Source organism: Vibrio sp. J1-1 (assembly GCF_021728395.1).
Taxonomy (GTDB): domain Bacteria; phylum Pseudomonadota; class Gammaproteobacteria; order Enterobacterales; family Vibrionaceae; genus Vibrio.
This window is the reverse complement of sequence record NZ_JAKKCM010000001.1, coordinates 1-115,343: the sequence shown is the minus strand read 5'-3', so window position 1 is coordinate 115,343 and position 115,343 is coordinate 1. Positions and strand designations below refer to the sequence as shown.

Here is a 115,343-nt window from a genome sequence, read left to right as displayed (position 1 = left end):
ACCACCTAGTAAAGTTGCCAAGTTGCTATTGACAATATTTAAATCAGTGATCAAACGCTGTTGCTCGAGCTGCAGAGCAAGTTCATCGGTGCTTGCCAAAATCACATCGTTGAATTGTGCGGTGTTATTTTGGTATCCCCGCTCGACTGCCCGAATTCGAGCTTTGACCTGAGGAAGTAAAGTGGTTTGATAACGCTCTAAGCGTTGACTTAAGTTGCTTTGGTCGACCAAAAGCGTGTTCACTTTGGCGTTCATTTGCGTCAGTAAAGTATCTTTCTGTGAGCGAGCTGCCCCAACTTGATACTGCGCGGCTGCGAGGTTTTTATCCTGTCGATTGCCAGTGAATAGCGGAATATCCATGGTTAAATAGGCGCTCACTAAATCTGAAGCTGGCTCACCTTTCATGTTGTTTGACTGGCGATAGGCATACGCGACTTCTACACCGAACTGCGGACTATAGGCTTGCTCGGCAATCTCAACCTGAGTTTCATTGGTTGAAATGCTGACATCGGCCATTTTCACCATCGGGTGTTGGCTCAACAGTTCATAGTGGTGCGTGGAATCACTCCCTGAGGAGAGGGTCTGATTCAGGTTATTCCAGTTAAGTTGGTTACTGGCTTGTAGTGTTGGAGTGCCTTGTTGAGAATTATTAATCAGCCAGTCAGAGCCTAGCCACTCAGAAAGCTGGGCTATCAAGCGTCGCTGCATTTGAGCATTAGCTTGTAGCTTTTCATCCAGCTTGCTGACTTGCAGTTGCGCGTTTAGAAGGTCCTGAGCTTCGCTTTTGCCAATTGAGTAATTGGTTTGTATGAAGTTTTCCATTTCCTTCATCAAGCTGCGGTTTTCTAACATGATTTGCTCTGCTTGTTGCTGGTAGCCAAGCTCAAGCCAGAGTTGAGTCATGTTGTTCGCTATATCCAGCTCTCTTGCATGTACTTGCAGAGATAATCCATCCGCTTGTTGATTGGCTTTCTTCTGTTGAAGATCGAGGGTGGAACCGCGTTCAAACTGTTGCATTAGACCAACTGAGATATTGGTCATCGGGTCTTCGTCGAACTTAAAACTGTCGACAGGTAGCCCACCAAAGCCCACTTTCAATTTCGGATCCATCAGTGTCGCGCTTGCAATGCCAGTTTCGCGCATGGCTTCCGATTGAGCAAAGAACTGCTTACGATTGCCATCGTTTTCAAGAGCTATATTAATAAGCTTTGCCAGTTCTTGGGTGGATTGTGACTGAGACAGATTGTCTGCTTTTGCGTGTGATGACGTTTGTGCCATGACATTAAATGCAGGAAAAGCGACTAAGGCTAGTGAGCTAATTGATGCCACTAAGTGTTTTGGGGTGAATTCCATCGTTTTCATCCAAATTGATACCAGATACGCTCGTAAACGCACAAATAGTGTGAATCGATGCGAAAGCTGGTGATTGCCGGACGTTTGGAAATTGTGATTACTTCAGCTCTTTCACGATACAGGTAATCTAAGATCGTGAAGCGTCATTTAGGTAAGTACACCAATCGCCGGGCGCAATTAAACAACCTGCTAGGTTAAGCAGGGTCGAATGCTTTTATGAATTAAACGATAGGAGGCCGATAGAGATCGTGACTGACTTTTGCGACAGGGTCATTGCTCTCGATATTGATGGTGGCTCGATGAGCCATCAGGGAAAGTTGGTTTTCTGGAACAGGTAAAGAGACAAAAACAAATGAGCAAGAGGTTGGACAGCAATCGTGAACCATCTCCAAACCGTCGGAGCAGCTCATAGACATATCTGAAGAGGCTGAACGATGAGATATAGCCATATTCATATTCATACTGTGGGAGCCACAGTGCTCGGCTTGTTTAGCTATTGTCTGATCTGACATCATTTTTAGGTTCATAAGTGGCGCACTGTTTACCACGCTCGATACCAAAAGGATCAGCGTTGTCAGCAGGGTGAGCCAAATTGTATGCCAGAGTTTAAGGTGCATACTCGTTCCAGTAAAAATGAATGTATCTCGTTAATAACCCTTGGATAGTAAAGGTTACCCTAGGGGGAAAGTCAATAGTTAATATTTGACAATAAAAATGTAGTTAGTGAGCATTTTGTCACATGAACTTCCCGCAGTAGGATTTATCCTTAGTTTAAGTGAGGGTAAAGTGTCTAGCTCAGGGTAACGTATGATCGAAATAATCATCGACGGGAAGTATCGAATTGTAGAAGAAGGGCTGACTCTTCTTGAAGCGGCAAAAGTATGTGGGGTAGAAATTCCGTCACTTTGCGGAATGAACAAAAGTAACGAGAAAGTGCCATGCGACTTGTGTGTCGTTGAGATAGAAAGTGGGGGGACAAAGCGAGCTTGTGAGCTGGAAGTATATGATGGGCTTAACGCAGTTACACAGTCAGAGCAACTCAGTGAGCACCGAAGAAAAGCCCTTAACCGAATCATGACGGATCATTACGCTGACTGCGAAGCACCTTGTAAAACGGCGTGTCCTGCCGGTGTCGACATTCAATCTTACCTTTACCATATTTCGCAAAACGATCACCAAAAAGCGGTCGAAGTGATCAAAAAAACGCTGCCAATGCCGCTATCTATCGGACGTGTGTGCCCGGCATTTTGTGAAAGCGAATGCCGCCGTTCTTTAGTCGATGAACCTATTGCCATTCGGCAGCTTAAGCGTCACGCAGCCGATACCGATCTGGCTTCTTACGAGGCCTACGTTCCTCACAAAAAGCCAACTAAAAACCGAAGAATAGCGGTGGTGGGAAGTGGCCCGGGTGGTTTAACCACGGGCTATTATCTTTCTAACGAGGGCTATGACGTAACGGTATTTGAGTCGATGCCGAAAGCTGGTGGGTGGCTACGCTATGGCATTCCGGAATATCGCCTGCCAAAAGATATTCTGGATAAAGAAATCGAATTGATGTGTCGCAATGGCATGCAGATCAACACCAATAAAAAGCTTGGCGTTGACTTCACGCTTTCCCAATTAAGTGAAGATTATGACGCAGTTTGTTTGGCTGTAGGCGCATCTCAAGCGGTTGAGATGAAGTACCCAGGGAGTGACCTAGACGGTTGCTACTTGGGGGTAGATTACTTGAAAGACTACGTGACGGAACAACACTATGTTACTGGCAAAAAAGTGGCGGTTATTGGTGGTGGTAACACCGCGATCGATTGTGCCCGAACTGCGCGACGGGCAGGGGCTGATACAACGCTGATTTACCGTCGAACTCGAGACGAAATGCCAGCAGAAGATTACGAAATTGTTGAAGCTGAACACGAAGGTGTTAAGTTCCACTTTTTGACCAATCCCGCGGAAAATTTAGCGGATGAAAACGGGCGCGTTAATGCGGTTCGATTAGAGCGAATGGCTCTGGGACAGCCAGATTCATCAGGACGTCGTAGCCCCAAACCCACAGGGGAATTCTTCACTGAAGCGTTTGATACGGTGATCTCTGCCGTGTCTCAAAAGCCAGATTTAAGTTTTTTAGACAACGATGCTTTATCTATTCCCGTAACGCGTTGGAACACCTCTGAATCTGATGCGCAAACCATGCATACCGGGACGGGGAATATTTTCAGTATTGGCGATTTCCGCCGCGGCCCTGCGACTGCGGTAGAGGCAGTTGGAGATGGGCGAGTTGCCGCGAAAGCCATTGATCTGTTTCTTAACGGTGACATGGCGGATATGCCAACACCTGCTTTTAACTCTCGCAAAGAGCAAAAATTGTCGCAAGTTGATCCGCTTCACTTTGAAAATATTCAAAAAATCGCTCGTACGATCATGCCTGAATTAACCCCAGAACAACGTGAGCAGAGCTTTGCCGAAGTTGAACTCGGATTTGATAATGAAGAAGCAATGAAAGAAGCGGCACGTTGTCTTGAATGTGGCTGTCAGGCGAACACAGACTGTGCTTTACGAGATTACTCAACAGAATATCAAGCTGAACAGAAATTCGAGGATTCGTTACAAGCAAAAGCAACCAATGTCGTCGATCATCAAGGATGGCTTGACCTACGAGCAAAAGATCTTCGTCATAAATACGAAGTCGACCGCAGTTCGGAGTTTATCGAATTCGATGCCAACCGCTGTATCAGCTGTGGTCAGTGTATTCAGGCATGTCGAGAGCAAGCCGTCCATGGAGTGCTCAGTTTTGTGAGTGATGCCCATGGTCGTCCGGCACTGAGACCGGATGACCGACCTCGATTCCGTTCAGACAAGAAAGGAGATAAGTCTAGTGGTGTAACGCTGATGGGGGACTCCAAGTGCGTGCAGTGTGGTGCTTGTGTGCAAGCGTGCCCAACTGGCGCAATGGTAGATAGCCGTGATCGATCGCAAGGTCGAAGCGAGGCTTTGAAAGCCGTTGATACTATTTGTACTTACTGTGGTGTCGGTTGTAAGTTAACCATTTTTGTTGACGAGGCGGAGAATAAAATTCGCTATGTCAAAGGCGCTGACTCTCCGGTGAACCAAGGTATGTTGTGCGTAAAAGGTCGCTTTGGTTTTGATTTCATTGGAAGCGAAGACCGATTAACCACGCCACTTATTCGTAAAGATGGATGGCTGCAACCAGCAAGTTGGGAAGAAGCTATCCAATTAGTCGCGTCTAAGTTTACGTCTATTAAGCAAGACTTTGGCAGCAATGCGCTGGCGGGTTTCTCTTCGGCAAAAACCACCAACGAAGACAACTACGCGTTTCAGAAATTCATTCGCCGAGAACTCGGTACCAATAACGTTGACCATTGCGCGAGACTTTGTCATGCGTCAAGCGTCACCGGGCTGGAAGCCTCATTAGGCAGTGGGGCAATGACGAATGATATTCCGAGTATCAAACACTCGGATGTGATTTTTATTATCGGTTCAGACACCACTTCTGCGCACCCAATCATCGCATCGCATATCAAGCAAGCCATCCGTCATCATGGTGCACGGTTGGTGGTGGCTGATCCAAAACGTGTCGATATCGTTGAGCATGCCGAGCTTTATTTAGCGCATCGTCCGGGTACGGATGTCATGCTACTAAATGGTGTTATGCAGCTGATTATTAAGAATGGCTGGTTTGATCAAGAGTACATCGAAGAGCGCGTTGATGGTTTTGATACCTTGCTTCAAGAAGTGATGTCACCCGCTTATAACTTGGACAAAGTTGAACTGGTCACGGGTGTGAAAGCCGACGATATTTTTGCCATGGCACGTATGATCGGGACTGCCAAGCGTACTGCTGTGTACTATTCGATGGGTATTACGCAGCATACGACCGGGCATGATAACGTTCGATCGATTGCTAACCTGCAACTGTTGTGCGGAAACATTGGTATCGAAGGTGGAGGCATCAATCCATTACGTGGCCAATCAAACGTGCAAGGGGCGTGCGATATGGGGGCATTACCGAATTGCTATCCGGGCTATCAAAAAGTGTATAACCCAATGGTTAGACAGAAGTTCTCCATAGAATGGAATGCTCCAAATTTGTCGGCTGAACAAGGATTAACGCTGACGGAAATCATCGATGCCGCATGTAAACGTGACGTTCGAGGCATGTACATTATGGGAGAAAACCCCGTATTGAGTGATCCTAACCAAGCGCATGTCATAGAAGGCTTGGAAGCTCTGGATTTCTTGGTAGTGCAGGATATCTTCCTTACTGAAACGGCACAGTATGCCGATGTGGTTCTGCCTTCTTGCTCATTTGCTGAAAAATCAGGTCATTTTACTAACACCGAGCGTCGGGTGCAGCGTGTGAATGCCGTTGTTAACGCTCCGGGAGAAGCTAAAGAGGATTGGTGGATCATTCAAGAGCTGGCTAACGCGATGGGCAGTGACTGGAATTATCACGGCGTGTCTGAAATAACCAGCGAGATTGCTCGTGTGACGCCTCAATATGCGGGTTTACGTTGGGACGCTATCACACCAAATGGAGTGCAATGGCCGAGCAGTAAGAACAATCCGAATGGTACGCGAATCATGCACCAAACCCAGTTTACGCGTGGTAAAGGGCAAATGGTGGGGATTCCGTTCCGTTATGCTGCTGAACTTCCAGATGAAGAGTATCCTTTGGTACTGACAACCGGGCGAGTGTTGGAGCAATTCCACACAGGGACCATGACGCGAAAAACGAAAGGGTTGGATAATCTTGCAGGGCCGAGAGCCATGCTCAGCGTCGAAGATGCAGAGGCTTTAGGGATTAGCAATGGTCAACGCCTGAAAGTATCGACGCGTCGTGGTCATATTGAAATCGATGCATTTGTAACGAAAAGAATGCAAAAAGGGGTGGTATTTATTCCTTTCCATTTTGTTGAATCGCCAGTCAACCGATTAACAACAACGGCAACGGATCCGCATGCGAAAATTCCCGAGTTTAAAGTTGCGGCGGTGAAAATTGAAATCGTAGAACCCGTTAAGGCTGAGAGCTTAGCCTCTGAACACAACCATACGGAGTAGACCGACACGATAAAACAGACTCGGCATTGAGCCTAGCGAAGGCAATGGGCAGGAATCATAATCGGATCCCTGCCCTTTTTTATGCTAACTGGACGCGAGATTGTCAGAGAATTGACTGTTTCTGACCGCCCTCTGTTATTCAGGCAAGTTCTATAACCTAAAATTTGCTGAGCTCCTATACTCAGGCTACAACGTTGAGTTTTTATAACAACAAGAGGCACTTGCATGACAAGAACAACCTCATTAGCAGTCGTTTTTTTATTGATGTGCGCATATTTTGGATACAACCATTTTTATGTGTACCCAAAGCAGTTGGAATCTCAAGCTGAATCAATGCTACTCAAAATGGCAAATCGAGAAGAGTGGCTAGATGCGTTCGAGGTGATGAACCGAGTTGATGCACACAAAGGTTACTTAGAGCTTGCTGCTCAGATTAAATCTTCCGATGGGAATCGAGCCTACAGCGAAGGATTTATCACTTATAGTGATCGTCAAGGCATGGTCTGCAAAGAAGTCGTGTTTGATTTTAAGATCGATTCTTTAAATAACTACACGATTTCTAATATACGTGACTGCTCTATGGGAGAGTACTATTAAACGATGCCCAGCGTTTGGTACGCTGTTAATCGAGCGACTTCTTAAACCTCAGAGAAGCGACCAATAGACCAAGGATGGTAAATCCAACTAGCCATAACGTATCTCGCCACAAGTCGGCTAAGTCCGCACCACGTAGCACAATCCCTCTAATCATCCGCATGAAGTGAGTGGCAGGGAGTACTTCAGATATCCATTGCGCCGCCACTGGCATTCCTTCATAGGGAAACATGAAACCAGATAACAGAATGGATGGCAGCAGAATAAACACTGTCATCTGCATGGCTTGAAGCTGTGTTTTTGCGATGGTTGATATCATTAGGCCTAGGGTCAGGCTGGCCGCAATAAAGAGTAATGTCCCAAACAGCATTTGGCTGATGGCGCCGTTAATCGGAACGCCAAAAATCCAGTGGCCGAGACCTAATATGATAAATACTTGAATCAGGCCGACAAAGATATACGGAACGATTTTCGCGATCATCAACTCAATAGAGTGGATTGGTGTGGTGATGAGTAATTCTAAGTTACCGCGTTCGCGCTCCCGAACAATAGCGGCACTGGTAAATAAGATCATCGTCATGGTGAGAATGACGCCGAGCAAACCCGGAACAATGTTTACCGCAGAACGGCGACTTGGGTTGTAGTAGAGCGCGACTTCAAAGGTTTTGGTCGGCCTGGAGCGGATCTCGAAGTCAAAATCAGTCAGAGGCATGGTTTGCAGAGACAATATAGCAGAGCTGATCATGGTGTCTGAACCATCGACAATCCATTGGCCCAGTTCGCGTCCTTGCATCATTCGTTGCGTGAGATCGCTAGGTAAAATCAGTACGGCGCGCACAAGCCCGTCCTGAATCGCTTGCTCTGCTTCTTGGGCGGTCGCATAGGTCTCTTTGATATCGACAACCTGTGTGACTTCGACTGATTGAGCAATGATACGCCCGGCGGTACTGCCACTTTGATCGACGACACCAACTGGAATATTGCGAATATCTGTATTGATTGCGAATCCGAACAACAGTAATTGAATAAGCGGGATCATCACTACCATGCCAAAGGTGATCCGATCGCGGGCAAGTTGACGAATTTCCTTGATCATCACGGCTTTCATTCGGGCAATGGGTTTGATCATTGGCGGCCTTTTCCTGTCACAGTGACGAAAACATCTTCCAGGCTTGGTCGCGCATGATTCATTTCGGCATTTTCTAATTCTGGAAATGTCTGTTTGAGCCAATTTATTGGATGCTCAATATGCTGGTGGATCAGAATGCGTAAACGAATGCCTAGCTGGGCTGCAGAACGAACCTCTTCGCGCTGAAGGAGTTTTTCTTTTAACTCACGTAATTTGTCTGCTTTAACTTCAATAATGTTTACCCCCATATTTTCCATCAACTGTTCAGGCTCGCCATCTGCACAAATTTCACCTGACTCCATAATAGCCAGACGATGACAACGTTCGGCTTCGTCCATGTAATGTGTGGTTACTAAAATGGTTGTACCTTTGTCGCATAAATCAAACAACTGTTCCCAAAACTCACGTCGGTTCTCAGGGTCTACGGCAGAGGTCGGCTCATCAAGAAAAAGAAGCTCGGGGTCATGCATTGTTGCAGCAGCAAGAGAAAGACGTTGTTTTTGGCCGCCACTCATGCCGCTGACTCGTTGCTTTCGTAGCTGATCCAACCCATAGGTTTTCAGTTGTTCTTCTATCCGAACTTTAAGCGCTTTACTACCCAGACCAAAAATTTGGCCAATAAATTCGAGGTTTTCTTGAACCGAGAGATCGTCATAAAGCGAAAACTTCTGTGTCATGTAACCGATCTTGAGCCGCAGCATTTCGGACTGCTTAGGAATTTCCAGCCCCAGAACATCGACGTTGCCTTCAGTAGGACTGAGTAGACCCGTCAGTACGCGAATTGTCGTAGACTTACCGCAGCCATTCGGACCTAAAAAACCATAGATAGAACCTTTGGGAACATTCAATGTGATATGGTTTATTGCTGTAAAATTACCGAATTTTTTGACCACATTCTTAGCTTGAATGGCGTATTCCGTCATGGCATTACTCCACTAGGTCAACTTGGGCTGGAACACCAGAAGGCAGCGACTTTGCCGACTCAGGTAAATCGACTTCAGCCAGATACATCAGACGGGAACGTTCTTCCTCTGTCAGTGCGAAATAAGGCGTAAAAGATGGCTCTGTGGCCACCCAACGCACGGTTCCCTGCAAAGGACTATCTAGCCCGTCGACGTTAACTGTGACGGTTTTTCCCGGGACAAAGTTAAGACGGAATTTGGCGGGAACGTACACTCGGGCGTAGGGGACCCTGTTCGCTTGTATTACGGCAACGATGCCATTCAAAGGGACTCGTTCCCCAAGGTTGTAGGGTAAGTTATCTAGCGTTCCATCACGCGTGGCGGTAATGGTTAGCTCTGCCAGCTTCTGTTCTTGAAGTGCAACATCCGCCTTCGTAGCCATCAATTCCGCTTTAGCCTGATCAATATCTTCAGGTCGAGACCCGGCAGTTAGCTTGCTGAACTCTTCTTTGGCGGAGTTCAGCTCGGCCCGGGCTGAGTCTCTTGCCGCCAGCGCAGAGTCTTTCTCGGATTGGCTAATGAGCTTCTTTCTTACCAGTTCGGCTGTGCGTTGATAGCTTTTCTGCGCTTCTGTGAGCTGTGCTTCTGCTCTTGCGACTTTTGCCGAGGCGGCAGCGATGTCTTCTGGACGCTCTCCGTTAGTGAGCTTCAACAGATAAGCTTCGGCTTTGGCTTGCTCTGCTAGCGTATGGGCGAGTACAGCTTGCTGGTTCTTGGTATCCAACTGTACCAGAACGTCACCTTCACTGACTTGGCTACCTTCTCTAACAGGGAGCGCGCGGATGATCTCATTGGAGGTTGCAGTAAAAGTTACGCGGTCACGCTCAAGTGTTCCGAGTGCTTGATGTGTGTTGTCTTTTGAACATGAGGTCAGTAGAGCAATAATTAAGGTGCCAAAGATAAATCGCTTCATAGTGCGGTGCTTCCCTGAAAGGCGTTTAGACAACTTCTCTTGATCCCCTGAAGTTACTGGATACAGTTCGCCAGCGAACAAGCTTTACTACAGCTTAGCATGTAATGGAGAAACTATTCTTTTTAAATAGAGAGACTTAGGTTCGTGATTGAATTGCGAAGTGGTCAGCGAGCAGAATCGAGAGCGTGATCGAGTTTTGTACTTCATTGTTATGTATATGTAGGTGTTGTGAGTGAGTAAGTCAGAGGTTAATCGACTGTTGAGTTAATGGGGTTAAAGATGAGTTGCGTGGTCACAAAAGTCAATCTCTGTAAGGGGAGGAAACCAACGGGTTTCATATTCACTATACTTAAACGCCTTCCAATAAGGGAAGGCGTTTTAGGTGATATCAGATTAAATTTTGCAATTAGATTGTGTATTTGACTTTCATTCGGAGTGCGACATTAACTAACGCGATTAAAACTGGCACCTCAATCAGGGGACCAATCACACCTGCGAACGCTTGGTCTGAATTTAAACCAAACACCGCGATAGAAACAGCGATAGCGAGTTCGAAGTTATTACCAGTTGCGGTGAAAGCGATAGAAGCATTTTTGTCGTATGGAAGACCGAGTTTTTTACCGATAAAGAAACTAACAAAAAACATCAATACGAAGTAAATCGCCAGTGGAATCGCGACTCGGAATACATCCATAGGAAGCTCCAAAATCATTTCACCTTTTAGACTGAACATCAGCACGATAGTCGCAAGTAGCGCCACTAGGGTGATTGGTGAAATACGTGGGATGAATTCGTCTTTGTACCATTGTTCTCCCTTGGCTGCGACCAGCCACTTGCGGCTAAGAAAACCAGCAAGGAAAGGGATGCCAAGGTAAATCAGTACGCTTTCGGCGATATCTCCCATAGAGATATCAACGACGAAACCTTCATAGCCAAAATAGGGTGGCAGTACCGTAATAAACAGCCATGCCATCACGCTGTAAGTCAGAATTTGAAAAGCACTGTTCAAAGCAACCAACGCTGCCCCATACTCTTTGTTACCGCCACCGATGTCGTTCCACACCAGAACCATAGCGATGCAACGAGCAAGTCCGATGAGGATAATACCAACCATATAGCCTGGGTGATCGCCAAGGAATGTCAGTGCAAGGATGAACATGAGAATTGGACCCACAATCCAATTCATTACCAATGAAAGCGTGATGGCTTTTTTGTCTTTTGTCACGGTGCCTAACAAGCCATAGTCCACTTTCGCCAGTGGTGGATACATCATCAGGATCAAGCCAATCGCCAGTGGTATATTGGTACTGCCGACTGACATAGTTTCATTCCATTGTGCTACTTGTGGGAAAACGGCACCGATACCGACACCAATTGCCATAGCGACAAAGATCCAAACCGTTAGGTATCGATCAAGAAAGCTCATTTTATTACTAGCACTAGTTAAAACTTCGGTTGTCATAGTGTCTCTCGTTTATCGTCGAAATACGATTATTGGATTTACTCTTACTCGTCGTAACGTTTAAGGGAGAACCGATTAGTTGAAAAGGTTAGAAAAATCCGAGTTAAAACTATCCAGCGCCTTGCGCTGAATGCGATAGCAAACTTTTGGTGGATTAGGCTCTGCCGTAATAAAGCCAGCTTGCTTTAGAATTCGCAAGTGCTCAGAAACGGTTGATTGAGCAAGCCCCAGTTCAGAGACCAGATCACTATTCAGGCAGTCGTCCATCGTGTCTAACTTATGAAGAATATGCAGAATGCGTAAACGGGCAGGGTGCGACAAAGCTTTTGCCTGTGCTGCCAACGTTTTTTCTTTGTTCAGTTGTTGCTCAGTCGTTTCAAAAGAAACCTGGCACGCGTTTCCGCATTTGTTACTCATCGGTAGGTCTTTTATAGTTAATCGTCGAATAGCGATTAATTTTACGTGGAACGCGTCGGTTATGCAAGGCTCTACAACGGTGAATCAACGACCACATATTTACGCTCATCCCGTAGAGGGAGGAACCAGGTGTTTTGATACTTAAAGTAAGTTTGTCCATTTACCACGACCGTTTTCTTTGTACTAGGTAGAGAGTCAACAATCTCTCCTTTCTTGAATGGGCTGCTCGAGGACATGTTCGTTGAAATTGAGCTGGAGCTTTGCGTGACGGTTGCACTATTTGAACCGGAATAGCTCACAACATCGCTTCCATCTATTACTGTGTAGTTTCCTGCTGGTGGACTCTCTACGTACACATAGCGATCGCCACTTTTCTTATAATAAGCATCCTGAACAATAGCGTAAGTAATACCAGCGAAAATCGCGAAGGTAGCGATATCAACTAAGTCTCGGTGGTAGTAGTAATAATGGCCGCGGTAAGGGGGATAACGATGTCCGCTTCGCACGTAAATATAAGTCGAGTAATGTGTCGGTGGTCTAATCACCACTGGAGGTCGGTGATAACTCGGCGGGCGATGATAACTAGGTGGTCTGCTAACATTCGGAGGACGATGGTGGCCTGGTGGTCTATGCTGAGAAGGTGGATGAGTTGGCTTTACTACCGGGCGTTGTACAGGCCGGGTCTGATGCTTATTCCCTGGCTGAATAATTGGGCGTACGGAAGGTTCGTTGTGCGGCTTAGCCGACACAGCGGTGCTGCCTATAAGAAAAAACGTCAAGGCTGTAACAACCCATCTGATAATTAAACCGCTTTTCATAAAACGCCTCTGTTACATTTTGGAGAGCAAATATCCTCATACCTAATTATAACAGAGCATCAGGCTTAGGAAGTGTTCTTCCGTTGCTCGAGTATGAGAGACAAAAGACGTACTAATAAGGATTGAGCTTCAGGTGAGAGTAAGCGTGCGATAGAGGCAAGGTCATGTTCTGTCACATGTTCTACGCCCCTGACGTCGAGAGAGATATCAAGATCAGTTAGCTGCATTGACCTCAAGATTGAACGGTATTGTGAAAGCTTGAGATCGGATTCACCTCGCTCAATTCTTTGATAGGTTTTAACGCTCATCCCTGCCATTTTGGCAATTTGTTCGCGGGAAAAGCCAATCTCTTTTCGTCTTTTGATTAGTGCTTCGATAATAGGGTCGATATGCATAGATCCTCCAGCCAGAGTGGACTGTTTTGACCAAAAGTAAGCAAGAAGTGGACCAATTTAACCAGCTGGTCTTTATCTTGCTGATAATTAGGTATATGAATGGCGACCTAAAAAATACATATATTTCAGTTGGCTATAAAAAATGGAAAATCATCAGTCCTATCATTTGACCACGAATGAAACAGATATTCGCAAAATGCAACGCATTTTAGATGCGTTACGTAGTGATATTGCTGACAAACAGCAGACATTCGGAAGAGGTGTTTTGGCGTTGACGCGTGAATCCCAGTTGCGATTAATGAACTACAAGGAACTTTATTTGCATCGTGAGTCGATTGGCGAAGAAGAATTGCAAACGCTTTATAAGAGCATGAGCGAAACCGAAAAAGTGATTGCTGATGAGGGAATTCATGCTTTGACGTATATGATACTGGCCTTAGACGAAAGCTGATGAATAAACTCAAACAGTTATGTGTCGTATAGATTTCGTTTAATACCAAAAGAAATGTAAATGCTGGGGAACCAAACCCAGCATTTCGCCACTCAAGTTACCAAATTTTCGAACCGTAACTCAGTGTTTTAGAGGTATGTGAACCGAATGATGTCGGTACGCAGCGAATAATAGCGATATTGTCTGATCTAGGCTACGGCATTGGAATTTAACGTCTACTCCCAATCTGTAAATAAAAATGTACACTCGATAGCCATGCGTCGGAATACCAGAGATTCATCTCTTTACTGGTTATTTTAACCACATATCTTAGGTGTTTGGATGCTGCGACTAAAATATACGGCTGAAACATTGACCTTTTACTTTTCAATTCTCCTGGTTATGCCGTACAATCTCGCCGAACCAATCTCATTCTATTTCGAATGAGAGATTGATGATTCAGATGACCTATTTTGCTTCGAACCCAAAATGCGGGCGTCCCCATCAATCAAAATATCGCCTAAAAATGATCTCCTAGATGCGCATGAAACTAGAGGAAGTTCTCTTTTTCCAATGCGTGTTATTGCTATTTGGCCGTCGTTATTGCAGCCAAATTTTGGCAAGTAGGGGACGTTTTGTTGTTTGTACTTTGGATTGAGTACTGCAGGCGAAACAAAAACGGATTGAATTTAGAGGTATTAACCGTGAATCTTAAACTTGTCGGCAGCTCCCTGATTGTTGCAGGTACTGCTCTTGGCGCCGGTATGCTTGCTATACCTATGGTGCTCGCTCAATTTGGCCTCCTTTGGGGCACACTTCTTATGCTGTTCATCTGGGCCGGAACCACTTATGCGGCACTGCTTCTTCTTGAAGCGAGCTGTAAAGTCGGTGGTGGCGTTAGCATGAACGCGATTGCACGTGAAACACTTGGTAAAGGTGGCCAATTGGTGACTAACGGCCTGCTTTATGCCCTGCTTGTTTGTCTTCTCATGGCGTACATTATTGGTGCTGGCGATCTGGTACAAAAAGTTACTGCGTCGATGGGGCTCCCGGTCTCGACAATTTCAAGCCAAGTTGGCTTTACTCTTTTGGTTGGCATCATCGTGTCTGCTGGCACTGGTGTTGTTGATAAGCTTAACCGCGCCTTGTTCATTGGTATGATCGTCGCTCTTATCCTCACTCTTTTCGCTCTTATGCCAAGCGTGACGTTTGAAGGGTTGGATGAAGTTGTGAGCGAAGACAAAGTGGCGCTGATTAAAACAAGCTCAGTGCTATTTACCAGCTTTGGCTTTATGGTCGTGATTCCTTCTCTGGTCAGCTACAACAAAGAAGCGAGCAAAACGCAGTTGCGTAACATGATCATTGTTGGCTCAACCATTCCTCTTATTTGTTACCTGCTATGGCTACTTGCTGTTGTGGGCAATCTACCTCCTCATGAGCTTGCTCAATACTCAAATGTGACGGAATTGATTGCGGTGCTTGGTCAGCAGTACTCTGGCCTGGAGTTTATTCTGTCTATGTTTACTGGTCTGGCGCTACTGACCTCGTTCTTAGGGGTGGCAATGGCCCTTTACGATCAAAATGCAGACTTGTTACAAGCGGGTAAGCCAGCGGTATTTGTCACGACGTTTATTTTACCGTTATTGGGAGCAGTGTTTGTACCAGAGCACTTTTTAGCCATCCTTAGCTATGCAGGTATTATTCTGGTATTCCTTGCTGTATTTGTTCCTCTGTCGATGACGATGAAAGTACGTCGTGTACCAGTTGAAGATAACAGTATTTATGAAGCTGGTGGTGGCGCGATGGGAATGAGCATGATGTTCCTGTTTGGCTGCTTCTTGCTGGTTGCTCAAGCTGTGTAAGCTGTTAAAAGGCAATTCTAGTAGAGCCGCGCTGATGAAACAGCGCGGCTTTTTTATTGGTTCTGAAATGATGCTAGCCACAGTGGTAAGGTAAGTAATTGTTCTGACGTAAACCTGATATATGGCGAAAACTCTGACGGTTTGGTGAAAAACCTTAGCGGAGGTCTGACATGGTGTAGAACGCAGTGTCCTAGGATTAAAGTGTTAATTTCGATGAGAGGAACTGTTGTGTCAAAACAATTATCTATTGCCATGGCTGGCGTTATGCTGACTTTAGGCATGTTTAGTACCGACGCGATGGCGGATCCGAAGCATAAGCATCGCTATGAACGAGAGCATCATCACTACCACGATGATTATGACCATGATCGTCACCACCATAAGCGTAAGCATAAACACAAACATAAGCATAAACATCGAGATGTAATTGTGGTTGAGCATAGACCGCCAAGACACCGATACTATTACCGTGATCGCGTTCCAAGTAATAGTGTCTTTATACAAATTGGTAATTTGACCTATTTAAAAGTCGATGATTATTATTATCGTCGTTCGAATGATCGTTATGTTCACGTTGATTTAAGACTGTAGTCAGTACTTATAACGTTGAAGAAAAGAAAAACAGCGAGCTATGCTCGCTGTTTTTGTTCATGAGGATTAATTTATACGGTAAATCGGTTAAGGATTTCGTCTTGCTTACGAACATCCTCCTGCTGAGTTCGCATCGCGTCGTTAGTTCGGTTTGCGGATTCAGCGACCTGTGTCGACAAGTCTTTAATATTTACAGTATTGTTGTTGATCTCCTCAGCAACTAAGCTTTGCTCTTCAGCCGCAGAGGCGATTTGTAAGTTCATATCAGAAATTCTCTGAATCGCATCTCGAATACGTTGCAATGAGTCATTGGCTAACTCGGCTTTTTCCACGGCTTCTACAGCGCTGCCTTTACTTTGGTGCATGGCGCTAGCAACGGATGAAGCACCAGACTGAAGCTGCTCAATCATACTGCGAATCTCGGTTGTAGACTCTTGTGTACGCTGAGCCAACGTACGTACTTCATCTGCTACCACAGCAAAACCTCGACCAGACTCACCAGCTCGAGCGGCTTCAATTGCTGCGTTAAGCGCGAGTAGGTTAGTTTGATCTGCGATATCGTTAATCACTTTAAGGATCGTTTCGATGTTCGCCGTTGCCGATTCAAGAACATGGACTTCCTCGACGGCCAAATCGATACTGTCTGAAAGTAAGTTGATGGTTTGTGTCGACTCGAGTACGACTGATGAACCCTCGACCGTTTCTTGGTCCGCTTCTTTCGCTGCACTTGCGGCGCCTTGAGCATTGTTCGCCACTTCGGTTGCGGTTACAGACATTTCGTGCATGGCCGTTGCTAACTGTTCAAGCTCCTGTAGCTGAGTTTGAATTGCGCTTGCGGAGTCTTCAGCACCTTTGGCAGTAATTTGCGTACCACTTAGGATCTGGTCAGAAATACTCTTTGATTCAATGATTTGATGTTGTAAGTTTTCTATAAAGGTGTTGAAGTTTTTTGCAAGCTCAGAAAACTCAGGATCGGTATTGGTTTCCAGACGTTGAGTGAGATCGCCTTTTCCTGATGCCACATCTTTAATCGCGTTGTTGAGAGTATCAAGCGGGCGCATTAATGTGCGAATCAATAGAGTTAACGCAATAATTGACGCGATAATCGCAATGACTGAATAGATGATTGCACTGTTACGTAACTCGGCCACATCCGCATAGGCGATGGTTTCGTCGATCACCGCACCCAGATACCAGTCTTCACTTGGGATATGTGCCAAGCTGACCATGTATGGGCTGCCATCAATTTCAATCTTTTGAGCTGTGCTATCCAGTTTTACTTGCGGTAAGTAACTGCTGATTTTCTCGCCATGGAGCTTGCTGTCAGGGTGTGCAATGGTGGTGCCGTCTGATGAAACAAGAAACAGATAGCCCGCGTCAAACAAGTTTACTTGGTTGACCAAATCGGAAAGTGTCGTGAGTGCTAAGTCATAAAACATAGCGCCTGTAAACTGGCCATTATTTTTAACTGGCGTCCCGACGGAGATGATCACTTTTTTTGTAGAGACATCAACGTACGGTGCGGTCACTACTAGGTCACCTTTGCTTTTTGCAGCCGTAAACCAAGGACGTTTACGTGGATCGTAAGTCGCATCTGGCTCCCAACCATCGTCGTTTTCGACAACCACTCCGTTATGGTCGTAGCCCAAACCAATTGCGATGAAGCTGGATTTTAGGGTTGGTTTCTCGACAATATTCTTAACATAGTCCTGTGAGTTTGGGTCGAGCTCTATGATCTCGGTTGTGGCGCGAGCAAGATCCTTCTTGGCTGACATCTCTGATTCTACGGTGTTCCCTACGCTAGTTAAGATTTCTTGCACGCTAGAATCGATATGCTCGCTGGTTTGAGCTCTGATCATTATGACTTGCTCTATCGACAGTAGCGACACAGTAATTAGCAGCAAAATTGAAGAGGCGGTGACAACCTTGTGTCTGAATTTCATTAGTTTTCCTCTGAGTATCCCTATGGCTTATCCCTGCTTTCACCTCTTATTACTAGGGTGAATTGACAGCAAAAGACGCCTGTGTGTTTGGTTCTTCATTACTTATCGACAATATTGTGAAAAACTTGAAACCAAACATGCCCTTTTGAAATGAAAAAATGCTCAATTTGGCTCTTGGTTTATGGATGAAAAATGAAGTGGTTATTTATTGCTTGTATATGAATGAGTTAGAAGATAGTGCTCGTTGAGGGGAAGATTTCCAGACTGGTCTGATGAGAAAGTACGCCTCTCGGTAACAAGAGAAACCACCCTTTTCTAAGGTTGATATTGTTGATCAAGATTGGAATTAAGTAGGGTGAGGGGCATTGTGTACAAACAAAAAAGGCCCCACCGAAGCAGAGCCTTTGTAAGAGCAATTGAAGTTAGAATATCAAGTGCGCCATACCAGCAATCACAGGTAGTGTGATTAGGGTACGTAGAATAAAGATAACGAACAACTCTACGATATTGACTGGGATCTTACTGCCCAGTAGCAAAGCGCCCACTTCAGACATGTAGATAAGTTGTGTAACAGACATAGCTGCAATAACAAAGCGCGTCATTTCGTTATCAATTGATGCAGCCAGAATCGCAGGGATAAACATGTCAGCAAAGCCTACGACGATAGTTTTTGATGCAGCAACAGCTTCTGGGATTTGTAGCAATTCAAGGTAAGGGATGAATGGCTGACCCAGAATCTCAAATACTGGCGTGTACTCAGCGATTACTAAAGCAACCGTACCAAGGCCCATCACCACTGGCAGTACACCAAAGACCATGTCTATTGCGTTGTGTACACCTTCTTTAAGGACCGACTGGAACGAGGTCACTTCTGATGCACGTTTCAGAGCTAAATCCATACCCCAAGAGAAGGTTGTATGGCCTTCAGGAACGGCATCCACATCTTGGTCTGGTTTGCTGTCATCAATGTAACGATCTTTCTTTAGGCTTAGTGGTGGTAAGCGAGGAATAATCACAGCAGCGACGATACCCGCAAGACAGATCGTACCGTAGAACGGCAGGAACAGGTGTTCAAGTTGAACCTGAGCGATGACGACCAAGCTGAACGTAATCGAAACCGCTGAGAATGTTGTACCGACTACTGCAGCTTCACGTTGCGTATAAAACTTGTTTTCGTACTGCTTGCTGGTAAGCAGGATACCAACACTGCCATCACCCAACCAAGATGCCATACAATCGATAGCACTACGACCAGGCAAGTTAAACACAGGGCGCATTACTTTACTTAGAAGTGCTCCAAGCAGCTCTAGCAGACCAAAATTAAGTAGCAGAGGTAGTAATAGGCCAGCAAATATGAATACCGCAAACAGTGTCGGTAATAGTCCTGTCAGAACCAATCCACCTGTGTTTTCTTCCCAGACCGCTTTAGGGCCGATTTCAAAGAACGTCATCAACACGGCAGCAGCGCCTATTAAGCGAACAAGCAACCAAAGTGGAGATGGGTTAAACAAGCCGTTGAGGAAACTATTACGTAGGATTGCAGCAGGCTGGAAAATTTTGCAAAGAACAGAAGCGACAGCCATAAAAGAGATGATAACGGTAATAATGGCAATCAACGTGTCGCCGAGTACAGCAGGAATGACTTTAGCCATGACTGCGACTGGGATCGTCAGATCACCGTCGTAAGAGATTGGTGCCATAAAAAGCAGAAGACCGATTAAGGATGGGATCAGGAACATCCAAAAGTTGCTCTTAGGTGCTTCAGTAGCATTAGTATTATTGTGCATAATTGTCTCGTGTTACTACTAGTCAATACTTGCCATAATCCATGACATAAATATTCACTAAACATCCGTATTTAATCGCAGGATGCGGAGGGTACCCGCAAACTACGTCCATTGCAATACTATTCATTAAATACATTTACTTATTCAGTCGATTTGTCGGAAAATTGGTTGAATAATGAATTTCTGTATACGAATATGTTGCTCGTGTTAGAAAATTGTATCATTAATTGGCTTGTGTGAAGGTAATTCTAAGAAGCAGTGTGATTGGAATAGTAAAAACATGGCTAAGTGTGATTTAAATCACGTAACAATTGCGGAGTTTTTAACCATTACACTGTCTTAACATAGGGACATTCTACTTACACTTAGCAAGTTTGAGAGTTGAATAAGGGGAAGGGAAAGTTAGGGATAGCCGTCGGTTTTGAGAATGGAGTTTACTGTCGAGGTTGTGGTCGTATTCAGTTGAGTTCCAGCTAAAGCCTAAGCGTTATGAAGCTACTTGCAGTTAGGCTGCTGTTCTATCGTTACTAGATAATTTTTCTCTACTATCAACATGTTGGTCTGTGATTTAGCCTATACAAATACACCCAATAAATGATGGCTGTACTAAATGCTAATAACGCTGGAAATATCAATGTATGCAGACCATACACACTAAAGAGAGCGGCTCCTGCTACGCCACCGAGTAAAAAGCCGGAAAAGATAAATAAGAACAACAGGGCTTTTCGTCGGTCAAATTGACGTCCGCGCAAACTTTCTCCGATCATAATGCCCAGATCAGTAATGATACCTGTCATGTGAGTGGTTCTGACTACAGCACCGCTAAACGTCGTAATCATCGCGTTTTGCAAGCCACAGGCGGCGGAAGCCAAATACTGGCCATAAACGTTGCCCTGAACCAAGAAGCCTAAACTAAGAAGAAGTAAGCTGCCTTCGATACACAGTGCAACCCCGTATCGGCGTCCAAGTTTTAATGCACTGCTTTCGATGAAAAAGCCACTAAACGCAGCACCAATCAAAAAGCTGAAGACGATAAAGAGCAGGTGAATGGAGCTGTCCACTCCTGTTAATAAGCTGTTCCCTAGCTGAGTGACGGTTCCGGAAATGTGTGTTATCGCTTGATGTTGAAAGCCGAGAAGACCGACGGCATTGACGCAGCCTGCAAGAAGAGCAAGTAGAAACGCACCATATTCCACCCAACGAGGAAGTTTGGAAATCACAATAAAACCCCACTAAATGTTAGGAGCCGATTATAGCGCTCACACTGAGATATGAAACCCTTCACACTACAACTCGGTTGATCATTCTCAAAGAAAACTCAAAAAAGCAGGGATAGACCAATCACAGTAAATTAGTGATTAGGAATCTGTAGGAAAAAAACTTGAGAACAAGCCACTTTTTGGTGAATAGTTATTCTACGCTCATGCGATATGCTCAATAGTGCATTCGAAACTGACCCAGCCGTGTTTTCGTTCCTCATAGATCGAAATGGTCGGCTCTTGGAACTCTTTATCACTAAAGAGTCCTACAGGTACAACAATAATTTCTGGTGCAGCGGAGAGTAATAAGCGCATAGTGGTGCCACAGGCAGGACAAAATTCGTATCGGACTTCACTCCCGTCATCGCTGATTCTGGTATAGCTAATAACGTCACCATCTAAAATGACGTTCGCTTTGGCGAAGCGGGCTTGGACTCCAAATACGCTGCCAGTTCGCTTTTGACACTCAAAGCAGTGGCAAATCGATGTACGTATGGGTTCACCTAAACAGCGAAGCTGAATCAAGCCGCACGCACATTCGCATGAGTGGGTTCTGTTTGGTTTTGGCATCGTGTAAATTAAATAACCTCAAACTGTGCTCATGTCCCTCTGAGCACCTGCATTGGCAAATCGAATGCCCAGTGCCCACTTATTGGGGTTAAATCTTTTCAAGTTCTCAGAGAACAGTTTAGGACATTTATACCCAAATACCTCATGCTAGCGATCACCTTTCAAACTAAAACTCGACGAACTTAGACAGGTGAGGTCATTTTTATTTTGAAACATTTGATGTATTGGTACGAAGGTTGTTTTGCGGTGATGGCTCATTATTTGGTATATACTCCGAGCGCGACTTATAAACAATAAAAACAAGGAAGTCTTCATGGCACGCAATAGAATTCTGCCTATTCCACTTATCCTCCTTATTCCTGTTGTATTATTAATCATCGTGATTGTTGCTGGTGTTTACCGATTCAGCCTCTCTGATGATGAAATATTAGCCAAATTCCCGCAGAGCGAAGTTCAGTCTAATTCGATTATTTCGGACGTGCTTAATATCAAATCTTCAAATCCGTGGACAATTCAGGTTCCCGAACAAAATGCAGTGAGTTTCATTGAAGAGTGGGATAAGGAGGCTGGTTATTTGATCGGTCAATACGATGCTGGGGCTACAAGAGGTAAGGTTTTGTTATCGACTGAATTTATTGTTCAACGCCAGATAGAACAAGTGCCTTGGATTGTTGCACCAATGATTGTCACCACACCGGGAACAGGATCATTTTATTATATTGGTCTGTTCAAATTTGATGCGATACCAAGCCGAGTTATATTGCTTGATAGTGTATTCATTGGCGATCGTATTAAATTTAATCAATTGGAATGGCGAAACGATACCATTATCGATGCCTCATATCTGACGCATGATGTAAATCAAGCGATGTCTGAAGCACCTAAACAATTAAATTCTGTATCCCTGAAGCGCGTAGGCAATTTTCTACATATGCAACAAGGATGAATTTATTTTACTTCTGTAAAAAATAAGTGTTTTCTGAGCTAGATCTCGAAATTTCCTAGTGATTTCTTATGCGGGAATGCATAAGCTATTAGGCCTGTTTATAAGGAGATAGTAATTCCCGTGTCTACAAAAGAAATTACAAGACGGTTGCCGAATCTGACAGGTCGTAGAGCGCTGCTGTTGTACTCCTTACCTGTTTTGGTAGCGATTGGTGTTTCTCACTCTCTCAAAGAGTCACCATTAACTAAAACCATCGCTTTAAACCTGCCGGAATCGCAGGTTGTTGAAAGAATTCTTGATGCGACAACTGCAGAAGTTGTCACCCCACCAAACTTCGAGTATCAAATCCAAGCAGGCGATAATCTTAGTACGATTTTTAGTCAGCTTGGCTTCGGCTATAGCTCATTAATGAAAGTCATGGAAACGGACTTAAACTACCTTGCGCTAGATACGCTAAAACCGGGCAATACATTGCGATTTTGGCGTGATGATATCGAAGGTGAACTGCTTAAGATGGAACTGCAATTTTCTATCGCAGATAAAGTGGTTTATGAGCTGAACCGTGACGGCAATTATGACTTTACCGACATTTCAATTCCTGGTGTATGGCATCAAGAACCACTGGTTGGTGTAATTCAGGGCAGTTTCTCTTCGTCAGCTAGTCGCCTTGGTTTAACGTCGGCTGAAATCAACCAGGTTGTGACCTTGCTGAAAGAGCAATTGAACTTTGGCAAAGATCTTCGTGCTGGCGATCGCTTTGAAGTGGTTCGACGTTCACAAAGCATCAATGGTGTCTCTACTGGTAAGAACGAAATTGAAGCGATAAAGATTTATAATCGCGGTCGTGAAATCACAGCTTATCTGCATACAGATGGCCAATTTTATAACGCGAAAGGTGAGAGCCTACAGCGTGCTTTCCAGCGTTATCCTGTAAGCCGTGGTTGGCGAATCAGTTCTGGATTTAATCCGAATCGTCATCATCCAGTGACTGGTCGTGTCGCGCCACATAATGGTACCGACTTTGCTACACCAATCGGTACTCCTGTGGTTTCAACAGGTGACGGGACGGTGATCATGACACGTAAACACCCATACGCTGGTAATTACGTGGTGGTTGAACACGGTAGCAAGTTCAAAACCCGCTATCTACATCTAAGTAAGATCTTGGTGAAGAAAGGGCAAAAAGTGTCACGTGGTCAACGAATCGGTCTATCTGGTAAAACGGGCCGCGTTACTGGTCCTCACCTTCACTATGAATTGATCCAGTATGGACGACCAGTAAACGCGATGAGAGCAAACATCCCAATGGCGAGTTCGGTGCCTAAGAAGGAGATGGCAACATTTGTTGCTAATCGCGATGAGATGGATAAGCTTCTGAAAAATAAAGAGAAAGCAGTTTTATAACACGTTAGCTTTCCTTTTATCTAAAATGTTACTTTGAAAGGCCAGGCATCGCTTGGCCTTTGTTTATTCACTTTCCCTATGCACTTTTGACTTGTCGCTTATTAATTAGAGCGATCATTTCACTAACACGGTTCGGCTTCGCGTAGAGATAGCCCTGTATGTAGTGGCATCCCATCTCAATAAGCTTTTCCGAGGCACTCTTATCTTCCACACCCTCGGCAATTAATTTCATGTTGAGCAGTTTGGCCAGTTGAACAATCAGCAAGACTACTTGTTCAGAGGTTTTGTTGGAAAGCATGTTTCTCACAAACGTCGCGTCGATCTTTATGCTGTCTATTGGGTAATTGTGAATATAGTTCAGGCTCGAGTAACCAGTACCAAAGTCATCTAGGGCAACTTGAAACCCGAGATAACGCAACGATTTTAATACCATTTGCTCATGGCCGCTCAGGGACAGTAAAACGGTTTCGGTAAGTTCGATAACAAAATCATTGGTCGAGTGATGATACTTCTCTATCATGGACGTTAAATGGTTGATATAGCGTTTAGAATCAACCAGTTCATAGGCTGAACAATTTATCGATAGCTTTACGGTGTATCCAAGCTGAGATTCCAATTCTTGTTTGGCAATGCAAGCAAGCTCAATAATGCGCTCTCCCAGTTCTACGATTAAGCCAGAGTGTTCCGCTGCTTCTATAAACTCAGAAGGGGGGATACTGCCCAATGTTTCACTGTCCCAACGGGTTAGTACTTCAAAGTAGTCCCACCGGTTTGCGTTGATGTCTACTATCGGTTGGACAACGACATACAGTTCATCATTGTCTGTGATACTCGTCTTAAGTTGCTTACGGATGACTTCAATAAGTCGTGTTTGTCGATGATAAAGTGCACTAAGCTGGGTGTCATAGTGTTGTATGCGCGTTTCTCGGTGCCTTTTGCAATCTTTTAGGGCCAGACTGGCGTTCAGGATAAGCTCATCAGATTTTGGAGTATGTATGGTGGCGCGCGCAATACCAATACTCACGGTGAATGAGATGTGGTTCGTTTTGTCACTGTAACCCGCTTCTATGATGTCGAGAATCTGCTGACATACTGCAACTGGGTCTTCGTCGTAGGTGATAAAAGCAAACTCATCACCAGCAACTCGGAAAGCGTTATGAGGAGATGACAGACTTTTTTGAATTGCGTTTGCCGTAAATTTTATGATTTGGTCACCAATGTAGTTTCCATTGATATCGTTAATAGACTTGAAGTTATCGATATCCAGATAAGCAAGGCTAAAAGGACGTGACGACTGTTGTGTTAAGGTTTCCAATGTATCAGCCAGGCAGCTACGGTTGAGAAGTCCTGTAAGATTGTCGTGCGAAACTTCGTAACTCAGCTGGTTTAGAAGCTTATCAGAGCGCTCACTGACCCACTTTTCTCGTAAACTGTGGATAATGACATTGGCGTAGAATCGATGTAGTTCGAGCAACCCTTGCGCTTCTACTGCGGAAAAGGAATGGGTAAAAGTAGATATCAAAATACCGAGTACATCGTCATTTTGTGTTTTAAGCGGCAATCCTAAATACGCTTCTATGCCAATTTCCCGAAACATTTTATCTTCGGACACATCGCGATACACATGATCTTGAAAGAAGATATTCTCACCTATATCTCTAACCACTTCCTTGCATGGTGCTCCAGAAAGTGGGTAATTAAGGTGATCTTCAATTTTATTGCTTCTAGCAACCGATATTGTATGAGCCGAGTGCTGGAGATGAGCCACCTCGACAATACAGGTACATTGCGTTTTCACCTGTTGATGAATATCTAAAATTACCCTGTTGAGGAGAGCACTACCACTCAGCTTCAAGATTTCATCAAGCTTTTGAAAACTGATTTGTACATGATCCATTGTACTCGTCACCTAGCGTTGTTTGTTCTATATCGTGTGGCGTTGATTCTGACTAATTTGATAAATATCAGTCAAACTATCGTTTACTTAGGTGGATTTTTCAAACTTTACTAGTGACTAAGTTACCGTATGGTTTACCTTGAGGTGTAACCAGTGAAACGATTTTTAATTCGTTAGGTCAGTGTTTTTTTACCTTACTTTAGAGGAGATAGTGCGAGAGAAATAACTTTAATTATTTGAAATTATTCTCGTTTTTCTTCTTCTAAACGAGACTTTAAATAATCGAGAAATAATTGAGTTCTCGTGTGTTGGTAGTCTAATTTAGGGTAGTAAGCATAGACGATCGCTTCATCAGCCGTTACGTCCGGTAAAATTGGCACTAATGCTCCGGATTTTAGGTCATCTTTGATCATGACATTGTTGGTCAGGAGTATGCCCATGCCTCGTTTAGCGCCATGAAATAAAGCTTCTGGATTTGTGGTCGCAAAGTTACCGGACAAGCTAATCCGTTGGCGTTTATTGGTCTTGATTTCCCTTATTGGTTGTTCTCCCCAGATGAGCACGTTGTGTTGGCTTAAGTCTTCGACACGTTCTGGTGTGCCGTACTTTTCTAAATAACTCGGGGCCGCATAAAACTGAGCTTTGTGTTTGAAGAGAGGGCTGGCTTTAAAACTGAGCGAGTTGAGTTGATCTAACTCGCGGCTGATAAAGAGATCCAGGCTCAATTCAGGAAGTTGGCCGGGCAATGTGGTCGTCAACTGTAATGTTATGTCTGGGTATTTTTCAAGAAAGTCATCCAGATAATGGACGAGAAACTTCGAACCCACCGCAAGTGTGGCCCCAATTTTTAAAAGCCCTGCCGGAGACTGATTCACAGAGCGAGTTTCGTCTAAAACGGATTGCCAGGAATCGAGCTGATTTTTGGCTCGTTCATAGAAGAGGGCTCCGGCTTCCGTTTGGCTGATTGAGCGAGTGGTGCGTTTGAGTAGTTGAACACCGACTTTGTCTTCAAGCCATTGAATTCGCTTACTGATGGCCGAGCTGGTGGTATTGAGTTGTCGTGCTGCCCCGTTAAAGCTCCCTTCTTCGACGACGCGAATGTAGCTTTGTACACTTTGAATCCAATCCACTGTTTCCTCCTGAGAACTAGTTTCTGTCGATATGAATCAATTATCAACTATGCGTATTGGAATATACACTGCGTGGCACAAGGTTGTCATGTTAGGAGAGCGTGTATAAAACACTATCTTGTGGTGAAAGTTTGTTACCGTTGGCTGGATGAATTATTTGCCCTTCTTTATAGCCTGCTGGCTGTAGCGGTTTGAATCTTCTTGCAAGGGAGGCACCACCTTTCTAAAATGCTCTGCAAACCGTCTTTAATCGTTAGGTGAAAGAATGCAACAAAGCGAATTTGAAACGCTGGTGAAAGAAATTGTCCAGCAAGAAAACATGCCTAAGGCACTTGAGTTATTAAAAGCTTCTGAAGAAGAGGAAGTTGCACAAGCGGCGGAGTCTCTGACTGGTCAGTTCGGTCTTGCGGAAGTCGATGGTGAAAAGCGTATTTACCATATGACAACTCAAGAAGACGAGTCTGGTGAAGAGCAAGAGTATGTTGAACATGTCATGAATGAGGGCGATCATTTAATCAAGTTTGCCGCTTGGTTCTTTGAAACCTTCTTTGAAATCAAACAGAAAGATACTTATGTTGCGGCGGGTAAAACCTACCAACAGCCAAAACGCTAAGTTAAATGTGTGTCCAGGTTAGTTTGGGTTGGAATTTAATTACAAAATAGTGTGATTTAGATCTTGTTTTTGTCTTTATGTGGTGTAATATTACCACATAAACAAGAGTGATAACTTCAGGAGAAGGTCATGACAAACGAACTTGGTGGCGCTTACATTGGTCAAATGATTGCTAAAGATGCAATGCACAAAGCACTTCACGGCAAGACGAAGAAGAAAAAAGCTTCTACTCTTTCTCGTTTAGTGAAAAAGCTAGCGAATTAATACAAAAAGCCCTGATTACTTAATCAGGGCTTTTTGTTTTCATAATTACTTCAGCGCTTTTACAAACAATATCAATCACAGTCAGTGACCGATATAGATAGGCAAAGGTTTCGGACCAACGTAAGACTACGCGGACTGACTCGGTATCTCGACAACATTATTTGGGACTTTATCAAGCCCCTTTGCTACTAAATACTTTTCCAGACTATCAGCACCTCCGATATACTTACTTTCTAGCCAGATCTGAGGCACAGTGACGGGTGTTTTTTCACCTATGATGGCTTTCACTTCCGGGATCATTCTATAAAGCGCGGCACTGTTTTTCACGACATCGTAATATTGGTATGAGATACCTGCATCATCAAGCAGTTGCTTGGCTTTCTTACAATGTGGACACGTAGCCTTCCCGTAAACAATATTTCCTTTAAGACTATCTCGTTTAACCCACTCAGAAATAACCGATTGTATTAATACACCTCGATTTAATGCTTCTCCTTGGCTGATCACTTTACCTTCTACTAAGAGGATAGGAGCGTGCCAGGCACCGGCTTTCAACGGCTCCCACCAGTGGGATAACCAATCTTTTACTTCCAGCTCTACGGGCACATCTAACAGCTCATTTTCAAAAGTATCGGTCAAAATATCGTGGGTTAGCGTACATTCTCCGCAAGGGATGTTCACTTTGAAAGGCCCCCAACTTCCTGCCCAACGATAGAGTGTAATTTTGATTGGTTGTGTCATGCGACGCTCCTCATTTTCTTCTCTGAAAATATAGAACTCAAAAGCGGGATTTTTCTTTCAATTCAATATGTATTTTTTGTTTCTGAATGTATGATCTCGACCAAACATGTGGTGAGTATCCGTGAAGTCACTGGATTATATTGAATATTTTTGGGTGACGGTATTGTGGAGCATACGTGCTATTGGCCTTTACGCCAACAAAAAGCGCCAATAAAAAAATGCCTCCCATAGGGAGGCCACATTACCAATTCAAAGGACGTGCCTGTTAAAACAGGTACAAAGAACGAGAAGCACAAACGCTGCCATGCATTTGCAATATCTATATTGCAGTTCGCGTGCCAACTTTTATCTTGCTGATATATAAGGATATTTATTTTTAGCTCCTGTACCTCTTTGGAGGTGTGCACTAAGTCTGTGAGAAGTTGCATTATAACGGGGCAGGGATAGGAAGAACGTAAGGGAATAAACAGCGTAAGTTAATGAAAGTAGTTAAGGTGGTATTTGGAAAACCACTCTTATGAAACAAAAAATGGCCGACAAAGATGCCGGCCAAAGACTCGCTCTAGGACAAGAGAGAATTAGAAATCGTAACGTACACCTAGACGCAGTGTATCTTCACCTTCTACAACTAGACCTTCTGCATCTTTCACTTCATCAAGCTGGTTGAAGTAGTAAGAAAGGTAAGTACGGAAGTTGCTGTTCAGTTTGTAGTAACCAACTAGCTCGAAACCGTCGACGTCATCGTATTTGCTCGCGCCGTCCGGATCGTTTTCTTGGAATGTGTACATACCAGCAATGGTTACCTTGCTAGCCACTTTGTAGCTCGCGACTAATTCATAAGCAGTGAAGTCTTCAGAATCAGATAGCTGGCCTTGTGAGTAAGTACCTGCAAGGTAAAGGTTATCCATAGAGTAAGCGATACCACCAAGGATTTGGTCTTCAGAGTTGTCTGCGTCAACATCACCGCCCGAGTATGCAAGCCCCAGGTCTAGACCCATTGGCAGAGAGTACATACCAGAGATACCGTATTTGTCTTGGTTATCATCTGAGTTTGCTTGGTAAGTCGCTTGTAGTTGTAGTGCGTCGAACTCACCACGGTAGGCGAATACGCTGTCTTGCTTGTCAGAAGATGAATCGATAACTTGTTGAACACCAGAAAACTCAGTGATATCCGTCATATCAGAGATGATTACAGCAGCCATGTCTTGACGACCTACTGAGAAAGCACCTGCATTTGAATCGACACCAGCGTACATGTAACGGTTTTTGAACTCACTCTTGCCAGTTTTCTGCTCTGCTTCGTAAACACCGAATGCAGAAAGACCGTTACCAATGTCTGCTTTCCCTTTTAGGTTAAGACGAGCGCGGCTTTTATCTTCCATTGAACCATCAACTTCTGCACCGCCTGAACCGATGAAGTCACCGCGAAACTCAACACGACCACCGACTTTTAGCTCAGTGCCGTCGTTTTGGTAAACCGTTGCTGCGAAAGATGGCGCTGTTACCAATGCTGATAGAATTGCAGTAGTGAGTGCTGCTTTTTTCATTATCTTAATACCTTGTTTGTTATAAATGGGCTTTCTTGCCTGATGTGTTGATGACGCTAAGGTAAACGGTGAAAATGAAAGATAGATTTCTGTTCCGTGATGATTCTATTTAAGTTTTGTTGCTAGTAAATTACTGACTTTTCGATGTTTTCATCAATATCAAAACATCGCCTTTCAAATTGAATAACGTGAATCACAAACGGTCTGTTTCAGATTGGTGACACAAAACTCAAAATGAGCTGAAGTGCTTGATTTTAAAAAGCGGGTATGCGATTAAGTGTCGTTAACTCTAAGAATTTATGTATGTTTTGCAGGGACGAGCAATGAGTGAAATTCAGGTCGAAGAAAAGAAAGTTAAGGTCGGTAAAGTGCTTTGCGTAGGTCGCAACTATATCGAGCACATACATGAGCTTGATAATGCGGTACCAGAACAGATGGTGGTATTTAATAAGCCTTCATCGTCCGTTTCTGCAACCTTGCATTCATTTCATCAAGAAACTCTGCATTACGAAGCTGAAATTTGTTTTTTAATTCAAAATGGCCAATATGCAGCGGTCGGTTTAGGGTTGGATCTGACTAAGCGCGGCTTACAATCGACTTTGAAAAAGCAGGGACTACCTTGGGAACGTGCAAAGGCATTTGATGGCTCTGTTGTGTTCAGCCGCTTTGTTTCTCTTGAAGGGATAGATATAAACGATCTGAATCTCGAACTTTTGATCAATTGTGTTCATGTACAAAAAGGGCACGTAAAGCAGATGCTATATCCCCCTTTTACTATTCTGGATGAGCTGAGTAGCTACACCCGTCTGGAAGATGGGGATGTTATCATGACAGGTACACCAAAAGGTGTTGGAGAAGTTCATCAAGGTGACGTTTTTCTCGGTCGCCTAAAATGCGGCGACGTCACCTTGATTGAAACTGAGTGGGTCGCAGATTAAAGCAGTACTCTCAGAAGGAGAAACGCAACCATACTGACAATCGTTGTCATCAACACGTTTTTGGTCAGATAAGCGATTAAAACGGCGATAATGGCGGCGAGCAAAAATGGATTTTGTAAGCTTAGTCCGAGTTCACCTTCCGGAATAAAAACAATAGGAGCCCAAATGGCTGTCAGCACAGCAGGGCTCGCGTAACTCAAAACCTTTTGCGTGCGTACGCCGAGTCGAATTGGCAGTTTAGGCTCAAGAAACAAGTATCGGCTGGTGAATACAAGCGCCGTCATCAGTAAGATCGATAACATAATCATGAGTTTTTCTCCGTAAACTGTTCCACAAAGTATCCGGTTAGCATGGCCAAAATGCTTGAAATCATCAGACTTCCTTCGACTTGGTAATAGGCTAGAGCGACGGAACTTACCAATGCAATGACGACACTGGCCAGTACTGCTGCATTTTTTATGGTTGGTACGACGATCGCAATAAACGTCGCAGCAACGGCAAATTCAAGCCCCATTTCATTCAACTCGGGGATCATGCTTCCCGCCACAATGCCTGTTAGAGTGGCCGCATTCCAAAATAGGTAAAAGCTTAAGCCAGCACCAAGTGCGTACCAGCGGTTAAACTGCTTATCTGAGTGATGACCAACAATGGCAAATAGCTCATCGGTGAGTAGAAAACCGAGAGGAAGACGCCACTTTAAAGGAAGTTGGGAGATCTTACTGCGCATAGAAACGCTATACAGAAAGTGTCTGGAAGTAATAAAAAAAGTCGTTAACAACATGGTTGTTAATCCAGCACCAGCTTTTATCATCCCCATCGCAACCAGTTGCGCGGAGCCTGCAAATAGGATCGCCGACAGCGCTTGTCCTTCAAGTGGAGTGAGGCCTGTATCTATCGCAAATGAGCCAGCGAGCAGCCCCCAAGGAAGTACGGCAATGCTCAGTGGCATCATGGCTATCGTGCCTTGCCAAAACAGTGCGGTTTTTGATTGTGCTTCTAAAGGCGAAGTGTTTTCCATTGTATTTTCTTATTTTTTCAGTGTTCAGGGGTATCCTGAAAGTAGCGTGAATACGATTACGCGCCTTGTACAAATTTGCTGAGATTAACAATAGCGGGTGTATTGACCGGGGGTTACTCCCATTGCTTTTTTAAAGTGGCGATGTAAATGACTCTGGTCATGAAAGCCACACTCTTGAGCGACATCAGAAATTTTCCTTCCTTGTTTCAGTAGTTGCTTTGCCATTCGTAAACGTTGTTGAATCTGAAAAGCATGAGGTGGGAAGCCAAACTGTTTTTGAAACTCTCTGAGTAAATGGAATGGGCTTAGCGCAGCGAGTTTGGCTAATTCCTCCAAAGATACATCAGATTGAGGAAAGTCTTCTAAAAACTCTTTAACTAACGTCACTTGTTTTTGTGCTTTCGTCGATTGTTGCAGTGGAGCCCGGTGGGTACTGTGTTTACTTGCTAGCTTGATGAGGGTGCCATATACCAAAGTCTCTCTCAGCAGTCGATTGTCAGATTTGTCCAATATGTCAAAAACCAGACGTAGCTGATTCGCGAGTACCGGATCGTACACAACGGGCTGAGGAAAGTAGGGCAGTGAGATGTTAGGAGAGGAAAGCTCTTGTCCCAAAGTTTGAAACTGCTCAGGGACAGGGTACATGGCTTTGTATTCCCAGCCTCCTTCTGAAGCTGAGTGGCCACTATGTACTTCATCAGCATTAATCAAGATGATGCTGTCTTGTGGCGCTATGTGGTTCCCGCCAGTACGGAAGAACTTTTGTGCGCCCTTTTCAATCACTCCGATGGTATAGCCTTCGTGACTATGACGAGAAAAATGCTGTTTCTCATACTTTGCATCAAGCAGCTCTAAGCCTCCCAATTCTTGAGCAATCTTGAATGTCGCTATTTCCTTATTCTTCTGTTTCATGATCTCTCATAGTACTCAGGAGTTACAATTGGTGAGTGTACCGGATCTATCGTGCTCATTTTTGTACAAAATTGCTATGTGTTTTAAAAAGTTGTGGATATTGATGGAGAGTTAATGGTTTGCTTTATGTGCTATTGGCGAATTATTGTATTGCTTAAGTAATTCTGGACGGAACATATTTGTTGTTTTTTGTCATTTTAATGATATATGATCCGCCTCCATTTTTATTGTGTTCCTTTTTCCTCAATGATTGATTTAGTTGTACTTCCGGTTTATCTCACCGCGGTTATCGCGCTGTTAATGTTACCAGGCCCTGATATGTTATTGATTGCCAGTTCAAGCATGAGCTATGGCAAAAAAGTTGGACTGTTTGCTAGCCTTGGCAATGCGACCTCAGGTGTCATTTTAACCCTGTTGGCTGCGATGGGAGTCTCTACACTTGTCGCCATGAGTCCGGTTGCGCTGAAGGTGCTGCATTTACTGGGCGGCGCTTACTTGTTAAAAATGGGATGGGACTGTATGAGAGCACAAGCCTCTTCCGCGCCAGAACTTGATCAAATGAGCAAAATGGCGACGACCTATTATCAGCGAGCCTTGATGAGTAATTTACTCAACCCAAAAGCATTAGTGTTTTTTGTTATGTTCTTGCCACAGTTTGTGTCAAACAACATTACGGCGACATCTGGTGAGCAAATGTTAGCGCTTGGCTTGCTACTTAATGTTATGGGTCTATTGTTTAATCTGTTACTTGTAGCTTTGGCTGGCAGTGTAGGTAAGGGGCTGATTGAAAATGATAAATTCCGCATGTACCAACACAAACTAATGGGGTTGGTGTTTGTGATACTGGCGTTGTGGATGTTGAGTAGTTTCGTTCTATAACATTTTCACATACGAAGAAACAGCCAGCAGTGATTGCTGGCTGTTTTTGTTTTAGAGTCTAATGCTCTTTACTTACAAGCTTTTTTGGTGAGCGTCGATAAGCTCGTTCATCTTCGCTTCTGCGACTTGCTGGGCTTGTTCGTAGTTCATGTTATCTGGAAAGTCAGTGATGACTTCGTAGTAACATTTCAATTTAGGCTCAGTTCCGGAAGGACGTACTATCACGCGGGATTGATCGTCGAGATGGTAGATCAGTACATCACTTGAAGGTAAATCGATCGCTTCTTCTGAACCGTCGTCATAGGTCCTCACGGATGTCTTTAAATCTTCGGTTATTGTTATTTTTTTCCCTGCGATATCATTTGGTGGCGTTGCACGTAGTTTGTCACCGATAGGTGGCGACTTTGGATCTAACGCAATACTGCGCTGTGCGTTGAAGTAAAATCCGTGCTGACGGTAAAGCGCTTCCAGTTTGTCCCATAGCGTTTGGCCTTGCGCTTTCAGCTTTCCTGTAAGCTGAGCGAAGGCAACGAGCGCAGACAGGCCATCCTTATCCCAAACTTTATTACCAACGGTGTAACCCAGAGCTTCTTCGTAAGCAAATAGGAATGGGTTTTGCTCCGTTTCTTTAGCCATGGCAACATTGGTCAGCCATTTAAAGCCAGTTAGGGTTTGGTAGTATTCCGCGCCATGAACTTTGGCAATGCTGTTTAACAGGCGGGAAGATACAATGGTATTACCAACCAGTGCGTTTGGTTGTTGCTCTAGCAAGTAATCACCAAATAGCGAGCCGACCTGGTCACCAGTGAGCATTTGATACTCACCATCAGGGCGTTTAACCGCGACTGCAAAACGGTCTGCATCCGGGTCGTTGGCACACGCGATATCGGCATCTACCGATTTACCCAGCGCCATCACCATGTCCATTGCACCAGCTTCTTCAGGATTAGGGAAGTTAACAGTCGGGAAGGTGCCATCGGGTTCACGCTGCTCTGTTACACTCGCCACTTTCTTGAATCCGGCATCAGCCAAAAGCGTCTCCGCCATATCGGCGCCGACCCCATGCATAGCAGTGTAAGCGATAGAAATATCGGTGCTGGAATCTGGTGTTAGCAACGCGTTTTCGTTCATGGTTTGGCGATAGGTTTGGTAGTAGTCATCTTCTAGCCACACCAGCAACCCTTGTTGTTTTGCACTATCTAATGACATCAGCGGTAAAGGCTTGGTCGTTGCTTGGTTTATCTCAGCCGCAATCCCGGAATCTTGTGGTGGGATAATTTGCGCGCCATTCTCCCAGTAGACTTTAAAACCATTGTATTCCGGTGGATTGTGACTAGCTGTTACGACAACGGCAGCGGCAGCGTTCAGTGTACGTACACCAAAAGCAACGATTGGCGTTGCTGCCACTTTATGAGTCAGATAAACCTTAATACCAAGTGCGGTCAGAACAGAGGCAGTATCGTGCGCGAACTGTTTGGAGTCTGGTCGACCATCATATCCAATAACAACGCCACGCGATGTTGCATCTTGTACTTGTTCAATCAAGTAATGGCCAAGCCCGGTTGCGGTTTCTTGGATGACCAGTCGGTTCATACGGTTTGGACCTGCGCCAACTTTTCCTCGCAGTCCTGCAGTACCAAAAGCAAGGCGTGAACCAAATCGGTCGTTGATCTCTTGCTGATCATTTGTATCGACGAGGTGTTGCAGCTCTTCACGAGTCTTAGGATCGGGGTCTCGTGCTAGCCATTGATCAATGATTGCGGTCATGTCTGTCTTTCCTTAGGTGGGGAACCTACCTGTTTCGACTTTACGTCATAGTTTGCAATTAATGTAAATGGTTCTCAATTCCAATTCAAAGAGAGCAATCGATAAACTGAATTTATTTTTTAATTATCGAACAAAATTTATTCGCATTTTATTTCTTGAAGAACTTTAGAACTATAACTAGCCTTTTAACATAAATATAACAAACCGTGTTGAAATCGCAGTTTTTGCGATTTTTCGTAAATTTGTTCGATATTTGCATCGGGACGCAAGGAAGCTCGTGAGAGCGTAGCGGCTGAGCAGAGGAGAGATCTTTTGAAAAGATTAGCGACTACTCTTGCCTTAACACTGAATGTGATTTTAATCACATTCTCCTCCTATGGATGGTCAAAAGACAATGACTACAATATGACCAAAGGGGTCACAGCGATCAGTGAGCAAGTGTATGAATTGCATATGCTGATCTTCTATATTTGCTGTGCGATTGCCCTAGTTGTCTTTGGTGTTATGTTCTATTCCATCATTCGTCATCGCAAGTCAAAAGGAGCAGTTGCTGCGCATTTCCACGAAAGCACCAAAGTGGAAATTATTTGGACGATTATCCCTATCATCATTCTTGTGGCGATGGCAATTCCCGCAACCAAAACCCTAGTTGCAATGGAAGACACCAGCCAATCGGATCTCACCATCAAAATCACTGGCTCCCAGTGGAAGTGGCACTACAACTACTTTGGTCAAGACGTCGAGTTTTTTAGCCTGCTCGCTACCAGCCAGAAGCAGATTGACGGAATCGAAACCAAAGGTGCTCATTACTTGTTGGAAGTGGATCAACCGCTTGTTCTTCCGGTAAATCGTAAAGTACGTTTTCTTCTCACTTCAGACGATGTGATTCACTCGTGGTGGGTACCTGATTTTGCAGTGAAGAAAGACACTGTACCTGGATTTATCAATGAAGCGTGGACACGAATTGATGACCCCGGAGTGTACCGAGGCCAATGTGCTGAGCTTTGTGGTCGCGCACATGGGTTCATGCCAATCGTGGTACACGCGATGGCAGAAGACGAGTTTGATCAATGGTTATCCGGCAAGAAAGAGGAAATCGCGCTTCAGAAAGCCGCTGCTCAAGAGGCATTAACACAAGACTTATCCATGGATGAGCTGATGGCGCAAGGTGAGGGTATATATACCGCTCGATGTGCCGTCTGCCATCAAGCCAGTGGCGAAGGTATTCCTGGCGCATTCCCGGCAATTAAAGGCAGTCCTGTAGCGACCGGAAGTGTGGATGAGCACATTAGTATCGTAGTGAATGGCCGTACCGGAACCGCCATGCAAGCTTTTGCCAACCAACTGAGTGACCAGGAAATCGCTGCCGTTATTACCTACCAACGAAATGCGTGGGGGAATGACACTGGCGACACCGTTCAAGCATCTGACGTCAATGCCTTTAAGGCACAAAAGAGTGCTAAGGAGGAAATATGAGCAAGCCAGCAGAAAAAGCCGTGAAGTCAGCACCAGTTGAAGCGCAAACTTCGGCGAATTCAACCATCGCTCTTGATGATGATCATGATGTTCATCATGCACCCAAAGGTCTTGCTCGTTGGTTGTATTCGACCAATCATAAAGACATCGGTACTTTGTACCTCTGGTTTAGTTTTGCGATGTTTCTCACTGGCGGGGCAATGGCGATGGTCATTCGTGCTGAGCTGTTTCAGCCAGGCTTACAATTGGTGGATCCTGAGTTCTTTAACCAGATGACGACCGTTCATGGTTTGGTGATGGTATTTGGTGCCGTGATGCCAGCATTTACTGGCTTGGCGAACTGGATGATACCGATGATGATTGGTGCGCCAGATATGGCCTTACCGCGCATGAATAACTTGAGCTTTTGGATCTTGCCTTTTGCGTTTCTCATTCTATTGAGCTCACTGTTTTTACCAGGTGGTGGGCCTAACTTTGGCTGGACATTCTACGCGCCGCTTTCTACCACGTATGGCCCGGACAGTACCGCGTTGTTTGTGTTCTCTGTACACATCATGGGTATTAGCTCGATCATGGGGGCAATCAACGTCATCGTGACCATCGTAAATATGCGTGCTCCGGGCATGACTTGGTTCAAAATGCCGATGTTTGTCTGGACGTGGCTGATCACCGCATTTTTGCTTATCGCCGTTATGCCCGTTTTGGCTGGCGCGGTAACCATGGTTCTCACAGATAAGTACTTTGGCACCAGCTTCTTTGATGCCGCTGGTGGGGGTGACCCGGTGATGTTCCAACACATTTTCTGGTTCTTTGGCCACCCTGAAGTGTACATCATGATTCTTCCATCCTTTGGTATTGTCTCTGCGATCATTCCAGCTTTCAGTGGTAAAAAGCTCTTTGGTTATCACTCTATGGTGTATGCAACTTGCAGTATCGCTCTGCTTTCCTTCTTGGTTTGGGCTCACCACATGTTCACTACCGGTATGCCGGTGTTTGCTGAACTGTTCTTTATGTACTGCACCATGCTGATTGCAGTACCAACAGGGGTGAAAGTGTTTAACTGGGTCGCGACCATGTGGCGCGGTGCACTGACGTTTGAAACTCCAATGTTATTTGCCATCGCATTTATCGTGCTGTTTACCATTGGCGGTTTTTCGGGGCTGATGCTGGCTATCGTTCCGGCTGATTTCCAATATCACGATACCTATTTTGTGGTTGCGCACTTTCATTACGTGCTGGTTTCTGGGGCGGTGTTCTCCATTATGGCAGCGGCTTATTACTGGCTTCCAAAATGGACAGGCAATATGTATGACCACAAATTGAGTCTTTGGCACTTCTGGTGTTCGCTGATTTCGGTCAACGTGCTGTTCTTCCCAATGCACTTTTTAGGGCTGGCTGGTATGCCGCGAAGAATTCCGGACTACGCGATCCAGTTTGCAGACGTCAACCAAATTGTATCCATCGGTGGTTTTGCCTTCGGTCTTTCTCAACTGATTTTCTTGTGGGTGGTCATCAAATGCATTCGTGGTGGTGAGAAAGCGACGGCGAAACCTTGGGAGCGAGCGGAAGGCCTGGAATGGACAGTGCCAAGTCCGGCTCCGCATCATACTTTCACTACTCCCCCTAAAGTCGATTAAATGTAGGTGGCGAGCGTGGATAAACCGAACCCATCGAACAGAAAACTGACCATCAAGCTACTGCTTGCTACGGTGCTGATGTTCGGTTTTGGCTTTGCCTTAGTTCCTTTGTATGACGTGATGTGTGATGCGTTAGGAATCAACGGTAAAACCAGTGAAGTGGCAGCGATTCAGCCAGTAGGTATGGAGCCAGACACAAGCCGCACCATTCGAGTGGAGTTTATGGCGCATGTTAATCCGGATATGCCTTGGGAATTTAAACCCAAAGTCATTTCTATGGATGTTCATCCCGGACAGGTTATCCAAACCGAGTACCTTGCGTTTAACGAGAGCGGGCACAAATTGGTTGGACAGGCGGTACCGTCTGTGTCACCGGGTAACGGCGCAGCTTACTTTAATAAGATCGAGTGCTTCTGCTTCAACCAGCAGCCGTTGGAAGGCAATCAACACGCACAAATGCCACTGATTTTTTACATTGAGCCTGATATTCCTGACTCAATCAATACGTTAACGCTGTCTTACACACTCTACAAGCTGCCTCCAGCGGAAGGGAGTTAGCCTCTCATAGAGACACACACAGACCAACTAGTCTGTAAGGAGAGAACTTATGAGTAATAAACCCGGGACTTATTATGTTCCTGCTCAAAGCAGCTGGCCAATTATTGGTGCGTTTGCTCTGTTCTTAGTCGCTGTCGGTGCAGGTATGACCGTGCAGGGAACCCAAAGTGAAGGCCCGGTAGGCTCGATTGGTCGTGTCGTTTTGGCTGTGGGTTTTCTGTTTTTGTTGTACATGTTAGCTGGCTGGTTTAGCAATGTGATTACCGAGTCCCTGACAGGTAAGTACAGCTCCCAAATTACTCGTTCTTTTCGTCAGGGTATGAGCTGGTTTATTTTCTCTGAAGTGATGTTCTTTGGCGCATTCTTTGGCGCGCTGTTCTACGCGAGAATGATTTCGGTGCCTTGGTTGGGCGGGGCGGACAACAACTTTATGACCAACGAGGTTCTCTGGCCCAGTTTTGAAGCGATATGGCCACTGACGACCACGCCTAGTGGCGAAACCACCCAAGCAATGCCGTGGCAAGGAATTCCTCTGACCAACACCATCATTCTTTTGCTCTCTTCCGTTACCTTACATATGGCGCATATCAGCTTGGAGCAAAATAAACGTACAGCGTTGGTGGTTTGGTTGGAAATCACCATTATTCTTGCGGGCTTTTTCCTGTTTTACCAGGCGGAAGAGTACATCCATGCTTATCAGGAAATGGGGCTGACCCTGCAATCTGGGGTTTACGGCAATACCTTCTTTATGCTGACGGGTTTCCACGGCATGCACGTTTGTCTTGGAACTATTTTCTTAATCGTGTTGCTGTTCAGAATTGCGAAGGACCACTTTTCTCCGAACAACCATTTTGCTTTTCAAGCAGGCAGTTGGTACTGGCACTTTGTTGATGTGGTTTGGTTGTGCCTGTTTGTCTTTGTTTATGTGCTCTAGTCCATACTCAGGCATTAGTAAGGACGAGGGTTCGGGTCAATCCATCCAGAAGTGAGGGCGATAAGTAGCAGGATGACGACTAAAGCGGAAAACATGACACGTCGACCTAAATAGTGGCTCATGGGTTTATGGTCACGATCGGCATTGTCTTGGTCTTCACGAACCATTTCGATAAGCGCTTTGGCGAGGTTGAATATAATGAAAAGTAGCAAAAGGATGAGCGTCAATTTGAACAAGAATACGGTGGACATGGAACCTCCGGTTTTAACGCTACTTTTATCGAAGCGGTTTTGGGCTGTAGTTTGTTTAACTGTGGCTGTGTTTTCTCTGTTGGTCAAACTGGGCTTTTGGCAATTAGAGAGAGGTGAGGAGAAACAAGCGCTTGAGCAGACGATCCTCGCGAGAGCTGACTTACCTCATAAGCAAATGCATGTCGTAGTTGATAACAATGACTGGCGTGAAGAAAGCGTCATTGGCGTCAAGGTTGAAGCTCAAGTGACCCCAGAGCCTTTACCTGTAATTTTATTGGACAACCAAACCTACAACGGAAAAGTGGGTTATCTCGCTTATCAGGTCGTATCCGTTAGTCAGCAGCAGAACATATTAGCACTCATGGAACTTGGTTTTGTAGAGGGAGAACGCTCCCGTTCTGAGTTGCCTATTGTCAAAGAGTTAGACGCGCCTGCTGTGGTAACAGGACGTTTATACCGCAAATCAATGAACCCATTGAGTTCCGAATTGATGCCTGAGCTGGGCGAGTCCATTCGAGTACAAAATCTCAATATTTCTCAGCTGAATGAGATGTTAAATATCGAATTAATGCCTGCGGTTTTACAGCCTGACAATCTAGAGAACTGGCCTTACGAATTTCCATGGAACCCATTACCACTGACAAGTGATAAACATTTTGGTTATTCCGTTCAGTGGTTTGCTATGGCTGGCGTGTTTTTCTTGCTAACCGTTGTGGTTTTTATTCGTTGGTTAAGGGGTGTCTCATCACATGGAGGTGAAAAATGACGTCGAAAGTAACAAGAGGGCGTTTTGTCCTGATTGCATTAGTGTGCTTGTTTGCCCTTCCAGCACTTGTCGCCAAGCTAATTTTGATTCAGGGCTGGTATCAGAGTGGTGTGACAAATCGAGGTAAACTGATTGAGCCTTACACCACGTTAGAGCAATTAGGGCAAGTAGCCCCGCAAACGGTAAACGGGTGGCAATTGGCGTATGTGGTTCCCAATCGTTGTGAGCAGCAGTGCCAACAACAGTTGCATCTGCTTAAACAAAGTCACATCGCCTTAGGGAAATACCAAGATCGCGTGGTACCTGTGTTATGGACATCGGAATCTTCAGACTCGGTAGAGGCATCAATGGAGAAGATGGCGATTAACGCGTTAGTAGCGGAAATAGTGGCACAGGGACAAGTGGTCATCGTTGACCCGTTGGGGCAGTTAGTTATGTCTTACACACCAAAGCCAAACGAAGATTTGGTCAAGCTCAGCAAGGATATGCTGGCTGATTTACGCAAACTGCTTAAATTATCCCGAGTGGGATAGGGGGAACCATGACATTAATTCGACTAGTGAGAATAAGCTTATGTCTTACATTGGTAGTGATCATGCTCGGTGCGTATACACGTTTGTCCGATGCTGGTCTAGGTTGCCCTGACTGGCCGGGTTGTTATGGTCATTTGTCCGTTCCCCATCACGAAGACGACGTCGCAAGAGCCAACCTGAACTTTCCTGAGCGTGCGGTTGAACATGGAAAAGCGTGGCTGGAGATGATCCATCGTTATTTCGCCGGGACGCTTGGGATTGTGATTCTTGTTATGGCTGTTATTGCATCACGTTCAGAGCGGGTTAACGCTTCCATACCTTTTATGCTCTGCCTGTTGGTGGTAGGGCAGGCTTTGTTAGGGATGTGGACCGTCACTCTCAAACTGATGCCTGTAGTGGTTATGCTTCATTTGTTGGGTGGTTTCACATTGTTGGCAATGCAAGCGGTATTTTATTGCCAACTCAAAGCGAGAGGGAATCTCTATTTTTCACCGTCTACCAACACAGTACGTATGTTGTCAATGGTCGCCTTTGCGGTGGTGCTCTTACAGGTGCTGCTTGGCGGCTGGACTTCTTCAAACTATGCCGCGTTGATGTGTACGACATTGCCCATTTGTGAAGGCGATTGGATGAGTTATCTATCTTGGAAAGAAGCGTTTTCACTGTGGCAAGCCGGATTCGAAAATTACGAATTTGGTGTTTTAGAATATCCGGCCAGAATGACCATACACGTGAGCCATCGAATTGGAGCCATAATTACTGCGTTGGTGGTCGCTACTTATTGTGTGCTGTTGGTTAAACAAGAGTCTCATCACTCGCGAAACCTTGGAATGTGGATTGGACTTGCGCTCATCTGTCAAATCATGCTCGGAGTGAGTAATGTTGTTTTTCAGTTACCTATCTACGTCGCAGTGGCCCATACACTAGGCGCTGCGATTATGTTGAGCTTGATTTGTGTGAGTCAGTTCTACTTGTGGCAGGGAAAAACTCAGTGGAGTCATCAAGCGAAAGGAGTTCGCTATGAATAAAGAAATTGCGTTGTCTTTAGAGGGACAAAAGCGAATCGGTTCTACTTACCTAAAACTCACCAAGCCGAAAGTGGTGGCACTTATGCTGGTGACTGCCGTCGTTGGTATGAGCCTAGCTCCCGTGGCTGTGTTCCCTTGGCTAAAAGCTGTGATAGGGCTCGCTGGAATAGGTTTGATGGCAGGTTCTGCTGCGGCATTTAATCACCTGATCGACCGTAATATAGACGCTCGAATGGCACGTACGCACAAACGTCCGTTGCCTTCTGGTGACACCAACCCGCTGTCCGTGGTGATATTCGCGGTTGGTTTAGGGGGGGCTGGGTTTGTCATGCTGTACGCTTGGGTAAACCCGCTGACCGCATGGTTGACATTATTGAGTCTGCTTGGGTATGCGGTTGTTTACACCATGTACCTAAAACGGGCTACGCCACAAAATATTGTGATCGCGGGGATAGCTGGTGCGATGCCGCCGCTGTTAGGATGGACAGCGGTAACTGGAGAATTGCACGGCAATGCCTGGCTTTTGGTAATGATCATCTTCATCTGGACGCCACCCCATTTTTGGGCGCTCGCGATTCACAGAGTGGAAGAGTATAGGAAGGTAGATATTCCAATGCTTCCGGTTACACATGGTATCGAATACACCAAAACCTCAATTTTGTTGTATTCCGTACTTCTTACTTTGGTTTGTGTGATGCCAGTTTTGGTCGGTATGGTGGGCTTTATTTATCTTTTTACCTCACTTCTTCTTAACGCTGGCTTTATTTACCACGCTTGGAAACTGAAGTTTGCGCCGGAAGAAAGGAGTGCGATAGAAACCTTTAAGTTTTCCATCTACCACTTGTTGGTGTTGTTTATTGCTTTACTCGCTGATCACAATATCGATTTCTCAATGGTTTGAACCTTTTTGAATAGAAAAACGCCGGATTGTAGTAATCCGGCGTTTGAATGTTTAATTATTGAATTTCTAGCAACTCAATATCAAAAATCAACGTACTTGCTGGTGGAATTGGGCCTGTACCACTTTTACCGTAACCGAGTGTGCTTGGTACGAACAAGCGAATTTTCTCACCTTCTACCATGTACTGAACACCCTCTTGCCAGCCTTTAATCACTTGGTTTAGACCGAATGAGATTGGCTCACCACGATTTACTGAACTGTCGAATACCGTTCCATCGATGAGTGTGCCGTGGTAATGCACTTTTACTTTGCTTGTTGCTGTCGGGTGAACGTCACCCGTGCCTTTCTCTAGCACCATATATTGCAGGCCACTTTCTGTTGTGATGACCCCTTCTTTATTGGCGTTTTCTAGTAAGAATGCTTGTCCCTTGGCAAAGTTTTCATCCGCCACTTTATGGTTTGTCCAGGTGCGGTAAATGAAAAATGCCGCCAGAATAAAAATAATAAGAGGAAACAAAAATTTAGACACGTTGGCTCCTTGTCTATTTAGGTTGTTTTAGTAAGTAGTTAATCGTTTCAGACATGGCTTCAACGCTGTCATGACCGCTGCTAATCACCTGATATTTACCATTGACGATAAAGGTTGGTACTGAGTTGATCTGACCACGCGTTGTGATTTCATCAGCCTTGTTGATGTATTCGAACAGCTGCTTTTGCTGTGCTTCGTCAAGTTGATAAGGACTAATCAGATTACGAGACTCAAACGCCTTTTCTACTGCTGCTTGACGTTCATTCGCGGTTGCTTCAGGCGGCATTTGTACCGCTGCAAAAAGGTCTGCCATAAATGCTTTATCTGGTGTTGTCTCTAACTGCATCACTGCCGTATAGAAAATCATCGCACTGATCTCGGCACTGTCGTTAAACGTAACATGTACCTTCTCAACATCTTGCTCAGTCAGAGACTCTAATTGAGGAATAAACTCTTCCATCGAGCGACAGTGACCGCAGGTTAAGGAGAACGCCTCGGTTAGAGGGGAAAGTTGGTATTCCTGAAGGGAGACTGGCAGCACTTGATATTGTTTGCCTTGTTGCGGCTGTGTATTGCCGTTGTCACATGCTGTGAGAGCCGTCATCGCGGCAACAAAAGCGAAGCCTTTCAAAATGTTTTTGAACATATTAACGCTCGATTGAGAAATTTTCGCTAGTTTATCGGTTAACGATGATGACTAAAACCATTAAAACCGATTGTTACACTAAAGTGAGATGATAATGCCCAAATAGATATCAATACCGCTGTAAAAGCATCATATGGCTGGCACGAACAGTGCATTTAGTTTGATGTTTTAATGTCATTTGGCGTTAAGCTCGATTTTGAACTGACGAAAGCGCTAAAGACAACGCGTATTGAGTCGACACAGTAAGTAACAGTTTTTCTAAGTTGGGAGCGGTATGAAGCAGTGGTTTTTAATTGTTTGTAGCTTTCTTGGAGGGTGCGGCACCATCAGTCAAGACATGCTGCCTGGTGGGAACATGTTAGATACAGCCCCTAAGACGAGCACAGAGCTAAGACACCCAGAATGGGGGTATGGTGATTCATCGAGTGTCATGAACATTCCTGCTCAGCCGACTACGAACGCCGCTGTGGACGAATCATACTCCAAGACCTCACTGGAAATGTTTTTAGATCGGCACAATATTGCCCATGAAACCATCAGTGGAGGACACTTGATGGTACGCTTAAAAGATCAAGTTCACTTTCAGACTGGTTCTGCGCAATTATCCACACAATACCAAGGCTGGTTGAGAAGTCTTGGTCACTATCTGTCGGGGCGCTCGGATGTTGATGTTGTCATCGATGGGCATGCAGACAGCACCGGAGCGGCAAGCTTTAATGACACATTATCTGAACGAAGAGCTCGCGAAGTTGAAAAGCAGTTGTTGGAGACCAGTATTCCTCGCCAGCGCGTTTTCTCACGTGGGTTTGGTGAGCATACTCCCCAGTGCAGTAATGCTACCGACAGTGGTAAAGCATGTAATCGACGTGTGGAACTTATGTTGATCGTCAGCGATTAATACCAATAGTAGCAATTTTCAGGATACATAAGAAAAGAGGCACCAAACAGGTGCCTCTTTACATCCGCCAATGTTCTTAGGGGGAACTAGGCAAATTCTTTTTCAATATGTGCGACGATGTCCGACGACTCGTAGAGCCACTGGGTCTCACCATCTTTTTCGATTCGAAGACAAGGAACCTTAATTCTACCACCACCTTGCTCAAGTTCTTGGCGATGAGCAGGGTCATTCTTCGCATCTCGTAATTCGATGTTTACCGATTGTCGTTTCATTGCACGACGAACTTTTACGCAGAAAGGACAAGCTTCAAACTGATAAAGCGCATATTGCTTCGCTTTGTTGTCAACGCTCATTTGTTCATTAGCATCGCGCTTGATTCCACGAGGTGAAAAAACAGCGTTAAGCAATAATATGATTTTTCCCAAAAACCAACGAATAAACTTCATAATGAGTCCCTGATGTTCAAAGGAGGAGTGTCCTTTACGAATACAATTACGACAAGTGTCGCACCGGAGACGCAGTCTATCAGTTGTTTACTGTAGATAAAACCATGCTTTTTATATGGAAAATAGTCGTTTTAACCAACCTAAAAAGCCGCCGCTTTTGGCTGGATTTGCTTCTCGTCCCAAATAAAAGCTACGCAACAGCTCGGTCCTAAACGCATCTATATCAATACGCTGTATCACCAATTCATGGTGGAGCTTGTTCTGAGTTTGCTCTGCATGATCGTGAGCCAGGCTGAAATCCATATTCAGATACCCTTGCGTATAAAGCCAAAGATGGGTAATGAGAATCAGGTCTTCAACAGATTGATTGGTGAACTTACTGGCGTGTTCATCACCCACTGACTCATTGATCGCTATCTGCATTTGTTGGCTAGCGTGCGCGTTTTGTTCATAGATCGCACTGGCTTCAATGTGAGATTTAGTCAGCAAGCCCAGCAGATGAAGTGCCGGGGCTGTTGATGGCTTATTCTCACACACTCTAGCGAACAGTGCGCTTTGTTCGTCCAGCCAACGTTTCTTTGCCGCCTTATGTTCGGTTACAAAGGGAATCGTTTCGAATCCCATCTCTTGAAACAGTGTATTAAGTGGCGTCATGACTTTGCAGTTCCCTCACCGTTACTTCGATGTGTTGATCGTTAATATCAACAAATATAGACGTACCAGTGATCATAACAGAAAGGTTTGCGCCACGGTCAAGGTGCTGACAAATTGTGTCAATAGAGTCGTAGTCAAAACTTTCTACATTTACCGGAAGCATTGAAAACTTGCCCGATACTTTCTCCCACCATACCGAAGCTTTAGTGTTATAGCTGTAGACTTTTACTTGTTTGGAAAGGCGAGTGGCTTTTTTGATTCGATCTGCGTCGGGCTCACCGATCTCAATCCAGTGAGTGATACTCTGGTCGTCTGCGATGTGCCATAGATCAGGTTCTTCAATGGTTGACAGCCCTTTTGTAAATTCCAGGTCGCTCGTCGCATTGAGACAATATGCTAAGACGCGAGCCAACATACGTTGTGGTTTTTCTGAAGGATGGAGAGCGATGGTGAGTTTCTTGGAATTATAATAATCGTTGTTCATATCGGAAATATCGATACGGAACTTGTAAATGGTTGGTTTTAGCGCCATGTTGTTATCAGTGACCGGAGAGAAAAATTAGTTATAGATAAAAAAATAGCCAGCTTAAAAGCTGGCTACAGTATCAAATTCTTTAAGAATTAAAGTACTTTGATTTGCTCTGCTTGAGGGCCTTTTTGACCTTGAGAGATAACAAATTCTACTTTCTGGCCTTCAACTAGAGTACGGAAGCCGTCACCAGTGATTGCAGAGAAGTGAGCAAAAACGTCAGGACCGTTTTCTTGTTGAATGAAACCAAAGCCTTTAGTTTCGTTGAACCACTTAACTGTGCCAGTAGCTGTGTTAGACATGTCTCTTTTCCTAAATATCTAAATTTGTGTAATCTTTCGCCTCAACGGCGCTTATAGCGTGGAAAAATAAATTGCTATTGCGTACCACAGGACGACGGAGTTACAAGACATCCAACGAAATGTGAAAACAAAGAACTTTCTTTCTAGCCGTGTTTGAGTCTAGGTTAAATACGATAAGAGTCAACAGATATTAGTACTTTAAGGGAAAATATTTGTATGCAGTCACTATTTAATTGTCTAGTTTTAGAGTAATTTTCAATTAAATGACGTCGCTGTGAAATTTTTAAGCATAAATTTTATTTTACTCAATTAAATTGACTTATTTTTCTAATTATTGTCCAATCTGGCCCGACCATTAAGGAGGATTTATGGCAAAGTTAAAAGCTAGTCCTCAGTCGATTGAATTTCAACATGATACTGAATTTGGCAGAGGTAAAATTAAAGATAATGCGCTTAAAGCGGTTGTTACGAGTCAGTTGTTTAAAACGAGAATCGTTAACGCGAAAAAAGGTAAAGGCAGCTTCAGTCGGAAAATGAAGCATAGAGGCAAAGAGCCCTATTCAAAGTTCTCCCTATGTGGATTTTGAATAGGGCTTTTTCTTTAACTAAATAACCCATTCTTAAGGTACAGGCTTCGACTTTCTATGATTGTTGATGCTTGTGGGATCTCATTTTAGTTTTTTAATTTTCCCGCCAGTTTGACTACACATCACACACCTGCTTTTTTCTACCTCACATCACCTAAGCACAATGAGTTCCTTGCTATACTCAATTGAATTTCATGTTTTTATTGTCATTTCTGTTGTCGACGTAAAGCCAGCTTGAGTAAGAGGAGTATTATGTTTAGAGCGTTTGTGATTCTTCTATATGTCATCTCTTCACCACTGGCTTTTGCGGCGACTGCGTTTGAGATCGTCCAGAAGTCGGATCAAACCATGCGAGGTGAATCCAGCTACAGTGAAGCGACGATGGAAATTATCCGGCCAGACTGGCGTCGCTCAATGACGATGAAGAGCTGGACTAAAGGGACCAAACTCTCCTTAGTGTTGGTGACCGCCCCGGCAAAAGATAAAGGCAGTGCGTCACTCAAGCGCTATAGAGAGATGTGGAACTGGGTACCAAGCATTGAACGAATTATAAAGATTGCGCCATCGATGTTGAGCCAGTCATGGATGGGGTCTGATTTCACTAATGACGACCTCATTAACCAGTCCTCTATCGTTGTAGATTACCAACATACTCTACTCGGAGAGGAAACCTTTGACGGAGATAAGGTTTGGCGAATTGATGCCTTAGCTAAGCCTGACGCGCCAGTTGTCTGGAATAAAGTCACACTGTGGATTTCTCAGTCGACTTACTTACAGCGCAAAATCGAGTTTTATGACGAGTTTGATGAGCTGGTCAATGTCATGACGACATTTGACATTAAAACCTTAGGTGGAAGAAAGGTTGCTACCCGGCTGGAAATGCATCCAATAGATAAGCCGGGCAACAAAACAGTGCTTACCACACACCAAGCTCAGTTCGACTTTAAAATTGACGATGACTTTTTCTCTCAACAGCAAATGAAGTTACTGCGGGATTAAGTCGTGTGTCATGACTAGGGAAGGCAATTGCATATGCTGATTAAACTCGCTTGGCGTAATTTATGGCGGCAAAAACGGCGGACGTTACTGACGGCCACAGCATTGGCTTTGGTGCTTTTCCTTTCCCTGATAACCCGTTCTTTTCAAGAGGGGAGTTACACTTCTAATATAAAAAATGCGGCCAAGTTTTATACCGGGCTGATCCAGTTACAAAATCCGGCGTTCAGTGATACTTCGAGTATTGATGATGTTTTGCCACAAACCGAGACCTTTATCTCTTCTGTGAAAGATAACCCAAACATTGATGTTGTTCTGCCAAGAGTTGAGTCGTTTGCTCTTGCCGCTAAAGACGAACATTCAAAAGGTGCTTTGGTGTTGGGTATAGATCCAGAAGCCGAAGACAACTATTCCAGAATCAGTGACAAAATAGTCAAAGGGACTTACATCGCTCCGGGAGAAAGTGCAGTGCTTGTGGGGGGACGGTTGGCCCAGTACCTCCATTTAGACGTTGGCGATGAATTGGTCTTGTATGGTATGGGCTATCACGGACAAACCGCAGCGGGATTGTATCGCGTCGCAGGTATTTTGAATTTCCCGCTACAGCAATTCGATTCTCAATTGGTATACATGCCCCTTGATACAGCTCAGGCGTTGTATTCATTGGATAAACAAGTTACGGCGTGGGTTCTCAATACCGAAAACTTGCGCGGTATATCGAGTGTCGTCGATCAACTGCGCCGAGATTATGGTAGGGACGTCGCGGTGAAAGACTGGCAAGCGCTATCACCTGAGCTTTCGCAACAGATTGCACTCGACAAAGCTGGAGGCATATTTTTAATTTATATCCTATACGGCATTGTTGGCTTTGGTCTGTTTGCCACTATTCTGATGACAACGTTAGAAAGACAGCGTGAGTTTGCAGTTATGCTTGCAACTGGGATGCTGAGAGGCAAACTGATTTCATTGCTGGTGATTGAATCGCTGTTTGTTTCATTCATTGGTGTACTGCTTGGTTTGATGATCAGTGCGCCGGTATTGGTTTACTTTTACTTTAACCCGATTGAAATTACCGGAGAGGCTGCTGAGGTGATGCTAGAAACTGGATTCGAGCCAATTGTACCTGTTTCGCTCGATCCTTATTTAGCATTGACTCAAATCTCGGTGGTGCTCTTTATCCTCTTGTTGTGTCTTCTATATCCTATGGTGCGCCTATTACGCCTCCCTATCGCAAGTGGTCTCAAAGGAGGTTCGCATGTTGATTAAATTAGCGTGGCGCAATCTGTGGAGGAACAAGCTCAGAACGTCAATCATGATAGGCGCCATGGTGTTTGGTCTGATGGGTGTGGTTGCGATGATTGGGTTTATGAACGGCTTGGTTGATAGCATGATAAAAAATGCGATTTCATGGCAAACCAGCCACTTACAGATCCATAAAGACCAGTATCTAGTTAACCCAGAACTGGAACAGACCATTCCAGACGCTCATATCATCGCGACAGCCTTAGCCAATCAGCAACAAGTGAAAGCCGTGTCCGAACGTTTTCTTGTGGATGGAATGATCGCCTCCGCTCGCAGCACACGCGGAATTCGCATCAATGGTATCGACATTATACAAGAGCAGCAGATCACGCCATTGGCTCAGCATATACAGCAGGGGCAATGGCTGGATGAAGAGGGTAGAAATCCTATTTTAGTTTCCCAGAAAACCGCAAAGCGATTAAATCTGCGTGTTGGCTCCAAAGTGATTTTGACGCTTTCGGATATCAATGGTGAAGTCTCTGGTGCGGCTTTTCGGGTAAAGGGTATATTCAAAACACCGTCCACGACCTTTGATGATGGCAACACCTATGTGCGCAAAGCGGATTTGGAAAAAATAGCAGGGTTAAAGGGCGCGCACGAAATTTCCATTCTCCTAAACTCGAATGATGACGACACTTTAGTAAAAACAAAAAGGTTTACTCAGACGCTCCTGACTAATACGACGAAAGATCATTTAGTGGTTAGGAAATGGGAAGAAGTCCAACCCTTACTCGCTACGATGATGAGTTCAATGGATATATCTAATCAGGTCATGCTGGTGGTGTTTGTCTTGGCGATGACGCTGGGCATTATCAATATTATGCTGATGTCGGTATTCGAGCGTACCAGAGAGTTTGGCGTTCTGATGGCTGTCGGTATGCAGCAACACAAAATCCGCGTATTGATAATCTTAGAGACGCTATTTTTGGGGTTGTCAGGTTGTACGTTTGGATTGATTGGCAGTGCGATCATGCTGAAGGTTTTGAGTATTACGGGGTTGTCGCTCAGTGGTCTTGCCGATGGGTTAGGCGCTTACGGTGTAGATACTTTACTGTTCCCAAGAGTGTCTTTTTATGAATACCAGATGATCATTGTGGCGATTTTTGTTGCGAGCCTGCTTGCCGCTTGGTATCCGGCGCGACAAATACTTAAGCAGAGACCTGTGGATGCCATGGCGGAGAAAACTTGATGACGATTAAACTCGAACATTTAACCAAAACCTACAACCCCGACAGTGATTTTCCAGTGCATGCCGTTAAGAGTGTCGATTTGGAAATCAAGCAGGGGGAGTTTGTCGCCATCATGGGGCCCTCAGGTTCGGGGAAAACAACGCTGCTGAATATGCTTGGTGGCATTGACGCACCAACTTCAGGAAGGGTGGAAATTGATGGTTGTCTAATTTCAGGTATGTCGGAGAAAGAACTGATCGCGTATCGAAGAGACAACATCGGTTTTATCTTTCAGGATTACAGTTTGTTGCCCGTGTTAACGGCGCTGGAAAACGTCGAATTTGTTATGCAATTGCAGGGAAAGAGCGAAAGAGAGTGCCGAGAACGTGCTTCCTCGTTACTTGAGCAGGTTGGATTGTCTGAGCAAATGCATAAACGCCCGAGCAAAATGTCGGGTGGGCAACAGCAACGTGTGGCGGTCGCACGTGCACTCGCGCCCAAACCTCGTTTTGTTATGGCGGATGAGCCAACGGCTAATCTAGATGCAAAAAGTACCGCAGAGCTGCTCGATATTATGGAGCAGTTAAGTGAGCAAGAGGGCACGACTTTCATATTCTCCACACATGACCCCAGAGTGATCAAGCGGGCGCATAGAATTATCGTTTTTGAAGATGGACGTTTAGCGAGAGATTTCAGCAATATTGGTAATCATGCGGAGAGAACTCATGCCTAGGCGGAGCTCAAGCCGTTCAAAGCCGAATACGAAAGTTGGTTTCTATTTTTTGTTGGGCTTCCTGTTTCTAACCTCGCAAACTTTCGCCACGATTCCAGGTATCGAGCCTGAAAAAGCATGGGACTTTGATGGTTATATCAAGTACATGGCAACTTATAATATTGCCGATAATCACAGTAATACGCTCGATCACCTGATTCATAATCGCTTCAACCTTGAATATCGATTTTCACCAAGCTGGCGTATTAATGTCGGGATGAGAAACCGTGCTTTGTGGGGCGACTCACTCGATATTGCCCAATATCCTGAGCTGGTTGCATTGGATAACGGATACTTTGACCTGAGCAAAAACTGGCGTGACGAGAGCGTAATCCTCAATACTCAGTTGGATAGGCTCTATATCACTTGGCGTCAGGAAGAATGGAGCGCAATGGCGGGTCGGTTTCGCGTTAATTGGTCGATGAATACGATCTGGAACCCAAACGATATCTATAATGCCTACTCAATTTATGACTTTGACTATGAAGAGAGAGCGGGTACAGATGCGCTGATGGTGAGTAAGAGGCTGGGGTTTGCTGATGGCATCGATTTAATTTTCGCACCAGTTGAGTCGCCAGATAAGAATAGTGTCTCGTTGCGCTATTTTGCGAACAATTCGGGCTGGGACTATCAGGTGATTGCTGGGCGCACAAGCCGGGACTTTGTGCTAGGAGCTGGGTTTGCAACGGACATCTACGAAGCGGGTTTACGTGGGGAGCTCTCATGGTTTGATCCGATAGAACCGGAATACCAAGGCGAGCTGACTCAATCATCTATGGTAGGGAGCCTTGAATCCGACTACAGTTTTGGAGGAAAGCGCAGTTGGCTAGGGCGTGTGGCGTGGTTATTTATTTCGGAGCCTGTTGACGCTTCCAGCGCACTAGCCTATCTAAACTTACCTCTAAACGCGAAAACCCTGAGTTTTACCCGGCACACGCTTTACGCTGATGTGAGCTTTGATCTGACTTCCCTTAATCGCCTGATGGCATCCGTAAGTTACTATGATGACGGTTCCTATTTTGCGGGTCTTTCGAGCAATTACTCTCTTGCTAATGACTGGCAGCTACTCACTGTAGTGCAATGCTTTACCGGTGAAGGTGACAGCTTGTTTGGTGAGACACCCGCTACACTATTGTTTGCGAACATTCGCTACAGCTTTTAATGCGACCATTCATTTATCCAGATGGGGATAACTATAGAATTTACTTATCAAAGCTATAGCCAGAACCGAATTTCGCTTGCCAACGCTTAGATCTAATATAACTCCATCAGCAGAAAGCACTGCTACTTATATGAATTACATCAACAGGAGCAAGATATGAGCACACAAGTAAGCCTAATTGGTCTAGATCGTCAACACTCTGAGCAACTAGCACAACAGCTAAATAAACTACTTGCCCATTACCAAGTGTTGTACATGAATACTCGCGGTTACCACTGGAACATCAAAGGCCATCAGTTCTTTGAGTTACATGTGAAATTTGAAGAAATCTATACCGACCTACAATTAAAAATTGATGAGCTTGCAGAACGTATTTTGACATTAGGTCACACTCCAGCACATGCTTTCAGCCATTATCTGCAATCAAGCGAAATAAAAGAGCACCAAAACGCAACATCGGGTGACGACTGCGTCAAAGGTTTGGTTGATGGCTTCGGTATCCTTCTGCTTAATCAGCGTGAAATTCTATTCAACGCTGGAGAGGCGGGTGATGAAGGTACGGCAGCATTGATGGGCGATTACATTCGCGAGCAAGAAAAACTGATGTGGATGCTTAACGCCTACCTTCAGTAAGGCTTGGCAATGTATCGGGAAATAAGACAAAAGAGCACTGAGGTGCTCTTTTTTACGTTTACAAAGCTGGCTAGCTGTTTTGTCCTAACAAAGACGATTCGAAGTAAATCAACAGATCAGTGAGCTCTTTTACCGCAAGGGAAGCGGAAGAGTGGAACTCAGTTAGATTTCCATGGTGGACAAGGCAAGAGGGCATTTGTGCATTGTAGGCCGCCTGTAGGTCATATAGGTAGTCACCGACGTAAAGCACTTCATTTGGCATCAATCGCCACTCTTTTGCTAGTACTTGCAAAGATAAAGGGTCGGGTTTTGGTGGATAGCATTCGCGCGTGATCACTCGCTCAACTTCTATCTGATTATGCTCAAGCTTACGTTGGGTGGCAATTTGGCAATTACGTGTCACGATGGCGGTTTTCATTGCTTTTTGGTTCAAATACGCCAGAAGTTCATGACAGCCTGTCATTGGTGAAGATTGTTCGGCATCGGAGATTTCGTGATCAAAAATCACATTGTGTGCATGCTCTTTATGATGAGGATGTTCCAGTTTTTCTACAAAGTCTAATAAGTCTTCTGACTTCGGACACCCTAGTTGCTGGCGCAGAGTTTGAAAGTTCATATCGGAGCTCACAAGGGTGTTATCTAAATCAAAAATAACGGCTTTAATTTTATCGACGACCAATGGGAAAGGGACCATTCTGACCTCATGAACATAATATAAAGTATTTTAAAACAGTAGCTTAATTATAGGCTAAATTTGATTCACTTCTGCTCTAGACGAAAAATTTTCCCTGTGTCGGTCGAAAAATAGAGATAATCGTCGGGACTGATCGTGATGTCTCGGATTCGCTCTCCAAGATCGTCCATCAGGCGTTGATATTCAGTCAGTTTTCCATTCTCGATAGAAACCACATTGAGGTGCGTAAGTTTAAGCGCTCCCGCGACAATTTTCCCGTCTAGGTCAGGGTATCTGTTACCTCGATACAACACTAAATTACTTGGTGCGATAGAAGGGATATAGACCAGTTTGGGATCTTCCATACCCTGCAGGGATTTCGCTTCGCCGACATCAAGCGGCCCCCAATATTCTTTTCCTTGAGAGACTCTAGCCCAGCCATAGTTCGTCCCTTTTTTGATCAGGTTAATTTCATCACCACCTCTTGGGCCGTGTTCGATTGACCAAAGCTGATTTGTTGCTTGGTCATAGTACAAGCCCTGAGGGTTGCGATGACCATAACTCCAAATCTCAGGTTTTACGTCAGACTCAGTGAAAGGATTGTCTGTAGGGACGGTACCGTCTAGATTTAAACGCAGAATTGACCCAGCATGAGTTTGTCTATTTTGCCCGTTATCACGATCACCACGATCCCCTATAGAGAAGTAAACTTTGTTTTCGACAAACGCTATGCGGCTCCCAAAGTGTCGTCCGGTATCAGTAATCGCATCAGCAACAAACAGATCTTTCCATGCTGTCAGTTGATTGTTTTGTAACGTCGCAGTTGCGAGAGCAACCGTGTTTCCTTTGCTGGTTCGCTTACTATAAGTAAAGAATAGCTTTGGTCGACTTTTATCTGAATTTGGTGCAAGGGCTACGTCAAGCAAGCCAGCTTGGCCAGTGCTACTGACGCCGGAGACAGAATAGAGCTTTTTCCGCTGACCCGATTCGACATTCAGCAATGAAATGGTACCGTTTTTCTCGTTAACTACGGCCTGTTTCTCATCTATAAATTCTATTCCCCAAGGAACATTGAATCCGTTCGCCACTTCTTTTGCCTCATAATCGGCAGCGTGGCTGGAAAAGGAGAAACAAACGAGCAGGGTGGTGATAACAGTTTTCATAGCTGTGTCCAATTTAGAGCGTGTTTGTTTCTAAAAATTAACACCATAACGACAGTTTTGTCAGAAAATGTTTTGTATAAAGATGTAAAAATCCCCGACATGAGATCGGGGATTGTACGACATTACTTGAGTGAACTCCGATTCGATTTACATCGCGGCTTCGAATATTGCAGAGATCTCATCATGAGTGGCTTGTTTTGGGTTAGTGAAGCCACAAGCGTCTTTTAGTGCGTTATCAGCCAAGGTCGGGATGTCTTCTAACTTCGCACCAAGTTCTTTGATGCCAGCAGGAATACCAACGTCTTTCGCAAGTGTCACTATTGCGTCGATAGCAGCTGCAGCACCTTGCTCTGGTGACATGCCTTCAACGTTGACGCCCATTGCTTTCGCCACATCAGTCAGACGTTCTGGGCAGACTTGTGCATTGTAGCGTTGTACATGAGGGAGCAAGATTGCATTACATACACCGTGTGGCAGGTCGTAGAAACCACCTAGCTGGTGCGCCATCGCGTGAACGTAACCAAGTGATGCGTTGTTAAATGCCATGCCTGCCATGAACTGCGCGTACGCCATTTGTTCACGCGCTTCCAGGTTCTCACCATTTTTCACTGCCGTGCGTAGATGTGCCTGAATCAGTTCAATGGCTTTAATTGCAACCGCGTCAGTAATCGGAGTGGCTGCAATCGATACGTAAGCTTCAATAGCGTGAGTCAGTGCATCCATACCGGTTGCAGCCGTCAGAGAAGCTGGTTTTGCGAGCATCAGTTCAGCGTCGTTTACTGAGATCAGCGGCGTTGTGTGTTTATCTACGATTGCCATCTTAATGTGACGCTCTTCATCGGTAATGATACAGAAGCGTGTCATTTCTGATGCGGTACCAGCAGTCGTGTTGATCGCGATAAGTGGCAGCATTGGTTTTGCAGATTGGTCAACGCCTTCGTAATCTGAAATGTGTCCACCGTTTGCTGCTACGAGTGCGATACCTTTCGCACAGTCGTGTGGTGAGCCACCGCCAAGTGAGATTACAAAGTCACACTGGTTCTCTTTTAAAAGTGCTAAGCCGTCTTGAACGTTGTTAATCGTTGGGTTTGGCTGAGTGCCATCGAACACCACGGTTGCGACACTTCTTTCGTTAAGAAGGCCTTGAACCTGCTCAACCACACCGATTTGATTAAGGATTTTATCGGTAACGATCAACCCTTTTTTAAAGCCTTGTGATTGAATACTGTCCGCTGCGTCTTTAAGACAGCCTGCGCCCATTAGGTTTACCGTAGGGATAAAAAATGCACTAGTCATATTGGATTGCTCCGTCGTTCTTTATAGGTTTTTATTAATTGGAAATTACTGTCGCACACCTTTTTCGGGTCCCAACTTGATACAAAACAATCTAAGCCAGCTGAGACTCGTTTCAATGCAGGAATTGTGACAGCGATCTTGTTGCACAGCATGTGGGTGCAACACAACTATAACGTAGCTTAAATATGAAACTAGTAACGTAAAAAATTGTTAATAATGAAGATCTATTGATGATTTATATCTAAATTAGACTAAAGTATAAGAAACCCTCATTGATATTAGATTTATCAATGAGGATGAGAAGTGAGTTTTTAAGTTATATATCAATAATTATGCGATTTCGATAAGCTTTGATACTAACTTTTCGATGCCAGAGGCGGCTTGAGAGATATTTTCGGCTAACATATAAGCCGGGGTAGAAAGTACCTTGTGTTGTTCGTCAAAAACAAACTCTTCTACGGGGCATTCAATATGTTCACCACCCATTTGGTTGAAGGCAGCAGATGTCGCTTCATCATTACCCACCGTCCCTTTTACGCCCTGCTCATAAATCATTGGGATAATGACAGGGGAGATACACAGGTAAGCGGCAGGTTTGTTGGCATGAGCAAATGCACGGCAGGCTTGTGCAACGTGGGTGTTGATAGAGCACTCAGCCCCAGATACAGCAAAGTCCGTTAAGTTTTTCGCTGCACCAAAGCCACCAGGTAGAAGTAACGCGTCGAAATCTTCAACATGTAATCGTTCCACGTCTTCAATATTTCCTCGCGCGATACGTGCTGACTCCACCAAGACATTTCTGGTTTCATCCATTTCTTCGCCAGTCAGATGATTAATGACATGCAACTGGTCGATATTAGGCGCGAAGCAATGCCAAGTTGCGCCCTCTTTCTCAATGGCGTGGAGTGCTAATACAGCTTCATGCAACTCTGTTCCGTCGTAAACACCAGAGCCGCTGAAGATAACTGCGATTTTTTTCATTTGAGAGTCCCTTTAGTCTGAGTATTCTGTCTGTTGCTCGTTATTTATACAGACTGATTATTTTCCACAATTTTACTTGTGTCTTCTTTTCATCATAGTCGCTGACTAAAGAGGGGTTAAGCAGAATGTGTAAAAAGTATTTTATATTTGTTCCAAACTCGTAACGGAATAATTTCATTACTGATTTTTATAGCATTGTTTGTTGAAGCGGTACCGTTTTGCGTTAAGCTGAAGCCTACTTTGGCGTTTATAAGTAGTAGGTCAAATGAAGTCTGCGCAATTTCAATTCACGCTTTATGGCTGTATTGCCATCCTCTCTTGGAGCTGTTTACTGGGTATTGCCAGATTGGTGACAGAGAGCCTGGGACCCGTCGGTGGTGCGGCCATGTTGTATTCTGTCAGCTCAATTTTTCTGATTGTGGTGGTGGGGCTCCCAAGGCTTTCTCACTTTTCTGCTAAGTATCTTATCTTCGGCGGAGCTCTGTTTGTCTGTTATGAGATTTTTCTCGCTTTGGCGCTGGGATATTCCAACTCGCGTGCACAGGCGATAGAAATCTCTATTGTGAATTACCTCTGGCCAGCGTTGACGGTTCTATTTGCTGTATTAGGCAGTAATAAGAAGTCAAACTGGTTGCTTTATCCTGCTGTGTTTCTTGCTTTCTTTGGTGTCGCATGGACAGTGAGTGGCGATAACGGCTTATCGTTGCAGCAAATAATGACCAACATTAATAGCAACCCGTTGGTTTACTTTATGGCCATGGCTGGTGCCGTGATCTGGGCGGTATACTGCAACCTTACTCAAAGGCAACAGTCTAAACATAATGCAATTACGCTGTTCTTTATCGCCACTGCCGTATCTTTGTGGGTGAAATTTTTACTAACGGATCAACCAGCGATGACATTCTCTTGGTCTGCAATGGGTTACTTGCTAGCTTCTTCGGCTTTGATGGCGGGAGGCTATGGATTGTGGAACGTCGCGATTGTTGGCGGAAATATGGTATTTCTCGCAACGCTGTCTTACTTCACCCCCATATTTTCCGCTCTATTTTCTTCAGTCATTCTCGGAGTAACGTTGAGCCAGAGCTTTTGGCATGGTGTGGTGATGGTAACGGTTGGCTCTCTGTTGTGTTGGCTGGTAACAAAAGAGAAGCGTGAAGTTGCGGTGGAAAAGGATCTCGCAGCGGTAAATACAGAAAAGCTCCCGAATTAGGGAGCTTTTTAACTGCGTACTAAGCCACGTTTAGCTGTAACTGTAGCTTAAACCTATGTTTAGATAAGCGTGTCGTTAGCTGCTTACGCGTCTTCTCTAACGTATCCAATGCCAGAGTATCGTCGTCGACATGCAGATCAATGTTCACTCGTAGCTCTTGCCCAACTTTGGTGATGCCCGCCACTTTAAGCTGGTGGTCTGACACTTTCTCGATCTCTAGTACATCGTTACCAACCACCTGACATAGCTCTTTGCTTGGTGTCATCATCAGCAGTTCTCGCAATGCGCCACACAACATATCAAACGGCACTTTCAAAAAGTAGAAGCCCATTAACAGCATCATCAGTGGATCAGCATAAGCGGCGTATTGAGCGAATGGAGACAAGGACACTAACCATGCGGCTACAAAACCTACTGTGACTGCGACACTCAACAAGGTGTCCATTTGCCATTGTTTTTTCTCTGCTTCGATTAGACCTGATGAGTAGCGACGGCTTCTTTTTGCCATAAACCACCATGCATAACCACAACCAAAAACGTTTACAACACCAAAGATTGTCGCAATCGATGCGTCTACTTCTCGACCGCCTGTCATCAGTGCGGAAATCGCAGAGTAAAGAGAAAATAGTACAACAATCAGAATAACTGTTGCCTTGATCGCAATAACGATTGGCTCTAGTACCGCTTTACCAAATGGAAACACCGACTTCGATGGCTTGCTAATGTAGTAAGAGGCTGCCAGTGACAATAATGTTAACAGTAAGCTGACTAAAGAGTAGACACCATCAAAAACGATCACAATCGAGCCAACAAGCAAGCCTAGCACCATACCACCAGCAGCGAAGCCTGAAGCTAAAAGGGCTGAAATGGTTAAAATATGGTTTTCGTTTCTGCTTGTCCTGACACACATGAAATATACCTTGTAGTTTTTATGCCGCTATATTCTTTGCTTATAAGGCTATTTAGGCAACCAGAATTTGACCAGTAACCAGTCATATAAGAGGGGGTTTATTTATTTTTTAATAAAAACAATGAGATATGATTGATTTATGCTGTCACGAAAGTTGACACTCAGTGCGAGATGTTTAGAAGTCAAACAAATAATCGCTCAGTTTATCGGCTAGCCACGTCATTGCAGGGTGCTCAATTTGACCATTTGTCGAAAACATACAGTAGTCTTCTTGTGTTAAACCGTAGGTGTGCTTAATGACCGCCAACTTTTGTTGACGTAAATAGTGGCGAATTAAGGGCTCTGGTAAAACGCCCCACGCATCCTCTTCTAAGATAGTGCTCAACATGTAATCAAAACTTGAGAAGCCGATGTAGCGTGTTGAGAAAGGCTGTAACTCTGGGTTGTCTTTCTCATTTAAGTAAACCATCAGAGCTTGCATTTGGCTGCGCAGCTCTTCATCAGAGACGCGACGCATTTTGCTTAATCGGTGATCGGCGCTACACACTGACATCATGCGTATTTTACCTAATGGGTTATAGACGATATGTGGATCGTCGACTCGCTCGTAATCAACACCAAAGGCAAAGTCCACTTGATGAGTGCTCACTAGGTTGGCTAAGTCACCACTTGATGCGAGGATGATGTTAAACGTGGTTGAAGGGAAACGGTTGTTCAGCTTGTGTGATAGGTCTTGCCACAAATCGTCGGGTAGGGAGTCATCTCGGGCAACCCATACTTCTGCATTGAAACCCTCAGAGATCTGGCCGCAAGTTTTACGAATGCGTTGCGCTATCACTAAAAGGTATTCACAGTCTTTGTAAATGGCTTTTCCGGCTTCAGACAACGTGAGTTGGTTGCCCGTTCGGGTGAATAACTCGACATCGAGATCCTTTTCCAACGCTTTGATCGACATACTGAGTTTGGTTCGGTTACAGTCCAACTGCCGTGCAGCTTCGGATACAGACCCACAATCAGCGATAGTACAGAAAGCTTCTACTTGCGTTAAGTTCATGATTTGACACAACCGAAAAGTAATTTGAAATCAATAGGGATACGATAGAGAACGATTCCCAAAGCTGTGAAAGGTTAACGAAAAAAACATAATTTCGCCAGATAAGTCTATGGTCTTTTTGTGGTTTTGGGGTACCCTATACCAAGTATGCGTTGATATAAGTGTTGACGCTAAAAGGAAGTTAGCCAAGGTGAGACTTCTTGTGTCACGCTAAAAGTGTTTTGCGCTTTGTAATAGAGAATAGAATCGTTCTCTTCGTAACTAAAACACTTTCGGCGTCACACGGTGAGATGTGAGATATCAGAAGTGAACATGGAGGCCACGATGGCACAAGATTGGGACGACTTAGCAAAGAGTTGGGAATCAAATCCCGCAACCTCGCAATTTGCTCAGTCAGTGTTTGAACAGTTACAACAGTTAACTCAGCTTGATGGCATTAAAGTACTAGATTTTGGATGCGGAACCGGGCAATTAAGCCAGTTATTGTCCCCAATGGTTAAAGATATCGTGGCACTAGATGCATCTGAAGAGATGATCGAAGAGTTAGATAAAAAAGAACTGGCGAATGTAGAGCCAGTTGTTGACACCTTATCTCGAGGTCTTGCTGCGCAGCACCCTGCTTTTCGTGGGCAATTTGATCTAGTCGTTGCATCATCAGTTTTAGCATTTTTAGATGATGCAGGTTCAGCATTAAGCATTTCGCATTCATTACTTAACCAGGGTGGTTATTTCGTTCATTTTGATTTTGTCGCAGACTCAGGGCAAGACGGCTTTACTGTAGCGAAATCACAATCTGCTCTCGTTAAAGCGGGTTTTACTGACGTAGAGACAAAGTCGGTATTTGAAATTACGTCAGATGGCAAAACAATGTCTGTGCTAATGGGTGTTGGTCGTCGCTAGACCGCGATAAGAACATCAAAAAGCGAGCATCGGAGCTCGCTTTTTATTTGCTTACAACTTTCGTCTCAAGATTCAATTAGGCTGACACGAGCTTTTTTATCTCATCTAAAACTTGTGCGTTTGCTATGGCGCCGATGTTTTCCACGTCTCTGCCATTGATCACTTGTTTAACTGCAAGTTCGACTAATTTTCCCGATCTGGTTTTCGGTATGTCACTAATAGCAAAAATTTCACTAGGCACGTGCCTTGCTGAGCAGGCAGACTTGAGCTGAGCTTTGATTTTCGCAATCATGTCATCGTTTAATGTGTTGCTACTCGCTAACTGAACAAACAGCCATATCTGCTCGTTTCTATCCACTTCTTTTCCGACGGCGATTGAATCGACAATACCTTCTATCGAATTAACCTGCTGGTAAATTTCTGCCGTGCCTATTCTTACTCCTCCGGGATTTAACGTTGTGTCACTGCGTCCATAGAATACATAACCACCCGTTGAAGCATTTCTTTCTACATCGTCGCCGTGATGCCAAACATTATCGAATTTGTCCCAGTACGCTCTATGGTAACGCTCGCCGGTGTCATCCCAGAATTTAACTGGGAAATTCGGTATTGAATTGGCACACACTAACTCACCTCGTTTACCAACAATATCTTGCCCTTGTGGATTGAATACTCTTGTATCCACGCCCAAACCCGCACACTGACATTCACCACGGTAAACCGGAGAGATAGGATTACCCAACACGAAACAACCACAGATATCGGTACCACCAGAAATGGAGGCTAAATGCACATCCTTTTTCAGATGTTGATAAACGTAATCAAATTGCTCGGGATAAAGCACGGAGCCTGTTGAACATATAGTCTTCAGTGATGGGTACGGGTCGCTGCTTTGATTGGAATAGCCCGCTTTCTCCATCGCTTCCAGGTATTTTGCCGACGTACCAAAAAGTGAGACTTCAGCGTTTTTAGCCAGGTTCCACAATACCTTGTGATTAGGGTACATCGGGCTGCCATCAAAAATGACTAGACACGCGCCGCTTGCTAAGGAGGAAACATGCCAGTTCCACATCATCCATCCACAGGTGGTGTAATAAAACACGCGATCTTCAGGCTGAATATCGCAATGAAGTTGATGCTCTTTAACGTGGTTGAGCAGGGTTCCCCCAACAGAATGTACGATACACTTCGGTTTTCCAGTTGTGCCTGAAGAGTAGAGTATGAATAGCGGGTCATTAAAGTTGATACGTGTATAAGTAACAGGTTGTGAAGGATATTGATTTAAAATGTATTGCCAATCTTGGGTACAAACATCACATTCGTAGCTACGAGGATTTAGATAGTTGATCTGGCAAACGTGCTTGAGTCCATCTAAATGATCGGAGATATGATGGTTTTTATCCGTCATATCGAACACTTTGCCGTTAAATGTGTAACCATCGCAAGTGAACAGCACTTTAGGTTTTACTTGACCGAAGCGTTCCAAGACGCTGTCTATGCCAAAGTCTGGGGACGTGGCAGTCCAAGTCGCACCAAGACTGGTCGTCGCTAGCATTGCAATCACGGTTTGAGGCAGGTAGGGCAGGTATCCAGCAACAACATCGCCTTTTTTGACACCACAATCTTGCAGCCATCGCTGTATGCTAGACACTTCATCACAGAGCGCTTGCCATGTATAAGTTTGTCGCTCTCCGCGCTCGTTTTCGAACCAAATCGCAATATCATTGGGGTTGTGATACGCAAAACTAAGAAGGTTTTCCGCATAATTAATTTGGGCATCAGGAAACCAGCTTGCGTCGCGGTTGGGAACCGGCTGCTGCCATTTACTCTCAGCTTGGCATTTTACTGTTTCACCCGAGTTTCCAATCACATCACAAAACAGCCAAACTTCTCGCCAAAACTGTTCGGAATGATCCAGTGACCATTGATGCAGTTCGGCATAGCTTTTTATGTCATTCCCTTGTCTGTTTATGTGGTCAATAAACTGGGTGATATTGGCTTGTTCGATGCGGCTCTCGCTCGGTTGCCATAATTTGTTGTACTCGCGCATAGGTTCCTTCTATAACAAGCTGATAACACATTAAGTCTGAAAGCAATCGCTAACAATGTCAAACTTGCACTGAAGTATTTGATGTTAGCAATATCATAGTCTTACGTGTGAATGTAAATAATTTATTACACTAGAATGAGAGGGCGAAAATGGTTTAGGGATTGGAAGCAGTAAGGAGTACGGATAGGCTTAATGTAAAGGATTTGTTAATGGAGAAAGGTCATGACTCAATATCATTCTAAGCCTGTTGACCAGGATGGAAGGGTGGAATGGAGCCTCGAAGAAGATGCGATTTGGCGCGACTTAGTTGCGAGACAGATGAGTGTGATTCAAAACCGTGCTTGTCAGGCTTATTTGCATGGTTTGACACTGCTCGATTTACCCGAGGATCATGTCCCACAGATTCCTGAGATTAATCGCGTACTGATGGAGACGACGGGATGGCAAGTTGAGCCTGTTCCTGCGCTTATCGATTTCGACCGGTTTTTCAATTTATTAGGGAATAAACGCTTTCCAGTGGCGACGTTTCTGCGTAGTCGTGAAGAGTTTGACTATTTGCAAGAGCCAGACTTCTTCCATGAGATATTTGGCCACTGTGCCATGCTGACCAACCCAGATTTCGCCGCGTTTACGGAGCACTATGGGCAGTTGGGTCAAGCTGCGACTCCGAAGCAGAGAGCTTATCTTGCTCGATTATATTGGTTTACCGTCGAGTTCGGCCTAGTCAAAGAAGGCGATCAGACCAAGATTTATGGTGGCGGTATTCTCTCTTCTCCGGGCGAAACTATCTATTCGCTTGAAAGTGATGATGCGATTCGTGAGGGTTTTGATTTACAAACCGTCCTGAGAACACCTTATCGCATCGATATCATGCAACCGAAATACTATGTAATAGACGATTTTTCACAGCTTTATCAAATCAGTCAATTAAACCTATTAAAACAAGCCGATATGGCTATTGGGGCCGGATTGTTGCCACCATTATTTGAACCAAAGGAACCTGCTCATGTTGAATGAACAAAAATGCGAAGCTTGTAGTCTTGATGCCATTGCACTGAGTAACGAGGAGCGACAGTCACTGCTGTTACAACTTACTGATTGGCAGATTGTTGAAAGAGAGGGGATTCCTCAGTTAGAAAAAGTGTATAAGTTTAAAAATTTTAAGCAGGCTTGGGCGTTTAGTAATGAAGTAGCTGAACTGGCTGAAGATGAATTTCATCATCCGTCGATCTTGCTGGAGTGGGGTAAAGTGACTGTGACTTGGTGGAGTCACTCGATAAAAGGGCTACACAAGAACGACTTTATCTGTGCATCGAAATGTGACGCTCTGGCTCTCGCTGAGTAATCGAAGCCCTGTTTTATATACAACAGCGCCCGAGCTTCAGTTCGGGCGTTGTTGTTAAAGCAAATTAGTTAGAGCAACTTAGGTACAGCCACTTAACTAAAGCAATCTAGCGTTAAAGCTCGATACGGTAGACAGACGTCGTGCCCGACACTTCATTCCCTACCGCGATAAAGTGACCACTGTTACGAGTGAGGTAGTTTATCGTCACTGCGAGCATCACCACTGCTATTGCTTTAAATGGGGTGGACATGATATCTCCTTATCAATCCGATACAATGTTGCTCAATGCATAATTTTCTAATAAATATTCACTAATAAGCGTGAATGCTTTGAAGCATTGATTGACGTATGTTTTGGTAAGGCTATGAATATATGTATGATTAATGACTCTTATATTGGCTTTTTATTAAACAAATATGTCACGGATATGATGACATAACAATTTGGAATTAAAATGGAACTACAACAATTTTTGGATGCAGTGGCGTCAACACCAGAAAATATCGAATTTGAAACAACGATGGCAGTAATTGAAGCGAATTACGACTTCACGCCGACTGCTTTTATCAATGGTGCAACGGAAAACGGATCTGGTGAGAACAATGGTTCATGCAAAATCTTCGCATTTGGCTTGCTAAATAACCTAGATAAAGAAGCGACGTTGGCTTGTTTTGGTCGTTTTTACCGTGAAGATGTTCTACTACATCCAGAAAATGAAGATCATCAGAACATTCGTAACTTTATGGTGAGCGGATGGGATGGTGTGAAGTTTGAATCGCCAGCGCTTGAAGCTAAGTAATCAAATTGAGCCAGTCGATTAAGCGACTGGCTTTTTCTCTAGGCACTTACGACATAAGCACCGTTGCTCTTTATCAGGCGTCGATATGTCTCTTTCCTCAACTTCAAAACACCAACAGGTCTCTTTTCCAGCTGCGATATCACAGTGTGCTTTAGTGCCGCACTCTGGGCATGAATGGGTAGAGTCGCAACCCGTAATTTGATCGATCAGGCTGTCTCGCTGTGCATCCGTCTTATCTTTCCACTGGATGATCTCTTCTATCGTTCTGTGGCAACCAGAACAGATGCCGCCATTGTTTTTACAGGCAGCACGACAAGGTGACTTCATTACTTTCTCATACTATTTTTGAATGGCGCATACTTTAGCATAAAGCACGGTGAAACTGGTCGGGAGATTGCACCGGTGGTACTCTTATCCGACTTACGATAACCACAATTCAACTTATGTTAGAAAAAGAGAACCTGATAAAACTGGCAAGAATGCAAATGCCTTTTGGGAAATACGCGGGAAGAGTTTTAATTGATCTACCAGAGGAATATTTGCTGTGGTTCGATAAAAAAGGGTGGCCAAGCGGGGAGTTGGGGGATTTACTCAAGTTGTGTTTGGCGCTGAAAATCGAAGGCTTAGATAGTGTAGTAAAACCGCTCAAGCGAATGTAATTATTCAGCCTTTCACAAAGAGTTGCTTGGTTGCAGAACATTATCCAAACTTTAGTATGTTATCTTGAAACGTTGAAGCCTGACGCTATCAGGCTTCAACGTTTATCAAACTGATCTAGTTCAAAATTCATTAAGACTCTGTTGATGTGAGGATGCCTTGCAAAATCCAATCGCAAAAAGATTGAATGTGTAAAGGTGGGCCGCGTAAGCATTTTTATCTTTATTAGTTGTATTGTCCTAGAAATGAAGCCTCTCCGTCTTTAACCAATAATCTACTCTTATCTGCGGATATACCCGAATACTTTCTCCTTTGTTGGTTCTGCCGTTATAAATACTCTCCAATTCGGGACGTTGATTCTTTGGAGGTTAATAATGATTTTTTCCTAGAACTCAAATATTTCTTCGAGTTTCCAGAGTGTATCGACATGCATTAAAGAGAAGGCTTATTTGGCTAGAATTTGCATTACAGATGAGTTCTTACCCACGGAATAAAGTATTACCGAGTTATCAAATTCAGCGGAGACTTCGCACATGATGTGGATCGATTCAGCCAATTTGATAGAACTACTCGAGGTTGCTTCTCCTTAACTGGGAAGAGGGGATCTTTTTGGAACTTCTTGCCGAATAATTATGGCAAAAAATTCATTGTAAGTAATAATTATGTGATTAATGGCATAGTGCGTTATTGGAGTGTTGGTCTAATGTTAATGATTGATTGGCCAGTTATTGATATGAGTTAATCACTGAAAGAAGAACACTCGTTAAGCCAGCAACAGGCGCTTGAGGCGTTACATTGCTTCCGGGATTTTCCTTTTAAAGACACATCAGAGGATGATATCTAGACTTCTTAACTAAACAAAAATGAGCTTTGACACAGAGGTGACACCGACAACTTTGGCTTATACCGGAGGAAGCCAGCCTCATGAAACTGTCAACCTATGTTGAAAAAAAATACTCACAAAAATAGAGATTCAATTAATGAGGTTAAACATGAGCATAGGTGCTGAGATAGAAAATGAGGAGAGGCTGGTTGTATTGCCGAAGAAAAAAGAAGTCGCCTCTCCGGATTGGAGTGAAATCCGCAGAGATACAAACTTAAAAGGGGATTTAAACGACACGCTTCGTCAAAAAATTCAAGGTTTAAGTTGTGCTAAACCTGTTGGCAATCTTACAAAGAGCACATGCAGTTTTGTCGGCTCGATATTAAAGACTCCTGTTCTGGATAAAAACGCGTTAGCTCCAGCGCTAAATAGCTTATATGAGCAGAAAGCTCAGTTTTATCAATCCCTCAATATTCCCAAACCCTTACGCACTCGACAATATATTTGTGGATCCGGATTGATTTTATCTCCAGATCATTGCGTAACGACTATTCGCGATAGCCTAAGAGTCGGGCTATTTCTAAAGGGAGTTGATGCAGCCCTAAAGCAGCTCGCGGAAAAGAATTTTGGTGAACCCTTGCATATTGTATATCCCGCATGTGGTCCTTTTGCTCCATTGTTACTTCCTTTACTTACCTACTATAAAAACCAGAATATTTATTCTCCTCACGAAATCAACGTTACATTCATTGATATTCAGCAAGGGGCTGCAATCGCTTTGGATGCCCTGGTTAAGCAGTTAGGGTTACAGGAATATGTCCGGAAAATATGTTGTGTTGATGCCTGTGAATATCAGGTAGCCAGCGACGTGCACATGGTCATTCTTGAAGCTATGCAGCATGGTTTTAGCCGAGAGGGACATTTACGTTTAGCAAAACACTTTGCCGATCTTTTGCACCCTAATGGTATTTTTCTCCCTCAAAACATTGCTGTCACAGCGTCTTTGAGTTCTGCGCAAAAAGAATATGTGGATCAATGGAAGACCGACGATATGTCTGTTCACGAAAAAATGAGAAAAGAGCGTATCGACTTGGGCAAAGTCCTGGATGTTAACCTGGAATTCTTAAGAACTATGCAAGAAAAAGTGATCGATGAGCATACACGTATTGTGGAATGTTCAACGCTTACTATTCCGTATTTGGATCCGACAGAAGGTGAGAAAACCTTGCTATTCCATACTAGGGTAAATGTGTTTGGTGACGAGTGGTTGGGCGAATATGAGTCGGGCATTACTCACCCGTTACCGGATAGCCAGGTGTGCGTTAATTTTATTCCGCAAGATCCTCGCCCGGGAGATTTATTAGTGGGCTCAGGTGATAGTTTGACTTTTTATTATTGCATGAATGGCTTGCCAGGCTTTCTAACAACAGAAGCCGATCCTTCTAATGGCGATAGAGAAAGCATGCTGGCGGAGAATGGTAATGGAAGCTAAGCCAAGAGTCGTTTTATTTTTAACCAGTTTGTTCGCGCAGAATACGTTAGCCTTTTTGGCTCAAAACCAATATTTGGTTGGGGTTGTTTTGCCAGACCCGAATGAACTCGGTGAAGCAGGTGGTGAAGTCAATCGAATTGCAGTGCAGTTACAACAATCTGGCATTCCATTTCAAATGTGTTGTAAAGAAAAGTTACCACTCATTGTTGAGCAATTAGACGCCTGGAATGCGAACGTCGGGCTAATTTCAACCTATCCTCATGTGTTATCTGAGGAAATTATCGATTATTTTTCCGGTCGGAACCAACTGGGTATTTACAATATTCATGCGTCTCAATTGCCTAAGTACTTAGGACCAAATCCCATTTATTGGCAAATTAGAAATGGCGAAATAGAAAGTGGTGTTGTTATTCATTGTGTAGAAAAGGTCGCCGACACCGGCAACATCGTTCTTGAAAAAACGGTACCTATCGAACCTCTGGATACCCTACCGAGTTTAACTAATCGTCTGGCATATGAAGCGTATGTGCTGGTGATGGAATTAATGAATCGGCTTTCTTCATCAGGCAAAAAGCTTAAAGGTGAACCCCAGGAAAAAAATACGGACACCACATATGCCCCAAGGCTAACCGAAAAAGATTACATCATCGATTTTGATTCTATGTCAGCGAATGAAATCAGTTCTATGTGCCGAGCAGGGAATGGCTCTCCGTATGGTGCAATTCTCAATATAAATGGGGTTTCATTAAATTTAATTCAGGCTACACCAGTTGCACGTGAAACCTTTGGTACCAAACCTGGAACCATTATTTTTATTGGTGAGCCCGAAGGTCTGATTATATGTGTTAAAGGCGGTGCGCTTAGATTGGATATTATTTCTGGTGGCGACGGTGTCTATAGTGGGCTGGCTTTTGCGGAACGTTTTTCTTTGGATGCAGGGGCTGTATTTAATGCGTCTTTTTCACTAAAAATACAAGCTTGAGGGTTTAATTATGGATAGTCCGTTTGTAGGACAGATTTGTCCTTTTGGTTTTAATTTTGCACCACGTAACTGGGCTTATTGTGGCGGAGCCTTGTTACCCATTAGTTCGTACACAGCATTATTTTCGTTATTGGGAACTAGCTATGGTGGAGATGGTAGAACAAGTTTTGGTTTGCCAAACCTTAATGGTCGAACGGCTGTTGGTATGGGGCAGGCACCTGGAACTGGTTTAAATTGGCCAATAGGGTTTGCTTATGGCGAGGATCAGCACACAATGACACTCGCTGAAATGCCACCTCACTCCCATGCATCGACGTTTAACCCACAGCCTGATGCTGGCTCCCTGACTGCTTCAACTCAGGAGGGGGATTCAGAAACACCTTCTGATGGGGCGTACCTGGCTAAAACCAAGCCAGGATCATCTCCCGCAGACCAGCCAGAAAAAATCTATCGTAGTGAGCTTGGGGATAACCCCGTTTCTTTAGCTGGCGTTGTTGCGGCTGGTGGTGGCACTGTCATTGTGGAGAATGCTGGAGGAGGCCACCCCTTTAATGTGGTGCAGCCAAGCCTGAGCGTTAACTACTGTATTGCTTTGGAAGGAATATACCCATCTCGAAACTAATTGTTGCAATGGTCGAGTAAGAAACGGTAGTAAACGAGTACTACCGCTTCTTTCGGTTGTTGTCATATACGTGTAGTTGGAAAGACACCAAAAATATAGCTATTCGTTTTATATAGGTTCGTTTTAGATAGGTTCTTTTTATATAGGGAAGGCTTTTAGTGGAAAAAATTCATTTTATTTCTGGTATGCCCCGTTCGGGCTCAACCTTGCTTGCTGGTATTTTGCGCCAGAACCCAAAGTTTCACGCATCCATGAGTAGCCCTGTTAGTGGTTTAATGAACGGTTGTCTTGAGCAAATGGGAGCAGGCGGTGAATTTTCTACTTTTTTTGATACCGATAATCGAAAGCGGATCTGTCAGGCTATTTTTGAAGCGTATTACGAGGACTTGGTGGAAAAAGAAGTCATATTCGATACTAATCGACAGTGGACCGCTCGACTTCATCAATTAAACGAAATGTTTGATGACTTTCGCGTCATTTGTTGTGTGCGTAACCCTGCGTGGGTTATGGATAGCTTTGAAAGTATTTATAGGAAAAATCCTTTTGATTATAGCCGTATGTACTCTCCTCAAAGTAGACAAACGGTGTATTCCCGATGTGAAGCGTTAGCAAATGCTGGGGGGGTTATGGGCGGTGCCTGGACGGCATTAAAAGAAGCTTATTACGGTGAGTTCTCTGAAAAATTATTGTTGGTTGACTACGATATTTTGACGCAGTTCCCTGAGAAAGCTATTGCCCTGTTATATGACTTTTGCCAATTGGATAAGTTTGAGCACGATTTTAACAATGTGGAATATGAAGAAGGTGAGTTTGATGAAAAGCTGGGTGTAAAAGGTTTACATACCGTTAAAAGAAAAGTCGAATTCAAGCCAAGAAGAAGTATTCTGCCTCCAGATTTATTTCAGAAATACAGCGATATGGCATTTTGGCTGGATACTACAGGTACCAACGCCAGTTGTATTGTGCCCAAAGAACAACCCTGAACGACCTTAAGCCGTTTGTGAAGTTAAAAAAATTTTTTGTGGTGTATCAATAGAGATAAGGTTCAAATATGAATAAACATGTTTTGACAAGTCTTGCTTCTGCAATGATGCCTTTAGGACTTTGTTTTGCTGGTACGCCAGCAGGTGTTTATGGTGCTTATACGAACAGAAACTATACACGGCAAAAAGCAAATAATTTTTCTTCTGGTAATTTGAGCATGAATTACCAACCTTTGCTCTACTCAGGTGAAAAAATATTATCTCCTCTGATTACATCGAACGAACTTCAACAAAAAAGCACAAGCACAACGAATGACTTATTGGTGATAAAATCGGGTTTGGTGACTGATGCGAGCCAGCAGAAACAAACGCTTGGCTCTGACTTGGTTATTTCACCGGGCAATACTTCCGACGCTCTTGTTATTTTTGATCAGGCTGTTCCCAATAAACAACTATTTCTCAATGGGCTTAAACCGGGGATTGAGTTTGCCGAAATCTCATCAAATGAAGACGGTTTAAAGCAATTAAAGGAAATCCTATCTAATTACAAAGATTTAAAAGCATTACATATTGTTTCTCATGCTGAAGACGGGGTGTTATTACTTGGTAATAGCCGAGTAACAGAACAGCTTCTTAAAAAAGAAATGGAATCTTTATCTGCACTGGATAATGCGTTAATTGATGGTGCCGATTTGCTTTTATACGGTTGTGATTTGGCCGCTACAGAATTTGGTGAGCAGTTTTTAGAATTAATCGCGGGTTCAAGTAACCTTGATATTGCGGCATCTAACAATGTTTCATCGGGCGACCTTTTAAAAGGCGATTGGGAGCTGGAAATAAAAAAAGGAAGTGTAGAAACGGATCTGGCATTTTCTGAAATAGCGTTAAAACAATTTGATGATGTCCTGGCTATTGATGATGCAACAGGGAGAATAATAAATACTGACGGATTTCCTGCTGGCTACTCTGCCTCTAAGTCTTATGATGTTGATGGTAGTGGTTATATTTTCCGAGTTGTAACTAACTCTGGTAGTGGTAGCTCGCTTTACTCGGCTTTTGGATATTTGGCCGTTAATTTGTCTGGTGCTATTGCAGGGCTCAATACCGTTACGGTGGACTTTGCTGGAGGTAATACGTTTAGCATCGACAGCTTGGAGATGCAGTCAACGACAACACGTAATTATGTGTTTACGCCTAGTACAGGTTCGCCGGTAACTCTCTCGGTTTCAGGTGCTGATTTTAATACTCAAGCACTGGGCTTTACCAATATCACCAGCTTTACCATTGCTCGTCAGGATGGCAATGATCTCGAAGTCGCCTACTTGGATAATTTTGTGATCAAAAACGCTGCTCCGCTATCGGATAGTGATGGTTCTTTAACTGCCGCTGCCGGCGTAACCGAACCTGTCGCGCTGTATACGACGGTTGATACGGTTGGCGAAGCCGTCGATCTGTTCGACTTCACGCTTTCAGATGGCGGCACCAGCGATGGTCTGGCAATGGCTATCTCTCAGATCGTTGTGAATGTATCTGGCACGGCTAATGACACAGTGCGAAGTCAGATTACCTATCGCCTGAATGGTAATGATGTTTCTAATGTTACCGGTGTTTATAACGTGGGTAGTGACACCATCACCTTCTCAGGGCTGAGTATTTCAATTGCGGATGGTGCCAGTGAGACTTATACCATAAACGGCTATTTGAATGATAACTCCGGGTTAACTGAAAACCAGACGATCATTCTGAGTGTGGATGGCGATACGGATGTCACCGTAGCCAGTTCTGGTACTCAAATGGGAGCGACCTCTGCGGTAACGAACTTGACGGGTACAACGATAGAAGTTGATGCGACTCAATTGGCATTTACCACCCAGCCTGCTGGTTCGGTATCCGGTTCTGCGCTATCGACTCAGCCTGTTGTTACAGCCCAAGATGCTTTTGGTAACACTGACGTTGATTTCACAGAAACGGTCACTCTGACCGAAGCCAGTGCCGGTACTTTGAGCAGCAATACTGCTACTGCGAGCAATGGCGTAGCCACCTTTAGCGGACTGACCTATACCGCGACTGCCGATCAGCAGAGTTTTACATTAACGGCTAACGACGAGGATGGGATCGGATCTGATTTGGCCACGGTTGATGCGAACGCAGTGACAGCCGACGTCGTTGCAACTAAGCTGGTATTTGATACTCAGCCAAGTCCTCTGTCTGTTTACGATGGAGTAGCGACCAGCCTGACAACTGTACCGGTAGTTTCCGCTAAAGATGCGAATGATGTGGTGGATACGGGGTATTCAACGGATATTACTCTTGCTGAGGTTAATGGTGCGGGCTCTGCGACCATGACAGGTACAGGTGATACTGATGGTAATGGTGCAACTGTCAGTATCACTCCATCTTCTGGGTCTGCGACATTTACAGGAATGGCTCTTACCTATACCGCATTTGGTGCTTCCGATGAAACATTCAATCTGCAGGCCAGCTCTGGTGGTTTGACGGTAGTGAACAGCAGTCAGATGACCGCATTAGTAGACAGCACTGCCCCGACCTTTGACGTGACTCCGTCTCTCTCATCTGTCTCTGTCAGTGGTGCAACTCTGTCTGTTGATTTAGATGAAGAAGGCACCGCCTATTATGTGGTGGTGGCAGATGGGGCATCCGCGCCAAGTGCAGCTCAGGTCAAAGCCGGCCAGGACAGTACAGGCTCTTCGGCGCTCGCTTCTGGTAGTATCACCACTTCTGGTACCACGGGAAGTGCCACTATTTCCGGGCTGGAGGATGGCACCAGTTATGACGTCTATGTTGTGGCACAAGACAGTATCGCTAACCTACAGACGTCGCCAACCCAGCTTAATTTAACCACGGCCGATATCTCACCGGATATTAGTTCGATTACCGTTTCCGGTTCTCCGGCGGCGAATGCTTCCAGCGTTGATTTTGTAGTCAACTTCGGTGATGACGTCAGCAATATTTCAACCGACGACTTCACTGCGAAGCTGGATGGCAATACCGATAGTGGCGTTGCCGTCACTAGCGTTTCCGCCTCTTCGGGTACCAGCGTCACTGTGACGGTATCAGTATCTAATGTGGATGGGGCTGTTCGTCTGGATCTGAACAGCAGCAACGATATTGTTGATGAAAGTGGCACTAACCCTGCGGCCTTTACCTCTGGCTCTACGCATACCGCTGACACCGCTGCACCAACAGTGACCGCCATTGTGCGCAAGGCACCGAGCGATGAAAACACCAACGCCGACTCACTGGTCTGGACGGTGACCTTTTCTGAGTCCGTCAGCAATATTGGTACTGCGGATTTCTCAGCTTCAGGTACGACTGCAACGGTTAGTAGCGTTTCAGCTGCATCCGGCAGCAGCGTTGATGTTACCGTCTCTGGTGGCGATCTGGCCAGTTATAACGGTACGGTCGCATTGAGTGTTGCCAGCGGGAATGATTTGGTCGATGGTGGCAATAATGCTTTATCCAGCACGACACCAACGGGTACAACAGAAGGCTATACTCTGGATAATACGGGTCCAGTGTTTGTATCGGTAGCCGAAGCTGGAGACAGTTATTACAAAGCAGGTGAAACTATCACCTTTGATGTCGATATGGGTGAAACGGGGCTGAATGTCACAGCCAACCTGTTTGTGCTGGACCGTGACTTTAGCTCCGCAGCGACGCTAACCGATAACAGTGATGGTACCTACAGCCTGACAACATCTGCACTGGATTCAGGAAGTAATATGCAGGAAGGTGCTATTGCTGTGGCCTTTACTGCTATGGACGTAGCAGGTAACTCAGCCACTCATAATACATTGACGCTGAACCTGGACAAGACCGCACCGACCTTTGATAGTAGCAACTCAACACCAATTGACAACGCTACAAAAGTCACTGCTGGCGATGATATCGTTCTGGACTTCAGCGAAGCGGTGAATCTGGTCAATGGACAGACGATCACGCTTCTTGACGTGACAAACAACACGCCACGAGAAACCTTTACCGTGAGCAGCGCGACCGCGGGAAGCGGTGATCAGGGCGGAAGTGCGAGTTTGTCATCGGATAAGATTACGCTGAATCCGGGATCTGATCTGTTGGCCGGTACTCAGTATGCGGTGCAGATTTCTTCAGCAACTGTTGAAGATCTGGCAGGAAACCGCTTTGCTGGTATCAGTGACAATATCACCTTTAATTTCACTACGGCTCCGACACTCGCCATTAGTGTGGATTCCTCAGAAATATCTGAAATGTCGGGTAGTGCCACCTATACCGTGACACTTCAGGATGGCAATGGCAATGCGTTCACCGCAACAGAAAATATTTCAGTTGAGATCGCTCTGGCCGGAACGGCAACGCGCGACACAGATTATTCGGTGACCGGATTGGGCTCTTCCGATGAAGTGACGATTGCATCCGGCAGTTCTTCTGTAACCTTTACCGTAACCGCCACTGATGACACCGCGGATGATGACGCGGAAACTGTTTCAGCAACATTGAACTCAGTTTTAACTGGTACTGCAAGTATCAGCAGCAGTGACGCCGAATCCGTTACCATTAATGAAAATAGCGCTCCAGTCTTTAGTAATTTGGATGCAACGCCATCTTACGCAGAAGACGGCTCACCTGTAGTGATTGACAGCGATGTCATCATAAGTGATACCGAGTTGGATTCTCTTAATAGCGGTAGTGGTAATTACGATGGAGCAAGCCTGACAATTGCACGCAGTGGTGGGGCAAACAGTAACGATGTCTTTGCTAACAATGGCCTGCTAGGTGAACTGACCGAAGGCGGCGATCTGGTCTATGACGGCACGGTTGTAGGTAGCGTAACGATCAACTCAAACGGTACCCTGACACTGACTTTTAACAGCAATGCAACCACAGCACTGGTCAACAGTGTGATGCAGAACATTACCTATGCGAACAGTGCCAATGAGCCATCGAGTTCGGTGGTATTAAGTTTTACTTTCAATGATGGTACAGAAGACAGTACTGGTACCAACGAGGTAACGGCTTCCGTATCTGCGAGTAATGATGCCCCAACTTTAACGGCTACGGCTGCTAATCCAACCTTCACGGAAGGCGGCAGCGCAGCAACGGTGTTTACTGGCAGCAGTGTGAGTACGGTTGAAGCGGATCAGACACTGAGCGGTTTGGTATTGACCGTTAGCAATGTAACGGATGGCAGTAGCGAAATCCTGAATGTGGATGGCTCGGCAATCGTTCTGGAAGACAACCAGTCGGGGACCACCAATAGCCTGGCGTACACTGTATCTGTCAGCTCGAATACGGCAACCGTTACCCTAGCGGGGGGAAGTTTCAGTGAAGCTGACTTCCAGACATTGATTGACAATATCAGCTACCAGAATAACAGTGATGATCCGACAACGAATAGCAGTCGTATGGTCACTATTAACAGTTTGACTGAGAGTGGTAGCGAGAATGCGACCACCAGCGTGAATATTGCTTCAACCGTCACCCTTACTCCGGTGAACGATGAACCAACATTAACGGCAACCGCTGCAAACCCAACCTTTAGGGAAGACGGGGAGGCGGTGGCTCTGTTTAGCGACTCATCGGTTGATACGATAGAAACTGGCCAGACGTTTGCGAGCTTGACGCTAAAAGTAGCGAACGTTACTGATACCGGAAATGAAGTACTGAATATAGACGGAACCGCTGTCGTCCTGAATGACAGTGAAAACGGTACGACAACCGCTAATAGCCTTACGTATGCCGTATCGGTTTCATCCACAACGGCGACATTAACGTTGACTGCTGGCAGCCTGACAGCGGCCGAGTTGCAGACATTGCTCCACAGCATCAGTTACCAGAATAACAGCGACAACCCGACGACGGATAACGCCCGAGCCGTTACCATTACCCATCTGACCGACAGTGGTTCGAATACGGATGATAATGACAACGTAAACGATGCACTGAGCGTGATTTCGACGGTAAGTATCACCGCAGAAAATGACACACCGGTTGTAAGTGATGTCCCATCCAGCTTTAGCGTGACAGAGGATTCGTCATCAAGCCTGGATCTTAGTGCTATCAGCTTATCTGACGCGGAAAGTGATATCGTTTCAGTGGCTTTGAGTGTTGATAGTGGTGCTCTGACCGTATTTGGTGGTGACGGTACGGCAAATGGTGTGACGGTTAGTGGTTCCGGTACGGCTATTGTAACGGTCAGCGGCAGTGTTGCAGACCTGAATAACTGGTTCGCAATAACAGATATATTAAGCTTTACGACCGATAGTAACCAAACGACTAATGTAACGCTAACGGTGACGCCGTCCGACGCTGAGACGGGGAGTGAGACATCGTCAGTACTCACAGTAATCTCTGTTAACGATACGCCAGTAGCTGTCGATGATCGCTTTACGCTTCCTGCAACGGATGATGGTATTTATAGGCTGGATGTATTGAGTAATGATACTGATATCGATGGAGATACATTAACGCTGGCGTGGGTAACAACGGATTCAGGTACAGCCACTATTACTAATTCTCAGATTGTTCTGACTACAGATACAATTGGTACGGTCAATCTGAAGTATGGTGTGAGCGACGGTAATGATGCTAGTGATACCGGACAAGTCACCGTTGTGATCTCGCCGGATGTGGAGGTAGCACCGGACATTACCGCTCCAAATGGTGTTGAAGTGAATGCGACCGGACTATTTACGAAAGTAAACTTGGGAGTAGCAACCGCCGTAGATAGTAGTGGAAATGCGTTGCCGGTTTCTCTGGTTGATCAGCAAACCTACTTCCGGCCGGGTAAGCATACCGTGTACTGGAGTACCGAAGACGCCAATGGCAACAAGGCAACGGTCAGCCAGCAGGTCGTGGTTCATCCGCTGGTCTCTATCAGTAAAGATGCGACAGCCGCCGAAGGTTCAGATTACAGTGTGAGAGTGTTCCTGAACGGAGAGGCTCCTGAGTATCCGGTAACGGTTCCTTATACGGTGAGCGGTACCAGTGATAGTTCCGATCATGACCTCGTTGACGGCAAAGTGACTATCTCAAGTGGCACAGAAGGAACGATAGAATTTTCCGTTCTGGGAGACAGTGAAACGGAAGGTGACGAAACGCTGGTGATTGCTCTTTCTGACAGCTTGAACCTTGGCAGTAAATCAAGCTTCACACTGACCATAAGTGAAGAGAGCGTTGCTCCGAAAGTTAGTATCGATATCACTCAAAGTGGTGAGTCTCGCTCTGTTGTGGAAAACAGCGACGAGACCGTGACAGTTACGGCTAGCGTGACTGATGCGAATGAAGACGGTGCTTATACATACCAATGGGTCAATGACAATTCAGCGTTGGCCAATATCAGTTCAAATGACAACGAATTTGAATTTGATCCCAGTGCGTTGGAGTCGGACGTTTATCAACTTCAGTTGGTGGTAACCGACAGTGACTCAGCATCTCTGACTTCGAATATCTATATTGAAGTGGTGGATCAATTTGCGGCACTGGGCAGTACTGATAGTGATGGTGACTTAATACCGGATGATCAGGAAGGTTCTGGTGACAGTGATAACGATGGTATCTTGGATTATCAGGATGCTATCAGTGAATGTAACGTTATTCAGGAGCAGGCTTTAGTATCAGGTCGCTATCTGGTAGAAGGTGAGCCGGGCGTTTGTTTGCGCAAAGGCGTCACACTGGCAGGTAACCAAACCGGCGGAATACAACTGCTCACCGATGAGTTAACAACCGACGATTCAGCGGTAAACGTCGGTGGTATTTTTGACTTTGTCGCTTACGGATTACCGGCAGTTGGTCAGACCTATCAGCTCGTGTTCCCACAGAGATTACCAATTCCAGCTTATGCAGTGTACAGAAAGTACAGTGAGGGTGAATGGAAGACATTTACTGAAGACACAAAAAACTACGTCTCCTCCGCAGCGGGTGAAAAAGGATACTGTCCTCCTCCAGGCGACAGCGCTTGGACAACCGGCCTGACAGAAGGCGATTGGTGTGTGCAGCTAACCATTGAAGACGGTGGACCAAATGATGACGATGTCTTGGCTAATGGTAGTATTATCGACCCTGGTGGTGTCGCTACAACCACGGTATTTAATCGTGCACCTGTTGCTGTTGATGACACGGTTTACGTTGCGATAAATGGCAGCGCGGACGTTGATGTGTTGGATAACGATACTGATGCGGATGGCGACTCACTGAGAATCAGCAGCGCCAGTGCTGCGCTAGGCACAGTAACGATTAGTTCTAACGTGCTTACCTATGAAGCTCCTGTAGACTTCTATGGAACAGATACCATTGCCTACAGTATTACCGATAGCAATGGTGGTACGGCGGCAGGAGAAGTAACAGTAAATGTCACTGAAACAGCCGGTGGTGTTGTGAATAATAGCGCCGGAGGTGGCGCTAGCATGGGTGGAATAGTGATGTTTATTCTTGGTGGTTTGGCGATGGTTCGTCGTCATAGCCGTAAGCTGCTTGCCGCAGCATTAACGTTGCTAAGCTTTAGCAGTCAGGCGAACTGGTATCTGACTACGGATCTGGGTTTCAGTAGAGCCGATGAGCGAGTGTCTGACTCAGAGTATTCGGTTCTGGATTTGGACAAGCGCGATACGGCATGGTCTATTGGGGTTGGTTATAACCTCAATCCGGATTGGTCAGTGGCGGCACGCTATCTTGATTTGGGTGAGGGACATGCCACGCTAGACTTAGACAGCAGCATCATGCCCCCGACTGAGTATCATGCAGCGGTAGCGAAAGTCTCGTCTGTTCTTGCTGAGGGTTTTACCGCCGAAGTTAGCTATGCGCTTTTCCGTAATGAGCACGCCAAACTGAAAGCTATTCTGGGTGGATTTGTCTGGAAAGCAGAGTTTGACAGTGATTATCAGGGGATGCATATCACGAGTACAGAGCGAGGCGTTGATCCTTATATCGGGCTAGGAGGAGATTACTACTTTAGCGATCAATGGTCAGCAGGCTGGCACCTAAACCAGTACTTCATCGACCTGAATGATGTGACGACGCTTAGTGTGAATCTTTCTTATCAGTTTGGAAAGTAGCGACTAACTTCCTTCATGGTTAATCACAAAGCCGTTGTCTTTCTGATATGAAAGATAACTGCTTTTGTCCACCTGCGCTTCAGGCAGCCTGACCAACGGCGATCGCGGCTGCAGCTAGCACTATTGAACCTAGCCATTGATAGCAAGTCAAGAGCGAGTGATTTACCAAAGTTACTTTTATTTATGCCAGAGCGAAAACATTAGAACGGTACAGATTGTTCTGGGGCATTCAAAACTCAATAACACTATTCGTTACCTTGATGTTGAACTGGAAGACGCTCTCAGAGAAAACGGAGTACTAACAAGTACCGATACAGCCTTTTCTAACAAGCGGAACATAAATGGGGTAACATTAAGTTGCCCCAAGGTGTGCCAGCATTAATTGAGCCTGTTCTAGGATGCTTTGTCGTATGACTTAGCTTTACTAATACGTGTGACGCAACCAAATAAGCGGATTTTTCGCTGAGTCACGATGTTAAATCAGTTGCTTCGGTAATTGTTCACACTCTTAGATTGGTATCATTGCATCGAATATCAAGCACCTTCAATGATCACAGGTATACTATCCACCACCTGTACTCAGGTACCAGACTATTATCAATACCAGCGTTATTAGACCTACTGTTGCAAGTTTATATTTTTTTATCAATTCTTCTGCTTTATCACCGGCAACATATACTACCAACGCAATACCAAAGTACCTCATGGCACGAGATAGTCCCGTCGCGAGTAGAAACAAAGGGAGCGAAAAATGAGTTGCTCCTGCCGCCAACATAGCAATTTGGAATGGGATGGGCGCTATTCCCAAGGTCATGATAAACCAGAAACCTTCGGTATTTATTTTTAGTATGACAGTATCGAGGCGTTGCTCTGTTACCCAGTTTGCCACTATATAATCTCGTAGTAGTTCGAAAGTGTAGTATCCAAGCGCATATCCGAATAGCGCGCCCACGATACAGCCTGCAGTGGCCATTAACGCAATCTGCCAGAGCTTATCGCGCCGTTCCTGCAACAGTGGAATAAGCAATGCTTCCAATGGAATCGGTACAATCGTGGACTCAAGAAAAGAGGCAGTGAAAACACCACCCAAAATATACTCAGACTCAATCAGGTCTTTGGTTTTTCTTTTCAGTTTTTTAACCATGAAAACTTTATCCTTCTGAGTATTTGATGAAACTTAGCCAGACCCTATGGGCATTATTATGATAGACCGTACCAGCAAGCGCCGTTTGCTTCCGTCACACCAACTACAGAATCAGGAGGCAAGTTAAACATTTCCAGAACAGTGCTGGCTGGGCATGAAACACGAATTTGCCCCAAAGAGTGTCAGTTCAAGATTTAGAACACATTTCTTTTGTCATTATTTGACCTATTTTTTCTAATAACTAGATATGAAGTCAGTTTTGTGGAGGATGTAATGCCGACACTGTCTTTATTTTGAAGTTTTGTTTTATTTTTAATTAAATAAAACTATATGATAAGAGACTGTATTCGGTACTTTCTATAAACTTATATGGAATGTGTCTAGTTAAAAGATACTTTTAAATATTTAATCGAGGTTTTTGGCCATTGAAAAAGATACTAACAATATTAACTACATCGATCGTTTTTTTATTAGGCAGTATTTCAGCTATATATATTGAAAAAATCCCTTTTGATGTAAGTGCTATTTTAGGCGTTGTGTTTACTGGTGTCGCAGCGCTTGCTACAGCCTATGCTGCATTAAGTGCCTCTCGGAGTGCAAGAGTTGCAGAACAGTCTGCATCAATATGGAAAAAACAAATGCGATTGGATGTGGAACTTTCCGAAGCCAAAAAGTTAAAAATGGCACTCAATGCTTGGCACCGACACTTTGTCCATGAAGCAGAAAAGTATTCTGGAGAAGATCTAATTAGAATTGGGGAGCTTCTTCAAATTCAGAACAAAGAAGTTTCAATTAATCACCTTCATAAGTACATAAGTAAGTATGAAGAGTTATGGGGAAATTTAGAGCATTCTTTTGATAATGCTAGCTTCATAGTTAATGATTTTGAAGAACGTCTGCGTTTGAGGAGGCTTAGTTACACGCACTCAAAAGGGTGTGATGAACTAATGTCTTACCTTCAAGGAATTACTGAACCGGGTCCATATTTTTTTGAAAAAAACTGTTCTGCTGTTTACAGAGCTTCAGATTGGCACGAACTTGATTTAGCTGGCTTTCCGGTTACTAGAGTAAAACTAGAACAGCGAGATGCAAATGGGAAGTTAGTGACAATTAAAAATAAAAATGATGAATTTATATATACCAGTGTTTTTGATGATGTTCAATCGTGGTATACCCAAATTGGAATTAAAATAGATTCTCAAATTGAAACCATAAAATTCAAATTAGACAACATTTAACAAACGACTAAGGCTTCAAGATACTTTTTCTTATCTGAACTGATGCCGATAAGTTATTTTAACTAAGAAGCTTTTGTCCAAAATCTTCTTCGCTCAGGTTAAGATCCCATTACACTAGTCTGTCTTTGGCACAACTTTACTAATACATGTGACATAAATACGTCATCGACGAAACATCAACCAGTTGGAGGCTTTTTTGGGTCGGTCACATTATGAGTAGGAAGAGTACAAGAAACATAACTTAATTCACCTACTTGAACTATTTTTATGTGTACTGTTGCAATATGGCGTCATATGGGACGTAATTAATGACTATGTGAAAGCCAGCTTGTCATGGTAAAGATGAAGAAACTGGCCCTAAAGGTGGGACATAAAAATCCTAGGTAATCTAATTTAGTGACATGTAACATTGAATCGTAATTTAACAAGCGTTCAAGGCGGATTTACAATACTTGGCGGTTTCGGTTCGTATCGGCTTCAGTGTTTAGGTTACATGATTTAGTTAGGAGATTGACGTTGTTCACCACTTAACGAACTACATTAGGATGAAAGGAATTAGTCATATGGTACATGAACAATTAGATAACAATAGCTCTTCAAAGTGGTGGCTCTGGCCAATTTTGCCTTTTGCGTCGGTGATTGGAGCTACTTTAGGGGCATTTCTTCTTGCTTTAATTCAATGGTTTGGAATGAAGATGCAAGGTGGTTTTAGGGAAGATGGATGGTATTTCTTATACATAATGCCTGTGTTCTCTTCTGCGATTTTTGGCTGGTTGTTTTCATACATTACTTTATATTTAGCGCCAAAAGGAAAAGTAATAACGGCTACTATAATGGTGACAATACTTGGTGTAATTTTGTCTTTTAGTGCGTTCATTCTTTGGACTAATCCATATAAAGAATTTGGTGAGGCAATTCAAGCATCTATTAGTAGCATAGTTACGATGATTGCTGCTATTAGCACGATTGTTTCTCAAAAAGATAATTTTCAGTGAGATTTTCCTAACAAACGTTTAAGGTTTCAATGTGTTTTTCCTTATCTAAGGAAAATATAATCGAGTTTAAAATAACAAAATATTATTTATTAAAGCTTTTGGATATTATACATGAACATCAAAAAATATATTATTCTACTAGGATCATTGTTTTTTTCATTCAACTCATTTTCCTTATCTAAGATGGATACTCAAGAATATTATGAGCAAATGACACCATATGCACTTTGTGCAGCAATTGCTAAATATAATAATGATAATCTATTACACAATAAACTAACGAATCATATGTATGATTCTTTGGAAACATATACGAAAGGTGAGTTCCTGAGCAATACTAAACGAGGATTCATGGTTGGATATGTATCAGGAATGTCTCAAGCTGTATTTGGTCAAATATATAAATACCAAGGAGAACCACAAGGTTTGAGCCAAAAAGAATTTGCAAGTATGGCACAAAAGAAAATGTGTAAAAAATTCCAATAAGGCATTGGTGCGGTTACGCTTATACAAGATCTGACAATATATTTATATCAGTATGTTCGAGACGTTCAGAAACTAGTTAGACGTAAAAAGCATTAGTTTTGGTAATGATATAAGCCAACTTACGCGATCGTCAGCTAAATTGGTTTTGTCCATAAATGAGTTACAGAGGATAATCTCCGGTTTGTGATCACCGAGCGATTCTGTCGTACCTTAATTACCAAGCGGCGAGTTGGGGGATTTACTCAAGTTGTGCTTAGCGCTGAAAATCGAGAGCTTACATTCTGTAGTGAAGCCACTTAAGTGAATGTAAAAAAGATAGAATATTCACTAACGCTAGATACAACAAAGCCACCTATTATCGGTGGCTTCAAGTAGAAACAGTAAGCTTAGATCAGCGATTCAATCCCATATTTCGCACCGTAGTTTTCGACTACAAAATCAATGTCTTTATCACCGCGGCCAGACAGGTTGATAAGAATCGAACCTTTTTCTCCTTGTTTAGCAAGTTTTATTGCGTAAGCCACCGCGTGAGACGACTCAATCGCGGGAATAATGCCTTCCTCACGTGACAGTTCAAAGAACGCGTCTATTGCTTCGTCGTCAGTGATCGAACCGTAATTCACACGACCGATATCTTTTAGGTAACTGTGCTGCGGACCAACAGACGGGTAGTCTAGTCCACTTGCCACAGAATAAACTTCCTGAGGTTCACCTTGTTCATCTTTTAGCATGTAAGATTTAAAACCATGCATGATGCCCGGTTCGCCCAAACTAAGGGTTGCTGCGTGTTCACCTACTTTGTCTAAAGAGCGACCAGCAGGCTCAACACCGTGAATCGCGACCTGTTCGTCGTCTAAAAAGGCACTGAACAAGCCCATTGCATTGGAACCACCACCCACACATGCAACGAGGTTATTCGGTAATTTACCCGTCATTTCTTTAAACTGAACTCGAGCCTCGTTCCCAATAATAGATTGGAAGTCACGAACCATTTTAGGGAACGGGTGAGGGCCTACGACCGAGCCAATGGCATACAGTTGGGTCACTGGATCTTTTAAATAGGCTTCAAATGCTGCGTCTACAGCTTCTTTCAGCGTTTTACGCCCGTGCGTTGCAGGAATCACATTGGCACCTAGGATTCTCATTCGAACCACGTTTGGATGTTCTTTAGCGATGTCCACCTCGCCCATATAAATATCGCACTCTAATCCGACAAGTGCTGCTGCTGTCGCTAATGCTACGCCATGTTGACCAGCGCCAGTCTCTGCGATCAGTTTCTTCTTACCCATTTTTTTAGCGAGAATTGCTTCCCCTAAACAGTGGTTAATCTTATGGGCACCAGTGTGGTTGAGATCTTCGCGTTTTAGATAAATATCGGCACCGTACTTTTTGGACAAGTTTTCAGCGTGGAAAATAGGGCTCGGTCGACCGACAAAGTGTTTGTATAGGCGTGCCAATTCTGCTTTAAATTCAGGGTCTTTACTACATTCTTCATAGGCAGCGTTGATGTCTCGCATGATTTGCTCAAGCTCTGGTGGGACAAAACTGCCGCCATATTCGCCAAAGAATCCTTCATTGTTGGGCATAGTGTAGTCGAAAGAGTTATTCATTGTTCACGTCCTAATTCACGTCTTAATTTTTATGATTAGTACGTTTATACCCAAAATCTAATGCGTATTGTGTGATCAGTTGCCTAAATCTTGATGTTGTTCTTGTGAACTAGTTGAATAGTACGGATTAAATACAAAAAAGCTTGCTTATAAAAAGCAAGCTAATAGTTAATCACATTCACATTAATGTGTACGAGATGGACCGTTTCGAACGATATCTTTGCCGTTGTCGTAGACGTATTTTGAAACCCAGCGACCAAGAAGTAGCTGGTGGTTATCTCCCAAAACTGCGACAAATGGGCGGCCATCGCTATTTGTCGTCGCAAGTGCAATTCCTGCCACGCCTTCTAGGCCCAGAGCACCGCTTTCGACTAAATGCAGAAAGGTTTCTAGCTCTTCAATGGTTTCGATCACTTGATCATCAATGTTCATGGTATTCAATCTCTTCGAATAGCAGATATTTTGTGGCGCGTACTCTACCTAAGTTAAGACGAGAAACCAAGTTTCTGGTACTTTCGTTAAAAATTTTCAACGGTCTTCATATAATGTTTAAGAGTGAATAGGGCAATCAAATTAGTATTTGGGCCAGCGAATCAGCGAATCAGCGAATCAGCGATTAATAGGTTAGAAGGTGAGTCCATTGATGGCGCAGGTGGTTGTTAATCACAGTACGGATGTTGCTGTCACAGGCGGAAAGAGTTGCTGACAACCGATTATTAATATAACCCGCTTGCAGATTTCTCGATGTGATATTTATCTTTAATAATATCAACGTGAGAGATTCTACTGTCGTGGTGGTTCCACAGTGACAAAATCATTGAAGCACATCACGTTGTCCGTATACTTTGACAGAGTATGAATGCACTAACGTCGGAGAAAAGCATGTCAAAAAGAGTACCTACCAACATACTGACTGGTTTTTTGGGATCAGGTAAAACGACGACGATCTTAAACCTTCTAAAGAAAAAACCAGAAGACGAAAACTGGGCTGTCTTAGTCAATGAGTTTGGTGAGATTGGTATTGATGGCGCTTTGATGACAGACCAAGGTGCGTTGATAAAAGAAGTACCTGGCGGTTGTATGTGCTGTACGGCTGGTGTTCCTATGTCGGTGGGCATTACCGCTTTGTTGCGTCAAAAGCCCGACCGTTTACTTATCGAACCGACTGGACTTGGTCATCCAAAGCAAGTGATTGCGACACTGACTTCTGAGCAGTATCTACCGTATGTTGATCTTAAAGCGACAATCGCATTGGTCGACCCTCGTAATTTAAGCAGTGAAAAGCACCTATCGAATCAAAACTTCGTTGATCAGCTAGACTGTGCCGATGTGGTTATTGGCAGCAAAGTCGACCTTTGTACTAGCCACGACATCGATGTGTTTAACGACTGGATCACCGATCAGTCACCCTCCAAAGTGTTTAGCAAGCTGATTCACGACGGTGACCTACCCATCGAAGTGTTAGATATTGAACGAGTCCATGGCAGTGCTTCTTCGCATATTGAGTCTCATCATCATGAACACGCGCATCAAGAACCACAATTTCAACTGCCACCGGGTGAAGCTTTCATTCGTAAAGAGAATAAGGGGCAGGGCTATTTTAGTTGTGGTTGGTTATTTGGCGCAGAGCATACGTTCGATTTCGATCAGCTTTTCTCCATGCTATCGGCCTTAACGGCAGAGCGCGTAAAAGCCGTGGTGAATACTGATCGAGGCTGTTACGCATTTAATGTGGCGAATGCGGTGGTTACGGTTAATGAAATCAGCCTTGAAGGGTTTGAATCGAGATTAGAAGTGATCGACTCTCAGTTGCTTCCTTGGGATGAGTTAGAACGTGTTCTGCTTAAACTGTCTGGGATAGAGCAATAATCAGTTACCTGGGTATCTTACCTAAGCGGTCAAGCAATGCGGTGTTAGTGTTTGCTGCTTAATCTGTTGGTACAGACTTAAAACTGAAAAAAGAGATAAAAGTGAGATAAATCACTTAAATTCGGGTATAGTGCACGGCTGAATTTTTAACGCTATTTTTAGTGGTTTGTTTAAGGAATACGCTCAATGTCATTTTCATCTCAAGGTTTTGCACCAGAAGTCGTAAAAGCGCTGGCAGAATGCGGTTATGAAAAGTTAACGCCAATTCAACAGAAGGCGATTCCAATGGCTCGTAAAGGCCATGATATCTTCGCTACAGCTCAGACTGGTACTGGTAAAACGGCCGCGTTTTCATTGCCTATGATTCAGCGACTGCTAGACAGTGATCACAGTGCTTCACGTAAGACCGCGCGTGCGCTTATTCTTGCTCCAACGCGTGAACTGGCAGAGCAGATTGCTGACAACATCAAAGCGTACACCAAATATACCGACTTATCGGTGGTGGCAGTTTTTGGTGGCCGTAAAATGTCTTCACAAGTCTCAGCGCTCGAAAACGGTGTCGATATTCTTGTGGCAACACCGGGCCGTCTGGAAGAGCACATTGAGCAAGGTAATGTCTCCGTTGCAAACTTAGAGTTCCTCGTTTTTGATGAGGCTGACCGTATTCTGGATATGGGCTTTATTCACGCGGTGCGTAAAATCATGTTAGATGTGGACACGGATCCGCAGATCATGATGTTCTCTGCAACGACATCCAGCCAGCTAAACCTATTGGCAAAAGACATTCTGCGTAAACCAAAACGCATCGAGGTTGAGCGCGCCAATACAACAGCACAAACTGTTGCTCACGTACTTTACCCCGTTGATCAAGAGCGTAAAACCGAGCTGCTTTCTGAACTGATTGGTCGCAAAAACTGGCAACAAGTGTTGGTGTTTGTGAACTACAAAGAAACCGCAAATGAAGTGGTTAAAGAATTGAAGCTTGATGGTATCAAAGCGGCAGTTTGTCACGGTGACCGAGCGCAAAGTGCTCGACGTCGTGCGCTTGAAGAGTTCAAATCAGGCAAAGTGCGTGTGATGGTAGCAACCGATGTTGCCGCTCGTGGGTTGGATATCGCTGATCTGCCACATGTCGTGAACTACGATATGCCGTTCCTTGCCGAAGACTACGTTCACCGTATTGGCCGTACTGGTCGTGCTGGTAAGCAAGGGCATGCGGTTTCCTTCGTAAACCGAGATGAAGAGCTGACCGTTGTACAAGTTGAAACCTTGATTCAACAACGAATTCGCCGTATTGAGCTTGCAGGTTATGAGCCAAAACAGCGTGAGTCGTACATCGAAAAGCTGAACTCCAAACCGGCATTTAAAAACCGTCAAGGACGTCGTAATAACCCTAACCAATCTGCAACAGACCAAGGTTCTGCAGAGCGCCGTCTGGCTATGGTGAAGCGTTTGAAAGCACGTCGAGCGAAATAACCAATATTGTGACGGTATAAATTGAACAAAAGCGCCCTTCAGTTGGAGGGCGCTTTTATTTTATCGGTTCTATCTTGCTATCAGGCCGCGTGATCTAAAAGTGGCGCTATTTGATACAGTTCCTCAATAATCGTTTTGGTTTGTCTTGAATAGACTAAACGGTCACGATCACCAACCAACTGTATGGCTTTTACTTTGCCCGAGACCAAACATAGCCTGATGGTTCTCAGCACCATCTGAATATCTAAAGACATCTCACCATCAAGGTCGTTTTTTGCGATAAGCGAACCTAAATCAACCGAAATAATCACTTGGTCGCAACGGTCGAGATAATTGCCAACTTGTTGTTTGACATGATTACGGTGTCGAAAAGTAAACTCTCTATCGGTTATCCAGCCACAGCCTTGGTCCTCAGCATATTCCCATGTTTCTTGCTTGGTATCTTGTTGGTTAACACCCGCAAAAAGCAGCCTAACGTTTGGGTAGCGAGAAAGCGCAAAATGAAATGCAGATCCCACCTTTGGCTCTAGTGTCGGCTTTAAATGCATTTTGTGGCCTATATGCAATATACCAACGTCGTCTTGGCAAGCGGTGACCACTGGCAGCATAGACAAAATGGCTTCGGTACAATTGGTTACCAATACTGGAATGGAATGACGGGAAAGTGCCAAGCTAAGTGCTTCCTGAAAATCCCCGTTCTCCAATTGAGCATGAGTAAAATGACCACAATGCGCAGCTGTAGTTTGATCATGTTGCTGATAGAGCCATTCGCTCGCGCTTTCTAAGCTTTGATCGGCTAATTCAAACGCGCCTTTTGACATAGGAGCAACGCGCTCACAAACCGTCATAAATGAAAAAGGGTAGTGCTGAACTGGTGGATGTGTTGGTTGATGAAATTTATAACGTTTGAAAAAGCTCAACATGATGAATTACCTTTCTGGTGGTAGTGCCCTTGCCGCCTGCAACACGTGTAAAACGATACGTTGCTTGTCCTTTTCGACCCTGTGAGCTGGAGCCATAACCGAAACTGCGCCAACGAGTTTACTTCCTTTCATGACAGGTGCACTGATACCAGAGACACCAGGATCAATTTCAGAAGTACTGACGGCGTATCCGTGTTTTCTGATCGTGGCAAACTCTTGTTCCCATTCATCAAGACAATGGTCCTGTTTGAAGTAGCGTAAGATCTTCTCGCCACGACTCTTAGGCATATAAGCCAGCATCACTTTGGATGAGGCGCCACGAAGCAGGGGTTGACTTTGACCCTGGACGAAGCTGCACCGTAGCGCCTGCATACTTTCTTTTTGTCTGACACACAATGCCCGATAACCAGAAGGAACCATATAGGCTGCCATTTCTCCGGTCTGCTGAACTAAGCGAGCCAAGATGGTTTCAACCATATCAAGACCGTGTTGTGAGCTTTCATAGCTGTGCATCAATAGCAGTGCAGCTGGTCCTACTACAAATGTCTTGTCGTGGACGCTTTCTTCAATCAAGTTCCATTCTTTTAGCAGTTTCAAATGCCGGTAAAGACTGCTCAATGGTACGTTTAATTGCTCACTTAGTGTTTTCGCAGATACTGGGAATTGGCTTACCGCTACTTTCATTAATAATTGCAGCGCCTTTTCGTTTACCTGATTAGCGTTTGCTTTGTTTGTTGTCATGTACAGGTTGTAACTTGTTGGATGATATAGGACAACTATAATTCTTAATTGCTGAGAAAATGAAAATAATTTTTATAGGTAATTCTTACTAAGTGAGAAAAGCTTGGGCCGAGATAAACCCCGTGGTTTTGTCTCAAGAGGGAGTCGGTTGCGCATTAAATGGTAAATAAGCTCAAATAACCTCCAGATGCGAGGTTATTTGTTTGCGGTCTTACAAGCTCAGTTGAAGGTTAAGCTTATTGCGGAAGGTGTCGAAACGCCTGAGCAAGCAGAGCTCCTGAAGAAATTGGGCGTGCAATATCATGAGAGATACCTCTATTCCAAGCCGTTACCATAAAGTCGTCTCGCACGACGACCGATCACTTAATCGGATACTGTATTTAAGTGTCACGCTTGTGCTTGTTACGACTGATGAATTTGAGTTCGATAGCACTGCACATCATTATCGAAAACAAACTCCAGGTCGTTTTTGATACTTTCTAAACGGTCTTCTTGATAATGCGAGACATAAAGCAACTGACTTAAGTTCTCGCGTGCGATGAGCTCTAGAGTATTCTTGACTAGACGTCGGCCTAAAAAGTCCAATCCTTGATATGGCTCATCCAGAATCAGCAAGGTTGGTTGTTTTACAATCGCACGTGCAATCAGTAACAAGCGTTGCTGCCCGTACTCTAATTGTCGAAATGACGTTTTTTGGTATTGGCTCATATGCAGGATTTCAAGCCACTCTTTCGCGACTTCCATCTCTTTGCGTGTCGGTTGATGATACAAACCAATCGAGTCATAGAACCCCGACAAAATTACTTCTAATGCGCTGCAGTTAACACGGTACTGTAGGTGCAATGCGGAGGAGACCATGCCGATGTGTTGTTTGATCTCCCAGATGGTTTCACCCGAGCCGCGTTTTTTACCGAAAATATGGATGTCGTTGCTGTAACATTGAGGGTGATCGCCGAAGATCATGCCTAGCAACGTACTTTTACCACATCCGTTTGGCCCTTTTACCTGCCAGTGTTGGCCTTTGTCGATGCGCCAGTTCAAGTCTGTGAAAATCTTTTTATCGGTATATTCGACGTGACCATTTTTCAGCTCGAAGATTGGGTTTTCGAAATGGGTAGCGTGTTGATGCTGGCGTATGAGCGCCATCATTTCTTCGCTTTGCTTCTCTGACTGAGATTTTATTTGCTCAATGATTGGGTGTTGATCCCAGCTTTGTTTATCCATGGTGCTGTCTAGCTTGCCAGCATTAAACAGAGCAACGCGGTCAATCCACTCTGGCATATCGGATTCTCGAGAGAAGGTGATCAGCATTTGTAGCGACTGAGATAACGTGTGTAAGTAGTCTGCCAATGTTGCTCGATGACTTACATCCAGTCCGGTGAAAGGGTTGTCCAACAAGACTAAATCGGGCTGTGTGGCCAAAGCACGTGCCAACATTACTCTTCTGGTTTCACCAGTAGACAACACACGGAAACCACTTTGCTGAAGATGCGAGAGATCAAGCTCTTCGATGAGTTTAAGCGTTAGTTCTTCGTCTTGGCAGCGTTCAAATATCAACGCATAGACGGTACTGCCTTGGTCAATTCGGTCGAGAAAGTCGGTGTCGTCTTTTTTGAGTTCAGAATCGAGCAGTCGTTGCTGTTCAGACAGAGAGACTTGGGCAACTTTTAATCCGCCAAGGTCTAACTCGCCATTGGTTGGCAAAAGCTCCCCACAAAGCAGGTCCCCAAGCAGAGAGCCGATATCTCCTTCGGCACTGAAAATACCCCATGAATGTCCGCTTTCTATTTTCCAGTGCTCAATCGTTAAGTTGGAGGTGTTCCCTTTTGCAATTACGTTGTCTAAACAAATCTTCACTGTGCTTCCTTTCTCGTATGAACGCTATTATTTTTCTTTCTATTGTTATACCAAGCCTGGGTGACTGGCGTAAATAGATGGATCCCAGAGAAGCGGTTTTAAGCATGATGCCGACCCTTTCCACTATGAGAATGGAAATTGCCCAATGTGTGGTGATATTTTCTTCTTTTTTAGGCAAAGATTAACCACCAAAGATAATTCATTCTTCACCACGTTAACCGTTATTTCCACCATCGAGAAAACGTCTGGTTGTTATCATCCAATCCGACTATTTCCCCAATCATTGGTGTCATTAAGCGGTAATCTTGTTGCTGACTTGCCTGAGTAATCCGATCCAAGGGTTCATACCAAGCGTGCTTGGATAGTTTGAATTTACTATTGTGCGAGGGCAATAAAGCTTTTGCATTGAGATCGTTGGCCGCCAGAGCGACTTCTTCCGGCGTCATATGGATAAGTGACCAGTTTTTGTTGTATTGTCCTGCTTCCAGTATGGCGAGATCGAAGCCGCCAAACTCATTGGCTATGTCTTTAAAATGGTCACCATAGCCACTGTCACCACCAAGATAAATCTTATGCTTACCCGATGTGATGGCAAATGATGCCCAAAGTGTACGATTACGTTTTAGCAATCGACCCGAAAAGTGTTGAGCTGGAAGAATATGAATACGACCAGTATCGGTTGTGAGCGAATCATACCAGTCGCCTTCAGTGATATGCTCATGGTCGAACCCCCACTGAGTGAAATATGAACCGACACCGATTGGGGCCACAATATGATCGATTTTTGCTTTGAGCGCATTGATCGTCGGGTAATCGAGATGATCCCAGTGGTCGTGAGAAATCAACAGGTAATCAATCTGTGGAATGTCATCCGCGGTGTAAACATTACTGCCAGGAAAAGCGACATTGGTATACGGGACCGGGGAAGCATTTTCACTGAAGACTGGATCAATTAAGTATCTAATGCCATCTAGTTGAATAAAATAGCTCGAATGTCCCATCCAGACCATAACATTATCACGTGGATTCAGACCCAGTAGGTCCGACTTTACTGAAGGCAAATTAGTTGCCGGAACGGCATCGACAACCGGCTCGGTGAAGAAGCGGTAGAATCCAACCAATGCTCCTTCGCTCGATGTGGATACCGGAATATCCTCAATATTATAAAACTTCCCATCAACGTATTTACCTTGATAGCTGCCCGCTTTGACATTAGGTGATACAAACTGCGGCTGCAACATATAGGTGTAGATACCAGCAGAGATGATGGCAATTGTAGCTATTGTCACCTTGAACAGCTTTTGTAGTTTGAAACTTAGTCTGACTGTTTCTGAGTAAGTTAACTCGGCAGTTTGAGCTTCAGGTTGGGACATCGTTTCTCCACATGCAGATTGTTGTTTAAGGCCGCGTTGTCATCAAAGTCATGCTCTATTTTTTCATCAAAGAGGGCCGCTATTACTCTAAGCTATTGTTCGCATGATCATAAACCGCGTATTTTGCTCAATTTGATGCACATAATAAAGCCCATTATTGATTATTTTATTCATCTTACATTGAGATTTACGTTATTAAGCTTCTAGCTCAGCCTCTCAGTCACATGACTTAATTTTTACTCTTAAAATATCAAAGCTGACAACAAGTGAAATACCCCCTAAAAGAAGCCAACATCTTTTGACCACAGTTGTCGGATTATTTGTTTCCATCCAGCATAGTTATTTATCCCAGAGTGCAATAAATTTTTTCGTCAAGAAGGCTATTTATGTGTGCGGATTCACTGAATTGCCGCTTTATTAACTGTAATGTTACGGGCGTGTAACGTTTAAAACAATTAGTTTACCGTCTTGTTATGCCAATACATTTACGGTTTTTTTCTAGCTATATCATTGTTTTAAATGGAACCGAATAATTGCTCTAAGTCTCTAAATTGTAAAGTTTTTATTGGGTCGGTTATGTTGACTGTTTGTTTGACTTTGCATCATTTTGGTGCGTGAGATTGCGGTCGGTTGGTGAGAGGCACCTTTAGGATGCTGCGGAGACAAAATTTGTTTCCGGCTTGTCAAAAGAAATAAGCAAGCTATTCAAATAGATATATTGACCCTTGTAGTTTTAAGCTTGACGTTGCAAAAATATGCGCTGTATTTAGATATATAGGCATAATTGTTGCTTAGACAAAAGTGTTCGATTCGGTGCGCTAAGCCAAAACAAAAAATAGCTAGTGCTACCGGTTAATAATAAATCTCCTTTACATTGGAGTGCGCTATGTCAGTCTCAATAAATCAGTTCGATTGCTCATCGAACAAGGAAGTAAACCGTATTGGTTTTTTGTTGTTAGATAATTTTACTATGCTTGCGTTTTCATCAGCGGTGGAACCGATGCGCATGGCAAACCAACTGACAGGGAAAGAACTGTATGATTGGTATGTGATATCAGAAGATGGTGATAACGTTGAAGCTAGTGACGGTATTACCATTCAGCCAGATTGCTCGATGGCTGATGCTCCACAACTAGATACACTGATTGTTGTGGGTGGAGTGAATATCACACGCAGTTTCACGCGTAAACAAGTCACGTGGTTACAGTCTTTAGCTCGTAAACATGTTGGCCTTGGTGGTGTATGTACGGGGGCTTACGTGTTAGCGGAAGCGGGGTTGCTGGACGGTTATCAGTGCAGCGTGCACTGGGAATGTCTTGCTACGCTGCAGGAACGTCATCCTCGCGTTAATTGTCTCAATCACTTGTTTGTTATTGACCGTGATCGAATGACATGCAGTGGTGGCTCAGTACCATTAGACATGATGATTACTATGATTCAGAAAGACTATGGTCGTGAGCTTGGCTCAAGTATTTCTGAAATGTTCATTTGTGACAATATTCGTGGCGAAAGTGATACACAGCGTATTCCACTGAAGCATACGATTGGTACAGCTCAGCCTAAGCTAGTTGAAGCTATTATTTTAATGGAAGCGAATATTGAAGAGACAATCGAACTGGATGAATTAGCGGTTTACGTAGGGCTATCTCGTCGTCAGTTAGAGCGTCTGTTCCAGAAATATTTGCAATGCTCACCATCAAAATACTACCTCAAGCTAAGATTGAACCGTGCAAGACAACTATTAAGACAAACATCAATGTCGATTATTGAGATCGCAACAGCATGTGGATTTGTCTCTTCACCACACTTTAGTAAGTGTTACCGCGTTCATATTGGGATCTCCCCGAAAGCGGAAAGATTGGGGACACATTCAGCTGCTGTAGCCAATGTGAGTGTCGCTCCGCCGGCCTTAGAATCAAATACCATAGTGGATTTAATGCAATTTGATGAGCCGTTGCGCTCATCGAAAGCGTTGTTTGAAGCGCAGCATGAACCCACATATGGCTCAATCTCCATCTAAGTCGTTTGTTCTAAAAAAGACCGCCATCCAGCAGGATGGCGGTTTTTTTTGGTTTGCAGTTTGTCGCGTGGCGTTACGCAAAAGGGATTCGGAATGCCGTTTTTAGAACACTTTTAATCGACCGTAATACCTATTCTGGAGGCTAACGAGGAAAGGGAAGAATAGGATTTAAAAATGAACGCAACGGACTTGCATGATGATTCGATAGTGATTGATGGCCTAGTTATCGCGAAGTGGGACCGAGAACTGTTTGAAGATATGCGCAAAGGCGGCATCACTGCTGCAAACTGTACAGTTTCAGTTTGGGAAGGCTTTCAGAATACGGTAAACAATATCGTTGAGATGAATAACCTTCTTGAAGAAAACAATGATTTGGTGCTTAAAGTTCGCACGACTGACGACATCCGCAAAGCGAAGCAGCAGGGTAAAACCGGCGTCATGATGGGCTTTCAAAATGCTCATGCTTTTGAAGACCAGCTTGGCTATGTGCAAGTCTTTAAAGACCTGGGTGTTGGCGTTGTTCAGATGTGTTACAACACTCAGAACCTGGTTGGTACCGGTTGTTATGAGCGTGACGGTGGTTTGTCTGGTTTCGGCCACGAGATTGTCGCGGAAATGAATAAAGTGGGCATCATGTGTGACCTATCGCACGTGGGCGCTAAGACTTCCAAAGAAGTGATTCTGGCTTCTGAAAAACCAGTTTGTTACTCACATTGTCTACCTAGTGGTTTAAAAGATCACCCGCGCAACAAGTCAGATGAAGAACTGAGATTTATCGCAGACCATGGCGGCTTTGTTGGTGTAACGATGTTCGCACCTTTTCTTAAAAACGGCATTCATTCAACGATTGATGACTACGTTGAAGCGATCGCTTACATCTTTGACCTGGTTGGTGAAGACCAAATCGGTATCGGTACTGATTTCACACAAGGTCACGGTCAGCCTTTCTTCGAGTGGTTAACGCATGACAAAGGTTATGCACGCCGACTAACCAACTTTGGCGAAATCATTAACCCTGAAGGCATTCGTACATTAGGTGAGTTCCCTAATTTAACAGAAGCACTGTTGCGTTACGGTTTCTCTGAAACTCAAGTTCGCAAGATCATGGGCGAAAACTGGCTTCGCGTGCTAGGCGAAGTGTGGGGTGAATAACCACAGCGTTTCACCATAAAAATATAAATATATAACGAGTTAGTTAATTGTATAAAAGGAAGAATACGATATGAGTACACACGCACCTGAAATGCCAATCTTGGTCGATGACGAAACAGGGGTATGGACAACGGATGCCTTACCAATGTTGTATGTACCGCGTCACTTTTTTGTAAATAACCATATGGGTATTGAAGAAGAGATCGGTGCGGAGCGTTACGCAGATATTTTGTACAAAGCTGGCTACAAGTCCGCTTACTACTGGTGTGAGAAAGAAGCCGAAGAACACGGCCTTTCTGGCGATGCCGTATTTGAACATTACATGAAACGCTTATCTCAACGCGGCTGGGGTTTCTTTGTCACTGAGCACCTTGATATTGCGAAAGGTGAAGCGCGAGTTCGTTTAGAAAATTCATGTTTCGTATACCAGTACGGAAAAGTTAACCGCAAAGTTGATTACATGTTTACAGGCTGGTTCGCTGGCGCAATCGACCAAATCGCTGAGAGCTTAGGTTTGTCAGTGAAAACCAAAGCAGTACAAACACAAAGTGGTGCTGAGGAAGGGTGTGATTACGGCGTCTTTGAAGTAACACCAATCGGCTAAACACCAATATCAATCCATTTGTAAGTCAGTCAAGGAAGACCGCCTTGCTTGTTCGCAAGCGAGGCTGGTACAGGGGTAAATCATGTCTCAGTTCGATATTCTATTCCAACCATTAAAAATTAACAAAACGACCATTCGTAACCGTGTTGTCAGTACTGCGCACGCAGAAGTTTATGCAACCGACGGTGGTATGACGACCGATCGCTACGTAAAATACTACGAAGAAAAAGCCAAAGGTGGCTGTGGTCTGTGTATCTGTGGCGGTTCAAGTGTGGTCTCAATTGATAGCCCGCAAAGCTGGTGGAGCTCAGTTAACCTTTCAACTGACCGCATCATTCCTCATTTCCAAAATCTAGCTGATGCTGTGCATAAGCATGGTGGCAAGATCATGATCCAGATTACTCACATGGGACGTCGTTCTCGTTGGGATGGTGAGCATTGGCCAAACCTAATGTCTCCGTCTGGTGTACGTGAGCCAGTGCACCGCGCAACATGTAAGACCATCGAAGAAGAAGAAATCTGGCGCATCATCGACGACTTCGCGAAAGCAGCCGTTCGCGCGAAAGAAGGTGGCTTAGACGGTGTTGAACTGTCTGCGGTTCACCAGCACATGATCGACCAATTCTGGTCTCCACGTGTTAACAAACGTACGGACCAGTGGGGTGGCAGTTTTGAAAACCGCATGCGCTTTGGTATGGAAGTACTAAAAGCGGTACGTGAAGCGGTTGGTCCTGACTTCGTTGTTGGCATGCGTATTACTGGTGATGAGTTCCATCCTGATGGCTTGAACCATGACGACATGAAAGAAATTGCGGCGTACTACGATGCGACTAAGATGGTCGATTACTTCGGCGTTGTTGGTTCTGGTTGTGATACGCACAACACCCTGGCAAACGTTATTCCTAACATGAGCTACCCGCCAGAGCCATTCCTACACTTGGCGGCTGGTATTAAAGAAGTGGTTTCGGTACCGGTTATCCACGCGCAAAACATCAAAGATCCAAACCAAGCTAAACGTATTCTGGAAGCGGGTTATGTGGATTTTGTTGGTATGACGCGTGCGCACATTGCGGATCCACACCTGATCACCAAAATCAAACTCGGCCAAACCGACCAAATTCGTCAATGTGTTGGTGCGAACTACTGTATTGACCGTCAGTACATGGGCCTGGATGTATTGTGTATCCAAAACGCGGCGACATCCCGTGAACATATGGGCATGCCTCATCTTATCGAAAAAACCACGGGGCCAATTCGTAAAGTTGTCGTGATTGGTGGTGGTCCTGGTGGTATGGAAGCGGCTCGCGTTGCAGCTGAACGTGGTCACAAAGTGACGTTGGTTGAGAAAGCGAGTGAGCTTGGTGGACAAATCACCATTGCTGCGAAAGCCCCTCAACGTGACCAGATGGCGGGTATCACACGTTGGTTGGCAATGGAATTAGATCGTCTTGGTGTCGAGGTTATCCTAGAGACAGCGGCCAACGCGGACATGATTCGTGAGCTTAAACCTGACGTTTGTATCCTTGCAACTGGTGGTACGCCATTCATCGAGCAGAACCCAGACTGGGGCGCTGAAGAAGGTTTGGTTGTGTCTTCTTGGGATATCCTCAACGGCACAGTTGAACCAGGTAAGAATGTTCTGGTTTACGACACTATTTGTGAATTCTCTGGCATGTCGGCGGCAGATTACCTGACGTCTAAAGGCTCACAGGTTGAACTCGTTACTGATGATATCAAACCGGGTGTTGGTATCGGTGGTACGACTTTCCCAACGTACTACCGCAGTCTGTATGAGAAAGAAGTCATCATGACGTCGGATCTGGCACTGCTGAAAGTGTACCGTGAAGGTGACAACCTGATCGCTCTCTTAGAGAACGAATACACGGGTGCGAAAGAAGAACGTGTTGTTGATCAGGTAGTGGTAGAAAACGGCATTCGCCCGAATGAAGCGCTTTACTACGAGTTGAAAGCAGAGTCTGTTAACAAAGGTCAAATCGACGTTGAAACCTTGTTTGCATCTCAGGCGCAACCAGTCTTATCTCAAAACAATGACGGCATGATCCTGTGGCGCTTGGGTGACTGTGTTTCACAACGCAATACTCACGCTGCTCTCTACGACGCACTTCGTCTATGTAAAGATCTGTAAGGGGGGCGTATGTTCCTAGAGTCACTACTTCCTATCTTACTTATAACAGCCGGAGCCCTGGCTGTTATAGGGATGCTCCGCCGCATTATGATGTGGCGGAGAGGGCAAGCCGAAAGTGTTGCCTTCTTCTCTGGGTTAGCGGCTATGCCGCGTCGATACCTCGTAGACTTGCACCACGTGGTAGCGCGCGACAAAGTGATGTCTAACACCCACGTTGCAACGGCAGGTGGTTTCGTCCTGTCAGTTGTACTCATTTTCGCGGTTCACGTGTTTAACCTAGAGCCGCAAATCTTATCTTGGGTACTGCTTGGTTCACTTGGTTTAATGTTTTGCGGCGCATTGTTCGTCGCGAAACGTCGACTAAACCCACCATCACGCCTGTCTAAAGGCCCGTGGATGAGGCTGCCGAAAAGCTTGATTATGTTCTCGGTGAGTTTCTTCATTGTGACACTGCCTGCGACTCAATTGGTTGGCGATGTGTTTAACGTGGTTGCTGCGGTTGTTCTCCTTGCTGCTATCGTATGGGGTATCGGTGAGATGTTCCTCGGTATGGGCTGGGGTGGACCAATGAAGCACGCATTTGCTGGTGCGCTGCACTTAGCATTTCACCGTCGTCCAGAGCGTTTTGGTGGTGGTCGTTCAACCGGTTTAAAACCAGTAGACCTTGACGCTAAAAAGCTGGGCGTTGAAAACCCAAGTGATTTTAAATGGAATCAATTACTGGGATTTGACGCGTGTGTTCAGTGTGGTCGTTGTGAGGCTGTGTGTCCGGCATTTGCGGCAGGGCAGCCACTAAACCCGAAAAAGCTCATCCAAGACATGGTTGTGGGACTGGCTGGTGGTACAGATGAAAAGTACGCTGGTAGCCCGTATCCAGGTAAAGAAACCGGATGTGCTAAAGGCGACCCGCACAAACCCATCGTTGGTGGTGTGCTAAACGCAGAAACACTTTGGTCATGTACGACTTGCCGCGCTTGTGTTGAAGAATGTCCGATGATGATTGAACACGTGGATGCCATTGTTGATATGCGCCGCTTCTTAACGCTTGAAAAAGGCGAAACACCAAACAAAGGTGCAGAAGTACTGGAAAACATCATCTTCACTGATAACCCGAATGGTCACAACCCGAACAAACGTTCTAACTGGGCAGCCGACCAAGATCTCAAACTGATGTCAGAAGTGAAACGTGCTGATGTTCTGTTCTGGGTGTCTGATGGTGCGTTCGATATGCGTAGCCAACGCATTCTTAAGTCGATGGTACAAATTCTCAAAGCAGCCAAGATTGATGTTGCTATCTTGGGCGATGAAGAGCTGGACTGTGGTGATGTTGCTCGCCGACTAGGTGACGACGTAACTTATCAGCGTTTAGCAAAACGTAACATCCAAACGTTGATGAAGTACGACTTTGACTGCATCGTGACAACGGACCCTCACGCATTCCACTGTTTGAAGAACGAATACCCGGACTTCTACCCTGAGAATGAAAAACCTAACTACCAAGTTTGGCACCATACCACCTTTATCAACCAGTTAGTTGAAAAGGGACTGATCGGTCTTAAACCATTGTCAGTTGGTAAAGTTACCTACCATGACCCTTGTTACTTAGGTCGTTATAACGGTGAATATGAAGCACCTCGTTCCGTGCTAAAACATCTGGGTGTTGAAATCGCTGAAATGGAAAGGTCAGGTTTCCGCTCCCGTTGTTGTGGTGGCGGCGGTGCTGCCCCGATTACTGATATCCCTGGCGAACGTCGTATTGCGGATATGCGTATGGACGACATCCGTGAAACAGGTGCCGATCTCGTGGCGGTAGGTTGTCAGCAATGTACCGCGATGCTTGAAGGTGTTGTTGAGCCAAGGCCAGAGGTGAAAGACATCGCTGAGCTTGTGGCTGACATGCTGATAGAGATTAACGATGACCAGGTGGACGTATGGACGCCAGAGTCAGAAACCGTCGGTGTGTAGGAGAAGATCATGGGAGAATTTATTTTACGCCGTGACCCGCGTGTCGAGTGGATTAGACGCAATAGGCTACACCCGCAGCATGAGAGTTTGATGGTACAGCCAATTGAAGAAATTGGACCAAGCGGTTTAACTAGACGTTATCCACATCGTGTTGGCTTTATTGGGCCGAATGGCATTAAACGTATCGACCGTCTGAACAATAATGCTGCAACCTCGATGATGGGTGCTCGTCAAGGCAGTCAGGCAACGGTTGAACTGCCACTGCACAAGGTTGAGTCTCCAGACTTTTACATTGTGGTTGTGCCAGATATGCCAGGTGGTCGTTTGAGCAGCCATGACAAAGATGTGTTAGGTCAAGCTCATCAACTTGTGAAACAGTCTGAAGGCGAAGGCGCGGTGATGGCCGTTGTCTTCGGGACTCACAAAGAAGAACAGTTTGATCTTGCTGGTGTAGACCGCTTAATCGCTATCCCGGATGAAGTGTTTGATCACTACAGTCCGGAACAGCGAGCCGAGGTTTTGGCGAGTATTGAAGCGCAATATTCACCGAAGCACTGGCTATTCCCGGATAGCATCCAGGGTGGATTTGAGATTGGTACCCGTCTGTCAGCGGCGATTAATGAGCGTCCTGCAACGCAAGCGTGGCAAGTTGATAGTGAGCATGCGGTATGTCGAGCAGCTGGTCTTCGACACGACATCAAACGCGTTACACCACGAGTGCTTCTGCTGGCTCAAGAGTGTGCGCTACCAATTGATGAAACCCGACACGAAGTGCTTCCGGTTGAATTTGAAGGCACATATAGCGTTGAATCACGTATCGAAGATCTCGGTCCGGTAGCGGTGGATCCTCAGGCAATTCCACTTACCGAGGCAGAGTTCATTCTGTCTGCAGGTAACGGTATCCACGATTGGGAGAAATTCCACGAAGCTGCGCATGTTCTGGGTGCTACAGAAGGTGCAAGCCGTGTAGCCGTTGATGATGGCTTTATGCCTCGCGATCGTCAGGTTGGTGCTACAGGTAGCTGGGTGACCGCTCGAGTCTATGTTGCTGTAGGTATTTCAGGGGCAATTCAACACCTACAAGGTATTGGTGCTTGTGAAAAAGTAATTGCTGTAAACACAGATGCGGGTTGTGACATGGTCAAACGCGCGGATCTGAGTGTGATTGTTGATAGTAATGAGTTTTTAAGAGAGTTGGTTTCTCTTATTCAACACCATCAATCAAAGGAGCTGAAGGATGCAGCATAATCAAACCGACACACTACGTGTTAGTACGTTAGTTTCCATCGGTGCGCACCCAGATACGGGACGTGCGCGTCGTTCAGCCACCGATGCTCGCGCAGTTGAATTAGCCATGAATCTTGATGATAGCGAAGTCGAGGTGCTCCATGCTGGTGACCCAAAAGAGCCAGCGCTGGGATACTACAGCGGCATGGGGCTGTCTCAGATTCGTGTTTTAGCCCAAGAAGAGCAGGACGATGCCATTCAGACCTTGTCATCGTACTTTCGTCATAACATGCCCGATATCGTGTTGACGGGCATGCGCGCGGAAAATGGTGAATCTTCAGGCACGTTACCTTTCTTTCTTGCCCAAGAGTTGGGGTGTCCAATTGTTATGGGCATTGCTGAAATTTTGTCGGTGGAAAACGGTACTGCACGAGTATTACAAGCGCTACCAAGGGGACAGCGTCGAGCGCTAAACGTATCTCTGCCATTTATCGCTAGTGTGGACTTTGCTGCACAAGAACCACGACAAAGTGCATTTGGCCGAGCTCGTCGATGTGACATTGTCACGGAAGAAGTGGAAGGCAAGAAACTGGATAAAGAGCGACTAACTTGGGAAACAAGTATCGCGAAGCCAAAAGCTAAGCGTTTGAAAGTCGTGAAAGCTAAAAGTGCGGCTGACCGTTTTAAGGCGGCGACAGCAAAAGCAGAATCGACAGGCGGTAAAGTCCTTAAAGACCAGCCCGTTAGTGAAATGGCTCAGGTAGTCTATGACTTACTGCTTGAAGAAGGGGTGGTAAATAAATAACTAAAAAATTGACTTGTTAGGAATTCAAATTATTGAACCCAATTAGGTTCATCTAAAAAATATATCCACGTAAACGGTACCGATAATTAGAACAAAATTTCGGTACCTACGTGGTTAATACCAACGTTAATAAGTACTTGAACAATTACTTATCCAACTAGGTATGACTTACGACGAAGAACGATTCAGGGAAAGGAGTTACTGAATAGCGTTCAATATATGTTAATCACTAAAGAGGGATCGCATGAAAAGCATAGTGAGTAGTCGAAGAAGATATAAATCCGTTCATACCGTTAAATACGAGACGGATTATTGTGCTGGGCAAGACAATGTCAAAATCTTTGGCATGGATATCCATAACCCCGTGTTTGGTATCAGCGCTAGCTTAATTTTATTGTTCATCATTTTGACGTTAACTTTTCCTGAAGGAGCAAAAGACGCGCTTATTGCCGTTCGGAGCTGGTCTATCAGCAATTTTGACTGGTTCTTCATGGTCGGGTGTAACTTGTTTGTAGTGTTTTGCTTATTTTTACTTGTTTCTCCAATGGGCAAAATTCGTTTGGGAGGCGTAAACGCAACACCGGAATTCTCTACGGTATCTTGGTTTAGCATGTTATTTGCTGCGGGTATGGGGATAGGGCTGATGTTCTGGAGCGTTGCTGAACCTGTCGCGTATTACACCGACTGGTACGGAACACCACTTAACGTGGCAGCCAATACCGAAGAAGCAAAACAAATGGCGCTAAGTGCGACGATTTACCACTGGGGTTTACACCCTTGGGCGATCTATGCCGTAGTTGGCCTGGCTTTGGCTTTTTTTGCACATAATAAAGGCTTGCCACTTACTATCCGTTCTGCATTTTTCCCAATTTTAGGTGAGCGTTGCTGGGGTCCAATTGGTAACTTCATCGATATTCTCGCCGTTTTGGCAACCATCTTTGGTCTTGCAACTTCTCTTGGCTTCGGCGCTCAACAAGCCGCTGGTGGTCTTAGCCATCTGTTTGGTGTCTCAAGCGGTATTTCAACTCAAATAGCATTTGTGGTTGTGGTTACCGGTATTGCTGTCATCTCAGTGGCACGAGGACTGGATGGCGGTGTGAAAATATTAAGTAACATCAATATGCTAATCGCGGCAGGTTTAGTTGCGTTACTTGTTGTTATTGGACCGACGCTATCTATTTTGCATACATTTGGCGATATCACGCTGGGCTATGTTGATAACTTTGTGCCACTTTCTAATTGGATCGGACGTGAAGATTCAGACTGGTTCCATGGTTGGACTGTGTTCTACTGGGCGTGGTGGGTATCTTGGTCACCATTCGTAGGTATGTTTATTGCGCGAGTTTCAAAAGGACGTACGGTTCGTGAGTTCGTCACTGCTGTATTACTTATCCCAACCTTAGTCACTATGGTTTGGTTAAGTGTTATGGGCGGAACGGCAATAGAACAGGCTACGACAGGTGTCGGTGAGCTAGCAAATGGTATCAGCGATGTGTCTCTGGCGATGTTCCAAATGTTTGAGAATTTGCCATTTTCTACGCTGCTATCTGTTGTTGGTATCTTGCTGGTCATGGTTTTCTTTGTAACGTCTTCTGACTCGGGTTCACTTGTGATTGATAGTATCACTGCGGGCGGTAAAGAAGATGTGCCAGTCGGACAACGTATCTTCTGGGCAATTGTCGAAGGCCTTATTGCAATTGCATTGCTACTTGGTGGTGGTTCTGAAGCCCTGACAGCATTGCAAGCTGGCGCGATAACGACTGGCCTGCCTTTCACACTGGTATTGGTGTTGATGTGCTGGAGCTTGTACAAAGGGTTGCAAACTGAGATTCACCTTTATCGTAAAGCATAAATGCTACGCAACTAACATTTTTGGCTGTGTGACATAGAAATAGATCACAGCCTATTTTTTAATCGTCTATTGTAGGCTTGTTGGGGGGAAGGATTCCCCTCTTATTTGGTAGGAGTTAGTAGTTATGATGCACGTAGATCTTGTAGATATGGATGACTTTATTACTGATCTTAGCCAGCTTGGCATTGAATGCCCAAGCGCAGATCTGGATAGCGTAAAAAGCAGTATTGATGAATGGTTACAAACGGTCGACAGTTCTCAGCGTGACCGATTCTCAAAACTCTTATTCTGTATTGAGGAAAAAGGTATTTTGTTACCCGATATCGAGAATTTAGTTCGATGGGGCGCTCAGCAACTACCACGCTGAAGTGCCTTTTGTTACACACGAACGAAACTATTAATCGAGATGGGAAAGTGTTAAATCCCAAATGTCGAAGTTTTGTTCAATGCGCGCTTGTTTTACAGACTTTGGAATCAAGGCAACGCCATGCACTAAATCAGTCACGCATGGCTTGGTGTATGTAGATATACATCGACAGACATCATTGCTGAGTTCAGGTAAGTCTACGCATTTTGCTTGCGGTAGAAATCACGCATGGTTTTTATAAACAACGAACGGACTTTATTGATTGAGTTGGTCTTTTTGGTGATCGCCATTATTTCTACATAATAATGCCTTTTATCTGGGGTAATTGGCACAAGTTGCCCGGTATCCACATACGGCTTGGCATAGTTCTCCGGCAAGTAGCCAATAAACCGGGAAGAGAGTATTAACGCCATCCGAGATTCATAGTTATAAGCGGTGGCCTTTAAGTTCATTTTTCCTAGAGGAGAATGTAGCAGCTCTTGTGGCTTTAAACCTGCGTAAACAACAGGGAAACCGTTGATAACATCCTCAGAAAGTTCGTTCTCAGAAAGTTTAGCAAGCGGGTTATCTTTACTGGCATAAAGATAACAAATATCGGTATAGATATGTTCGTATTCCAAGCCATCGAGCTCACGGTGAAAAGGTATAAAACCGATATCCGCTTCTTCTTGCATCACTTTGCGTTCTATTTCCGTCATACGAGCTACTTCGGCCGTCAAGTAAACTTCTTTGGCGATGCTGGAGAAGTTACGGATCACTTCAGGCATCTTCGCCCTATTATCCAAGCTTATGTTATCGCTAAAAAGCACTTCTAAGCTGCCAGACGGTTGAATGTCTAGGTGGTTAATGGTGTTGCGAAAGTCTTCAAGCTCCCCAAGTAATTTTACTGTTGCTTCATAGACCACAGCGCCTTCTTCCGTTAAAGCAAACCCGGAACGTCCACGACGACATAGGACAAGGTTTAATCGTGATTCAAGATTGGATATGTGAATACTGATGGTGGATCGACTTACATTTAGCTCGGTTTCAGCTGCGGAAAAACCACCGCAATCAGCGACGACTTTAAAAATTTTCAGTTGTTTTATTTCGTAGTCACCAATGTGACCAATAGGTACGGCGTTTCTTGTCATTGTTTTATGCCCGTAAAACTTTATGTTTATCGAGGAATATTTATATGCCTCAATACATTGTTATCATTAGGTTAAGTTCCATCGCTATTTTGCGCGATATGGTTTTTTAAATCTTTGACAGTGTTAAAGTTTATAACAGTAGGAATAGAACTAATGACAGATTTGGTCTTATCCCATGGTTTTATAAATGGGGAGTGGGTTGAAGCGCACGATGGTAAGCAAGTTGATGTAATAAACCCAGCCTCGGGAGTAGTAATTACCTCCGTCCCTGATATGGGAAAGGAAGAATCGGAAGCCGCTATCATGGCCGCTCATTCAGCATTTAAAGAATGGCGTACGACCACAGCGAAACACCGAGCTGGATTACTTAAAAAGTGGTTCGATTTAATTATCGAAAACGCAGAGCAACTCGCTAAGATACTCACTACAGAGCAAGGTAAGCCATACAAAGAGGCTTATGGCGAAGTCCTTTATGGCGCATCGTTTATTGAATGGTTTGCCGAAGAAGCTAAGAGAATGTACGGCGATGTCATTCCGTCAGGCAACCCGAACAACCGTTATATGACTATTAAGCAGCCCATTGGTGTGGTGACTGCTATTACGCCATGGAACTTTCCAGTCGCGATGATCACTCGTAAAGTTGGCCCAGCTTTGGCCGCGGGTTGTACTGTGGTGATTAAGCCCGGTGAAGATACACCACTGTGTGCGTTGGCGATGGCAAAACTTGCCGAGCAAGCTGGTATACCAAAGGGGGTGGTCAATGTTGTGACCACTTCTCGTCCTGCTGAAGTCGGCGATGTACTGTGTTGCCACCCTCTAGTAAGCAAAATCTCTTTCACAGGCTCTACGCCTGTTGGAAAACTGATCCTTCGCCAAGCCGCTGATACAGTAAAGAAAGTTTCTTTAGAGCTCGGTGGCAACGCGCCATTCATTGTTTTTGATGATGCCGATATTGATAAAGCGGTTTTGGGTGCGGTGATATCCAAATACCGTAACGCAGGGCAAACCTGTGTCTGTACCAACCGTTTCTACATTCACGATGCCGTGTACGATGAGTTCATGGATAAATTCACTTCAGCGGTGAAGACGCTCTCGATTGGAGATGGTTTGGTTGAAGGTACCGATATTGGTCCGCTGATCAATAAAAAAGCGTTTGAAAAAGTATCTAGTTTGGTAGAAACAGCAATAGAACAAGGCGCGACGTTAGCGTTAGGCGGCCAGGGGCTGGATCATGGTCAGCAGTTTTATCAACCAACCATTCTAACCAATGTTACTGAAGCGATGGATATTGCTCATCAGGAGTTGTTTGGTCCGATTTCAACCATCTTCCGATTTAATGACGAGCAGGATGTTATTCGACGTGCCAACGATACGCCTTATGGCTTAGCGGCTTATTTCTATACACGAGATCACAGCCGAGTATGGCGCATGAGTGAAGCGCTTGAGTATGGGATTCTGGGCATCAACGAAGGTATTATTTCGACGGAAGTTGCACCATTCGGAGGTGTGAAGGAGTCGGGGTGTGGGCGTGAAGGCTCCAAATACGGCATCGAAGACTACCTAGAAATCAAATACCTATGTCACGGAATTTAATCTGTACTTCACTCAATGTGAGAGACTCTGTCTTTATTTTTACTGATTTACCCTAAGCAGTTCTTTTCCCTTATCTTTGATGAAAATATTTTTGCAGCACTTCTAGTGCTGCTTTTTTTTTTGTTTTAAAAACAGGTAATTCGCCGTGATGTCGTTATCCCATCTCATTGGTTTGATGGCTGTAAAACTTTAGGTGAAAAAATATGAATTTAACGAATGTGATTAAAACGTAACAATGCTTAACGTGACTGTAACAAGGAGTGACGAGTCACTTCGCATTGCTTCTGGCTGAGTCAGAGCAAACAAAATAATCCAAGGAGAAAGTTTATGTTTAAAAACTTAGGAAAGCTGAACAAAGGAAGTCTGGCAAAGATTGTTGCTGCTTGTTCTCTTGCAATTTCAAGCACTTTATTCACGGTTCCTCAAGCGTTTGCCGCTGAACATAATTGGCGTTTTGTAAACCTATACCCACGTGGTACGGCATACGGTGAAGTGTACAAAGACTTTGCTGATAACATTGAAGCGATGTCAAACGGTCGTATTTCTGTTCAAGTTATGTACTCAGGTGAAGGTGTAGGGCAAACGGGTGTTCTTGGCTCAGTAAAATCAGGCTTGATAACAATGGGCGCTCCTTTCCAGCCAATGCATGCAGGTGAGTTCCCAGCGGGGGTTGTGGAAGTTGGTTTACCAGGTATGACGGATGATGTCGGTGAGCTAAGCGCATTGTTTCACGAAAAAGGTTGGGGAGAAGTACTAGAAGAGGCTTACGACAAGCAAAACTTAGTTTGGCTTGAACCTTACATTCAGCTACCAGTCTATGTACTAACGAAAGAACCAATCAATTCTATTGAAGATTTCGAAGGTCTGAAGATTCGTGCTCCTGGTGCATACGGCAAATTCTTACGCAACTTGGGTGCATCTCCTGCGTCACTCTCTTACAGCGAAATTTATACCAGTTTAGCAACGGGCGTTATTGATGGTTCGATCGGCAGTAATATTATTGACCACCGTGACGGTAACCACGTTGAAGTCGCTAAATACATGTACCGCCTACCAATTGCGGGCGCGCAAACTTTACCGATTGTCGTTAACAAGAGTGCATGGAACAAACTATCTGACGACCTGAAAGCGATCGTTCGAGCAGCGAGTGCCGTTCATGCTCGCGAGCAGATGACTAAGTCTCGTCTATGGGAATCACAAGCCATTGCTGAAATGGAAGCGAAAGGCATGAAGTGGAGTCCAGAGCCAAGTGAGCAGGATAAAACGAAATGGAATGAAAGTGCGGGCTCTCTTTGGAAAGAATATGCAGACTCTGATAAATACAGCCAGCGCCTAATTAAGATCGCTCAAGACACCCAATAACACGCTTTAGATGATTTAACTGGGGGCAGCCCCTCCGGTTGAATCTGCACTTCAGGGGGAGTTGCATTCCCCTCTATCTCTTTCATGTTGTTATAGGTGATGTCTATGTTGATTAGGGTATTAAAAATCTACTGTCGCGGTATTAATCAGATAATTTATTGGCTTGGTCTTTCTGCATCCTTCTTAATGCCTATTCTTGCTGCTACCGTTGCCTTTGAAGTCTTTTCTCGTTATGTGCTCGGCAGTCCAACTATTTGGGCGTATGACGTTTCTCTTTTCTTATTCGGGTATATAGCGGCGTTGGGTGGGGCACTGGCTCAACAAAATAAAGCCCATATTAATGTGGACGTGTTGTACCTGTCGGTATCTAAGCGTGTTCGTTCACTATTTAATCTTGCGTCTTACTCATTGGCCATTTTCTTTCTCTGTGTGGTTTTAATGATGGCATTGAGTAAATTTGAAGAAGCTATCGAGTTTAATTATCGCCGCCAGTCTGAGTGGGCGCCTTCGATGGCACATTTCTGGGTAATGATGATCGTCGCTTGTGGTGCGTTTATCGTCCAGTTTATCAGCGATATTATTCAAGACCTTTACTATTTGGTAACAGGCAAAGCACTTATTGAACAAGCTCCTGAAGAGCATGAACAAACAGAGACATTGGTAGACTCAGCGGAGGGCGTATGAGTATTGAAGTTCTTACGCTGTTACTGGTTGGTTGTATTCTGTTCACCTTTGCATTAGGTGCGCCAGTTGGCCTTGCTCTGGGTGGTATCGCAATGGGAATAGGGTACCTTACTTGGGGTGAAGGGATCTTCAACTTGGTTCCAACAACCATTGAGAGTAACTTTTTTAGCTTTATTCTGCTGGCGATTCCTCTGTATATCTATATGGGTCAATTGCTGACTCGATCCGGAATTGGCGATGCGATGTTTAACGCAAGTCAGATGGTCATAGGGCGCGTTCGTGGTTCACTCGCGGTCAGTGTGATCGGTGTGTGTTCCATGATTGGCGCTATGGTCGGTATTATCGGGGCTGGGATCATGACGTCGGGTAGCATTGCGCTCAAGCCAATGTTAGAGCGTGGTTACGATAAAAGGCTGGCTCTTGGTGTGATTATGGCTGGCGGTGGTTTGGGTATTTTGATCCCACCAAGTATACCAATGATTATGTATGCGGCGACGACACAAAACTCGGTCGGTCGTATGTTCTTAGCGGCGCTCATTCCGGCTCTTATCTCTATCGTTTTGCTAATGGCTTACGTGATTATTAGCTGCAAGCTTAATCCGAAAAAAGCGCCACTAGGCACGGGCAGTGAAAGCAAAATGACGGGTAAAGAGAAGTTCACGACTGCACGTGATGGTCTTTTTTCTCTATTACTTATCGTGGCGGTATTGGGCAGCATCATTACTGGTATTGCGACGCCAACAGAGTCGGGTGCTATCGGGGTTGTAGGTGCGATCATACTGGCTATTATCTTTAAACGTTTCCGTTTCGAAATGTTCAAATCATCAGGGTTTGAAACCGCCATGCTGGTCAGCGTGTCGATGTGGATCATTTTAGGCGCGTCGCTATTTAGTAACTTCCATATGTTAAGTGGCGTGCAAAATATGGTGGCGCAAATCACGGAGGATCTTGGTTTACCGCCTTGGGGTGTGATTCTCTTAATGCAAGTAATCATGTTACTGCTTGGTTTCATTATTGATGAATTGATCATCGTTTTGATGTGCGCTCCGTTGTTTACACCTATTGTTGTGTCTCTCGGTTATGACCCAATTTGGTTCGGTATTTTGATGATCCTAAATATCGAAATTGCAGTGCAAACACCCCCCTATGGTTTCGCGCTGTTTTATCTAAAAGGAATTTCACCGCCTGGCGTCAGTATGATGGACATCTATCGCTCGATTCTTCCGTTTATCGCTCTAAAGCTGTGCGTGCTGATCCTGTGCATGATGTTCCCTGAAGTGGTGATGTGGTTACCAAACACAGTGATGGGAGTAAATTAATATGAGCCTCAAGCGAATTCTAATGCCAGTTGACCTTTCATATCCCGATGTAGTGAAAAAAGAGGTCAATATGGCGCTTAAGCTAATAGACGAACAAGGCGTCATAGACATGCTGTATGTCGATGAGGCACGGGTGCATCACAGTATGGTACCGACTTCATTTGGTAGTGCTTTTTCAGCTCAACATCAAAGTGCCTTTGATTGTGTGCAGATGATGCTGGAAACCTATGTACCAAAACAACATCGTGGTAAAGCAGTTGTTCGAAATGGTGTGGTGTTTGATGAAGTGCTGCTACAAGCAAAATACGCCCAAGTAGATGCCATCGTTATGGCATCTGCAAATCCCAATTTTCGCTCATATTGCTTAGGTTCTAATGCAGCAAAGATAGTTCGCCATTCTCACTGCTCAGTGTTTGTGGTGAAAGGCGAACCCATCTAACGATTCTTCGCGTTTAGCTAACGCATACAACAATAAAGAGAAACTAAAGTCGCCAAAGGGAGTAATTCCTGGCGGAGGTATATGTACAACTCAAGGAATACAAAAATGACTAACCAACAACTACACGAGAGAAGAAATCAGGTATTTTCTAACGGTATGGGAGCACTTTACCCACTGTATGTTGCCAAGGCAGAAAATGCCTTAGTTTGGGATGTGGAAGGCAATAGATATATCGATTTTGCTGCGGGTATTGCGGTAAACAATACTGGTCACGCCAATAAGCGTATTACTGAGGCTGTAAAAGCACAGTTGGACAATTTTTCTCATACCTGCGCTTTGGTGACACCTTATGAATCGTTTGTTGAGTTGGCAGAGAAGTTAACTCAAATCGCACCAGGTGACTCAGAAAAGAAAGCGATTTTCCTGACTACAGGCGCAGAAGCAGTGGAAAATGCAGTTAAAGTCGCTCGTGCACACACTGGTCGCAGCGGCGTGATTGCATTTAAAGGCGCTTTCCATGGTCGTACTAACCTAACTATGGCTCTGACGGGGAAAGTTGCGCCGTACAAAGCGAGTTTTGGTCCGTTCCCTGGCGAAGTCTTCCATGCTCCGTACCCGAACGAGTTCCATGGTGTGTCTGTAGAACAGAGTTTACAAGCACTTGAGGACTTATTCGCTTGTGATATCGAAGCAACACGTGTTGCGGCGATCATTTTCGAACCAGTACAAGGTGAAGGCGGATTTTATCAAGCACCTGTTGCCTTCGCACAAGGCTTACGTGATATCTGCGATAAATATGGAATCATGTTGATTGCTGATGAAATCCAAGCGGGCTTTGCACGTACTGGTAAAATGTTTGCAACTGAGTACTTGGGTATCGAACCAGACATGGTGACTATGGCAAAAGGCATTGCTGGTGGCTTCCCGATTTCAGCCGTAGTTGGCAAAGCTGAAGTAATGGACTCAGCACCGGCAGGTGGTCTTGGTGGCACCTATGCAGGCTCTCCGATGGGCTGTGTTGCAGGCTTGGAAGTGTTAAAGATCATTGAAGAAGAGCAGCTGTGTGCAAAAGCGATCGGTATTGGTGAAGTTGTCAATGCACGTATGACGAAGCTGCAAGAGACGGTTCCACAAATCGGGCAGGTACGTACGATTGGCGCTATGATGGCAATAGAGTTTACGGACCCTGAGTCTGGTCAGCCACTACAAGACCTTACCAAGGCGATCATTAGTAAGGCACAAGAGAATGGTGTGATATTGCTTTCTTGTGGTGTAAAAGCGAACGTAATTCGTCTGCTTCCAGCGCTGACGATTGAATCTGAAGTACTAAGTGAAGGCTTGGATAAACTAGAGAAAATTATCAAAGAACTGGTTTAAGTTCCCAAGACATTCTCTGTTTGTTCTGGGGCTGGTTTTGTTACAACTTATGCGAGTGTAACGAGGTTTCTCGTTAGCTTACGTGATTGAAAAAATTGAACCTTTTACAAGCTAATTTAGTATGAAAAAAAGCCTCATCGTAGGATGCAATGTAGATCAGATAAGGATCGGTTGACCGATCCTTCTGATGAGAGACAATCGGAAATCTGTTTATAGGTTTCCGATTTTTTTATGTCTATCCAAAACTGTTTTGCCGACTTTCTGGAAGAGAGT

Annotated in this window: 102 protein-coding genes and 5 pseudogenes (1 of these 107 running past the window's edge); 61 read left to right on the top strand and 46 right to left on the bottom strand. The window is 44.6% G+C overall.

The genetic code is table 11. The features are described from left to right. Positions 1 to 1,353: the 5' portion of a TolC family protein gene (locus L3V31_RS00530; protein WP_237313751.1), read on the bottom strand. Its footprint begins 39 nt before the window's first position; the window shows 1,353 of its 1,392 coding nt (coding positions 1–1,353); the start codon lies at positions 1,351 to 1,353; its stop codon lies off the left edge, out of view. A 221-nt stretch (positions 1,354 to 1,574) separates the two neighbouring features. Continuing rightward, the gene (locus L3V31_RS00525) at positions 1,575 to 1,970 is read right to left on the bottom strand and encodes a hypothetical protein (protein ID WP_237313749.1); all 396 of its coding nucleotides are present in this window, start codon (positions 1,968 to 1,970) and stop codon (positions 1,575 to 1,577) included. A 190-nt stretch (positions 1,971 to 2,160) separates the two neighbouring features. Between L3V31_RS00525 and fdhF the strand changes: the two genes are divergently transcribed. Continuing rightward, positions 2,161 to 6,429, top strand: coding sequence for a formate dehydrogenase subunit alpha (gene fdhF, locus L3V31_RS00520; protein ID WP_237313738.1), 4,269 nt, complete (start codon positions 2,161 to 2,163; stop codon positions 6,427 to 6,429). A 225-nt stretch (positions 6,430 to 6,654) separates the two neighbouring features. Next, the gene (locus L3V31_RS00515) at positions 6,655 to 7,026 is read left to right on the top strand and encodes a hypothetical protein (RefSeq protein WP_237313736.1); all 372 of its coding nucleotides are present in this window, start codon (positions 6,655 to 6,657) and stop codon (positions 7,024 to 7,026) included. 25 nt (positions 7,027 to 7,051) lie between these two features. Here L3V31_RS00515 and L3V31_RS00510 read toward each other — a convergent pair whose 3' ends face one another. The 7 genes from L3V31_RS00510 to L3V31_RS00480 form a co-directional block, all read right to left on the bottom strand. Next, entirely contained in the window at positions 7,052 to 8,152 is a 1,101-nt protein-coding gene (locus tag L3V31_RS00510; RefSeq protein WP_237313734.1) for an ABC transporter permease, read from the bottom strand. Further along, positions 8,149 to 9,075, bottom strand: coding sequence for an ABC transporter ATP-binding protein (locus L3V31_RS00505; RefSeq protein WP_237313732.1), 927 nt, complete (start codon positions 9,073 to 9,075; stop codon positions 8,149 to 8,151). Before L3V31_RS00505 ends, L3V31_RS00510 begins: the two co-directional genes overlap by 4 nt. A 4-nt stretch (positions 9,076 to 9,079) precedes the next feature. Next, complete coding sequence (locus L3V31_RS00500; RefSeq protein WP_237313730.1) at positions 9,080 to 10,027, bottom strand: HlyD family efflux transporter periplasmic adaptor subunit; 948 nt, start codon at positions 10,025 to 10,027, stop codon at positions 9,080 to 9,082. 406 nt (positions 10,028 to 10,433) lie between these two features. Next, positions 10,434 to 11,489 carry an ACR3 family arsenite efflux transporter gene (gene arsB / locus L3V31_RS00495; protein WP_237313727.1) on the bottom strand — a complete coding sequence of 352 codons (1,056 nt, stop codon included), beginning with the start codon at positions 11,487 to 11,489 and terminating at the stop codon, positions 10,434 to 10,436. A 75-nt stretch (positions 11,490 to 11,564) separates the two neighbouring features. Beyond that, a complete protein-coding gene (locus L3V31_RS00490) occupies positions 11,565 to 11,906 on the bottom strand; it encodes a winged helix-turn-helix domain-containing protein (RefSeq protein WP_237313725.1) in 342 nt (113 codons plus the stop codon). A 71-nt stretch (positions 11,907 to 11,977) separates the two neighbouring features. Further along, positions 11,978 to 12,724 carry a DUF6515 family protein gene (locus L3V31_RS00485; protein WP_237313724.1) on the bottom strand — a complete coding sequence of 249 codons (747 nt, stop codon included), beginning with the start codon at positions 12,722 to 12,724 and terminating at the stop codon, positions 11,978 to 11,980. Between the two features lie 65 nt (positions 12,725 to 12,789). Further along, positions 12,790 to 13,119 carry a helix-turn-helix domain-containing protein gene (locus L3V31_RS00480; RefSeq protein WP_237313722.1) on the bottom strand — a complete coding sequence of 110 codons (330 nt, stop codon included), beginning with the start codon at positions 13,117 to 13,119 and terminating at the stop codon, positions 12,790 to 12,792. Positions 13,120 to 13,261: 142 nt separating this feature from the next. Between L3V31_RS00480 and L3V31_RS00475 the strand changes: the two genes are divergently transcribed. From L3V31_RS00475 to L3V31_RS00465, 3 genes are all read left to right on the top strand, one after another. Further along, positions 13,262 to 13,570, top strand: coding sequence for a hypothetical protein (locus L3V31_RS00475; RefSeq protein WP_237313720.1), 309 nt, complete (start codon positions 13,262 to 13,264; stop codon positions 13,568 to 13,570). 683 nt (positions 13,571 to 14,253) lie between these two features. Then, a complete protein-coding gene (locus L3V31_RS00470; RefSeq protein ID WP_237313718.1) occupies positions 14,254 to 15,411 on the top strand; it encodes an aromatic amino acid transport family protein in 1,158 nt (385 codons plus the stop codon). 228 nt (positions 15,412 to 15,639) lie between these two features. Next, on the top strand, positions 15,640 to 16,002 hold the full coding sequence (locus tag L3V31_RS00465; protein WP_237313715.1) for a hypothetical protein: 363 nt from the start codon (positions 15,640 to 15,642) through the stop codon (positions 16,000 to 16,002). Between the two features lie 71 nt (positions 16,003 to 16,073). On the opposite strand, the gene L3V31_RS00460 is transcribed toward L3V31_RS00465, so the two are convergent. From L3V31_RS00460 to L3V31_RS00445, 4 genes are all read right to left on the bottom strand, one after another. Next, the gene (locus L3V31_RS00460) at positions 16,074 to 17,945 is read right to left on the bottom strand and encodes a methyl-accepting chemotaxis protein (RefSeq protein ID WP_237313713.1); all 1,872 of its coding nucleotides are present in this window, start codon (positions 17,943 to 17,945) and stop codon (positions 16,074 to 16,076) included. A gap of 422 nt (positions 17,946 to 18,367) precedes the next feature. Next, positions 18,368 to 19,732, bottom strand: coding sequence for a YjiH family protein (locus tag L3V31_RS00455; RefSeq protein ID WP_237313711.1), 1,365 nt, complete (start codon positions 19,730 to 19,732; stop codon positions 18,368 to 18,370). A 548-nt stretch (positions 19,733 to 20,280) separates the two neighbouring features. Beyond that, positions 20,281 to 20,952 (bottom strand): YoaK family protein, encoded by a 672-nt coding sequence (locus L3V31_RS00450; protein ID WP_237313709.1) that lies wholly within the window; start codon positions 20,950 to 20,952, stop codon positions 20,281 to 20,283. Positions 20,953 to 21,153: 201 nt separating this feature from the next. Next, positions 21,154 to 21,561, bottom strand: coding sequence for a GFA family protein (locus L3V31_RS00445; RefSeq protein WP_237313707.1), 408 nt, complete (start codon positions 21,559 to 21,561; stop codon positions 21,154 to 21,156). A 313-nt stretch (positions 21,562 to 21,874) separates the two neighbouring features. Here L3V31_RS00445 and L3V31_RS00440 point away from each other — a divergent pair, with 313 nt between their 5' ends. Further along, positions 21,875 to 22,507 carry a hypothetical protein gene (locus L3V31_RS00440; protein WP_237313705.1) on the top strand — a complete coding sequence of 211 codons (633 nt, stop codon included), beginning with the start codon at positions 21,875 to 21,877 and terminating at the stop codon, positions 22,505 to 22,507. Between the two features lie 120 nt (positions 22,508 to 22,627). Then, positions 22,628 to 23,911, top strand: coding sequence for a peptidoglycan DD-metalloendopeptidase family protein (locus tag L3V31_RS00435; protein WP_346014838.1), 1,284 nt, complete (start codon positions 22,628 to 22,630; stop codon positions 23,909 to 23,911). Positions 23,912 to 23,987: 76 nt separating this feature from the next. Here L3V31_RS00435 and L3V31_RS00430 read toward each other — a convergent pair whose 3' ends face one another. Beyond that, the gene (locus tag L3V31_RS00430; RefSeq protein WP_237313702.1) at positions 23,988 to 25,808 is read right to left on the bottom strand and encodes a bifunctional diguanylate cyclase/phosphodiesterase; all 1,821 of its coding nucleotides are present in this window, start codon (positions 25,806 to 25,808) and stop codon (positions 23,988 to 23,990) included. A gap of 242 nt (positions 25,809 to 26,050) precedes the next feature. After that, positions 26,051 to 26,938 (bottom strand): LysR family transcriptional regulator, encoded by an 888-nt coding sequence (locus tag L3V31_RS00425; protein WP_237313700.1) that lies wholly within the window; start codon positions 26,936 to 26,938, stop codon positions 26,051 to 26,053. Positions 26,939 to 27,203: 265 nt separating this feature from the next. Here L3V31_RS00425 and L3V31_RS00420 point away from each other — a divergent pair, with 265 nt between their 5' ends. Both L3V31_RS00420 and L3V31_RS22010 read left to right on the top strand, forming a co-directional pair. Then, positions 27,204 to 27,551, top strand: coding sequence for a hypothetical protein (locus tag L3V31_RS00420; protein ID WP_237313698.1), 348 nt, complete (start codon positions 27,204 to 27,206; stop codon positions 27,549 to 27,551). A 129-nt stretch (positions 27,552 to 27,680) separates the two neighbouring features. Next, on the top strand, positions 27,681 to 27,815 hold the full coding sequence (locus L3V31_RS22010; protein WP_267135860.1) for a hypothetical protein: 135 nt from the start codon (positions 27,681 to 27,683) through the stop codon (positions 27,813 to 27,815). A 126-nt stretch (positions 27,816 to 27,941) separates the two neighbouring features. On the opposite strand, the gene L3V31_RS00415 is transcribed toward L3V31_RS22010, so the two are convergent. Together L3V31_RS00415 and L3V31_RS00410 are read right to left on the bottom strand one after the other, a co-directional pair. Then, complete coding sequence (locus L3V31_RS00415; protein WP_237313696.1) at positions 27,942 to 28,556, bottom strand: glutaredoxin; 615 nt, start codon at positions 28,554 to 28,556, stop codon at positions 27,942 to 27,944. A gap of 578 nt (positions 28,557 to 29,134) precedes the next feature. Continuing rightward, the gene (locus L3V31_RS00410) at positions 29,135 to 30,103 is read right to left on the bottom strand and encodes a porin (RefSeq protein ID WP_237313695.1); all 969 of its coding nucleotides are present in this window, start codon (positions 30,101 to 30,103) and stop codon (positions 29,135 to 29,137) included. Between the two features lie 323 nt (positions 30,104 to 30,426). Between L3V31_RS00410 and L3V31_RS00405 the strand changes: the two genes are divergently transcribed. Next, positions 30,427 to 31,041 (top strand): fumarylacetoacetate hydrolase family protein, encoded by a 615-nt coding sequence (locus L3V31_RS00405; protein ID WP_237313693.1) that lies wholly within the window; start codon positions 30,427 to 30,429, stop codon positions 31,039 to 31,041. Here L3V31_RS00405 and L3V31_RS00400 read toward each other — a convergent pair. The 3 genes from L3V31_RS00400 to L3V31_RS00390 all read right to left on the bottom strand — a co-directional run bounded on the left by L3V31_RS00400 (position 31,038) and on the right by L3V31_RS00390 (position 32,971). Continuing rightward, positions 31,038 to 31,349, bottom strand: coding sequence for an AzlD domain-containing protein (locus tag L3V31_RS00400; protein WP_237313691.1), 312 nt, complete (start codon positions 31,347 to 31,349; stop codon positions 31,038 to 31,040). The genes L3V31_RS00405 and L3V31_RS00400 overlap by 4 nt on opposite strands. After that, positions 31,346 to 32,059, bottom strand: coding sequence for an AzlC family ABC transporter permease (locus L3V31_RS00395; RefSeq protein WP_237313689.1), 714 nt, complete (start codon positions 32,057 to 32,059; stop codon positions 31,346 to 31,348). Before L3V31_RS00395 ends, L3V31_RS00400 begins: the two co-directional genes overlap by 4 nt. Positions 32,060 to 32,143: 84 nt before the next feature. After that, the gene (locus tag L3V31_RS00390) at positions 32,144 to 32,971 is read right to left on the bottom strand and encodes an AraC family transcriptional regulator (RefSeq protein WP_237313687.1); all 828 of its coding nucleotides are present in this window, start codon (positions 32,969 to 32,971) and stop codon (positions 32,144 to 32,146) included. 246 nt (positions 32,972 to 33,217) lie between these two features. Between L3V31_RS00390 and L3V31_RS00385 the strand changes: the two genes are divergently transcribed. Further along, positions 33,218 to 33,850 carry a LysE family translocator gene (locus tag L3V31_RS00385; protein WP_237313685.1) on the top strand — a complete coding sequence of 211 codons (633 nt, stop codon included), beginning with the start codon at positions 33,218 to 33,220 and terminating at the stop codon, positions 33,848 to 33,850. 72 nt (positions 33,851 to 33,922) lie between these two features. Here L3V31_RS00385 and L3V31_RS00380 read toward each other — a convergent pair whose 3' ends face one another. After that, a complete protein-coding gene (locus L3V31_RS00380; protein ID WP_237313684.1) occupies positions 33,923 to 35,617 on the bottom strand; it encodes a phospho-sugar mutase in 1,695 nt (564 codons plus the stop codon). A gap of 312 nt (positions 35,618 to 35,929) precedes the next feature. Here L3V31_RS00380 and coxB point away from each other — a divergent pair, with 312 nt between their 5' ends. Genes coxB through L3V31_RS00360 form a run of 4 tightly spaced genes read left to right on the top strand, consistent with a single transcriptional unit; the run spans position 35,930 to position 40,222 of the window. Then, entirely contained in the window at positions 35,930 to 37,093 is a 1,164-nt protein-coding gene (coxB, locus tag L3V31_RS00375) for a cytochrome c oxidase subunit II (RefSeq protein ID WP_237313682.1), read from the top strand. Next, on the top strand, positions 37,090 to 38,730 hold the full coding sequence (gene ctaD, locus L3V31_RS00370; RefSeq protein WP_237313680.1) for a cytochrome c oxidase subunit I: 1,641 nt from the start codon (positions 37,090 to 37,092) through the stop codon (positions 38,728 to 38,730). The genes coxB and ctaD overlap by 4 nt, the downstream gene beginning before the upstream one ends. A 15-nt stretch (positions 38,731 to 38,745) precedes the next feature. Then, on the top strand, positions 38,746 to 39,288 hold the full coding sequence (locus L3V31_RS00365; protein ID WP_346014837.1) for a cytochrome c oxidase assembly protein: 543 nt from the start codon (positions 38,746 to 38,748) through the stop codon (positions 39,286 to 39,288). Between the two features lie 49 nt (positions 39,289 to 39,337). Then, positions 39,338 to 40,222, top strand: coding sequence for a cytochrome c oxidase subunit 3 (locus L3V31_RS00360; RefSeq protein ID WP_237313678.1), 885 nt, complete (start codon positions 39,338 to 39,340; stop codon positions 40,220 to 40,222). A gap of 14 nt (positions 40,223 to 40,236) precedes the next feature. On the opposite strand, the gene L3V31_RS00355 is transcribed toward L3V31_RS00360, so the two are convergent. Continuing rightward, a complete protein-coding gene (locus tag L3V31_RS00355) occupies positions 40,237 to 40,473 on the bottom strand; it encodes a DUF2909 family protein (RefSeq protein WP_237313676.1) in 237 nt (78 codons plus the stop codon). Here L3V31_RS00355 and L3V31_RS00350 point away from each other — a divergent pair. The 4 genes from L3V31_RS00350 to cyoE are packed head-to-tail and all read left to right on the top strand — an operon-like array spanning position 40,472 to position 43,701. Beyond that, the gene (locus L3V31_RS00350; RefSeq protein WP_237313674.1) at positions 40,472 to 41,239 is read left to right on the top strand and encodes an SURF1 family protein; all 768 of its coding nucleotides are present in this window, start codon (positions 40,472 to 40,474) and stop codon (positions 41,237 to 41,239) included. The genes L3V31_RS00355 and L3V31_RS00350 overlap by 2 nt on opposite strands. Beyond that, positions 41,236 to 41,772, top strand: a complete 537-nt coding sequence (locus tag L3V31_RS00345; RefSeq protein ID WP_237313672.1) for a cytochrome oxidase biogenesis cluster protein — start codon at positions 41,236 to 41,238, stop codon at positions 41,770 to 41,772. The genes L3V31_RS00350 and L3V31_RS00345 overlap by 4 nt, the downstream gene beginning before the upstream one ends. 8 nt (positions 41,773 to 41,780) lie before the next feature. After that, the gene (locus L3V31_RS00340) at positions 41,781 to 42,800 is read left to right on the top strand and encodes a COX15/CtaA family protein (protein WP_237313670.1); all 1,020 of its coding nucleotides are present in this window, start codon (positions 41,781 to 41,783) and stop codon (positions 42,798 to 42,800) included. Then, positions 42,793 to 43,701, top strand: a complete 909-nt coding sequence (gene cyoE, locus L3V31_RS00335; protein WP_237313668.1) for a heme o synthase — start codon at positions 42,793 to 42,795, stop codon at positions 43,699 to 43,701. Before L3V31_RS00340 ends, cyoE begins: the two co-directional genes overlap by 8 nt. A 55-nt stretch (positions 43,702 to 43,756) precedes the next feature. Here cyoE and L3V31_RS00330 read toward each other — a convergent pair whose 3' ends face one another. Together L3V31_RS00330 and L3V31_RS00325 are read right to left on the bottom strand one after the other, a co-directional pair. Continuing rightward, entirely contained in the window at positions 43,757 to 44,230 is a 474-nt protein-coding gene (locus L3V31_RS00330; protein ID WP_237313666.1) for an FKBP-type peptidyl-prolyl cis-trans isomerase, read from the bottom strand. Between the two features lie 13 nt (positions 44,231 to 44,243). Next, on the bottom strand, positions 44,244 to 44,876 hold the full coding sequence (locus L3V31_RS00325) for a thiol:disulfide interchange protein DsbA/DsbL (protein ID WP_237313665.1): 633 nt from the start codon (positions 44,874 to 44,876) through the stop codon (positions 44,244 to 44,246). A 274-nt stretch (positions 44,877 to 45,150) separates the two neighbouring features. On the opposite strand from L3V31_RS00325, the gene L3V31_RS00320 reads away from it, so the two are divergent. Further along, on the top strand, positions 45,151 to 45,774 hold the full coding sequence (locus tag L3V31_RS00320) for an OmpA family protein (RefSeq protein ID WP_237313663.1): 624 nt from the start codon (positions 45,151 to 45,153) through the stop codon (positions 45,772 to 45,774). Positions 45,775 to 45,860: 86 nt separating this feature from the next. Here the strand turns inward: L3V31_RS00320 and L3V31_RS00315 are convergent, their stop codons facing one another. The 4 genes from L3V31_RS00315 to L3V31_RS00300 all read right to left on the bottom strand — a co-directional run bounded on the left by L3V31_RS00315 (position 45,861) and on the right by L3V31_RS00300 (position 47,705). Next, positions 45,861 to 46,220: a glutaredoxin gene (locus L3V31_RS00315; RefSeq protein WP_237313661.1), complete on the bottom strand. Its 360-nt coding sequence runs from the start codon at positions 46,218 to 46,220 to the stop codon at positions 45,861 to 45,863. Between the two features lie 111 nt (positions 46,221 to 46,331). Then, positions 46,332 to 46,874: a hypothetical protein gene (locus L3V31_RS00310; RefSeq protein ID WP_237313659.1), complete on the bottom strand. Its 543-nt coding sequence runs from the start codon at positions 46,872 to 46,874 to the stop codon at positions 46,332 to 46,334. Continuing rightward, on the bottom strand, positions 46,861 to 47,406 hold the full coding sequence (locus L3V31_RS00305; protein ID WP_237313657.1) for a YaeQ family protein: 546 nt from the start codon (positions 47,404 to 47,406) through the stop codon (positions 46,861 to 46,863). The genes L3V31_RS00310 and L3V31_RS00305 overlap by 14 nt, the downstream gene beginning before the upstream one ends. Before the next feature lie 89 nt (positions 47,407 to 47,495). Continuing rightward, positions 47,496 to 47,705: a cold-shock protein gene (locus L3V31_RS00300; RefSeq protein WP_005375625.1), complete on the bottom strand. Its 210-nt coding sequence runs from the start codon at positions 47,703 to 47,705 to the stop codon at positions 47,496 to 47,498. A gap of 368 nt (positions 47,706 to 48,073) precedes the next feature. Here L3V31_RS00300 and L3V31_RS00295 point away from each other — a divergent pair. The 7 genes and pseudogenes from L3V31_RS00295 to L3V31_RS00265 all read left to right on the top strand — a co-directional run bounded on the left by L3V31_RS00295 (position 48,074) and on the right by L3V31_RS00265 (position 54,326). Next, positions 48,074 to 48,318 (top strand): annotated as a pseudogene (locus tag L3V31_RS00295) (ribosome alternative rescue factor ArfA). 226 nt (positions 48,319 to 48,544) lie between these two features. After that, a complete protein-coding gene (locus L3V31_RS00290; protein ID WP_237313655.1) occupies positions 48,545 to 49,291 on the top strand; it encodes an outer membrane lipoprotein-sorting protein in 747 nt (248 codons plus the stop codon). 33 nt (positions 49,292 to 49,324) lie between these two features. After that, positions 49,325 to 50,554 (top strand): FtsX-like permease family protein, encoded by a 1,230-nt coding sequence (locus L3V31_RS00285; protein ID WP_237313654.1) that lies wholly within the window; start codon positions 49,325 to 49,327, stop codon positions 50,552 to 50,554. Further along, positions 50,544 to 51,779 carry an FtsX-like permease family protein gene (locus L3V31_RS00280; RefSeq protein WP_237313652.1) on the top strand — a complete coding sequence of 412 codons (1,236 nt, stop codon included), beginning with the start codon at positions 50,544 to 50,546 and terminating at the stop codon, positions 51,777 to 51,779. Before L3V31_RS00285 ends, L3V31_RS00280 begins: the two co-directional genes overlap by 11 nt. After that, complete coding sequence (locus L3V31_RS00275; RefSeq protein WP_237313650.1) at positions 51,779 to 52,492, top strand: ABC transporter ATP-binding protein; 714 nt, start codon at positions 51,779 to 51,781, stop codon at positions 52,490 to 52,492. The genes L3V31_RS00280 and L3V31_RS00275 overlap by 1 nt, the downstream gene beginning before the upstream one ends. Further along, entirely contained in the window at positions 52,485 to 53,693 is a 1,209-nt protein-coding gene (locus L3V31_RS00270) for a hypothetical protein (RefSeq protein ID WP_237313648.1), read from the top strand. The genes L3V31_RS00275 and L3V31_RS00270 overlap by 8 nt, the downstream gene beginning before the upstream one ends. Positions 53,694 to 53,849: 156 nt before the next feature. Continuing rightward, positions 53,850 to 54,326 carry a Dps family protein gene (locus tag L3V31_RS00265; RefSeq protein ID WP_237313646.1) on the top strand — a complete coding sequence of 159 codons (477 nt, stop codon included), beginning with the start codon at positions 53,850 to 53,852 and terminating at the stop codon, positions 54,324 to 54,326. Between the two features lie 70 nt (positions 54,327 to 54,396). On the opposite strand, the gene L3V31_RS00260 is transcribed toward L3V31_RS00265, so the two are convergent. From L3V31_RS00260 to elbB, 4 genes are all read right to left on the bottom strand, one after another. Continuing rightward, positions 54,397 to 55,020 carry an HAD family hydrolase gene (locus L3V31_RS00260; RefSeq protein WP_237313644.1) on the bottom strand — a complete coding sequence of 208 codons (624 nt, stop codon included), beginning with the start codon at positions 55,018 to 55,020 and terminating at the stop codon, positions 54,397 to 54,399. A 65-nt stretch (positions 55,021 to 55,085) separates the two neighbouring features. After that, on the bottom strand, positions 55,086 to 56,162 hold the full coding sequence (locus L3V31_RS00255) for a PQQ-dependent sugar dehydrogenase (RefSeq protein WP_237313642.1): 1,077 nt from the start codon (positions 56,160 to 56,162) through the stop codon (positions 55,086 to 55,088). 147 nt (positions 56,163 to 56,309) lie between these two features. Further along, a complete protein-coding gene (gene yiaY / locus L3V31_RS00250) occupies positions 56,310 to 57,458 on the bottom strand; it encodes an L-threonine dehydrogenase (protein WP_237313640.1) in 1,149 nt (382 codons plus the stop codon). Between the two features lie 330 nt (positions 57,459 to 57,788). Beyond that, entirely contained in the window at positions 57,789 to 58,439 is a 651-nt protein-coding gene (elbB, locus tag L3V31_RS00245) for an isoprenoid biosynthesis glyoxalase ElbB (protein ID WP_237313638.1), read from the bottom strand. Between the two features lie 265 nt (positions 58,440 to 58,704). On the opposite strand from elbB, the gene yddG reads away from it, so the two are divergent. Continuing rightward, positions 58,705 to 59,649: an aromatic amino acid DMT transporter YddG gene (gene yddG, locus L3V31_RS00240; RefSeq protein ID WP_237313636.1), complete on the top strand. Its 945-nt coding sequence runs from the start codon at positions 58,705 to 58,707 to the stop codon at positions 59,647 to 59,649. 19 nt (positions 59,650 to 59,668) lie between these two features. Here the strand turns inward: yddG and L3V31_RS00235 are convergent, their stop codons facing one another. After that, a complete protein-coding gene (locus L3V31_RS00235) occupies positions 59,669 to 60,559 on the bottom strand; it encodes a cation diffusion facilitator family transporter (RefSeq protein WP_237313634.1) in 891 nt (296 codons plus the stop codon). Between the two features lie 175 nt (positions 60,560 to 60,734). Next, positions 60,735 to 61,613, bottom strand: coding sequence for a LysR family transcriptional regulator (locus tag L3V31_RS00230; RefSeq protein ID WP_237313631.1), 879 nt, complete (start codon positions 61,611 to 61,613; stop codon positions 60,735 to 60,737). A 285-nt stretch (positions 61,614 to 61,898) separates the two neighbouring features. Here L3V31_RS00230 and L3V31_RS00225 point away from each other — a divergent pair, with 285 nt between their 5' ends. After that, complete coding sequence (locus L3V31_RS00225) at positions 61,899 to 62,513, top strand: methyltransferase domain-containing protein (RefSeq protein WP_346014836.1); 615 nt, start codon at positions 61,899 to 61,901, stop codon at positions 62,511 to 62,513. Positions 62,514 to 62,589: 76 nt separating this feature from the next. Here the strand turns inward: L3V31_RS00225 and L3V31_RS00220 are convergent, their stop codons facing one another. Further along, a complete protein-coding gene (locus L3V31_RS00220) occupies positions 62,590 to 64,563 on the bottom strand; it encodes an acetoacetate--CoA ligase (RefSeq protein WP_237313627.1) in 1,974 nt (657 codons plus the stop codon). Positions 64,564 to 64,785: 222 nt separating this feature from the next. Here L3V31_RS00220 and phhA point away from each other — a divergent pair, with 222 nt between their 5' ends. Continuing rightward, positions 64,786 to 65,580: a phenylalanine 4-monooxygenase gene (phhA, locus tag L3V31_RS00215; RefSeq protein ID WP_237313625.1), complete on the top strand. Its 795-nt coding sequence runs from the start codon at positions 64,786 to 64,788 to the stop codon at positions 65,578 to 65,580. Then, positions 65,570 to 65,908 (top strand): 4a-hydroxytetrahydrobiopterin dehydratase, encoded by a 339-nt coding sequence (locus L3V31_RS00210; protein ID WP_237313623.1) that lies wholly within the window; start codon positions 65,570 to 65,572, stop codon positions 65,906 to 65,908. Before phhA ends, L3V31_RS00210 begins: the two co-directional genes overlap by 11 nt. Before the next feature lie 112 nt (positions 65,909 to 66,020). Here the strand turns inward: L3V31_RS00210 and L3V31_RS00205 are convergent, their stop codons facing one another. Further along, positions 66,021 to 66,158: a hypothetical protein gene (locus tag L3V31_RS00205; RefSeq protein ID WP_237314540.1), complete on the bottom strand. Its 138-nt coding sequence runs from the start codon at positions 66,156 to 66,158 to the stop codon at positions 66,021 to 66,023. 204 nt (positions 66,159 to 66,362) lie between these two features. Here L3V31_RS00205 and L3V31_RS00200 point away from each other — a divergent pair, with 204 nt between their 5' ends. After that, a complete protein-coding gene (locus L3V31_RS00200) occupies positions 66,363 to 66,707 on the top strand; it encodes a HopJ type III effector protein (protein WP_237313621.1) in 345 nt (114 codons plus the stop codon). An 18-nt stretch (positions 66,708 to 66,725) separates the two neighbouring features. On the opposite strand, the gene L3V31_RS00195 is transcribed toward L3V31_RS00200, so the two are convergent. Then, complete coding sequence (locus L3V31_RS00195) at positions 66,726 to 67,034, bottom strand: cysteine-rich CWC family protein (RefSeq protein WP_237313619.1); 309 nt, start codon at positions 67,032 to 67,034, stop codon at positions 66,726 to 66,728. Between the two features lie 116 nt (positions 67,035 to 67,150). Here L3V31_RS00195 and L3V31_RS00190 point away from each other — a divergent pair, with 116 nt between their 5' ends. Further along, entirely contained in the window at positions 67,151 to 67,366 is a 216-nt protein-coding gene (locus tag L3V31_RS00190; RefSeq protein ID WP_005375557.1) for a DUF3820 family protein, read from the top strand. 285 nt (positions 67,367 to 67,651) lie between these two features. Here the strand turns inward: L3V31_RS00190 and L3V31_RS00185 are convergent. Continuing rightward, a pseudogene (locus L3V31_RS00185) lies at positions 67,652 to 67,899 on the bottom strand (hypothetical protein); the annotation flags it as partial. Between the two features lie 457 nt (positions 67,900 to 68,356). Here L3V31_RS00185 and L3V31_RS00180 point away from each other — a divergent pair. From L3V31_RS00180 to L3V31_RS00155, 6 genes and pseudogenes are all read left to right on the top strand, one after another. Then, positions 68,357 to 69,679, top strand: a complete 1,323-nt coding sequence (locus L3V31_RS00180) for a hypothetical protein (protein WP_237313617.1) — start codon at positions 68,357 to 68,359, stop codon at positions 69,677 to 69,679. Continuing rightward, positions 69,669 to 70,661, top strand: a complete 993-nt coding sequence (locus tag L3V31_RS00175) for a formyltransferase family protein (RefSeq protein WP_237313615.1) — start codon at positions 69,669 to 69,671, stop codon at positions 70,659 to 70,661. The genes L3V31_RS00180 and L3V31_RS00175 overlap by 11 nt, the downstream gene beginning before the upstream one ends. A 10-nt stretch (positions 70,662 to 70,671) precedes the next feature. After that, positions 70,672 to 71,283 carry a tail fiber protein gene (locus L3V31_RS00170; protein WP_237313613.1) on the top strand — a complete coding sequence of 204 codons (612 nt, stop codon included), beginning with the start codon at positions 70,672 to 70,674 and terminating at the stop codon, positions 71,281 to 71,283. Between the two features lie 158 nt (positions 71,284 to 71,441). Next, on the top strand, positions 71,442 to 72,266 hold the full coding sequence (locus L3V31_RS00165) for a sulfotransferase (protein ID WP_237313611.1): 825 nt from the start codon (positions 71,442 to 71,444) through the stop codon (positions 72,264 to 72,266). Positions 72,267 to 72,334: 68 nt separating this feature from the next. Then, the gene (locus L3V31_RS00160) at positions 72,335 to 81,316 is read left to right on the top strand and encodes a DUF4347 domain-containing protein (RefSeq protein ID WP_237313609.1); all 8,982 of its coding nucleotides are present in this window, start codon (positions 72,335 to 72,337) and stop codon (positions 81,314 to 81,316) included. Positions 81,317 to 81,503: 187 nt separating this feature from the next. After that, positions 81,504 to 81,602, top strand: a pseudogene (locus tag L3V31_RS00155) (integrase); the annotation flags it as partial. 276 nt (positions 81,603 to 81,878) lie between these two features. Here L3V31_RS00155 and L3V31_RS00150 read toward each other — a convergent pair. Then, positions 81,879 to 82,460, bottom strand: a complete 582-nt coding sequence (locus L3V31_RS00150) for a VTT domain-containing protein (RefSeq protein WP_237313607.1) — start codon at positions 82,458 to 82,460, stop codon at positions 81,879 to 81,881. A gap of 425 nt (positions 82,461 to 82,885) precedes the next feature. On the opposite strand from L3V31_RS00150, the gene L3V31_RS00145 reads away from it, so the two are divergent. The 4 genes and pseudogenes from L3V31_RS00145 to L3V31_RS00130 form a co-directional block, all read left to right on the top strand. Further along, positions 82,886 to 83,698 (top strand): hypothetical protein, encoded by an 813-nt coding sequence (locus L3V31_RS00145; protein ID WP_237313605.1) that lies wholly within the window; start codon positions 82,886 to 82,888, stop codon positions 83,696 to 83,698. Positions 83,699 to 84,261: 563 nt separating this feature from the next. Beyond that, a complete protein-coding gene (locus tag L3V31_RS00140; RefSeq protein ID WP_237313603.1) occupies positions 84,262 to 84,693 on the top strand; it encodes a hypothetical protein in 432 nt (143 codons plus the stop codon). Positions 84,694 to 84,804: 111 nt separating this feature from the next. After that, positions 84,805 to 85,179, top strand: coding sequence for a hypothetical protein (locus tag L3V31_RS00135; RefSeq protein WP_237313601.1), 375 nt, complete (start codon positions 84,805 to 84,807; stop codon positions 85,177 to 85,179). A 217-nt stretch (positions 85,180 to 85,396) separates the two neighbouring features. Then, positions 85,397 to 85,483 (top strand): annotated as a pseudogene (locus tag L3V31_RS00130) (DUF3820 family protein); the annotation flags it as partial. A gap of 82 nt (positions 85,484 to 85,565) precedes the next feature. Here the strand turns inward: L3V31_RS00130 and trpB are convergent. Beyond that, complete coding sequence (gene trpB / locus L3V31_RS00125) at positions 85,566 to 86,789, bottom strand: tryptophan synthase subunit beta (protein ID WP_237313599.1); 1,224 nt, start codon at positions 86,787 to 86,789, stop codon at positions 85,566 to 85,568. Positions 86,790 to 86,972: 183 nt separating this feature from the next. Next, a complete protein-coding gene (locus L3V31_RS00120; RefSeq protein WP_237313597.1) occupies positions 86,973 to 87,221 on the bottom strand; it encodes a hypothetical protein in 249 nt (82 codons plus the stop codon). Between the two features lie 450 nt (positions 87,222 to 87,671). On the opposite strand from L3V31_RS00120, the gene L3V31_RS00115 reads away from it, so the two are divergent. Both L3V31_RS00115 and L3V31_RS00110 read left to right on the top strand, forming a co-directional pair. Beyond that, positions 87,672 to 88,658: a GTP-binding protein gene (locus L3V31_RS00115; protein ID WP_237313595.1), complete on the top strand. Its 987-nt coding sequence runs from the start codon at positions 87,672 to 87,674 to the stop codon at positions 88,656 to 88,658. A 186-nt stretch (positions 88,659 to 88,844) separates the two neighbouring features. Next, entirely contained in the window at positions 88,845 to 90,134 is a 1,290-nt protein-coding gene (locus tag L3V31_RS00110; protein ID WP_237313593.1) for a DEAD/DEAH box helicase, read from the top strand. 80 nt (positions 90,135 to 90,214) lie between these two features. On the opposite strand, the gene L3V31_RS00105 is transcribed toward L3V31_RS00110, so the two are convergent. Together L3V31_RS00105 and L3V31_RS00100 are read right to left on the bottom strand one after the other, a co-directional pair. Next, positions 90,215 to 91,057, bottom strand: a complete 843-nt coding sequence (locus L3V31_RS00105) for an arginase family protein (RefSeq protein WP_237313592.1) — start codon at positions 91,055 to 91,057, stop codon at positions 90,215 to 90,217. A gap of 6 nt (positions 91,058 to 91,063) precedes the next feature. After that, complete coding sequence (locus tag L3V31_RS00100; protein ID WP_237313590.1) at positions 91,064 to 91,798, bottom strand: IclR family transcriptional regulator; 735 nt, start codon at positions 91,796 to 91,798, stop codon at positions 91,064 to 91,066. Between the two features lie 220 nt (positions 91,799 to 92,018). On the opposite strand from L3V31_RS00100, the pseudogene L3V31_RS00095 reads away from it, so the two are divergent. Then, positions 92,019 to 92,135 (top strand): annotated as a pseudogene (locus L3V31_RS00095) (EAL domain-containing protein); the annotation flags it as partial. Positions 92,136 to 92,200: 65 nt separating this feature from the next. Here the strand turns inward: L3V31_RS00095 and modF are convergent. Further along, positions 92,201 to 93,655: a molybdate ABC transporter ATP-binding protein ModF gene (modF, locus tag L3V31_RS00090; protein WP_237313588.1), complete on the bottom strand. Its 1,455-nt coding sequence runs from the start codon at positions 93,653 to 93,655 to the stop codon at positions 92,201 to 92,203. A 221-nt stretch (positions 93,656 to 93,876) separates the two neighbouring features. Next, positions 93,877 to 95,028 (bottom strand): MBL fold metallo-hydrolase, encoded by a 1,152-nt coding sequence (locus L3V31_RS00085; RefSeq protein ID WP_237313586.1) that lies wholly within the window; start codon positions 95,026 to 95,028, stop codon positions 93,877 to 93,879. A gap of 886 nt (positions 95,029 to 95,914) precedes the next feature. Here L3V31_RS00085 and L3V31_RS00080 point away from each other — a divergent pair. The 9 genes from L3V31_RS00080 (at position 95,915) to L3V31_RS00040 (ending at position 107,166) form a co-directional block, all read left to right on the top strand. Continuing rightward, positions 95,915 to 97,048 carry a GlxA family transcriptional regulator gene (locus L3V31_RS00080; protein WP_237313584.1) on the top strand — a complete coding sequence of 378 codons (1,134 nt, stop codon included), beginning with the start codon at positions 95,915 to 95,917 and terminating at the stop codon, positions 97,046 to 97,048. 174 nt (positions 97,049 to 97,222) lie between these two features. Then, complete coding sequence (locus tag L3V31_RS00075; RefSeq protein WP_237313582.1) at positions 97,223 to 98,200, top strand: dipeptidase; 978 nt, start codon at positions 97,223 to 97,225, stop codon at positions 98,198 to 98,200. A 70-nt stretch (positions 98,201 to 98,270) separates the two neighbouring features. Beyond that, positions 98,271 to 98,804: a DUF5943 domain-containing protein gene (locus L3V31_RS00070; RefSeq protein ID WP_065298350.1), complete on the top strand. Its 534-nt coding sequence runs from the start codon at positions 98,271 to 98,273 to the stop codon at positions 98,802 to 98,804. Positions 98,805 to 98,886: 82 nt separating this feature from the next. Further along, positions 98,887 to 100,950, top strand: a complete 2,064-nt coding sequence (gene dgcA / locus L3V31_RS00065) for a dimethylglycine demethylation protein DgcA (RefSeq protein ID WP_237313580.1) — start codon at positions 98,887 to 98,889, stop codon at positions 100,948 to 100,950. Between the two features lie 9 nt (positions 100,951 to 100,959). Beyond that, a complete protein-coding gene (locus tag L3V31_RS00060) occupies positions 100,960 to 102,915 on the top strand; it encodes a (Fe-S)-binding protein (RefSeq protein ID WP_237313578.1) in 1,956 nt (651 codons plus the stop codon). Between the two features lie 9 nt (positions 102,916 to 102,924). Further along, positions 102,925 to 104,163, top strand: a complete 1,239-nt coding sequence (locus L3V31_RS00055; RefSeq protein ID WP_237313576.1) for an electron transfer flavoprotein subunit alpha/FixB family protein — start codon at positions 102,925 to 102,927, stop codon at positions 104,161 to 104,163. Next, the gene (locus L3V31_RS00050) at positions 104,153 to 104,947 is read left to right on the top strand and encodes an electron transfer flavoprotein subunit beta (protein WP_237313574.1); all 795 of its coding nucleotides are present in this window, start codon (positions 104,153 to 104,155) and stop codon (positions 104,945 to 104,947) included. The genes L3V31_RS00055 and L3V31_RS00050 overlap by 11 nt, the downstream gene beginning before the upstream one ends. Before the next feature lie 244 nt (positions 104,948 to 105,191). Further along, complete coding sequence (locus L3V31_RS00045) at positions 105,192 to 106,799, top strand: BCCT family transporter (RefSeq protein ID WP_237313573.1); 1,608 nt, start codon at positions 105,192 to 105,194, stop codon at positions 106,797 to 106,799. A gap of 124 nt (positions 106,800 to 106,923) precedes the next feature. Further along, positions 106,924 to 107,166 carry a hypothetical protein gene (locus tag L3V31_RS00040; RefSeq protein ID WP_237313571.1) on the top strand — a complete coding sequence of 81 codons (243 nt, stop codon included), beginning with the start codon at positions 106,924 to 106,926 and terminating at the stop codon, positions 107,164 to 107,166. 197 nt (positions 107,167 to 107,363) lie between these two features. Here L3V31_RS00040 and L3V31_RS00035 read toward each other — a convergent pair whose 3' ends face one another. After that, on the bottom strand, positions 107,364 to 108,296 hold the full coding sequence (locus tag L3V31_RS00035; protein ID WP_237313569.1) for a LysR family transcriptional regulator: 933 nt from the start codon (positions 108,294 to 108,296) through the stop codon (positions 107,364 to 107,366). Between the two features lie 153 nt (positions 108,297 to 108,449). On the opposite strand from L3V31_RS00035, the gene L3V31_RS00030 reads away from it, so the two are divergent. From L3V31_RS00030 to gabT, 6 genes are all read left to right on the top strand, one after another. Next, on the top strand, positions 108,450 to 109,889 hold the full coding sequence (locus L3V31_RS00030) for an NAD-dependent succinate-semialdehyde dehydrogenase (RefSeq protein WP_237313567.1): 1,440 nt from the start codon (positions 108,450 to 108,452) through the stop codon (positions 109,887 to 109,889). Between the two features lie 327 nt (positions 109,890 to 110,216). Beyond that, the gene (locus L3V31_RS00025) at positions 110,217 to 111,251 is read left to right on the top strand and encodes a TRAP transporter substrate-binding protein (RefSeq protein WP_237313565.1); all 1,035 of its coding nucleotides are present in this window, start codon (positions 110,217 to 110,219) and stop codon (positions 111,249 to 111,251) included. 105 nt (positions 111,252 to 111,356) lie between these two features. Then, positions 111,357 to 111,935 carry a TRAP transporter small permease gene (locus tag L3V31_RS00020; protein ID WP_237313564.1) on the top strand — a complete coding sequence of 193 codons (579 nt, stop codon included), beginning with the start codon at positions 111,357 to 111,359 and terminating at the stop codon, positions 111,933 to 111,935. Then, entirely contained in the window at positions 111,932 to 113,254 is a 1,323-nt protein-coding gene (locus L3V31_RS00015; protein WP_237313561.1) for a TRAP transporter large permease subunit, read from the top strand. Before L3V31_RS00020 ends, L3V31_RS00015 begins: the two co-directional genes overlap by 4 nt. A gap of 1 nt (position 113,255) precedes the next feature. Next, positions 113,256 to 113,693 (top strand): universal stress protein, encoded by a 438-nt coding sequence (locus tag L3V31_RS00010; RefSeq protein ID WP_237313559.1) that lies wholly within the window; start codon positions 113,256 to 113,258, stop codon positions 113,691 to 113,693. Between the two features lie 105 nt (positions 113,694 to 113,798). Further along, positions 113,799 to 115,070, top strand: coding sequence for a 4-aminobutyrate--2-oxoglutarate transaminase (gene gabT, locus L3V31_RS00005; RefSeq protein WP_237313557.1), 1,272 nt, complete (start codon positions 113,799 to 113,801; stop codon positions 115,068 to 115,070). The last annotated feature ends 273 nt before the right edge of the window (positions 115,071 to 115,343 follow it).

What these genes read in the sequence shown, in the direction of transcription:
- L3V31_RS00505 (WP_237313732.1), bottom strand. Translation starts at nt 9,075, where the DNA reads ATGACGGAATACGCCATTCAAGCTAAGAATGTGGTCAAAAAATTCGGT.
- L3V31_RS00015 (WP_237313561.1), top strand. Translation starts at nt 111,932, where the DNA reads ATGAGTATTGAAGTTCTTACGCTGTTACTGGTTGGTTGTATTCTGTTC.
- L3V31_RS00340 (WP_237313670.1), top strand. Translation starts at nt 41,781, where the DNA reads ATGACATTAATTCGACTAGTGAGAATAAGCTTATGTCTTACATTGGTA.
- L3V31_RS00515 (WP_237313736.1), top strand. Translation starts at nt 6,655, where the DNA reads ATGACAAGAACAACCTCATTAGCAGTCGTTTTTTTATTGATGTGCGCA.
- L3V31_RS00220 (WP_237313627.1), bottom strand. Translation starts at nt 64,563, where the DNA reads ATGCGCGAGTACAACAAATTATGGCAACCGAGCGAGAGCCGCATCGAA.
- L3V31_RS00020 (WP_237313564.1), top strand. Translation starts at nt 111,357, where the DNA reads ATGTTGATTAGGGTATTAAAAATCTACTGTCGCGGTATTAATCAGATA.
- L3V31_RS00390 (WP_237313687.1), bottom strand. Translation starts at nt 32,971, where the DNA reads ATGAAACAGAAGAATAAGGAAATAGCGACATTCAAGATTGCTCAAGAA.
- fdhF (WP_237313738.1), top strand. Translation starts at nt 2,161, where the DNA reads ATGATCGAAATAATCATCGACGGGAAGTATCGAATTGTAGAAGAAGGG.
- L3V31_RS00525 (WP_237313749.1), bottom strand. Translation starts at nt 1,970, where the DNA reads ATGCACCTTAAACTCTGGCATACAATTTGGCTCACCCTGCTGACAACG.
- L3V31_RS00345 (WP_237313672.1), top strand. Translation starts at nt 41,236, where the DNA reads ATGACGTCGAAAGTAACAAGAGGGCGTTTTGTCCTGATTGCATTAGTG.
- L3V31_RS00280 (WP_237313652.1), top strand. Translation starts at nt 50,544, where the DNA reads ATGTTGATTAAATTAGCGTGGCGCAATCTGTGGAGGAACAAGCTCAGA.
- L3V31_RS00285 (WP_237313654.1), top strand. Translation starts at nt 49,325, where the DNA reads ATGCTGATTAAACTCGCTTGGCGTAATTTATGGCGGCAAAAACGGCGG.
- L3V31_RS00405 (WP_237313693.1), top strand. Translation starts at nt 30,427, where the DNA reads ATGAGTGAAATTCAGGTCGAAGAAAAGAAAGTTAAGGTCGGTAAAGTG.
- L3V31_RS00440 (WP_237313705.1), top strand. Translation starts at nt 21,875, where the DNA reads ATGGCACGCAATAGAATTCTGCCTATTCCACTTATCCTCCTTATTCCT.
- L3V31_RS00325 (WP_237313665.1), bottom strand. Translation starts at nt 44,876, where the DNA reads ATGTTCAAAAACATTTTGAAAGGCTTCGCTTTTGTTGCCGCGATGACG.
- L3V31_RS00170 (WP_237313613.1), top strand. Translation starts at nt 70,672, where the DNA reads ATGGATAGTCCGTTTGTAGGACAGATTTGTCCTTTTGGTTTTAATTTT.
- L3V31_RS00420 (WP_237313698.1), top strand. Translation starts at nt 27,204, where the DNA reads ATGCAACAAAGCGAATTTGAAACGCTGGTGAAAGAAATTGTCCAGCAA.
- L3V31_RS00035 (WP_237313569.1), bottom strand. Translation starts at nt 108,296, where the DNA reads ATGACAAGAAACGCCGTACCTATTGGTCACATTGGTGACTACGAAATA.
- L3V31_RS00410 (WP_237313695.1), bottom strand. Translation starts at nt 30,103, where the DNA reads ATGAAAAAAGCAGCACTCACTACTGCAATTCTATCAGCATTGGTAACA.
- L3V31_RS22010 (WP_267135860.1), top strand. Translation starts at nt 27,681, where the DNA reads ATGACAAACGAACTTGGTGGCGCTTACATTGGTCAAATGATTGCTAAA.
- L3V31_RS00305 (WP_237313657.1), bottom strand. Translation starts at nt 47,406, where the DNA reads ATGGCGCTAAAACCAACCATTTACAAGTTCCGTATCGATATTTCCGAT.
- L3V31_RS00290 (WP_237313655.1), top strand. Translation starts at nt 48,545, where the DNA reads ATGTTTAGAGCGTTTGTGATTCTTCTATATGTCATCTCTTCACCACTG.
- L3V31_RS00430 (WP_237313702.1), bottom strand. Translation starts at nt 25,808, where the DNA reads ATGGATCATGTACAAATCAGTTTTCAAAAGCTTGATGAAATCTTGAAG.
- L3V31_RS00135 (WP_237313601.1), top strand. Translation starts at nt 84,805, where the DNA reads ATGAACATCAAAAAATATATTATTCTACTAGGATCATTGTTTTTTTCA.
- L3V31_RS00175 (WP_237313615.1), top strand. Translation starts at nt 69,669, where the DNA reads ATGGAAGCTAAGCCAAGAGTCGTTTTATTTTTAACCAGTTTGTTCGCG.
- L3V31_RS00040 (WP_237313571.1), top strand. Translation starts at nt 106,924, where the DNA reads ATGATGCACGTAGATCTTGTAGATATGGATGACTTTATTACTGATCTT.
- L3V31_RS00150 (WP_237313607.1), bottom strand. Translation starts at nt 82,460, where the DNA reads ATGGTTAAAAAACTGAAAAGAAAAACCAAAGACCTGATTGAGTCTGAG.
- L3V31_RS00260 (WP_237313644.1), bottom strand. Translation starts at nt 55,020, where the DNA reads ATGGTCCCTTTCCCATTGGTCGTCGATAAAATTAAAGCCGTTATTTTT.
- L3V31_RS00085 (WP_237313586.1), bottom strand. Translation starts at nt 95,028, where the DNA reads ATGTCCCAACCTGAAGCTCAAACTGCCGAGTTAACTTACTCAGAAACA.
- L3V31_RS00110 (WP_237313593.1), top strand. Translation starts at nt 88,845, where the DNA reads ATGTCATTTTCATCTCAAGGTTTTGCACCAGAAGTCGTAAAAGCGCTG.
- L3V31_RS00075 (WP_237313582.1), top strand. Translation starts at nt 97,223, where the DNA reads ATGAACGCAACGGACTTGCATGATGATTCGATAGTGATTGATGGCCTA.
- yddG (WP_237313636.1), top strand. Translation starts at nt 58,705, where the DNA reads ATGAAGTCTGCGCAATTTCAATTCACGCTTTATGGCTGTATTGCCATC.
- L3V31_RS00360 (WP_237313678.1), top strand. Translation starts at nt 39,338, where the DNA reads ATGAGTAATAAACCCGGGACTTATTATGTTCCTGCTCAAAGCAGCTGG.
- L3V31_RS00275 (WP_237313650.1), top strand. Translation starts at nt 51,779, where the DNA reads ATGACGATTAAACTCGAACATTTAACCAAAACCTACAACCCCGACAGT.
- L3V31_RS00300 (WP_005375625.1), bottom strand. Translation starts at nt 47,705, where the DNA reads ATGTCTAACACAGCTACTGGCACAGTTAAGTGGTTCAACGAAACTAAA.
- L3V31_RS00510 (WP_237313734.1), bottom strand. Translation starts at nt 8,152, where the DNA reads ATGATCAAACCCATTGCCCGAATGAAAGCCGTGATGATCAAGGAAATT.
- L3V31_RS00480 (WP_237313722.1), bottom strand. Translation starts at nt 13,119, where the DNA reads ATGCATATCGACCCTATTATCGAAGCACTAATCAAAAGACGAAAAGAG.
- L3V31_RS00050 (WP_237313574.1), top strand. Translation starts at nt 104,153, where the DNA reads ATGCAGCATAATCAAACCGACACACTACGTGTTAGTACGTTAGTTTCC.
- L3V31_RS00385 (WP_237313685.1), top strand. Translation starts at nt 33,218, where the DNA reads ATGATTGATTTAGTTGTACTTCCGGTTTATCTCACCGCGGTTATCGCG.
- L3V31_RS00270 (WP_237313648.1), top strand. Translation starts at nt 52,485, where the DNA reads ATGCCTAGGCGGAGCTCAAGCCGTTCAAAGCCGAATACGAAAGTTGGT.
- L3V31_RS00025 (WP_237313565.1), top strand. Translation starts at nt 110,217, where the DNA reads ATGTTTAAAAACTTAGGAAAGCTGAACAAAGGAAGTCTGGCAAAGATT.
- L3V31_RS00210 (WP_237313623.1), top strand. Translation starts at nt 65,570, where the DNA reads ATGTTGAATGAACAAAAATGCGAAGCTTGTAGTCTTGATGCCATTGCA.
- L3V31_RS00380 (WP_237313684.1), bottom strand. Translation starts at nt 35,617, where the DNA reads ATGACCGCAATCATTGATCAATGGCTAGCACGAGACCCCGATCCTAAG.
- L3V31_RS00460 (WP_237313713.1), bottom strand. Translation starts at nt 17,945, where the DNA reads ATGAAATTCAGACACAAGGTTGTCACCGCCTCTTCAATTTTGCTGCTA.
- L3V31_RS00355 (WP_237313676.1), bottom strand. Translation starts at nt 40,473, where the DNA reads ATGTCCACCGTATTCTTGTTCAAATTGACGCTCATCCTTTTGCTACTT.
- L3V31_RS00485 (WP_237313724.1), bottom strand. Translation starts at nt 12,724, where the DNA reads ATGAAAAGCGGTTTAATTATCAGATGGGTTGTTACAGCCTTGACGTTT.
- L3V31_RS00200 (WP_237313621.1), top strand. Translation starts at nt 66,363, where the DNA reads ATGGAACTACAACAATTTTTGGATGCAGTGGCGTCAACACCAGAAAAT.
- L3V31_RS00120 (WP_237313597.1), bottom strand. Translation starts at nt 87,221, where the DNA reads ATGAACATTGATGATCAAGTGATCGAAACCATTGAAGAGCTAGAAACC.
- L3V31_RS00070 (WP_065298350.1), top strand. Translation starts at nt 98,271, where the DNA reads ATGAGTACACACGCACCTGAAATGCCAATCTTGGTCGATGACGAAACA.
- L3V31_RS00350 (WP_237313674.1), top strand. Translation starts at nt 40,472, where the DNA reads ATGGAACCTCCGGTTTTAACGCTACTTTTATCGAAGCGGTTTTGGGCT.
- L3V31_RS00045 (WP_237313573.1), top strand. Translation starts at nt 105,192, where the DNA reads ATGAAAAGCATAGTGAGTAGTCGAAGAAGATATAAATCCGTTCATACC.
- L3V31_RS00475 (WP_237313720.1), top strand. Translation starts at nt 13,262, where the DNA reads ATGGAAAATCATCAGTCCTATCATTTGACCACGAATGAAACAGATATT.
- L3V31_RS00395 (WP_237313689.1), bottom strand. Translation starts at nt 32,059, where the DNA reads ATGGAAAACACTTCGCCTTTAGAAGCACAATCAAAAACCGCACTGTTT.
- ctaD (WP_237313680.1), top strand. Translation starts at nt 37,090, where the DNA reads ATGAGCAAGCCAGCAGAAAAAGCCGTGAAGTCAGCACCAGTTGAAGCG.
- yiaY (WP_237313640.1), bottom strand. Translation starts at nt 57,458, where the DNA reads ATGACTAGTGCATTTTTTATCCCTACGGTAAACCTAATGGGCGCAGGC.
- L3V31_RS00415 (WP_237313696.1), bottom strand. Translation starts at nt 28,556, where the DNA reads ATGACACAACCAATCAAAATTACACTCTATCGTTGGGCAGGAAGTTGG.
- L3V31_RS00105 (WP_237313592.1), bottom strand. Translation starts at nt 91,057, where the DNA reads ATGTTGAGCTTTTTCAAACGTTATAAATTTCATCAACCAACACATCCA.
- L3V31_RS00455 (WP_237313711.1), bottom strand. Translation starts at nt 19,732, where the DNA reads ATGCACAATAATACTAATGCTACTGAAGCACCTAAGAGCAACTTTTGG.
- L3V31_RS00445 (WP_237313707.1), bottom strand. Translation starts at nt 21,561, where the DNA reads ATGCCAAAACCAAACAGAACCCACTCATGCGAATGTGCGTGCGGCTTG.
- L3V31_RS00310 (WP_237313659.1), bottom strand. Translation starts at nt 46,874, where the DNA reads ATGACGCCACTTAATACACTGTTTCAAGAGATGGGATTCGAAACGATT.
- L3V31_RS00265 (WP_237313646.1), top strand. Translation starts at nt 53,850, where the DNA reads ATGAGCACACAAGTAAGCCTAATTGGTCTAGATCGTCAACACTCTGAG.
- L3V31_RS00115 (WP_237313595.1), top strand. Translation starts at nt 87,672, where the DNA reads ATGTCAAAAAGAGTACCTACCAACATACTGACTGGTTTTTTGGGATCA.
- L3V31_RS00060 (WP_237313578.1), top strand. Translation starts at nt 100,960, where the DNA reads ATGTTCCTAGAGTCACTACTTCCTATCTTACTTATAACAGCCGGAGCC.
- L3V31_RS00315 (WP_237313661.1), bottom strand. Translation starts at nt 46,220, where the DNA reads ATGAAGTTTATTCGTTGGTTTTTGGGAAAAATCATATTATTGCTTAAC.
- L3V31_RS00195 (WP_237313619.1), bottom strand. Translation starts at nt 67,034, where the DNA reads ATGAAGTCACCTTGTCGTGCTGCCTGTAAAAACAATGGCGGCATCTGT.
- dgcA (WP_237313580.1), top strand. Translation starts at nt 98,887, where the DNA reads ATGTCTCAGTTCGATATTCTATTCCAACCATTAAAAATTAACAAAACG.
- arsB (WP_237313727.1), bottom strand. Translation starts at nt 11,489, where the DNA reads ATGACAACCGAAGTTTTAACTAGTGCTAGTAATAAAATGAGCTTTCTT.
- L3V31_RS00190 (WP_005375557.1), top strand. Translation starts at nt 67,151, where the DNA reads ATGTTAGAAAAAGAGAACCTGATAAAACTGGCAAGAATGCAAATGCCT.
- L3V31_RS00055 (WP_237313576.1), top strand. Translation starts at nt 102,925, where the DNA reads ATGGGAGAATTTATTTTACGCCGTGACCCGCGTGTCGAGTGGATTAGA.
- elbB (WP_237313638.1), bottom strand. Translation starts at nt 58,439, where the DNA reads ATGAAAAAAATCGCAGTTATCTTCAGCGGCTCTGGTGTTTACGACGGA.
- L3V31_RS00160 (WP_237313609.1), top strand. Translation starts at nt 72,335, where the DNA reads ATGAATAAACATGTTTTGACAAGTCTTGCTTCTGCAATGATGCCTTTA.
- trpB (WP_237313599.1), bottom strand. Translation starts at nt 86,789, where the DNA reads ATGAATAACTCTTTCGACTACACTATGCCCAACAATGAAGGATTCTTT.
- L3V31_RS00140 (WP_237313603.1), top strand. Translation starts at nt 84,262, where the DNA reads ATGGTACATGAACAATTAGATAACAATAGCTCTTCAAAGTGGTGGCTC.
- L3V31_RS00100 (WP_237313590.1), bottom strand. Translation starts at nt 91,798, where the DNA reads ATGACAACAAACAAAGCAAACGCTAATCAGGTAAACGAAAAGGCGCTG.
- L3V31_RS00205 (WP_237314540.1), bottom strand. Translation starts at nt 66,158, where the DNA reads ATGTCCACCCCATTTAAAGCAATAGCAGTGGTGATGCTCGCAGTGACG.
- L3V31_RS00230 (WP_237313631.1), bottom strand. Translation starts at nt 61,613, where the DNA reads ATGAACTTAACGCAAGTAGAAGCTTTCTGTACTATCGCTGATTGTGGG.
- L3V31_RS00320 (WP_237313663.1), top strand. Translation starts at nt 45,151, where the DNA reads ATGAAGCAGTGGTTTTTAATTGTTTGTAGCTTTCTTGGAGGGTGCGGC.
- L3V31_RS00235 (WP_237313634.1), bottom strand. Translation starts at nt 60,559, where the DNA reads ATGTGTGTCAGGACAAGCAGAAACGAAAACCATATTTTAACCATTTCA.
- L3V31_RS00030 (WP_237313567.1), top strand. Translation starts at nt 108,450, where the DNA reads ATGACAGATTTGGTCTTATCCCATGGTTTTATAAATGGGGAGTGGGTT.
- L3V31_RS00490 (WP_237313725.1), bottom strand. Translation starts at nt 11,906, where the DNA reads ATGAGTAACAAATGCGGAAACGCGTGCCAGGTTTCTTTTGAAACGACT.
- L3V31_RS00180 (WP_237313617.1), top strand. Translation starts at nt 68,357, where the DNA reads ATGAGCATAGGTGCTGAGATAGAAAATGAGGAGAGGCTGGTTGTATTG.
- L3V31_RS00255 (WP_237313642.1), bottom strand. Translation starts at nt 56,162, where the DNA reads ATGAAAACTGTTATCACCACCCTGCTCGTTTGTTTCTCCTTTTCCAGC.
- L3V31_RS00400 (WP_237313691.1), bottom strand. Translation starts at nt 31,349, where the DNA reads ATGATTATGTTATCGATCTTACTGATGACGGCGCTTGTATTCACCAGC.
- cyoE (WP_237313668.1), top strand. Translation starts at nt 42,793, where the DNA reads ATGAATAAAGAAATTGCGTTGTCTTTAGAGGGACAAAAGCGAATCGGT.
- L3V31_RS00080 (WP_237313584.1), top strand. Translation starts at nt 95,915, where the DNA reads ATGTCAGTCTCAATAAATCAGTTCGATTGCTCATCGAACAAGGAAGTA.
- phhA (WP_237313625.1), top strand. Translation starts at nt 64,786, where the DNA reads ATGACTCAATATCATTCTAAGCCTGTTGACCAGGATGGAAGGGTGGAA.
- gabT (WP_237313557.1), top strand. Translation starts at nt 113,799, where the DNA reads ATGACTAACCAACAACTACACGAGAGAAGAAATCAGGTATTTTCTAAC.
- L3V31_RS00010 (WP_237313559.1), top strand. Translation starts at nt 113,256, where the DNA reads ATGAGCCTCAAGCGAATTCTAATGCCAGTTGACCTTTCATATCCCGAT.
- L3V31_RS00500 (WP_237313730.1), bottom strand. Translation starts at nt 10,027, where the DNA reads ATGAAGCGATTTATCTTTGGCACCTTAATTATTGCTCTACTGACCTCA.